This window comes from uncultured Polaribacter sp. (assembly GCF_947503875.1).
In the GTDB taxonomy this organism is placed as follows: Bacteria; Bacteroidota; Bacteroidia; order Flavobacteriales; family Flavobacteriaceae; genus Polaribacter.
The window spans coordinates 230,536-345,878 of the sequence record NZ_CANNFH010000004.1 but is presented as its reverse complement, the minus strand read 5'-3'; the positions used below and the strand labels follow the sequence as shown (position 1 = coordinate 345,878).

The following is a 115,343-nucleotide window of genomic DNA, read 5'->3' as shown; positions in this document are numbered from 1 at the left end:
GAAATTAGTTTCATAATTTCTAATGTGGCACCATTTGGTTTATTATTTTCTGTTTTATAAAAACCTGTAGAAGATTTTACAAAAACATTTTTTGCGTTTTCCAAACCAAAATTTTCAATTACAGTTTGTTTTATTAATTGTGAAATTACAATTATTTCTTTGTTTGTAAGTGCTGCAACTTCAATAATAAATTTGGCAACTTTGTTGTTAGCCAAACAAAATTGTGTGCATTTATTAACCTCTTCTTTTATTAGGTTGCTATTTCCTGCTTTAAATGCATTGTAATTTAATACAAAATCCAATTCGTCTGCACCCAAATTAATGGCTTTTTGTACTGCTTCTATTTTTTTTTCTAAGGATGCGTTTCCTTCAGGAAAATCTATAACTGTGCCAATTAAAACACTAGATTTTGCATCTGCTAACAAACGTTTTGCCAATTTAATATAATTAACACGCAACATAACCAACTTGTAATTATGCACAATAGCTTCTTCTAGCAAATACACTACTTTTTGGGTATTTTCTTGTTCGGAGATTTTGGCTTGCGTTGCTGTTTTTAAATATGTAGCGTCTAAAAACTGGTGAATTTGCATACTGCAAAAGTAAGCAAATATTAAAAATGATAGTTTAAATTAAACTGCGTAAAAAACCCAACTAAAAAGTTGGGTTATAAAATTTACTCTACACTAAAAGCAATGGGTAAATTGTACCTTACTCTAACAGGTTTATTTCTTTGTTTGCCAGGTGTAAATTTAGGCAGTTTCTTAATTAGTCTATTGGTTTCTTTTTCTAATGTATTATGTGGTGCTCTAATTTTTATATCTACAACGTCTCCTTTAGCATCTATTAAAAATTGAGTGTAAATTTTATATGTACCACTTTGTAAACCTAACTCATTAGCTAAACCTGCATTAAAGTTTTTTCTTATAAATCTCTTCATCTTTCTGTCAAAACAAAGTTTATTCTCTGTTTTAGATAAGCCTTCGCAACCTTTGAAAACAGGTGCATTTTCTATTGAAATAAAAGGTACATCTTCTATAGGGTTATTATCTTCAGGAATTTCTATAGTTGTAACTGTGTCTAAATTTAAAGGTTTAGGGTTATCTTCTGGTAAATCTATAATTGTTTCTTCTTTATTGTTCTCTGCTTTTTCAATTGGGGCATCAATAATTAAAGTTGAGGCTGCAACTAGTTTAAGTTTAGGGACTTTAATAACTTCTTTTTGAAAAATAAAATCTTGCGTGGGTTGTGGCGCTGTAAACTGATATTCTGTAGGTTTTAAAATGGCTACAGTTTTATCTTCCGTTTTGTGTTCTAAGGTTACATAAACAACAAATAAGACCAATACAAGCCCTAATTGCATAAAAATATTAGAGAATTTTTCTAATTGTTTGGTGGGTACTTTTTTTAGGTTTTTCATAATTAGTAAAGTTTTAAAATGTTAAGTTCTTGTTAAACCAAAATTTATGCCACAAAAATTATTTTTAATTTTTGTGTACAAGAATTCGTTTTTTTTACTTTACAATAAGATCGAAATAAAACGCTAATTACAGCTTGTCTTAAGAATTACCTTTATCTAAGTGCTTTTCTGCAACTTTTTCTAATTCTGCATACCAATTTTCACCAAATTTTCTAATTAAAGCTTGTTTTACAAACTTATAAACGGGCACTTGCAATTCTTTACCCAAAGTACAGGCATCATCACAAATTTCCCAACTATGGTAATTTACTGCAGAAAACTCACTATAATCTTTAACTCTAATGGGATATAAATGGCAAGAAAGTGGCTTTTTCCAATCTATTTCACCTTGATTATACGCTTCTTCAATGCCACAAAGTGCAGTTTTCTTTTCATCAAAAATTACGTAGGCACAATCTTTTCCATTAATCAGTGGTGTTTCCAATTCTCCCCAATCACTAGTAACCCAAGTACCCTCTTTTTCTATAACAGCAATACCTTCTTTTCTTAAAAACGGTTTTACTTTTGGGTATATTTCTTCCAAAATTTTGGTTTCTTCTTTATCTAAAGGAGCGCCAGCTTCGCCATCTATACAACAAGCGCCTTTACATGCAGATAAATTGCAAACAAAATCTTTTTCTATGATCTCTTCTGATACTATGGTTTTGCCTAATTGAAACATAACGCAAAAATAATATAAATTTTGTCGTATAATTTATGAAATCATTAATTTAGTTAAGTAATTTTGTAAAAAATATAAGTATGAGTGTTCATTTTAATTTCAAAGAAATATTTACTGCCTTTATGGTTTTATTTGCCGTAATTGATATTATAGGAAATATACCAATTATAATAGATTTACGTAAAAAAGCAGGGCATATTCAGTCTGGTAAAGCCTCTTTAATTGCTGGTTTTATTATGATACTTTTTCTATTTTTAGGACAAAGTTTACTAAGTTTAATCGGTATAGATGTAAATTCTTTTGCAGTTGCAGGTTCTTTTATATTGTTTTTTATAGCTTTAGAAATGATTTTGGGCATTACCTTGTATAAAGATGAAGGAGATATTAACGCTATAACAGCTTCTGTTTTTCCGCTTGCTTTTCCTTTAATTGCTGGTCCTGGTAGTTTAACTACATTATTATCTCTGCGTGCAGAATTTCATATAGAAAATATAATTGTGGCCATTATATTAAATATCGTTTTCTTGTATATCGTTTTAAAAACTTCGTCTAAAATAGAGCGTATTATAGGTCCAAATGGAATACAAATTATACGAAAAGTATTTGGTGTAATTCTATTGGCTATTTCTGTAAAATTATTTGCTACTAACATTAAAATATTATTTAATTAATGGTTTTTGATACTCTTATTATTGGTGGTGGTGTTTCTGGTTTACAATGTGCTTTAATTCTTGGTTCTGGTTTGCAAAAACCATTTTCAAAAGACAAAAAAGTTGGTATTATTATGCATCAAAAAGCATCTCACTTACAAAATGCGCTTTTTAATAATGTATTAGGTTTGCAACCTGCTACTTTAGGTAAAAACATATTACTAGAAGGTAGTAAGCAGTTATCTGATTTGTATCCTGAAGTTATTCAAATAGAGAAAGAGAAAGTAATAGAAATACACGATTTTAGTGATGGTTATAAGATTATCACTAATAAAAAAGAATACATTTCTAAAAACGTGGTGCTTGCTTTAAATTATGCCAAACCTTTTACTATAAGAGGTTTAGATGCTTATATAGAACCTCATAAAAGAGCCAACCCAACTAAAGATAGAATTCAGTTAAAAAATGAAAGTCTTTTAGTTAAAAAAGGGTTGTATTGTTGTGGTACAATTGCCGGCTTAAGAAGTCAGTTTGCCATTGCAGCTGGCTCTGGCGCAAGTGTTGCCACAGACATTTTAACTTTATGGAATAACAACATACCTACCAAAGTACATGATAAAGTAGACATATAAAATTCAAATATTTTTTCATCAAAAATATTGTGATAAAAATGTATATAAATTTAATTAACGTGAGTTCGATTTAAAAAACTCTCTTTGTTAGACAATCACTATTTATAATCTTTGAAACTAAAATCATTTTGACTTAAATGGATAAATCTCAAATTAAATTCGAGATTTCTCAACTACACTTCGTTCCGTTCGAAATGACAAATAACTAATTTTTTACAACACAAAATTTAAATTTAATACTAAAAAAACCAGCTTTATGTAGCTGGTTTTTTATATCATAATATGTTGTTATTATAAATTACTCCACCGTTACAGATTTTGCTAAATTTCTTGGCTGATCTACATTTTTATCTAACATTACAGCAATATGATAAGAAAGTAATTGAAAAGGAATTGTAGTTAACAAAGGTGTTAATGCTTCTTCCGTTTCTGGAATTTCTATTACGTGATCTGCAATTTCTTTAACCTGTGTATCTCCTTCTGTAACTATGGCAATAATTTTACCTGATCTAGATTTTATTTCTTGTATATTACTAACTACCTTTTCATAATGCCCTTTATTGGTAGCTATTACAAAAATTGGCATATTTTCGTCAATTAATGCAATTGGGCCATGTTTCATTTCTGCAGCAGGGTAACCTTCTGCATGTATATATGAGATCTCTTTTAACTTTAAAGCACCTTCTAATGCTACAGGAAAATTAAAACCTCTTCCTAAATACAAGCAATTTTTGGCATTTTTGTAAACGTTGGCAATTTCTTTAACCTTTTCATCAATCTTTAAAAGATTTTCTATATCATTAGGTATGGTTTGCATTTTTTGCAAATACATTCTTAAAGCAGTTTTAGACAATGTACCCATTTTAGAAGCTAATTTTAAAGAAATTAGTGTTAAAACAGTTATTTGCGTAGTAAAAGCCTTAGTAGATGCCACACCAATTTCTGGACCTGCATGAGTATAAGCACCAGCATGTGTTTCTCTTGCAATAGAAGAACCTACAACATTACAAATTCCAAATACAAAAGCTCCTTTAGATTTTGCTAATTTTATAGCTGCAAGTGTATCTGCAGTTTCACCAGATTGTGAAATTGCAATTACTACATCTTTAGGTGTTATAATAGGGTTTCTATATCTAAATTCTGAGGCATATTCCACTTCTACAGGAATTCTAGCCATATCTTCTAGTAAATACTCACCTACCAAACCAGCGTGCCAAGATGTACCACAAGCAACAATTATAATTCTTTCTGCATTTAAGAATTTATTCATGTTGTCATCTATACCAGACATCTTAATAATGCCTTCATCTGCAAGCATTCTACCTCTATAAGTATCTTTAATAGCTTTTGGTTGCTCGTGTATTTCTTTTAGCATAAAATGATCATAACCACCTTTTTCAATTTGGTCTAAGCTCATTTGTAACTCTTGAATGTTTGCAACTACTAAAGCATCATCTTTTATTCTTCTTACTTTAATTGGCTTGCCCAATTTAATAATTGCCATTTCTTCATCTTCTAAATAAATAGCATTTTTAGTATATTCTATAAATGGTGAAGCGTCTGAAGCAATAAAAAACTCTGTATTCTCTTTACCAACACCAATTGCAATTGGACTTCCTAAACGTGCCACTACAATTTCATTTGGTTTTGTTTTATCAAAAACAGCAATGGCATATGCACCAATAACATTATTTAAAGCGAGCTGCACTGCTTGTCCTAATTTGCAGTTTTCTTTCTTTTTAACTTCTTCTATAAGATTAATAAGTACCTCTGTATCTGTATCACTTTTAAAATTATAACCTCTTTTAATTAGCTCTTTTCTAAGCGTATCATAATTTTCTATAATTCCATTGTGTACAATAACTAAATCTCCCGATTGCGAAAAGTGAGGATGAGAATTCACATCATTTGGCACACCATGTGTTGCCCAACGTGTGTGTCCCATTCCAATAGTTCCTTTTTTTCTTTCTTCTTCTTTATTTGTAATCAACTCTAAATCAGAGACTTTGCCTTTTGTTTTAGATAATTGTATTTTACCTTCATTATACGTCATTATTCCAGCACTATCGTAACCTCTATACTCTAGCCTTTTTAAACCATTTATAACAATTGGGTAAGCGTCTCTAAAACCTATATATCCTGTAATTCCACACATAGTTTTTTGGTTGATTAATTTTCTTTTTCGGTGTAAAAAATCTTTAATTGCGCCCTTCTAGCTCCATTTAAAGCGTTGTCTCCATTTAAAATAGAAACTGCTTTTGGGTTCCAATTATATCTTGTAAATAATGTGTCTCCAGGGGAAAGTGGAACATCAGACGTGTTAAAAACCTTTAACCTCAAAGAAGGGTTATAAACCTCTTCTCCACTTAAAAAATCAGATAGGTAATCTGTAATTTTAAATGTATAACTATCTTTTCTATTCTCATTATCCAACTGCACACCACCGCCAAAAATAAATGGGCCTTCGGATATAACATCTTTTATTTGACTTTGAATATTTTGCCCAGCATTATTAACACCGTTCTTATATAAATAAAGTCTAAAAGGCGCATTTGTAACATCTGATTCTTGATTTATATAAAACGTTAAAGCAGCATCATTAACTAACCAATTTTTAGATTTTAAAAGATTTATTTGCTCGTTGTTTAATATTTGTACGGAAGCCTCAGAACCAGCTGCACCTTGCAATATTACCTCATTATTATCTGGGTAAACTCTGTTTTGCATAGCGTATCTGTTATTAGAAACACTACCAGGAACTCCACCCAATTGAAAGCTGTGATTTTGTTTGATAATAGTATCTATTTCATTATTTGGAGTAAAATATGTATTAGAGTAAAAAACTTCTATTTGTGGGTTTGCGGCTGCAGCCACCGAACTTCTTAAGTTAAACGAAATTAAAGAACCACCTCTTTCTCCTGTAGGTTGGTCTCTTTCTTTCGCTTCAATTACAATACCTCTAAAGTAGTCATTAAAAGCTGCTTGCGAAGCAAAATTAGGTGTTTGGTAATTGTTTAAGAATACTTCTTCTGCAAAGCTATTTTTTAAAGGAATTATAGCCATAGGTAAACCTATGTTAGAGTTTGCAGTAATTGGGTAACGCACAGAATCTATATCATACACTACTCCCAAACTATTTCTACGTTTTACTATAATTAAAGTATCTTTTGCTGTTGGTTTAAACTCTTTAAAATTTTCAGCAGTTAAATTCTCTGGATTGATTTGGTATTCAGTATCAGAAAAAAAACGGTTTGTTTTAGACGGATCTGCAGGATTTAACGTATTTAAAAATGTTGTCAATTCAAAAACATTTATATCAAAAGACTGGTTTCCTACTACAGAATCTAGTTCAAAAACAGGTGTATCTGTATTAGATTGCAAAGTAGCATGATAAGGCAATCTAATAAAAACAGTATCAATAGTAGTTTGTACTCTTAAATTAGAAACATTATCAAAAGTAGTTTTTGTAAGTCTGGTATCAATATTTACCTGTGTTACAAGAGAAGCTTCAAAACTTTCATAATTTTCGTTTACATAAGCTCCTAATAAATATTGCCCCTGAAAACCAAAAAACGGTGTTGTTAACAAACTTAAACCATCTGTTCTTATATTTTCTAAAGGTGCGTTGGTTACTATTACATCTAAAACTGTATCTTTTGTAGAAAACACAGTATTACTAACCACACCAGAATTAATATCTGTAAAATCTTTTTCGCAAGATATAATTGCTACAACCAACAATAGTAAAGCACTAAAATGTATGCTCTTTTTTAAAATACTTTTCACCTTAAAACAATTATTTTTCGGATACTAAATCCGTGTAAAAATTTAAATAACTTTCCTTAAAGTTTTCTTCTTGAAAACCTAAAACCGGAATTTCTTTCTCGTCAATAAACGAGGTAATTTCCTCAGAAATATTTTCACTACCGTGTATTACAGCGTCAGAATTTTCTATGGCACTTTTAATTATGTTTGTATGGTTAGGTGTTTTAATTGTTGCAATTTTCTTATCCGCTTTAAAATCGAACTCAACTTTCTCTGCCAATTCTGTATTTAACTCACCTTCAAAAGGATTATTGTATATGGAAGTTACAATTTTACTTTCTGTAAAAAGCGGCTCTTCATTATAAAACTCTCTTAAATATAAAGGCAATAAAGAAGCCATCCAACCATGCACATGAATAATATCTGGTGCCCAGTTTAATTTTTTAACGGTTTCTATAACACCTTTTGCAAAAAAGATAGCACGTTCATCATTATCTTCAAACAAGGTATCATCTTCATCAGAAAAAACTGCTTTTCTTTTAAAATACTCTTCATTATCTATAAAGTAAACTTGCATTCTTTCTTTTGGTATAGACGCCACTTTAATAATTAAGGGCATATCCATATCATTTACTACTAAGTTCATCCCAGATAAACGAATTACTTCGTGTAATTGGTGTCTTCTTTCGTTAATTACACCATATCGTGGCATAAAAATACGGGTTTGTACTCCTTTAGAATGTGCATTTTTTGCCGCGTTAAATGCAGTAGACGATAACTCTGTTTCTGGCAAGTAAGGTACTACTTCAGACGAAACAAATAATATTCTTTTATCCTTCATTAAATCAAACTCTTTTTGTAAGATTTGCGAAAATACAAATTTTTATGTAAATATCGTGTTAAAATGGTAAGTTTGCACACCTTAGCAATGCTACAACTATGAAAATTTTCGACCTTAAAAAAGACGTAAAAGCCTGTCTTTTAAACCTTAAAACAAATCACAAAACCATTGGTTTTGTGCCCACAATGGGTGCTTTACACCAAGGCCATTTGTCTCTTATTAAAAAAGCAAAACAAAAAAACGATGTTGTTGTAGTTAGTATTTTTGTGAATCCTACACAATTTGATAATGCAGAAGATTTAAAAAAATACCCAAAAACGCTAGAAAACGATATTAAATTGTTAAAGTCTGTAGCTTGTGATGTACTGTTTCATCCAACAGTAGCAGAAATTTATGCAGCAAATATAAGTTCAGAAAAATTTAATTTTGATGGTTTAGAGCATCAAATGGAAGGCAAATTTAGAGATGGCCATTTTAATGGCGTAGGCACTATTGTAAAAACTTTATTTGAAATTATAACACCCAACAAAGCGTATTTTGGCGAAAAAGATTTTCAGCAATTGCAGATCATCAAAAAAATGGTGAAAAAAAATAATTTGCCTGTAAAAATTAAAGGTTGTGCCATTTTTAGAGAAGCAGATGGTTTGGCTATGAGCTCTAGAAACACGAGACTTACAGAAGACTACAGAAACGCTGCTCCTTTTATTTACAAAATATTAAAAAAAGCCAAAAAGAAATTTGGCACAGAAAATGCTACTAAAATTACAGCTTGGGTAACCAAAAAATTTAAAGAACATCCTTTATTAGAATTAGAATATTTTACCATTGCAGAAGAAAAAACATTAGAAACTGCCATTAAAAAAGAAAAAAACAAAAAATACAGAGCATTTATAGCTGTTTTTGCGGGTAGAATTAGATTAATAGATAATATTCGTTTGAAATAACTAGTTTATTTAACCATCAATTTTCAGTTCGGGCGCAGTCGAGAGCTCATAATAAATCAATACATTTTTTTTAATAGTCTGCATAAAAACTTTTAAAACAACTTTTCACTAAAAAAACCTATTTTTGTAATATGTTAGTACAAGTAGTAAAATCTAAAATCCACCGTGTAAAAGTTACAGGTGCAGATTTAAATTATATAGGCAGCATTACCATAGACCAAGATTTAATGGATGCTGCCAACATTATAGAAGGCGAACGCGTTCAAATAGTAAACAACAATAATGGCGAGCGTTTAGAAACCTACGCAATTCCAGGACCAAGAGGTAGTGGAGAAATTACTTTAAACGGTGCTGCTGCAAGAAGAGTGGCCGTTGGCGATGTTTTAATACTAATTGTTTACGGATTTATGGATTTTGAAGAAGCAAAAAACTTTAAACCATCATTAGTTTTTCCTAACGAAAAAGACAATACACTTACCTAATTTTGAACATCAAAAAAATTTTAAAAACCATATTACCTCTCGTTTTGGGAGGTTTTTTAGTTTGGTACTCGCTCTCTAAAATCTCTTTAGAAATATTAATTGGTTATTTTAAAGAAGCCAATTATAGTTGGATTTTTCTTGGACTTTTCTTTGGTATTTTAAGCCATTTATCTAGAGCCTATCGTTGGAAGTTTATGTTGGCACCTTTAGGTTTTAAACCCAAATTTACCAACAGTGTTTTAGCAGTTTTAGTAGGGTATTTGGTAAATTTAGCCTTACCCAGAGCAGGAGAAATTTCCAGAGCCACAGTAATGACCAACTACGAGAAAATTCCGTTCGAAAAAGGGTTTGGAACCATTGTAGCAGAAAGAATTGCAGATTTAATAATGATGCTTAGCATTGTAGCCATTACACTTTTTGTACAATTCGATTTTATTTGGGAACTGCTAACCAAAAACTTCGACCCAACTAAAATTTTTATTGGCCTTACCATTTTAGCAACATTAGCTTTCGTTTTTATTCGCTTTGTAAAAAAAGCAAAAACCGGTTTTTTACTAAAAATTAAAACCTTTGTTAGTGGTTTGGTAGAAGGCTTAACCAGTATATTTAAAATGAAAAATAAGTGGGCATTTATTTTTCATACCGTGTTTATTTGGGTAATGTATGTAGCCATGTTTTGGGCAACAATACCAGCAATAAATGGTTTAAACGTACCTTTTGGTGGCATTTTAATTGGTTTTATAGCCGGCGGCTTTTCCATTGCAGCCACAAATGGCGGTATTGGTTTATACCCTATTGCAGTAGCTGGTGCTTTAGCTTTATTTAATATTGCCACAGAACCTGCCACCGCTTTTGGTTGGATTATGTGGACCGCACAAACTGTCATGATAATCGTTTTTGGAGGTTTGGCCTTTTTATTACTTCCATTAGTAAATAAAAATAAATAGTATTTGGGCGTTACCACGCGAAAAAGCGTGGTCGTGCTTTCCACTATATCTTTTTGCTAGATCCTGAATTAAATTCAGGACCCAGCAAAAAGGATGCCGTTTCAATCACTAACGCAAGTACTTGCTGGCTAACAGAAAACTTTTGGACGCATATCATTTCGAACGCTAGTGAAAAATCCCATAATGTTTACTTTCTTTAAAATTACTACCTTTCTCATCTTGTGAGATTTCACCTAAAATCAAAATAACAAAACACCAAAACAGCACAATTCTATTCAAATTTCATAAAATTCTAAAGTCAAAACTTTGTAACTTTACAACATTAAAACTTTCAAACTTTACAACTCATAACCCATGGCCAAAACCAAAACAACTTTTTTCTGTCAGAATTGTGGCACCCAACACGCAAAATGGATTGGGCAATGTGGCGCCTGTAAAGAATGGAACACCATCGTAGAAGAAGTCATTCAAAAAGAAGAAAAACGCATTTGGAAACAAAGCACAACCGCAAAACAAAGCATAAATAAACCGCTTAAAATTGCGGATATTCAACTAAACCCAGAAGAAAGAGTAGTTACCAACAATAACGAGCTAGATACTGTTTTAGGTGGTGGTTTGGTAAAAGGTTCTGTAACACTTTTAGGCGGAGAACCTGGTATTGGTAAATCTACTTTATTGTTGCAAGTGGCCTTAAATATTAGTCAAAAAGTGTTGTATGTTTCTGGCGAAGAAAGTCAATCTCAAATAAAAATGAGAGCAGAACGTTTAGATGCCAACAACTCTAACTGTTTAATTTTAACGGAAACCAACACCCAACAAATTTTTAAAAATATAGAAGTAACAGCACCCGAAGTTTTGGTAATAGACTCCATACAAACCTTACATACCAATGCTATAGAAGCTTCTCCTGGTAGCATTTCTCAAATTAGAGAAACCAGTGCAGAACTTATAAAATTTGCCAAAGAAACAGCAACACCTGTTTTATTAATTGGCCATATTAACAAAGAAGGTAACATTGCAGGACCAAAAATTTTAGAACACATGGTAGATGTTGTGTTACAATTTGAAGGCGATAGAAACCACACCTACAGAATTTTACGCAGCCAAAAAAACCGATTTGGTTCTACCTCAGAATTAGGTATTTATGAAATGTTGTCTAACGGTTTACGAGAAATCTCCAATCCATCAGAAATTTTAATTTCTAAAAAAGATGCCGATTTAAGTGGTACTGCAATTGCCAGTACTTTAGAAGGCATAAGACCTTTAATGATAGAGATACAAGCGTTGGTTTCTACGGCAGTTTATGGTACACCACAACGTTCTACAACCGGCTACAATTTAAAGCGTTTAAACATGCTTTTGGCTGTTTTAGAAAAACGTGCAGGTTTTAAATTGGGCGCAAAAGATGTGTTTTTAAACATAACTGGTGGTATTAATGTAGACGATCCTGCCATTGATTTAGCTGTAGTTGCTGCTATTTTATCTTCTAACCAAGATATTGCTATAAACCCAAATGTTTGTTTTGCGGCAGAAGTAGGTTTAGCAGGCGAAATAAGACCTGTTTCTAAAATAGACCAACGTATTTTAGAAGCAGAAAAATTAGGTTATAAAAGTTTTGTAGCTTCTAAATACAATAAAATAACCTCTAAAAATCATGGTATTAAACTGGTTTTAGTGGGTAAAATTGAAGAGGCTTTTGCTACTTTGTTTGCTTAGGAATAAAAATAAATTAAACTAAAAATGAGAGTTGAAAATTTAGAACATCTTAAAGAATTAGCGAGTAACAAAAATGGTGATTTTGAGGAATTTTATATTTCCTTAGCCAATGGTATGGTTAGAAGTAGTAAAAGGATTCTCTATAATGCAGAATTTGATGAATTCTCTTTGGTTAACGAAATTGATGACACTTATCAAGAATTAAAGTCATCAGAACTTGAAAAAGAAACGAATCTAATTGATGCAATAGAAAAAAAAGCTCTTTTTAAAGACTAAACTACCTCTACAAACTCACCAATAATATTCATTTCATTCGCATTTTCTATATCAATAACAATATCTTGATAAGAAGAATCAAAAGAATTTGGTTTTAATAAAATTTCAGTATGTTCCCATCCTTCTTCAGAAATATTCTTCTGACTAGCATAAGTTTTCACTGTAAAAGCAGAATTAAAATCTCTGTCTTGTTGGTCAAAATTTTCAATTAATAAAATTTTACCTGAACGCGAGCCTCCAGAATATTTCTTGAAAATACAGATAGAACCATTTGGTATTCTTTTATTCATAGATTCTCCAATTACTTTACATGCAAAGTAATCTGAATTTAAAGTATATTTTTCTGGCACTTCTAATTGAGAAAATGATTTTTCAGATTGCATGTCACTAAAATTCCCTGCTGCTGCATAGAAATCGTAGAATGGAATTGTAAATGTTTTTTCAATAGTTTTCTCTTCAACTAAATCCTTAACAACCTCAATTTCTCTTGTGTCAGAACTGTTATTTGAAGTAATATAATTATACAAATCTTCGTTCACAGGCTTATCTAATTTAAATTTAAAATGAACAATTGGTGTTCTTCCATCATCCATTGTTGCTTGTTCAATTGAATTGGGTATGATACTGCAATCTCCCATAAAATAAAAATCAGTTCCTTCAGCGTCTTCTTTTTTAACGAAAAGTAAAATCCTTTCAGATTTAATTACATTTTGAATTTCATCACTACCAAGTTTTCTGTTTGACCTAGATTCCCATGCAAAAACTGAAGGATTGATGAAATAGTCATTATACTTAATTGAATCTTCAATTTCGTGAGACTTGTGGTATGTTACAAAACAAGGCGTTATATTATCTCTTGTACGATATCCATAAACTGTTGCACTTATGTCTAAATCCCAATTTAATAGTCTGCAAACATCTTTTCGACTATATTTATTAAATAGTAATAAACCATTTTTAAATAACTCTTTATTATAATTAGTATTAAATGTTGTTAAAGAGTACTCTATAGAATCAGTGAAGAACTTTTGAAAATACTCTTGTTCTAAATGTGTTAAAAAATCGTTGTGAAATATTAAAAAATCATTTTCTTTATTTATAATATTTTCACTCTTTCTTACAAATCTAAAATTCAAATTGTTAATGCAAGATTCAATAACTTTATCAGATATATTATAATTATATTTCTTGTTAATTTCAGTTTTAAAACTATCAACTGATAATTTAGAATATTGAACTAAATATTTTAAAATATAACTTTCTTCAACTCTTTTTGCATTATTAATTTCCCTTGAAAAAAGCTCTAAAAGTTCAACTTGCTTTTTACTTAAAACAGCATTAAAATCCTTATCTGCTTTAAGAACAAAATTGTAATAAGACTTAGAATAATTAACAAATAAAAAAGGGTCTCGTGATTTATTTTTAAGAAAATCTACCATCATTGGTACACGACCTAATCTATATTTCATAAGATTATAGTCTTTCTTTAAATCACTTAAAAGCCTCATATTAGCAGAATCTATTGATTTAAAGATTTTTTCCTTAGAAATTTCATCAAAATTAATTGTTGAAGAACCTGGTATTACCTTACTTCCTTCTGAAATTAATTTTCTTAACGTATCTTTATTAAAAGAAGTGTCACCATATAAAGCAATAGGTATTAAATAATTGTTTTTATGATTTCCAATAAAATCTACAATAGTTAAAAAGTCTTTTCCTTCTACTTTTCTAAGACCACGTCCAAGTTGCTGCACAAATATTATTGCAGATTCTGTTGGCCTTATCATTAATATTTGATTAATCTTTGGTATGTCAATCCCTTCATTAAAAATATCAACTGTAAAAATATAATCTAACTTTTCGTTTATATTATCAGACTCTAAAAGTTCGATGGCTTTTTTCCTTTCTTCTTCTGAATTGTCTCCTGAAAGTGCAATTGTTTTGTAACCAAATTCATTAAATTTTTTAGATAAAAGTTTTGCCTCTGCATTTCGTGAACAAAAGACTAAACCTCTTATTATACCATTATAACTGCCATATAATTTTGCTTTTTCAATAATTTTAGAAACCCTTTCATCACTTGCCAAAAGAGTAAAATCTTTTGTATTTTCTAAAAGCTCGTTATTTACTTTTATATCTGTAATACCATAATAATGAAATTCACAAAGCATGCCTTCTTCCATAGCTCGATTTAAGCGAATTTCATAAGCTATATTATGGTCGAATAAAGTAAAAATATCATTTCCATCAGTACGTTCTGGTGTTGCAGTCATTCCCAATAAAAACTTGGGCTCAAAATATTCAATCAAACGTAAATATGAATCTGCACCAGATCTGTGCGATTCATCAATTATAATATAATCAAAATGGTCTTTCTTAAATTTAGATAAATGGTCTTCTCTAGAAATTGTTTGAATTGTTGAGAATATAAAATCTGCATCTAAATCCCTTTTATTACCTGAATATAAACCGAAAGTTTCCTTTTTAAATATTTTTTTAAAAGTTTGTAAAGCTTTCTCTGCAATATTTAATCTATGAACTACAAATAACAACTTTTTAGGTTTAAAAGCTTTTACGTCAAAGGCAGATAGATACGTTTTTCCTGTACCTGTCGCTGAAATAATTAAAGCTTTTGATTTTTGTTCTTCTCGAAGAATTGCTAAATTTTGTAAAGCTTCAGCTTGCATTTGATTTGGCTCAATATTTTTATCAATACCAATTTCTTCATTTAGTTTTTTTGAAAGTTTAGCTTTATTGTAAATAATTTCATATTCAGAAATATAATCATCGTTAACTATAGTTCCTTCACTAAAATCAGATTCAAATTCTGACAACACACTATTTGCAATTTCACTTGAATGTAAACCTGAAATTTTTAAATTCCATTCTTTATTCAATTTTAAAGCTGTTGAAGTTAAATTACTACTTCCAATTATAACATTATAATAATTTGATTTTTTAAAAATATAACCTTTTGCATGAGAATTACTCTTAGTCGCTATTTTAAGTTCAATATTCTTAAAATTTAAAATTTTCTTTAACGCTTCTGGTTGGGTAAAGTTTAAATATTGAGAAACTAAAACCTTTCCTTTAACTTTCCGTCTTTCTAATTCTAGAAGTGTATTAAATAAAACAGCAATACCACCAGAAGTAACAAAAGCAACAGAAATATAAAACTCTTCACAATAGTTTAATTCTTGAATTAAAGTAGAAAGCACCTTTTCATTTGGCTCTTTTTTATTAATTAATAATTTAGGCCTGTATAATACTTCTGAAGGTATTTGTTTATCAACAAAACCAGTATCAAGACTTTTTCTGAAATTTTCTTTAAAATCTTCAATCATTATTCATCAGTTTCTTTACAATAGGTAAATCTGCAGCAGCCCAATCTAATTTATTTAACTCTTCTCTTTTTAACCACTTATAAGAAATGTGTTCGTTTAATGTAATATTTTGAGTAATTACATCACACAAAAAACTATGCATTGTAAGTTCAAAATCAGGATATTTATACACAACAGAAAGATACAATTCTTTTATTTTTGGTGTTATGTTTAACTCTTCAATCAATTCTCTTTCTAAAGCTTCTCTTTTTGTTTCGCCTATCTCAATTTTACCTCCAGGAAATTCAAACTTATTTGAAATATATTGCAACTTGTTTTCAGCTCTTTGCACGCATAAAATCCATTCACCATAAGTAATTATTCCTGCTACAACCTCAACTCTCTTCATTTAATATTTAATGTTTTGTGTATTACAAAGTATATACTTTGAGCGAATTTACTTTTTAAAAGCCGTAAAACCAAAAAAACCCAAGCTTTCACTTGGGTTTTTAATAGCATTATAAAAAAGTAAAACTTACTTTTTATTTACGGTTTTAATATATCTCTCTAAAGCCATGGTCATAGAAGGTGTTTCTGGTGCAGGTGCTTGTATATCGCACTTAAAACCAGCATCTGTAACCGCTTTTACGGTAGTATTACCAAAAGCAGCAATTCTAGTGTTATTTTGCTTAAATTTTGGAAAATTGTGTAACAAAGATTCTATTCCAGAAGGACTAAAAAACACCAAAACGTCATAAAAAACATTCTCTAAATCAGACAAATCGCTAATTACTGTTCTGTACAAATCTAAACGTTTCCATTGTATGCCCAGTTTATCTAACTCTTCTGGTACCAAAGGCTTTAATTTATCTGAACTTGGTAGTAAAAACTTTTCTGTTTTGTGCTTTTTAATGAGCTTAATTAAATCTGGAAACGTTCTGTTACCAACATAAATTTTACGTTTTCTGTAAACTACATACTTTTGTAAATAATAAGCTACAGCTTCAGACTGGCAGAAATACTTCATGTCATCTGGCACTTTAAAACGCATTTCTTCTGCAATTTTAAAGAAGTAATCCACTGCATTTCTACTTGTTAAAATAATAGCAGTAAAATCTTTAAAATCTATTTTTTGATTTCTAATTTCCTTAACAGGAATACCTTCTACATGAATAAAAGATCTAAAATCTATCTTCACTTTTTGTTTATCAGATAAATCAAAATAAGGGGAAGTTTCTGTTTTTGGTGCTGGTTGCGATACTAGAATAGTTTTCACTTTCATAAACTTTCGGTATTTAATTTAAAGCAACAATTTAAATAGTATAAATAGCGGTGCTATTTCAAGAGCGCAAATGTACAAAATAAAATAAAACAACTTGCTAAAAATCAGCTTTTTGTTGTTTACTACCAGAAAAATAAACTTTGCAAAAAATAAAAAAAGAATTGTGTAAGCAAAAACAATTGGTTTTAAAGGGCTAAACTTAACTATTGTAAATAAAACAAACAGTAAAAAAGCAATTGCATATTGGTAGGCATATTTACTTACAATATAAAAACGCACCTGTTTTCTTATTAAAAATAAGCTGCTAACCGCAGATTCTATAGTTTTTTTTACTAAAAAGTATACCATTGTAAGTACAAAAACCTGCAAAAAGCTATAAAAACTTAAAGAAAAGTATGTAGTAAATTCATGCAAAACATAACTAAAACTTAGCGCATAAACTACTATAGAAAAAATAAAAATTAAGCTTTGAAATACATTTAAAAAAGTAGTATTTTCTGCAATTTCATCTTCTATAAAAGTTTTATTAAAAAGAGAAAATGCGTAGCCTTTTAAACGGTTAGCATCTAAAATTTTTAATACAGCAATTGCGGCAATTAAAGCTACCCAAACTAAGGGAACCCAATTGGTATGTAACACTATTTTTTCTATTGCCTGCACTTTGGTTGTTTACTAAGATTAACACAAAATTAGTAATTAAAAAATGTATATTTGTATTCTTACCACATGAAATTTAATTTATGTCAGACAGTTTAGTAATTATACCTACTTACAACGAAAAAGAAAACATAGAATCCATTATTAGAGCTGTTTTTAAGGAAGAAAAAAAGTTTGCCATTTTAATTGTAGATGATAATTCACCTGATGGAACTGCAACCATTGTAGAGCAATTAATACCTGAGTTTGCTAACCAACTTTTTATAGAAAAAAGAACAGGAAAAGATGGTTTAGGTACTGCATATATTCATGGTTTTAAATGGGCGCTAGCCAAAAATTACGAGTATATTATAGAAATGGATGCAGATTTTTCTCATAACCCCAAAGATTTGGTTCGCTTATACAATGCTTGCGCAAAAGAAAATGCAGATGTTTCTGTTGGCTCTAGGTACGTAAACAACCAAGTAAACGTGGTTAATTGGGATATAAAGAGATTATTACTCTCTTACTTTGCCTCTAAATATGTGCGTTTTATTACTAGAATACCCTTGTTTGACACTACTGCTGGTTTTGTCTGTTGGAAAAGAAAAGTACTAGAAACTATAAACTTAGACAAAATTAAATTTGTGGGTTACGCGTTTCAAATAGAAATGAAATTTAAAGCCTGGAAACATAAATTTACCATAAAAGAAGTATCTGTAGTGTTTACAGATAGAGACTTAGGCACCTCTAAAATGAGTGGAAATATTGTTTCAGAAGCTTTATTTGGTGTTATAAAAATGCGTTTAAATGGTTTATCAAAATAAATAGGCAATTGTTTTAAAATAGCTAATACAAAACTTTAAAAATTAAAATAAACACACTTCAATTATACGCTTAACTAAAACTAATTAACCTAAAAACTTCATTTTTAAATTGAAGTAAAAAGTACAAAAATGAAAAATTCTTACCTAATTAAAAGTGCTACTATAGTAAACGAGAAAAAATCTTTTAAAGGAGATGTTTTAATAGAAAACGGTATGATAGCAAAAGTTGCTACTACCATTACTAATCCAAAAAATATAGAAACTGTAAATGCAGAAGGTAAATACTTAATACCTGGCTTTATAGACGACCAAGTACATTTTAGAGAACCCGGTTTAACCCACAAAGCAAATATTGCCACAGAAAGTAAAGCTGCAGTGGCTGGCGGAATTACAACTTTCATAGAACAACCCAATACCATACCACAAGCAACAACCCAAACACTTTTAGAAAAGAAATTTGAAATTGCTGCTAAAACTTCTTACGCCAACTACTCGTTTATGTTTGGTGGTACCAATAATAACTTAGAAGAATTACTAAAAACAGATCCAAAAAAAGTAGCCGGTATTAAATTATTTTTAGGCTCTTCTACAGGAAATATGTTGGTAGATGATGTAGAAGTACTAGAAAAAATATTTTCTTCTACAAAAATGATTATCTCTTTGCATTGTGAAGATGAAGCCACAATTAAAAAAAATACTGCAGAATTTAAAGCAAAATACGGAGAAGACATTCCGTTAAAATACCACCCAATTATTAGAAGTGAAGAGGCTTGTTATATCTCGTCTTCTAAAGCTGTGGAATTGGCAAAGAAAACAGGTGCAAGAATTCATATTTTTCATATTTCTACAGCAAAGGAAACCAATTTGTTTAGAAACGATATTCCGTTAGAAGAAAAACAAATTACAGCAGAAGTTTGTGTGCACCATTTATGGTTTAATGATGCTGATTATGAAACCAAAGGAACCCATATTAAGTGGAACCCAGCAGTAAAAACAGAAAAAGACAGATTAGGTCTTTGGAAAGCCTTGTTAGATGATAGAATAGATGTACTAGCTACAGACCACGCGCCACATACTTTAGAAGAAAAAAACAACAAATACCTTAATGCGCCAAGTGGTGGCCCTTTAGTGCAACATGCCGTTTTAGCCTTATTAGAAAAAGTAAAAGAAGGCGTTATTCCTATTGAAAAACTAGTGGAAAAAATGAGTCATAATCCTGCAAAATTATTTCAAATAGAAAAAAGAGGTTTTGTTAAAGAAGGCTATTATGCAGATTTGGTTTTAGTAGATGTTAACAAACCACAAACTGTTGCTAAAGATAATATTTTGTACAAATGTGGTTGGTCTCCTTTTATGGGTACAACTTTCTCATCTACCATAACACAAACCTTTGTAAATGGTGTTTTAATGTACAATAATGGCCAATTTAATGAAGAAATAAAAGGTAAAAGACTTACGTTTAATAGATAAAATGAAATTACAAACCACCCTTTTACTGGCGTTAATTTTATTGGTTTCTTGCACAAGTAATACCATTTTTGAAGAGCCAAAAGACTTGATTCCTAAAGATACTATGAGTCTTTTATTACAAGAGATGATGGTGGCCACTAGTGCAAAATTTATTAAAAATAAAAATTTACAAAAAGACATTAATTACATGGCTTTTGTTTTTGAAAAATATAAAATAGATAGCACAAGATTTGAGATTAGTAATTACTATTACATGTCTAAAATAGACTTGTATAAAGAAATTTTACAAAAAACAAAAGACGAATTAAATCTTAAAAACGATGGTTTTAAAGTAAAACAACAAATTAGAGATTCTATTAAAACAGATTCTATAGAAAAGGTAAGGTTGGCCAAAGAAAAAGTAGACAGCCTAAAAATTAAATTGGCAAATAAAAAAGATTCCATTAAAAACCCTTTGGTTAGCGCCGCAAATTAATTCAATTTTATTGGTAATTTTCACAAGTTTCAGCTATTGTATTTTCAATTTCTTCAAATTGAAAATCAATAGCTTTTTCTATTTTTTCTGATGAATATTTAGAAACTGAATGGGCACTTCTTGCAGAATATTTACTTAATAAAGGCTGTACACCAGTAATTTTGCTTGCAAAGGCAGAAAAACGCCACAAAATTGCAGTTTGCCACGATTTTATTTTTGTTGATGGTCTTTTTTTACGAAACGCATCTGCAATAGCAAACAAAACATCTTTATAGGTTTTATTTGCTGCTACTAAAATAAAACGTTCGTTTTTTATATTAGAATTGGTAAGCAAAATCATGGCCTTTACCACGTCTTTTACACCAACAAAACCCGTAATTCCTTCTGTGTAATACCTAAAACCATTATACACTTGGGTAAACAACTTGCCAGAACCTGTTTGCCAAAAACCACTGCCTAAAATAACACCAGGATTTACAATTACAACTGCAACACCTTCTTGGCTTGCGCGCCAAACTTCCATTTCGCCACCAAATTTAGTAATAGAATAACCACTATTGTCTGCTTCTTTATTCCACTCGTTTTCTTCTGTAATTAAAGCTCCATTTAAAGAATCTCCAACAGACGCTATAGAACCTACATAACACATTTTATTCACCTTTGCATCTATAGCCAAGTTTACAAGAATTGCAGTACCATGTATATTAACTTTCCGCATTTCTCTATAATCTTTAGGGCTAAAAGAAATAAAAGCTGCACAATGATAAAGTGTTTTTACACCAATAAAAGCAGGTATCATAGCTGGTACTTCTGTAATATCTGCTTTAAACCACTCTACTTTTTCTATTAAACTAGTATCTTCTGTATAATAAGCAAACACTTTTTTAACAGCTTCTATTTTAATTTCAGAACGGTAAATTGCACGTACTTTTTCATCATTTTTAACCAAATGATACAGTAAATGTGCGCCTACTAAACCTGTTGCTCCTGTAACTAAAATCATACTGCTAAGTTATGGTTTTTTGGTTGATAAGTTTCGGGTTTCAAAAGGTTTAATCCTATTAATAATTGATGAAAAAAATTACAAAAAGAGAATCTAATAAAGCACATACAACTCATTTTATTGAAAAAAATACTGTAAACAACTTAAAATCTTTCGAGTAATATCAATTTTTTAATGTTTTTTGTTGATATAACATAAGTCTCTGTTTTTATAAGGTTGTTTCAGAAGACTTAGATTTGATTGGATTTTTGGTGGCAAAAGCCAACTTTCTAAAATCGAATTAAGAAACTAGAAGAGCTTTTATGAGAAAATTTAATTTCTGTTATAAAAAAGTAAATTTACCGCAAACTGATTTTATTATTTGTTTCAACTTAAAATGGATCGCCACCAGCATTTGGAGGTACAGATTGCGCTTGAGAGCGTTTAGGGTTCAAAATAATAAAAGTACCTAATGAAGTTAAAGCTGCGTATTTACCTAATTTTTTTACAGCCTCCTTCCTTGTTATAAAATCTTCATCCTCAAATTTTGTCATAACTATTTACTGTATTTAATTAATAATTATTTTTTTATACGTAAACTTTTCATCATTAAAAATCAATACAAAATAGATGCCAGTATTTAATTTTGATAGATTTATTGAAAGTTCATTTTGTAGATTATCTATGTTTTTTTGAAGAACATTTTTACCACTAACATCATAAATTTTTACAGTTGCGTTTTTATGTAAATCTCCTTTTATTAGAAGTTCTTTTTTTGATTGAAGCGATATTACTTGGATATTCTCATCTAATTTTAAGTCATCTACAGATAGTGTAGAACTACCATAATGTAAGAAAAAACGATTTTTTACTGCCAAATTACTAGTGTATAAAAAAGAGTAATTGGATTTTTTTAAGTTTGTAAAAGTCCCGTTTACTTTATCCTCTAAAAAAACACTAATATCATCTGGAATTTTAGACTTTTTAGCATCTAAATCTATTGTTAATTTATCATCTACAGCACTTTTTATTCCCAAAGGTATCTTTTGTTCTCCTAGAGATTTATAGGGTAAACTCTGTATTGCAAGTTGTAAACTACTAGGGTTAGAAGGTAACTCTGAATAAATAGATAAACTTGCTGATTGGTTTGAATACAAAGAAGCATCATAACCAGAATCTAAACCCTTTGTAGTGCCTTCTATAAAATAAATAGAAGTTGAAGTAGACTTTTTAGATGATGACAACTCAATTGTACTGTATGCAATATTATTCTCTTCTGATTTACCTACTATAAAATCATCTGCATTGCCAATTCTTTGCATAGACTTTTTAAAGCTAACTCTTCCTCCATCTATTTTAGATTTTACAAAAAAAGCTTGACCAGGCGCTATTAGCTCTGTAATATCTGTGTCTGCTATTGTTGCTAAATTCCAAACTGTCCAACCATCAGATGCATCTCCATCATAACCATAAATGGCTTGAAAACCACCATTTCCCTCAAACTGATCTTTGTTTTCATTAAAAAAACTTTCAAAGTCTAAATAGGCTGGATAGGGATTACCAATAAGATTCCAAGCGCCTCCAAGACTAGCATCTAAGAGTCTAATACTAATTTCTGCATTTGGAGCAAAACCACTAAATTTTAAATTACTTCCATCTGTTGTTGCTACTCTATAACCTTTTCCTGAATCGATATTGGTATCAAAGTTTACACTAACATCAAAATTTTCATATGCTCCTGTATTGGTATTATATGGCGCAAAAGCTCTAATTGTACCAGATGATGCTAGATTTGGATTATCCAATGCAAAATCGCCAAAATTTTGAGCTAATATGGGGCTAGAAATTAAATCGTTACTTCCTACAGGACCTACTTTAGCAACAAATCGGTTGTATTCTATTGGGCCTAGTAAAAGGCCCTTTGCAATCATACTAGAATAAGATTGAGAATTAGAATTTAATATTGTTTTATCAGCAAATAAAAGAACGCCAGTTTCTATTGTAAGTGATGAACCTGCATTAATAGATAAAGTATCACAAGAAGTATTACTAGTTATAGATACGTTACCAAATTCCACAAAAATATTATCTTCTCCTAAAGAAATACCGTTTGGATTTTTTGGAAACCAAAAATCATCATAAATATAATTTACTATTTCATGACGTTGGTGCACGCCTTCTGTTACAGAAAAATTACCAGTTCCAGTATTTTCCTGATAAAATACTTGCCCTACTGTATATTCTAAACTTCCACCAGCATCTGAAGCGACCCCAAATGAAGCAGAAATTACTTCTTGTGAAAATAAGAATTGTACAAACAAGAAAAAAAATAACGTTAAGAGCCAATTTTTCATTTGCTATTTTTTTTTAAAATCGAATACATTGTACGTCTAAATTAACTCTATCATCTCTTACATTAAATGTAGCGTTGATAAATGCATATTGTGGGTTACTTAATGTAATTTTAAAAGAAATTTTAACATTTCTAGAAACATCATTTCCATTTTCAACTATAAAAGCAAACAATTCTGTTGAAATGTCTGTAACTTTACCTACTTCTGCTATTCCTATAATATTATTAGAAGTATAAATATTTCCTTCTTCATCTATAGCTTCTACCCTTATTTCGGAATCTCCAACAATAGGGGCGTTTGGGCCAAACCAACTTGCAGGCGTGTTAGTTACACGAATAGAACTTGCAACCTGTGGTCCATATGGAATATATGGAATTATATAAGCATCGCAATTACATTTTGATGGGTTTAAAGACGCTGAAGCATCTGCACCAAGGTTGGTTGCCGTTTTTGCTTGCAGAGCATAAGGTACGCTTGTAAAAGAACTTGTTGCCGTAATGCTATAATTTGTACCTCCTGCTGGGTCTGTTTCTGTTTTTATAGAATAAGTCCCATCAGCCCAATCTATGCTAGCAAAATTTCCACTTACAACAGTACCTTCGCCAACTTTATACGAAATAAGCCCATTTGCATTGGTAAGTATAGCATGTGTTTCTGCATAAACTGAAGTATCTGGAGTTCCGTTTTTAAGAATACTAACCTGAATACCAACATCTTGGTTTGCAACAAGGTTATTTGCAAAGTCTCTAATTACAGCTTGGTAACTTAACTTTTCTGGCACTTGTGCGTACCCGATTAAAATGTTAATGAAAAATAATAAAATAATAGTAGTTCTTTTGCACATATCTGTTTGAAAATTAGAAATGTAAAAATAAAGCTTACATTAAATATTTGAAACTAAATTGATGTTTTTTTATAAATTTTTATGGAAAATTTATAAAATTAACTGCCTCTTAATTTATATGTCTTAATCGTTTTCAAACTCAAAATTTTGTTCTTTTACTATTTTTACGAGCTAAAATAACATCACTCTTGTAATAAGCAAACACTTTTTTAACGGCTTCTATTTTAATTTCAGAACGGTAAATTGCACGTACTTTTTCATCATTTTTAACCAAATGATACAGTAAATGTGCGCCTACTAAACCTGTTGCTCCTGTAACTAAAATCATACTGCTAAGTTATGGTTTTTTGGTTGATAAGTTTATCTTTGTCAAATCAAAATAACAATTATTTAATTGTTAAAAATGTCAGATTGCCTTTGTCGAAAATGGATAATTCAAACGATTAATTTGAAAAACAACTTCGACAAGCTCAGTTTGACTTTCGTCTTTTTAAAATAGAAAAAATAAAGTATTATAATGACAAATTTTGTTGAAGAATTACGCTGGAGAGGACTGTTGCATGATATTATGCCAGATACAGAAGACTATTTACTAAAAAATAAAACAGCGGGTTATATTGGTTTTGATCCTACTGCAGACTCTCTACATATTGGTAGTTTGGTACAAATTTTTATTTTAAAGCATTTTCAAAACGCAGGCCATAACCCAATTGCTTTAATTGGTGGTGCAACTGGTATGGTTGGTGATCCTTCTGGAAAATCTGCCGAAAGAAATTTGTTAGATGAAGCTACTTTAGCAAAAAATATTGCAGGTGTTCGAGAAAATTTAGAGCGTTTTTTAAATTTTGATGGCAATGCAGAAAACAAAGCAGAATTGGTAAACAATTACGATTGGATGAAAGACATTTCATTAATCGATTTTGTAAGAGATACAGGAAAACACATTACTGTAAATTACATGATGGCCAAAGATTCTGTAAAAAAACGTTTAAGTTCAGAATCTTCTGTAGGAATGAGTTTTACAGAGTTTACCTACCAATTGTTTCAAGGCTACGATTTTTATCATTTGTACAAAGAGAAAAATTGCATGCTACAAATGGGTGGTTCAGACCAATGGGGAAATATTACTACAGGTACAGAATTAATTAGGAGAAAAGCCCAAGGTAAAGCCTACGCAATTACAGTGCCTTTGGTTACCAAAGCAGATGGTACAAAATTCGGAAAAACAGAAGGTGGTAATGTTTGGCTTAATGCAGATAGAACGTCGCCTTACAAATTTTACCAATATTGGTTAAACTCTTCTGATGAAGATGCAGAAAACTTTATTAAAAAGTTTACGTTTTTAGCTAAAGAAACTATAGAAAATTTAATTGCAGAGCATAAAGAGAATCCGCATTTGCGCTTGTTACAAAAAAAATTAGGTGAAGAAGTAACCACACTTACACATGGTAAAGATGCTTATGAAAATGCGTTAAAAGCGTCTAATATTTTGTTTGGAAAAAGTACAGCTACAGATTTAAAATCTTTAGACGAACAAACGTTTTTAGATGTTTTTGATGGTGTACCACAAGCTACCGTTGCTAAAAGTGATGTTGCAGATGGTTTAGATATGATTGGGGCTTTAGCCGCAAAAACCAACTTTTTAAAGTCTAATGGAGATGCAAGAAGAGCTTTAAAAGAAAATGCAATTTCTGTAAATAAAGAGAAGGTTAAAGAAGATTTTACAATTACAGAAGCAGATTTAATTGCCAATAAATACGTTTTATTACAACGTGGTAAAAAAACATATTACCTACTAGTTGTAGCGTAATATTAAATTTACAATAAAGAGAAAAGCCACATTAGCATTTAAATACTAATGTGGCTTTTGCATATAGAGAATCAACTTATTTGTTGATGATGTTTAACCAGTTTTTGTCTGCTTTTTCTTTTAGCTGTGCAGCACCTTCTTTTTGCCACATATCTAAGGTATTTATTCCCCAAGAATTATAAAACAGATATAATTTACCATCTCTTATTTCAAATGTTTTTGGGTTTATGCTTACTTTTTCAGCTTTTGCACCAATTGCATAAGCACAATAACCACCATAAGCAGGCACATATTTCTTAGGATTCTTTTTAAAGGCTTCTAAATTTTCTTTAGACGCAAATTTAAACTGCACTCCATCAAAAGTTGTGCTGTATTTTTTATTGCCCTGTATTGCTGTGTTTGCAAAATAAGCAACAACATCATAGCCTTCTGCAACGTAACCTTTTTTTAAATTATAGTTTTGTTTTTGGGCAAAAACACCAGTTACAACAAACAATAAAACTAAGGTTATGTTTCTCATGTTTAATCTTTCTTGTTTTTTAGTACTTCCCAGTTTTTTGCTGCTTCTACTTTTAATTTCTCCGGATTTTCTTCTAACCAGCTTTCTTTTTTATTAAAAAACCAAGCGTTGTAAAAAAGGTATAATTTACCATCTCTAATTTCAAAATATTCGGGGTCTATTTCTTTACGTTCTGTTCTTGTAGCTACAGCATACGCGCAATATCCGCCACATTGTGGCATATATTTAGTTGGGTTGCTTTTAAAAGCATTTAAATTTTTTTGTGATACAAATTTAAATTTTACACCATTATAAGTGGTTGTGTACTGTTTTTTACCTTCAACAGCCGTATTAGAAAAATAAGATACCACATCAAAACCTTGAGCCATATAACCGTTTTGAATATTATATTCTTGTGCCAACAAATTGGCAGTAATAGTGAATACTAAAATTGTAAGTAATTTTTTCATTTCGATTTCTATTTTAAATTAGTGTTTAAAAATAGAATATCCTTACAATAAAAAAGAAGTTATATGTATTTCAATTTTTTATTGTTTGATATAAAAAAACTATAAAACCATTAAATTACAGCCTCTTATATCAGAATTATCAAAACGTCCAATAATTTCAAATGTACCGTTTTTGTGTACTTTTCCTAAATCTTGCGTAGCAATAAAACTGCAAGAATTATAGTTGGCAAGGTCTATTACGTTAATTCCGCCATTTTTTCCTGCAGGATTTATAGTTAACGCATCTTCTGTATCTCGCGTGCAAATCTGCATCCAAGGTGGAGTTTTAAAAATTCCGTTTCCTTTAGAATATCCTTGACTTAGTAGTTCTGTCATTCCGTATTCTGAGTGAATTTCACTTACTCCAAAGCCGTTTTGTAAAATACCATGCAATTCTTCTCTTACCAATTCTTTTCTTCTACCTTTCATTCCACCAGTTTCCATAATTATGGTGTTTTTTAGGTTGAATTTTTGCATTTCTACCAAATCTAATAATGCAAAAGAAACCCCAATTAAGAGTACTTTTTGTCCTTTTTTGTCTAATTCTTCTAGTTTTTTGCTCAATTCTTGTAAATTATCAAGAAAAAAGCCACTTTCTATATTTTTAGTTTTTCGTATTAAATCATCAACCATAAAAACCAAAGAAGAACCTTTGCGCTCTAAATAATTGGGCAATAATGCCAACACAACATACGCTTCTATATTGCCATAAAAATGTGCAAATCCTCTTAAATAACTTTTTTTATAGACATTAATATCTGTAACCAAATGTTTACTAGTTACACTGCCTGTTGTACCAGAACTTGTAAAGGTTTCTTGTATTTTTTCTGTTGATGAAAGCACTGGCCTGCTTTTAAAAAATTGAATTGGTAAAAACGGAATTTCTTCTACTTTGGTAACATCAGAAGCATATACATTAATTAAAGTGCAAAAGGAACGGTATGCTTTGTTATGTTTAAACTGATGTTTAAAAACGGCTAAAGCAATTGTTTCAAACTCTTGAGGATTTTGTATGCTAAAAATTTTATCTGTCATAAGTGAGTTACAAAAATAAGACTTATAGCAACAAACTTTTACTTTTTCTAATTTTTGTTTTAACGAGAAAATTAAAGCTCTTAACAAAAAAAGATGAAGAAAACTCGCTTAAAAAACACCTTTGTAGTAATTAAAAAAAATACCCATAGCACCTTATTTGGTCTTAAAAAAGTTGTAGAACTTCCTATAAAAAAACACCACCAATGGGTAATTTATAAAGATAACAAACCTTGTTATTTTGTAGATTTTTACGACCTAGAAAAAGAATCTAATGCAATGATGAACAGCTTAGTTTTGTGCACACAGAGAACAATACAAGAAGTTTTAGACTTGATAAACAAACGCAACAATACCAATTTATCTATTCCACAAATTTCTAGATTGGGTTTAAAGAAAAAAATAAAGTCTGAAAATACCTATTTAGATTTAATACCAATGCCTAAAGTATGGTTGATTTATTCTTTGTAAATTTTAACAACCAAATCACCTTTATCGTTCATAGAAGCTCTATACATTCCTGCAGTATTAAACTCAAAAGCCATATTTCCGTTTTTATCTAAAGCAACTACACCACCTGTACCTCCAAGTTTGGTTAACTTATTCTGTATAACGTCTGCAGTAGCCTCTTTTAAACTTTTTTGTTGATATTCCATTTGTGCAGAAATATCATAAGCTACTTGACTTCTTATAAAATACTCGCCCCAACCTGTAGAAGAAACACCACAAGTTTTATTATTTGCATAGGTTCCAGAACCAATTATTGGAGCATCTCCAATTCTTCCCCAACGTTTGTTGGTCATTCCTCCTGTAGAAGTTCCTGCAGCAATATTTCCATTTTTATCTAAAGCCACACAACCTACAGTACCAAATTTTGCATTTTTAATATCTGCATCATAAAAAGCGGCTTTTTTATCATCATGATCTAGCTGCGTTTTATTTCTATTTTTAATTCTTTGTAAAGATTGAAAACGTTTTTCTGTATAAAAATAAGTAGGATCTACAATTTCTAACCCCTTTTCTTTGGCAAAAATTGATGCTCCTTTACCAGACAACATTACATGGTCAGAATCTGTCATAACCTTTACAGCCAACTCAATTGGACTTTTTACATTGGTAACTCCTGCAACTGCGCCCGCATTTAAGGTTTTTCCAACCATAAAAGATGCGTCTAATTCATTGGTTTCTTCATGCGTAAAAACAGCACCTTTACCCGCATTAAATAATGGCGATTCTTCCATAACTTGTATGGTTTTTATAACGGCTTCTTGGCTTGTGCCTCCATTTTTTAAAATAGTATGCCCAATTTTTATAGCCTCTGTAAGTTTCTGTTGATAAGCTTTCTCCTTTTCATCGGTCATATTTTTCTTTAAAATAGTACCTGCACCACCATGTATAATTATGGCAAAATTATTGGTTTGGGTTGCTGTTTTTTCTGATGAAGTATTGGTTGCTGTTTCTGACTTGCATCCTATAAAAATAAAAAAAGTTAAAATTAAGTAGATGGTATTTTTCATGGTGTAAAACTTATCTAATTATTCGTAATTTAGAACCTCTAATTTATACAATTAAAATAGCACTGCAAAATGATAGATTTTGGAATTAAAGAAGCTTTACAAAAACTAGGCTTACGAGATATAAATAATGGAACATCAACTGGTAAAAACAATTTTTCTAACGGAGAAATTATAGCAAGTTACTCGCCTGTAAACGGTAAATTGATTGGTAAAGTAAAAACAACCACAAAAGAAGATTACGAAAAGGTTATGGCATCTGCCACAAAAACCTTTAAAACGTTTAGAGATATTCCTGCGCCTCAAAGAGGCGAAATTGTGCGCCAATTTGGTAATAAACTAAGAGATTTAAAAGAACCTTTGGGCAAATTGGTTTCCTATGAAATGGGAAAATCTTACCAAGAAGGTTTAGGGGAAGTACAAGAAATGATAGACATCTGTGATTTTGCTGTAGGTTTATCTCGCCAATTAAACGGTCAAACCATTCCGTCTGAAAGACCTGGCCATGTAATGCGAGAACAATGGCACCCAATTGGTGTAGTTGGTATTATTTCTGCATTTAATTTTCCGGTTGCTGTTTGGGCTTGGAACACTGCTTTAGCATGGATTTGTGGTGATGTTTGTGTTTGGAAAGCATCAGAAAAAACCCCTTTGTGTGCAGTTGCTTGTCAGAATATTATTGCAGAAGTATTGGCAAACAACAATTTACCAGAAGGTATTTCTTGTATTATAAATGGCGATTATAAAGTTGGTGAGTTTATGACAAATGATACTAGAATTCCGCTAGTGTCTGCAACAGGATCTTCTAGAATGGGAAGAATTGTAGGTGCTACTGTTGCACAACGTTTTGGTAAATCTTTATTAGAATTGGGTGGTAATAATGCCATAATTATTACACCAACTGCAGATTTAAAAGTGGTGGTTCCTGGAGCTGTTTTTGGCGCTGTTGGCACTTGTGGACAACGTTGTACATCTACAAGAAGATTAATTATACATGAATCTGTTTATGATAAGGTAAGAGATGCCATTGTTGGCGCTTACAAACAAATAAAAATTGGGAATCCTTTAGATGAAAACAATCATGTGGGGCCTTTAATTGATAAAGCTGCTGTAAATACGTATTTAGCTGCTATAGAAAATGCAAAACAAGAAGGTGGAAATGTATTAGTTGAAGGTGGCGTTTTAAATGGTGAAGCTTATGAGTCTGGTTGCTATGTAAAACCAACAATTATTGAAGCTAAAAATGATTTTAAAATAGTACAACAAGAAACTTTTGCACCTATTTTATATCTATTAAAATATAATGGTGGCGTTGAAAATGCAATAACACAACAAAACGGAGTTGCACAAGGTTTGTCTTCTGCAATTATGACGAATGAATTAAAAGAAGCAGAAAAATTCTTGTCTTATGCAGGATCAGATTGTGGTATTGCCAACGTAAATATTGGAACTTCTGGTGCAGAAATTGGTGGTGCTTTTGGTGGTGAAAAAGAAACTGGTGGTGGTAGAGAATCTGGCTCTGATGCTTGGAAAGTATATATGAGAAGACAAACCAATACTATTAATTATTCAGATGAATTACCACTTGCACAAGGTATAAAGTTTAATCTTTAAACTTTATAAAAACAAATTAATTACAAACTAGCTCAATTATAACAACTAATTGGGCTAGTTACTTTTACAATAGTTTTATTTTAGGCAGATTATGTTATACAGTACTCATTAATTTTGTAAAAAATAAGTTTCTTTACGCTAAAACCATCTACACCTCTTTTTAGAAATTGATTTTTTTTTAGAATTGTATGCTATTTTTTTACCCAAAGCATAATCTAATTCGTTGTAATCTATTTTTGCTATTTATTTTACTAACTTTCTTTCCTTTTAACCCTCTTTTTTTTCCTTTTTAACCTGTTTATTTTCCGCTTAATTGTGTTTAAGCCCTTTGTTGGTAATGTTTTTTAAATTTCTGCCACTAAGCAATCAAAAAAATTAAAACATAATTTTAAAATAACAAAAATGAAAACAAAAATTTTATCACTAGCCCTTTTATCAGCATTAGCATTTACATCTTGTAATGATAATGAAAACTTAAATGTACAAGTTGAACAACCTGTAGAAGTGCAACCAACAACATTTAGATTAAAGCTAAGAAACGCTATTAACTATTTAAACGTTAAAAAGATTGGCGATGCTCCACTTACACAAACAGGGCAAACTTTTACAGTAGACTTTAAAGCCACACAAGGCACGTATTTAAGTTTTGCAAATATGTTTGCACAATCTAACGACTGGTTTTTTGGAACAGACTCTAGAGGTATTAAACTTTGGGAAGGTAGTACACCAACTACAGGAGACATTACAAGCAAAATTGGTGTTTATGATGCTGGTACAGAACAAGACGAAGATTTTTTAAACAATTTTCCTAGTACTATTTATACTGCACCAAGACAAGCTGCACCAAACTCTGGCCCAGCAGATAGCAATAACTTAGTAAGAAACACAGGTAGAAATATTAGAAATTACGAAACTGCATCTTTATCTTATAATGAAAGTACAAAAATGTTTACACTTACCATTACCAAAGCAAATAGAGAAGCTGCACATAACCCTGGTTTTGTAACTCCTGGTATTTTAGTTGTGCATACTTTAGACAATGCTTTGTATGAAGTTGGTGCACCAGTAAAAGCAAACGGATTTGAAGGTTTAGCAGAAGATGGTTCTCCAGCTGCAATTTACAACTGGTTTACAGAAGAAGGTACAGCAGGCGCTCCTTTAAGATTATCTTCTTCTTGGTCTGTATTATCGCCTGCATTGGCTTATGTGCACCAAGGAGACCAATCTCCTTTGTTCACAAATAATGCACCAATTATGTCTGATAATGGTTTGGAAGAATTGGCAGAAGATGGTTCTAATGATAAAGCATTTACTTACTTAAACGCAATGGAAAATGTAACGGCTTATAAAGGTGATGAACCTATTACTCCTGGAAAAGAAGTAACTTTTGAAATACAGGCAAGACCTGGTGATAAGTTAAACTTTGCAACTATGCTTATATCTTCTAACGACTGGTTTATTTCTAATAACCAAAAAGGTATTGCATTATTTGATGAAAATGGAGAACCAAAAACAGAATTTGTAGTAAATAAAAACTACTTATACGATTCTGGAACAGAAATAGATCAAATAGTTGGTTTAGGAAACGGACAACCAATGAGAGGTAATGTTACAGTTGCCGATGATAACAACACAAATGTTAGACGTGTAACCTCTTTAGAAGATGTACAATTTGGCAAAGGCGTAATTTCTTCTGCAGCTGGCGTTACACAACACAGAGAAGTAAGAGGCGGTTATAACTTAATAGAAGTAACCATAGAAAAAGTAAACTAAAAAAAGGATTTTTATTTCTTATAAGAATGTTTTAAATAGGGGGAAAAGCAATTTTTATTTGAACAGAAATTCAGTTTACAACTCTAAACCTTAATTGGTTTAGAGTTTTTTTATGGGTTCAAGTTAGGTTAAGCACGTCATAAAGGTATTGTCTTTATAACTAATGAAGTTTAAGAACACCTTCTAAAAAGCTTCTTGCATAGCGTCTTTTGCTTCTTCTTCGTTTTTTAAATACCTGCAAGCAATAAAAAACATCGCCTCACAAAAGCGCTCATAAAGCTTTATTTGTGCTTTCTGATTTCCTTTTTTACTTTGTAATATTAAAAGTGAAATTTCTTTAGACATTAATTGTGTTGCGTTCTATTCCTAAAAACGAATTAAAAATAAAAAGGTTTCAATTTTTGTAGATTATTTTTTATCCTGATAAGTTTTTTTAAGCTTTTAGACCTGAAATGTTCAGCTTACAATACCTTCCTGATTTCAAAAACCTTGTAGGATGGTGGGTTAATTTAAAATAGAGTTCTCGACTGCGCTCTAACTGACATTTAGAGATTATTGTTTAAAGCAAAAAAAAGACTGATTTTTCAATCAGTCTTTTCTTAATATTATTGGATTCCTGCCTGCGCAGGAATGACAAAATTGTCGTTTAATTGTTCAACGCCTCAGCTTTTTATAATTTTACTCCGCTAAAGCTAAGTTTAATTGTTCAACGCTTCTGCTTTTTATAATTTAACTCCGCTAAAGCTACGTTTAATTGTTCAACGCCTCAGCTTTTTATAATTTAACTCCGCAAAAGCTACGTTTAATTGTTCAACGCCTCAGCTCCACCAACAATTTCTAAAATTTCATTAGTAATTGCTGCTTGCCTTGCTTTGTTATAAGTTAACAATAAAGAATCTCTTAATTCTGTTGCGTTGTCTGTTGCTTTGTGCATTGCAGTCATACGTGCACCATGTTCAGATGCAAAACTATCTCTAATTCCTTTATATAATTGTGTCTTTAAAGATTTTGGTATTAACGCTTCTACAATTTCTTCTTTTGATGGCTCAAAAATATAATCAGAATTTACTGCGTCTGCATTACCACCTTCTATTGGCTTAATTGGTAAAAATTGTTCTACCTGTGGTATTTGTGTAGCTGCATTTTTAAATTGATTGTAAACCAATTCAATCTTGTCATAAGTACCTTCTGCAAATAACTCCATTAACTTTTCTGCTATTAAAGCAACATTGTCAAAAGTTAAGTCATCATAAATATCGTTTCTTGTAGCCGTAATATTATACTGCTTTCCTAAAACATCTGCACCTTTTTTACCAATAGCAAATAAATCTACTTTAGCATCACTATACTTGGTGTTTATTGTTTTAATTACTTCTTTAGTTATAGAAGAATTAAAACCACCACATAAACCCCTATTAGAAGTTACTACTACTAATAAAACTTTAGAAACTTCTCTTTGTGTAGAATATATTCCACTAGCATCACTTTCTAAAGTTGCACTTAAATTTTGCAACAATTCAGTTAATTTAGATGAATATGGGCGCATTGCCGTAATTGCATCTTGTGCTTTTTTCAACTTTGCAGCAGATACCATTTTCATGGCAGATGTAATCTGCATTGTTGACTTTATAGAAGTAATTCTATTACGTATTTCTTTTAAGTTTGCCATTTTCTAGTTGTTAGTTTTTAGTTCATAGTTGTTAGTTTATCTTGCTAACGTCTAAACCCTAAAGTCTAATTAAAATGCTTCGCTATTTCTGCTGCTGCTGCTTCTAAAACGCCTGTTGCTTCTGGTGTTAATTTACCAGATTTTAAGACATCTAAAGTATCTCTATGCTTTGCATTTAAATAATCTATGTAATCTTTTTCAAATTTCTTAACGTCTGCAACTGGTACATCTTTTAATAAATTCTTAGAACCTGCATAAATAATTGCAACTTGATCTTCTACTGCAAAAGGATCGTTTTGAGCTTGCTTTAAAATTTCAACATTACGTTGTCCTTTAGAAATTACACTCATTGTTGCTGCATCTAAATCTGAACCAAATTTAGCAAATGCCTCTAATTCTCTAAACTGCGCTTGATCTAATTTTAAAGTACCAGATACTTTTTTCATAGACTTAATCTGTGCGTTACCACCAACACGCGATACAGAAATACCTACGTTAATTGCTGGACGTACACCAGAGTTAAATAAATCTCCATCTAAGAAAATCTGTCCGTCTGTAATAGAAATTACGTTTGTTGGAATATATGCTGATACATCTCCTGCTTGTGTTTCAATAATTGGTAATGCAGTTAAAGAACCTCCACCTTTTACGATACTTTTTAAAGAATCTGGTAAATCGTTCATTTCACTAGCAATCTTATCATCATTAATAACCTTTGCAGCTCTTTCTAATAATCTAGAGTGTAAGTAAAATACATCTCCTGGGTAAGCCTCACGTCCTGGTGGTCTTCTTAATAATAAAGAAATTTCACGGTAAGCTACGGCTTGCTTAGATAAATCATCATAAATAATTAATGCTGGTCTACCTGTATCTCTAAAATACTCCCCAATTGCTGCTCCAGCAAATGGCGCATATACCTGCATTGCTGCAGGATCAGATGCGTTTGCTGCTACAATTGTAGTATAGGCTAACGCTCCTTTTTCTTCTAACATATTAGCAATTGCTGCAACTGTAGATGCTTTTTGCCCTACTGCAACATAGATACAATATACTGGCTCACCAGCGTCAAAAAATTCTTTTTGATTTAAAATAGTATCAATAGCAACTGTAGATTTACCTGTTTGACGGTCTCCAATAATCAACTCACGCTGACCTCTACCTACAGGAATCATTGCATCAATAGATTTAATACCTGTTTGTAATGGCTCTGTAACAGGCTCTCTATAGATTACACCAGGTGCTCTTCTTTCTAAAGGCATTTGGTACGTTTCTCCTGCAATAGGACCTTTACCATCAATTGGATTTCCTAATGTATCTACAACTCTACCTACAATACCTTCACCAGCTCTTAAAGATGCAATTCTTTCTGTACGTTTTACAGTAGAACCTTCTTTAATAGCTGTAGATGCTCCTAATAATACAACACCTGCATTGTCTTCTTCTAAGTTTAATACAATACCTTCTAATCCACTTTCGAATTCTACTAATTCTCCGTATTGAACGTTAGAAAGACCATAAACACGAGCAATACCATCTCCTACTTGTAAGACAGTACCAACTTCATTTAAAGTTGCTTTTGCTTCGAAATTTGTTAACTGTTGCTTTAAAATTGCTGATACTTCAGCTGGTTTAATACTTGCCATATCTATTTGCTATTAGCTTTTGGCTTTTGGCAAATAGCAAATTGCTAAAAGCCAAAGGCTACTTTTATTATATTTTTGGAATGTAATGACTATTGTCAAATTCCTTTTTCAATTCGTTTAAATAATTAGAGATACTTGCATCATACTGCACATCTCCAACACGTAATATAAATCCGCCTAAAATATCTGGATTAATTACATTCTCTAAATTTGCTTTTGCACCTGTAAGTGCTACAATTTTATCTAAAACTTGCTGCTCTACTTCTGCTGTTAAAGAAACTGCAGTAATAACTGTTGCAACTTGCGTGCGCTTTAAATGATCAAAAACAATTGCGTATTGTTTTGCAACGCTATCTAACATTGCTACTCTTTTATTATCTTGTAATAAATGAAACAAGCCCAATGTAATTGTGTTTACTTTACCATCAAACAATGCGTTTAACACATTCATTTTATCTGACGATTTAACAATAGGACTTTTTAACATTATTTCTAACTCACTATTTTCTGCAAGTGTAGATTTAATTAAAGACATATCATCATTTACTGCAGATTCTGATGCAGAATCTTTTGCAAGATTTAAAATTGCTTTTGCGTAACGTAATGCTGCTCTTGCGTCTTTCATTATATCTTTAGTTTAAAGTAACATCTTTTAAGATACCTTCTACTAAATCTAGTTGGTCTTTCTTATTAGATAATTCTTTTTTAATTACAGATTCTGCAATACCAATAGATAAATCTGCAACATTCTTTTTAATTTCTGCTAAAGCTGCTTGCTTCTCTTGTGCAATAGATGCTTGTGCTTTTTCTATTAAACTAGCGGTAACTTCTTTTGCATCTTCCTTAGCTTCTGCAATCATGTTTTCTCTAATTTCTCTAGCTTCTTTCATCATTGCATCACGCTCTGCTCTTGCCTCTTTTGCTAATCTTTCATTATCTGCAGTTAAGTTTTGCATTTCTTTACGTGCATTTTCTGCAGATTTTAATGCATCTTCTATACCTGTTTCTCTTTCTTCTAAAGAAGCTAAAATAGGTTTCCAAGCAAACTTCTTTAATAATACTAATAAAACAATAAGAATTACTGCTTGTAAAGCGAATAAACCTATTGAAAAGTCATTAAAAATATCCATAATATTAATTTCTCTTTTTGTTGTTTAATTTTAAGAATATATCTGTAACCAACCGTTACAGATATATTTCTTTCTTTTTGTATTGGATTATTTTCCTAAAAGTAAAGCACCAAATGCTAAACCTTCTAATAATGCTCCAATAATGATCATCGCTGTTTGGATTTTTCCAGCTGCTTCTGGTTGTCTAGCAATACCTTCCATTGCTTTTCCACCAATTTGACCTAGTCCGATTCCACCTCCGATTACGATTAATCCTGCTCCAATTAAATTGTACATACTAATTGATTTTTAAATATATTAATTAAACAAACTCTAATTCTCTTTTATGTGTTTCCTTTTTACTTTAGAAACTTTTCCAACTTTCGTTGGAATCCGATTTTCATCGGAATTAGTTCAACTTACAAAATCACAGATTTTGAGTTTCACTAACTAATGATGTTCATGCTCTTCTACAGCCATACCAATAAACAATGCCGATAACATTGTAAAAATAAAGGCTTGTAAAAACGCTACTAATATTTCTATTACTGTTAAAAACAAGGTTAAGGCAAATGATATACCTGTTGCTCCTACAGTACCAAATTGTGTTTTTAATAAAATCATTAATGCTGCAATACCCATTACTACAGAGTGCCCTGCTGTAATGTTTGCAAATAAACGCACTAATAATGAAAACGGCTTAATTAACAAGAAACCTGCTAATTCTAAAACCGCTAAAATTGGTCTTAATAATTTTGGTACACCTGGCATCCACAAAGTGTGCATCCAAAAATCTTTAGTTCCGTTAGAAATATATACCACCAAAGTAAATAAAGCCAAACAAACTGTAATTGCTATTTGCCCTGTTACATTAAAACCAAATGGAGTTAAACCCATTAAATTTAAAATCCATATAAAGAAAAACACCGTTAATAAATACGGCATAAATTTTCTATATTTTTTCTCACCAATATTTGGTCTTGCAATTTCGTCTCTAACATATAAAACTAAAGGCTCTAAAGCTCTACCCAAACCTGTTGGTATAGCTTTTGTTTTGTACTGTTTTGCTAACTTAGTAAAACCTAAAAAGATTAATAATGAAGCTAATAAAATACCAAAAACACTTTTAGTTATAGAAAAATCTAATACTTTGTGTGCATTGGTTGCATGGTGTGATTCATCAAAAGAAACAGTTGCTGCATTGCTATCTAACTCGTAAATTTTAGAATGAATTTTAGCGAATTTTAATCCTCCTTTTTCTACAATTACATGGCCATCATCATTATGATGAAAAGCAGAAGACATAAAAGTTACCAAACCTTTACTTGTCCATACAATTACAGGTAATGGAAAGCCGAAGTGTTTTCTTTCTCCTTCGCTAGAAGTATAAGAAAACAATGAAAAATCGTGAGAATCTGCAAGGTGATGTTGAATGTAAGCCGTAATTTCTGACTTGGTATTTACTTTACCACCATCCTCTTCACCTTGATTATTTTCATTAGAATTTAAGGCAAAATTAACAGTTGTAAACAACGCTATTACTGCGATTGTAAGAAATTTGGTTGTTTTTTGTGCAATATTCATTGTAAAAGTACGCTTTCTAAATTCGGCGCAAAGGTACGTAATAATTCAAAAGTACAAACCCTTTTTTAAAAAATTAAATAGATTGTTTCTTGTTTATCAATTTTATCACAAAAAACAGTTCTGTTGATAAAAAAATAAATAAAGTGATTAACATAGATATTTTATCTGCAAGTGGTACTATATTTTGCTTAATTACTGTAACATAAAAGGTTGCTACAAATAATACAATTTTAAGGAGCAAAGCACCTAAATAAATAAAACCCAGTTGTTCTGCAATTTTGTTAACATTACTTAATAGCACAAAATTTGAACAAACCAATAGCGAAAAACCGGTGTTAAAAATATATAATTTTGATAAAGAAAATGTTGGGTTGATAGCCAACTTTGTAAGAATATAGTGGTGCAAATGGTAACCCAACACACCTAACATTAAAAAAACAACTGCAATAATTAAAACTCTTTTAATCATTTATTCTATTGGCTTGTTTTATTAATAAAAAAGTAGACAATACAATGGCTAGCAGCGTACATATTATCATTAAAAAAGTTGTATTAAATTTGGCATCTAACCATTTGCCAATTGTAAAGCCTGCATAAATGGTTAAACCCATTTGCAAACCTGCACCAGAAAGTGCAATGGCTTTATTAAGCGGTTTGGTCTTTTCGTTTTTTTGTTTCATTTGTATTGTTTAGCTCTTTTAAAGCACCCTTCATTGCGCAAGTTGCATTAAAACTAGCTCCTGGCTCTATAGATAATTTACCCACAACAACGTCACCAGAAATATTTGCTGTACTTTTTATAGAAAGCACATTAGCTACCAATAATTCGCCAGAAAACTTACCTTCAATATCTGCATTTTCTGCATGCACGTTTCCAATAATAACGCCCTCTGCACCAATTATAACTCTTCCTTTGGTTTTTAAAGTGCCTTCTAAAGTACCGTCTATTCTAAAGTCTCCTTCAGAAGTTACATCTCCTGTAAAAATAGATTTTTTTGCAATTACGTTTCTTTCCATTACTCTATTTTTTGATTTTTCTTGGTTTTTATCTTTGCTACTAAACATATCTACTTGCTTAATTGGGTTATAATTTCTTGTGCCTTTTTCCCTTCTTCTGTATTTCCATAGTTTACAGCAACAAACTCTAGTGCTTCTTTATACGTTTCAGCATCTAGATATTTACCAATTGCGTATGCTTTTAAAAGTTCGAACTTTGGTTTTAATTTGGTTTCTCCAATAGTTTCTAAAATAGTATTTGTTTCTACCAAAACTTGCCTAAATCTTGCTTTCTTATACAACAAATACAATTCTTTGTATTGCTTTTCTAATTCGCTAATGTCTTTATCTTCAGTTATCTTTTTGTCTGGATTTTTAATAATCTGTGCAAAAATAGTTTCAGGATAATCATTTAAAATTTTATTTTTATAAAGTGATGCCTTTGCATCTTCTAAAGACTTATAGATTTGATATAAATGCCAATTTATAGGCAAAATCAAAGGCTCTATTGGGTTTAAGCCTTTTACTCTCTCTAGCCTTTCTGCAGCTAAATTAGGGTTTTTAAATTGTTCTTTATATATTAAACCTAACTCGTACAACGCTTGATTTCTATCTAATTTTAAGGTATCTAAACTCGATTCTTCTGTGGGTATTGTTTTTAAATAAGTTTCTAAGTCATATTTTGCGTCTATCGTTTTTGTTTCTGCTACTTCAACTTCAGATTCATTAAAAACCACACTAGATGACCAACGCCAATTGTCTTCTAATTTTCTATCTCCCCAAACTCTCTTAAATTCACTTTTACCAAAATTTAAAATTTGGTTGTTGTAAAAATACCACTTACCTCTATTTTTGGTAGATTGTAATGAGTTGCCACTGCCACCAAATGCAGCCTGATTTAATTTTAATTGTGCAGCATCTTCATCTGCTTTTTTTATTTTGGCAATATATTCTTTAAAAAATGTTTCTTGCGCTTCTTTAGGTAAAGCCGCTATTTTTAAAATGCTATCATTAGTAGCAACAACATTTTCGTATTTTATTAAAGAGGCTAAATTCTTAAATTTTCTTTTTACTCTTCTAATTCTTAAGTCTAAAGTATCTGTGGCAACCGCCAAAACACTATCATAATAACTACTTGCCAATTGGTATGCTGCTTCCTTAAAATAAAGATTTCCTAAATTTTCGTAAGTATAACTTTTTTGTTTATCAGTGCCATTTAATGCTCTTAAGGAATTATTGTAAAATTCTTTTGCTAATTTAATGCTGTTGTAATTTTCATGAATTGCGCCAACTTGAAAATACAACTCATCTAGATACGGCCTGTTTTCTCTTTTTTTAATTAATTTTCTTAATCTTTCTAAAGCCACAGCAGAAACAGAATCATTTGGTGAGTTTTTTGCCAATTCTATAACCGCATGAATTTTATATTTGTAAGGTGCCTTTTTAAAATTACTTAACTTATTAAAAACCATTACAGCAGAATCTTTTTTGTTTTCTTTGGCATAAATTTGCCCCAAAACAAACATATTTCTAGCGGCTTGCGATCTGTTTTTTTGTGTTCTTGTTGCTAATTTTAAGTGCTTTTTTACTTTTTGTAAACTATCTGACTGTACATAGGCCATTGCCAGTGCTGTATGCCCTTTCTCTTTTACAAGATCCGGAAAATCTTGTTCTAAAGTATCTGTAACTTTTAATAGAAGATTGATGGTTTCTATGGCAAATTCTTCATTATTAAGTCTAATATTTGCTTTTGCACGCCAAATTTTAGTCTCTGCGATTAAATCTGCATCTGGGTAATTGGCAATTACGTAATTAAAAGCTTCTATTGCTGGGACAAAACGTTGGGTGTAATAACGTGCTTTTCCTAGTAAAAAATAGGCATCATCTATTTGGCTGTTTCGTTCTAAGCCATCTATATTCATACCATGAAGTTGTATGGCTTTTACTGCTTTTTCTTCTGCTTTATCAAACGGAGTTCCAGAAGATGCCTCTGCTTCTACTTTTTTATTGCCACCAAAACCAGCGCCTAAACCACCACCATTAAATTTAGCTACTACAATTTTACGATCGTCAAACTCTATTGGCTCTATAATCAATTGCTCAAACCAATCGTCTTTATAACTATTTCTAATACCTTCTAAACCTTCTTCAAAAGCCTCTTCTCCATTAAACAAGATATTAAAATAGCTTGTCATGGCATGGTAATTTCTACTTGTAATAGTGTCTTTTTTTGAACTACAAGCATAAATTAATGTTGCAAGAATTGTAAAAACAAGTATTTTTTTGATGTACTTCATAAACTAAAAAAACGCTTAATACTGCTATTTTATTGTAAAAGATGGCAAAATATAAGACGTAAAAGTAGTAATAAATTAAGAATGATATAAATTGAAGTGATTTATTTCTAAAATTAGGGTGTCTATTCTTAGTATTTTACCACTTATTTAAAGCAAATCTTACAACTCTAATAAAAAAAGCAAACCAATTGTATTTGCATTTCTTAATTTTTGAGAATCAGTAATTACAGCATTACTTACTGAGTTGAATTCATTAAAATCTTGTTGTGTATTAAAGTTAACACCCAAACCTATTCTTTTAGAAAGCTCAAAAAGTAAACCAATACTTGCCTCAAAACCATAATTCCAACCCTTAAAAACATCGCTTTCTGTGGTATTTAAAAAACGATATTCATCATCCATAATTGTTTGGGCATACAAACCAACATTAGACACATACTTCACTTTTTCGGTAAGTTGATAATCCATAGTAAATAATAACGGAATTCTTAACAATTCTCTTTCATGAAAGAAATTACCAATGGCATTAAAACCCGTACCAGACAATTCTGAATGCCCTAAACCTGTAGCAATACCATATTTTTCTGAAAAACGATAATTTAAAAGAATACTACTAACATTGTTGTCTAAATTATAATTTGGTTGCGCATCACTCGCTATAGTTGCAAAGCCAATACCTGCTGTAGCAATAATTTGAAATTTACTGTAAGAAGTTTCTTGCGCTGTAGTTAAACTAGCAGTTGCAATTAATAGTAAAGTAAAATAAAAATTTTTCATAGTATACTAGTTTAAGATTAGTTTAATATTTAATTAAAAGTTATACCAAATTGAAATGCAAAAACCGCACAATTTTCATAACTAAAATAGCTTATTTACAAAGCAAAATAGCTTTCTAATTCTTCTAAAGTTTCTGGAGATGTTTCTATGTCTTTTACCACTACACCTTTGTCTAAAACCACAATTCGTTCACAAACTTCGGTTACGTGTGTTAAATCGTGACTAGAAATTAGTACTGTAATTGCTCTATTTTCTGTAAGTGTTTTTATAATTTGCTTTAAACGAATTTGGGTTGTGGGATCTAAGTTTGCAAACGGTTCGTCTAAAATAACAACTTCAGGATTTCCCATCATTGCTGCAACAATACCTGCTTTTTTCTGATTTCCTTTACTTAAATCTCTCAGATATTTATTTTTTCCGATAATTTCATCATTAAAAAACTCATCAAATTGTGCAATAAAGCTTTTTACATCTGCTTTACTCATACCTCGTAAATCGCCCACAAAATCGAAATATTCTTCTGGTGTTAAATAGCTAATCAAAAAAGACTCGTCTATAAAAGAACCGGTAAAATTTTTCCAATCTTCACTTTCATTTACTACAATGTTGTTGTTGGTTATTTTACCTGTTGTAGGTCTAATTAAATCTAAAAGTATATTAAATAAGGTGGTTTTTCCTGCACCATTATTACCAACCAAACCAAAACTTTGCCCTTTTGGTATGGCAACAGATGCTACATTTAAAACCGCTGCTTTTCCGTATTTTTTTGATATATTTTCTATTGTAATCATAATTTATTTTTTAGTTGATGCCTTATGCTTCTTTCCCAAAAGCGTTAATCATTACGTACTTGTTTTCTATATATTTTTGCTCTATAAAATTCATAACATACTTTTTACAAAGCAAGCTAATTACACCTATGGCAGCTACCACAATAAAGCCCCAATAACCGCCCAAAAACTTGTCTGTTAACCAAAAAATTAACATTGGAAACAGCATTAAAGGAATAATTATAATAAACTGTGTGGCACTTGTACCTTGCGTATTGCCAAAACCACTTTTGTTTAAATCTATTTTTTTTCTGTTGAAGGAACCTGAGAACAATAAAAACAAAGAATTAAAACCAATATTAAAAATTGCGCCTGCTGTAATCATTAAAAAAATATCTATTCCAAAATACAAATAAGGAATGCTTAAAATATACATAGCTGCAGTTACAACCACCATTAAAATCCATTTAGAGTCTAAAAATTTACGGTATTTAAAACTCTGACTCATTAGCATTTTGTAATGTGCACTGTCCCAAGCAGGAATAAATTGCCCATAATTTAGCGCAAAACCACCCGTTACAAACAAAGAGGCAAACATTAACATCGCTGGCATTTCTCTGTAGGTTTGTTGTGTGAAAAAGATTAAACCATAAAACAAGAATAGAAACGACATTAAAAAGACGGTTTTTGTTCTTTTGTTACGCCAAATTAAACGAATATCATTTTTTATAAAAGGTGCAACATCGCCCAGCTTATCTGCAAAAGATAAATCTGCAGAATTTGCTTCTACTACTTTTTCTGAAACAGCTTCATCTAAATACACCAAACTCCTTAATTGTTTGTAATTTAATTGATACAATACAGCTACTAAAACTACTCCTAATAATGCGTAAACAGGACTCGCATAAATGGCATCAAAAATTTGACCACCAAAAGCAGTAACATTATAAATATTAAACTTTTGCAAGCCAATTAAACTTAATAAAATTAAAACCATAGTGCCTAAAGCAACATTGTTTTTATTAATTAAAAAGTTTAAAAAATTGGCAAATTGAATCATTAAAATAATGGCCAATAACCAACCTAAAACACCAACAGTATTGTAACCTTCTTTAATTAAAACCACCGCAAAAGGAATGTAAAAAAACAGACTAAAGATATTAAAGAAAGAAACTGCTGATTTTGCCAATACATAATGCACCAATTTACTTTTTCTGATGGGCAGAATTAGCAAGGGTTTAATATTCATTACTGGCAATTTTTGCATGAGATATCTAAAAATTAAATCGCCCAAAAAAGCATATAATAAAAAAGAATTTACCAAAACTAAAGGATCTGTCTCTGGCATTTTTTTCTTTAAAATATAATAGCCAAATACTCCAATTGCCAAAAAACAAACAATAAAATAGAGTGCAAAAAGCACCATTGCTATTTTTATTCCAATACTTTTTTGCCAGTGTGCAGATCTAAAATATTGTTTCCATTCTAGATTTAAAAAATGTGAAATCATACAATTTGGTTTTTGTTTAGTTGTTAAATAAGTAGTTTATTTTATGAATTTGTTACAGTTTGTTTTATTTTTTTATTTTGTTTTTTCATTTCGACCTTGTGGAGAAATCTCATAACGTTTGCCAAACTTTACGTGTTCTTAATGTGAGATTTCTCCAAAAAGGTCGAAATGACACTGTTGCGCAAATGAGTAAATACTAAACTTCCCTTAGGGAAGATTAAGATGGGATAATTTATACTCAGGATACGTTTCTTGCAACAATTCTTCTGCTTTTTGAGGCATTAAAAAACTGGTTACGTAAAATAAAATACCTGTAGCTGTTGCCAAACAAGCAATTAATAACAACCAATGGTTTTCTAATTGCGAAAAATCTACTTTAAAAGCATTCATTAGATTAAAAATATTGAGAAATAGTATTCCTGAAAAGCCATTTCTTGTATCGCCAATCATGGCTTCTAATAAAAATACTTTGTCTTTCTTTTTTAACTTTTTTTGTGCTTTTCTTCTTTTGGTTAAATTTACTAAATCTATAACTACCAAAACAAACAAAACACCTAAAAGAAAATACTGCGAAAATGAAATTTTAAGTAAACAGAAAAGTCCTATAATACTAGCCAAAGTGGTCATTAATTTTGGCATTGTAAACCACTCACTAAAAAAGCGCCACATAATTTTACGGTAGCGTTTATTCATTTGTTTTTGTTTGGCTTCAATAACATCTAAAAAACCAAAAATACCGAATTTTTTAAACGCTTTATCTCTAGCATCTTCAAATTTTAAATTAGGGTGCTCTTCCCAAATTTGCTCAATATCGTTTGCCAAATGATCTACCAATTCTGTTTGCACATCATAATGATAAACATAGTGTTTTCTAGTAAACTTGTAAAGATTGTCTATTTGTGTTTCTTGTAATTTCATCAATCTAAAAATTTTAAATCAATTTATATTCTGGGTAGGTTTCTGCTAATAATTGATTGGCTTTTTTGGGGATTACGACTAAAGTAATATAACTAACCAAAATAAAAACTGTTGCAAATAAAGCTGTAAGCACACTTCTAAAATTGCCCATTAACATAAAATCTATAGAGTTGCCTGGTATTAAAAAATAAAAACCATAAAAAAGCATTAAAACACTATTTCCATAACCTTGTGTTTGTAAAATACTTTCGAACAACCAACTTTTTTGTGTGATTTTATATTTCTTTTTTAATTTTCTAGAATTAAATACCAAAACAACTATCTGAATTATAAAAATAGAAAACAAAATAACATTGTAGATTAAGTAACTAATTTCTAATTCCTGCAACTGATAAAACCCAAAAAACAACGCAATTGTTAAGATAATTTTTGGCAACTGAAACCACTCTCTTGCAAACTTTAAAATAACTTTATAGTACTTTTTATTCATTTGAACCACTTTAGCATCTACAACATTCATAAACCCAAAAACACCAAATTTTTTAAAAGATTTGTCTCTGGCATCTTCAAAAGACAAGTTTGGATATTCTTGCCATATCTCCTCAATATCGTTTGCTAAATGATCTACCAATTCTGTTTGAACGTCATAATACTCCACATAATGTTTTCTTGTGAATTTGTAGAGTTCTTTTATTTGTGTTTGGGTTAGTTTCATAATCAAATAAATACATTTGGATACTGTTGTTGTACTTGTTTTTTATTTTTACGATAAATATAATCTGCAGACCATAAAAAAAGAATAAACAACACAAAAACAGCTAATTGCAAATTGTTATACAAAGCAATATCAAAACTTGCGTTGTTTCTATAAGTAGTTATGGAATTGAAAATAATAACACCCAAATGTGCCACTTGAAAGAAACTATTGTTTAAATCTAAGGTTAAAAAGGTTTCTTTTTTTGTTACATCTCTAGTATTGTCAACAAACAGACTAAAGAAATAAATAACAATATATAAGAACCCAATACTTGTTAAAATATTAAAAAAGGTTTCTTTGTTTTCAAACCAATTCATCCCTAAAAAAAGGATATAAAATAAAGCAGCAGCCAATATAACTTTGGGTAATTTAAAAAAAGTGACAAAATATTGAAACGACTGTTTGTAAAAGCGATTTTGTACTTTTTTTGTCTTCTCTTTTAATAATATACTAAAACCAGCATGAGAAAAATTCTTATGAATATTTTCTATTTCTCTCTTAAAATCTAAATCAGGGTTTTTATCTAATTTTTGCTCTAAAATATTGGCAAAATGATCTACAATTTCTGTTCTCACATCGTAATATTTTATGCCAGAAACAAAAACATAATTGTCTATTTGTAAAAGTTGTTCTTTTGTTAATTCCATAGCTTACCCAACTTTATATTTTTGAATTGCTTTTTGATGTTTTCTAAAAAACGTAAAATAACTAGCAGTAATCATCAAATAAAAACAAACCATACTTAAATCCATCTCGTTCAATTCGTTGGCACGATTCATAATCAAAACAAAAACAAGTAAACCTGTTAAAACACCTAAACTTTGCGATTTTAATATAAAACCATACGTAGTTTTAACTTTGTTATTTCTAAAAAACAGCATGTAAAAAAAAGCAAGCAAAGCAAAACCAACGGTTACTTTTAAAACTAAAAAAAACGAATATTCAGCAGGGTTTTCAACCTTAAAATTGAAATGCGTTAGTAACAAAAACGGAATAAAATAAGACGTTAATAAAAGTATATAATGTTTCCAGAAGATACTTTTTGCTTTTTTAACTACCATTTTTGGTGCAGAAAAACCAAGTCCAAAAAACATGCTCGTGGTTTCTTTAAAATTCGGATTCCATTGTTGCCTTGTTTCAGCAAAAGCATAATGAAAATCCACGTTTTCAACTTCCATTTTAGTTTCAATAGCTGTGGTTATATGGTCTAAAACTTCCAAACGAATATCTACTTCATACAGATTTTTTGAATCTAAATATAAATTGATTTTTTGTATTTGTTCTTTTGTTAGTTCCATCCTACTCCAAACTAAATTTAGGATTTACCAAATGCTGCATGGTTCTTAAAAACTCTTGCATTTCTTCCAACTTGTTGGCAGTTTCTTTGGTTCCGTTTTCGGTTAATTTGTAATATTTACGCAATCTGTTGCCCACTTTTGCAACCTCTACATCTAGTAAACCATCTGCTTCTAGCTTATGTAAAGCTGGGTACAAAGCCCCTTCTGTAATGTTTAATTCGCCTTTAGTTAGTGCCTTTACTTTTTGTGTAATTTCATAGCCATACATTTTATCGTTACTTTCTAATAACTTTAAAATAATGGTTTGTAAAGAGCCTTTGTATAATTTCTGATTTCCCATTTTTTTGATGTGTAATCGTGTAATTGTTGTGTTATGTTGTATTGTGTAATTGTTTTATCGTGTAATCGTGTAATTATGAAAACTGTCAGTTCGAGCGCAGTCGAGAACCTATAAACCTCTCGACTGCGCTCCAGGAGACAATCTTACAAATCAAATATACATAATTTTTTGATGCATTAGTTTCTTATGTATATAATTTTAACAAAAAAAATATCCTGAAAACGTAAATTTTCAGGATATTTTAATTTTTTAATACTGAGATTCCTGCCTGCGCAGGAATAACAGCGGCGTTTTATTTTTCTCTCAAGAGTAAGAATCCCTTCTCTTTGGGAAGGTTAGGATGTGACCTTTAAAACCTCTGCAATTACACGTTCTAAATCTGCTTTTGGTAAAGCGCCATTTGCCATTTGTGGCTCACCTTCTGCAGGACAAAATAACATACTTGGTATACTTCTAATACCAAACGCAGCAGACAATTCTTGCTCTGCCTCTGTATCTATTTTATAAATATCTATTTTACCTTCATATTCTTTAGACAATTGCTCTAAAACAGGAGCCAACATTTTACAAGGGCCACACCAATCTGCGTAAAAGTCTACTAATGCTGGTCGTTTTCCTTCAAACTTCCAATCTTTATTTTTTTCAAAATTAAACACCTTTTCTAAAAAAGTTGCTTTGGTTAAATTCTCTACCATAATGCTTGTTTTTATTCCAACAAAATTGGATTTTATATTTCTTTTTAAACACTACTTATGTAAGTGTCTTGTTTGGCTATTAACACATTAAATAAATGTGATAATATACACAAATGTAGTCGAAATTATATGACTTCCATTACAAGTACCCAACAAGAGCAACAACTAAAGGTTAAAAGCTGTTAAATACCAAGAATAGAAATCTAAAATCTTTAAATTTGAAATGCAACACAGAAACCTAGATTATGAAATTTCAACTACGCATTGCTTTTTTACTAACTAGCCTTATTTTAGCATCTTGTAAAGAAACAACCCAACAAAGCAACTTAGATTTGACCTACCCAAAAACCACAAAAAAACCAGTAATAGAGAACTTTTTTGGCACCAAAGTAACCGATAATTATAGATGGTTAGAAGACGATAAAAGCGAAGAAACAAAAAACTGGGTAAAAGAAGAAAACAAGGTAACTTTTAATTATTTAGATAAAATTCCTTACCGAGAAGAAATTAAAAATCGTTTATCAGAATTATGGAATTACGAAAAAATAGGAACCCCATTTTTAGAAGGCGATTACACTTATTTTTATAAAAATAACGGATTACAAAACCAAAATGTACTGTATCGCAAAAAAGGAGATAATGACGCTGAAATTTTTTTAGATCCCAATACGTTTTCTAAAGATGCAACTACCTCTTTAGTATCTATACAATTTTCTGAAAATGGTAAAACAGCTGCTTATGCAATTTCTGAAGGTGGCTCAGATTGGAGAAAAATATTAATTATAGATACAGCCTCAAAAGAAATTAAAGAAGACACTTTAGTAGACGTAAAATTCTCTGGCATTTCTTGGTACAAAAACGAAGGTTTTTATTACTCTTCTTATGACAAACCTAAAGGAAGTAAATTATCTGCCAAAACAGATCAACACAAATTATACTACCACAAACTAGGTACTTCACAAAAAGAAGATTTGGTAATTTTTGGAGAAAAACCTTCAGAAAAACACAGATATGTTGGTGGTAATGTTACAGAAGACAATCGTTATTTAATTATATCTGCATCCATTTCTACCTCTGGTAATAAATTATTTTTAAAAGATTTAGAACAACCCAACAGCAAATTAGTTACCATTGTAAACCATGTAAAAAGCGATACTTATATTGCAGAAAACAGCGGCAGCAAATTATATTTAGTTACCAATTTAAATGCACCAAACAAAAAAGTAGTTACTGTAGATGCTAAAAACCCAACTCCAGAAAATTGGAAAGATTTTATTCCAGAAACAGAAAATGTACTCAGTGTAAATACTGGTGCTGGCTATTTTTTTGCCAATTATATGGTAGATGCTGTTTCTAAAATTTTACAATACAATTTTAATGGCCAACTTATAAGAGAAATAAAATTACCAGGTGTTGGTTCTGCCAGTGGTTTTGGTGGCAAAGCAACTGCAAAAGAATTGTATTTTTCTTTTACCAATTACAGCACTCCTGGTGCATCTTTTAAATTCAATCCAAAAAATGGAACTTACAAAACATACTGGCAACCAAAAATAGCTTTCAATCCAGATTATTATACCAACAAACAAGTCTTTTACACCTCTAAAGACGGTACAAAAATACCCATGATTATCACCCATAAAAAAGGAATCGACTTAAACGGAAAAAATCCTACAATTTTATACGGTTATGGAGGTTTCAACGTAAGTTTAACCCCAAGTTTTAGCATTACAAACGCAGTTTGGATGGAGCAAGGTGGCGTTTATGCCGTACCAAATTTACGCGGTGGTGGCGAGTATGGTAAAAAATGGCACAATGCTGGTACAAAAATGCAAAAGCAAAATGTTTTTGACGATTTTATTGCAGCAGCAGAATATTTAATCGCAGAAAACTACACCTCGTCAGCTTATTTAGCAATTCGTGGTGGTTCTAATGGTGGCCTTTTAGTAGGTGCAACCATGACCCAAAGACCAGATTTAATGCAAGTGGCTTTGCCAGCAGTTGGCGTTTTAGACATGTTGCGTTACCACACATTTACAGCAGGCGCAGGTTGGGCTTACGATTATGGTACAGCCAATGATAGCAAAGAAATGTTTGATTATTTAAAAGGCTATTCTCCAGTACACAATGTAAAAAAAGGCGTAAAATATCCCGCAACTTTAATAACCACAGCAGATCATGATGATAGAGTTGTACCTGCACACAGTTTTAAATTTGCCGTAGAATTGCAAGAAAAGCAAACTGGCGAAACCCCTGTTTTAATAAGAATAGAAACCAATGCAGGCCATGGAGCAGGCACACCTGTTGCCAAAACCATAGCACAATACGCAGATATTTTTGGATTTACGCTATTTAATATGGGCTATAAAACACTACCAAATCCACCAAAAAGTAAAATTAAAAGTTAAGTTTACCATCAATTTTATAATAATTTGGGCGTTACCTAAAGGTCGCGCTTTTCGCACTCGCTTTGCACAAAAAAGTGCAAGAGCTCAAACAAATGCTACAATCGCTAACGCAGGCATACTTGCCAACATTTTGTCATTCCTTCAAAGGCAGGAATCTATAAAAACACAATCAATAGATTCCTGCCTTAAAAACCCAAGAATGAGAATTGAGTTCTTAAAATTTAGAGAAATTATAAAAAAGCTAGATTTTTTTGTTTCTTTTTTCATCAATGGAAAAAAGAAAAGGAATAAAAGAAACCTTATTTTTGCACCATGCTAAAAGTAAATAATGTTTCTTTTAATTACCAAAAAAACAAAACCGTTTTAAACAACTTTTCGTTTCAACTAACTGCTGGCGAACATTTGTGTATTATGGGCGAAAGTGGTTGTGGAAAATCTACTCTTTTAAAAATTATTTACGGTTTATTCGATTTAAATAAAGGCACAATTTTCTGGAACGATACCCAAATTTTTGGCCCTAAAAAAAATTTAGTCCCAGGTTTTAAAGACTTTAAATATGTGGCACAAGATTTCGATTTAATGCCCTACATTTCTGTATCTGAAAACATAAAAAAACACTTGTCTCGTTTTTATCCAGAAGAAAGCGAAAAACGCACACAAGAATTGCTAGTAGTTATAGAAATGCAAGCTTTTAAAAACACAAAAGTTAAAAACTTAAGTGGTGGCCAAAAACAACGTGTTGCCATTGCTAGAGCTTTGGCAAAAGAGCCACAATTATTGCTTTTAGATGAACCCTTTGGACAAATAGACAACTTTAAAAAAAACACCCTTAGAAGACGTTTATTTGCGTTTTTAAAAGAAAAAAAAATTGCCTGTATTGTTGCCACTCACGATAAAAATGATGCGCTTTCTTTTGCAGACAGTCTTTTAATAATTAGAAATCATAAAATTTTAATAAACAATTCTCCAAAAGAAATTTACAACAATCCAAAAGAAAAATATATTGCTACTTTGTTTGATGATGTAAATGAAATTGAAATTAATGGACAACTCGTTTTATTGTATCCTCATCAAATTAAATTGGTTGAAAAATCAGAAAATTTAGCTATTGTAACTAATTGTTATTTTAAAGGTTCTTATTGGTTAATTGAAGCCAAATTTGAAAATCAAAAGGTGTTTTTTAATCATTTTGAAACGATAGAAAAAGATAAAAGGGTTTGTGTAGCATTTACTCAACCAAAAAACGCCTAAAAGCATTACCTATTTTAATTATATAAACTCCTTTTGCAAAAGAATCTGTTTCAATTTTAGTTGTTGCCAGTAATTGGATTAAACCATTTGAGATTGATGCTGTCTAAAGGTATATAAATTTTTAAATAATTATCTAAAATGAAGAGCCTTAAAACTATCACTATCATCGTACTTGTTTTCTTTACATCACATTTATCTTTTGCGCAAGAAAGTAAACCTGAACCAGATTTAGCAAATGTTAAATATGGAGAGCATGAGCGAAATGTTTTAGATATTTGGTTTGCAGACAAAAGCAAAATAACACCTTTAGCTATTTACATCCATGGTGGAGGATTTGATTATGGTAGTAAAGAAAAAATTAATGCACGTGCATTATCTCAATTGTTAAATGCTGGAATATCGGTTGCTTCCATCAATTACCGCTATAAAAAAATTGCTCCCTTACCTGCTGCACATCATGATGCAAAAAAAGCCTTGCAATTTATTCGTTCCAAAGCTGAATCGTGGGGTATTGATAAAAACAATATTGGAGTATGGGGAAGTTCAGCAGGAGCCCAAATATCTATGTGGCTTGCCTTTAATGATGAAATGGCAGACTTTGAAAGTACTAATCCAATAGAAAAGGAGTCCACTCGTATTGCTTGTGTAGCCTCGAATATTGGGCAAACCACTATGGAGTCTGATTTTTGGATTAAACATCTAACTAAATATGCGCCAGGTACAGAGTCAGAATTTAAAAGTAAAACACATCTTCAAATCTATGGTGTTGAAAATATGGAAGAAGCCGATGAAATAGCAAAGAGCATATCTGCTTTGGCCTTGATTTCAACAGATGACCCACCTATTTTTATGCAATATTCGATGAATCCAAACGCTGTTGCACCAAGCAAAGACAATCCAAAGAAATTTAAAGGTTGGGTTATTCATCATGTAGATTTTGGAATTGCGCTTAAAGAAAAAATGGACGAATTAAATGTAGAAGTTCATTTAAAATACCCAAGTTCCAAAACGAAATATAATTCATTGGTTGAGTTTTTTATAGATAAATTAAACAAACAATAATTTTAAAGATAGAAAAAAACTACTGGCAACAACATATATAATTTATTGCTAGCTTATTGTCTACTTACGAAAATCCTCACGGATTTTCTTTGTCAGAAATTATTTACTAATTTAACACAAAATTCACGCAACAAATCATATATAAACACGTTAAGAGCGTTCTTCTAGAAATATCAAAAAACGTTACAAAACCAATTTTCTTGTTTTTAGAATTAATGTTAAAAATTCCGTTTTTTTTGGAATGGGAAAAATTGTAATTCCTTTTTCTTCAAAATTAGCATCAGAACTACTTAAAGAAGTACAACTTGCGTAACCAAAAAAATTTATACAATTTTTAGAATTGTTATAGTATTTCCATTAAAATTAAAATTGTCGTTTTCTTTTTTTCCCAACAATAGCTTGCCAATGGGCGAAGAAATAGAAACTGCAAAAAAGATTTGATTAGCAACTTTTAATTGTCCGCAAGAAATAGCTAAAAAATAATTTACTTTTTCTGTATAAACAATACTGCCTAAATGCGCGTTTTTTAAAGTTGAAGTTTTTGAGTTAGAAACGTCTATTTTTGCCAAAATTTCTTTCATTTGTTTAATACTAGAAAGTTGCTGACCCGCTTTTTCCATTTCTAACTGCAACATTGCTCTTCCTGTTTCGTGCTTGTCTCCTGCAGAACTTTTTGTTTCAGACTGCAACGCTTTTTGATTAGAAGAAATAACAGCTTCTACATTTTGCAAACGTTTATTTACAAAATTTTCGCATTGTTTAAATAAGTTTTCTTTAAGATTCATTTTTACAAACTAAATGCAAAAGCACCATAATTACCATGATGCGTTTTTGATATTGAAATGGGTAATTTTTTATCCTTTTTAAACAAATAAGGAATGCCTAATCTATTTTTTTTAAGTTGAATGTCTTCAGAAAAATAAGACAACAATTTCGTATTAATTATTTTGGTTAAAGCTGTGTTTTTTTCAACAAAAAAAGAATTTGAAACCATTTTTACATCATTTTTTTTAGTAGCAACAGCATAAATATAAGTATCTGATATTATGTAATTTATATAAAATATTTCATCTTCCAAAATTACGTTTCCTTTTGTGGTTGAAACTATTTTACATAAAAATTTTTTAGGCGCAAAAAAACGTTTTTTATGTTGTTGCATGTAACATTTATAAGCAGCTTCTTTCATGCTCCAAAAAAGCCAAACTTTTAAAAACGGATTATCTGCATTTAAAATTTCGTTTTGCTCATACATTGTAAACTGCTTTTCTAAAAACCCTTTTCTTTGCCAATTACTTTGTGTTTTGGCTACGTTTAAATCTACAATATCATTCCCAATATTATACATTCATTTTTTCTTGAATAACAGCAACAGTTGCTTTTACAGAAAGCATTTTTTCCATAGAATCGTTATCTATTTCTATCTTAAACTCGTCTTCTACATCTAAAATTATATCTACTAAGTTTGCAGAGTTTATTTCTAAATCGTTTATAAAATCGGTTTCTTCAGACATTTTTAAAAAACCTTCTTCATTTTGCACGTAAGGTTTTACAATTGTAGTTAGTTTTAATATAATTTCTTCTTTTGTCATTTTTAAAATTTGTGTTTACAACAAAGTTATGCAAAAGATTTAGATTGCTATTAAATATTTAATGCGCTAAAAACTGGCTTCAAATCCAAGAGAAAATGCCTTTATTTCAGAAACTGCTAACTTATAATGTTCGTAACCAAAAGTTATTCTATAATTTTTAAGATGATATTTTAGCAATAATTTAGAGTTTCTAACAGATTGTTGGTTTATGGTTGCCCATTTATGAGAAGCGAATACACTTATAGGTTTTGCTAAAAACAACTCGCCACCAATACCTAATAAAAACCTGGTTTCATTTACATTATTAAAAATACTTCTAAAACCAACACCAAACCACGCATTAAAACGCTGTGTTCTAATTCTATGGTATTTTAAAAGTGCAGAAAACATATTAAAAGTATCTGTTCTATTGTTTACTTTTTCTAAAAAAGTAGTGTAATTAACATCTAAAGCAAACCGTTTAAAAAATTTAAAATCTACACCAATATCATTGCCATACAACTGCTTGTTTTCAATTAAAAAATGATTGTAAACATCTAACCTTACTATATTATAATTTGTGGAATTTGTGTAAATAAAATTACCATAATTACTTTCTTTATATGGGTAATTAGAAAACTCTGCACTGTGCATTCTTCCATTAAATTCCCAAGGTGTTTCAAACATAACACCATAAAAAGTATACGCTGCAATTCCAAAAATAATTCTAGCAAATGGATTTAAATCGTCATCATCATCTAAAACAGTTGTTGAAGAAGTTGAAGTTTTAGAAGTTTTAGTTCCTGAATTATTTGTAGAATTATTGCTTTTTAAGCTTTGTTTAGCATTCTCTAATTTTTTTTCTTGAGAAACACCTTCAAAAGAAAACATGGCAAGAAATACCATAAATATTAATAGTTTTTTATACATTTTAGGTTGATTTATAAACTTGAAACTAACCAAAAACTATGCCTAATTAACTGTATCTTTGTTATTTCTTTTTTTAAACGCAAAAAACAACTATTGTGTCTGTACAAGCCAAAAAACATTTAGGTCAACATTTTTTAACCGATGAAAGTATTGCAAAAAATATTGCAGATGCTTTAACAGAAAACGGGTATGAAGACGTTTTAGAAATTGGCCCAGGAATGGGTGTTTTAACAAAATATCTGTTACAGAAAAAACCAAAAACTACTGTGCTAGAATTAGACAGAGAATCTGTAGCGTATTTAAAAGATGTTTTTCCTGTAGAACAATTGCATTTAGACACAAGTGCCAATAATTTTGCCATAATAGAAGGCGATTTTTTAAAGAAAAATTTACAAGAAATTTTCAATAAAAAGCAAGTAGCTATTATTGGTAATTTCCCTTATAATATCTCTACTCAAATTGTTTTTAAAGCTATAGAAAACAGAGAGTTTGTGCCAGAATTTGCAGGCATGTTTCAAAAAGAAGTTGCTAAAAGAATTGCAGAAAAAGAAGGCTCTAAAGTGTACGGAATTTTATCTGTTTTAACACAAGCTTTTTTTGATGTAGAATATCTTTTTACAGTACCTCCAACTGTTTTTAATCCACCTCCAAAGGTAGATTCTGGTGTAATTAGATGCATTAGAAAAGAAAATTACACACTGCCTGTAGACGAAAAATTATTTTTTAGAGTTGTAAAAACAGCCTTTAATCAACGTAGAAAAATGTTGCGTTCTAGCTTAAAGTCTTTTAATCTTTCGGATTCTTTAAAAGAAGAACCTATCTTTGCCAAAAGACCAGAACAATTATCGGTTCAGGAGTTTATTTTACTCACGCAAAAACTAACAGAAAATGGCATTTGAAATTACAGATGAGTTTCTAGACAACCTTATAGAATTAATAGCCTTAGACAACTCTAAAGCCATTACTAGCTTATTTGCAGAAGTACATTATGCAGATATTGCAGAAGTTTTAGATGAGGTTAGTTTTGATGAAGCTATTTATGTAATTAAACTATTAGATAGCGAAAAAACATCGGAAATTCTTACAGAATTAGACGAAGATATTCGTGAAAAAATCTTAGAAAACTTATCTGCCAAAGAAATTGCAGATGAAGTTGGGGAGATGGATTCTGATGATGCAGCAGATATTATTGGAGAACTTTCTGAAGAAAGACAAGAGCGTGTAATTAATGCTTTAAATGATGATGAACTTGCTGCAGATATTAAAGAACTACTATCTTATGAAGATAATACTGCTGGTGCTTTAATGGCAAAAGAACTGGTAAAAGTTTACGAAACTTGGACGGTTGCTGGTTGCATGCGCAGAATTAGAGGACAAGCCAAAGATGTTACCAGAGTTCATTCTATTTATGTGGTAGATAAAGAAGATAAACTGGTTGGACGTTTGTCTTTAAAAGACTTAATTATTGCAAAATCAGATCAAAAAATATCTGAAATCTCAAAATCTAAAGTAGATGCTGTAGATGTAAATGAAGACGATGAGGAAGTTGCCAAAATTATGGCAAAATACGATTTAGAAGCCATCCCTGTTGTAGACCAAAATAATATTCTTTTAGGAAGAATTACTATTGATGATATTGTAGACGTTTTAAAAGACGAAGCCGACAAAGATTACCAAATGGCGGCAGGTTTAACCCAAGATGTAGATTCAGACGATAGTATTTTTCAACTTACCAAAGCACGTTTACCTTGGCTTTTCTTAGGTTTAGTTGGTGGTGTTGGCGCTTTTATTATTATGGAAGGTTTTCAAACCGTATTTTCTACGTATGCCACTTTGTTCTTTTTTACACCATTAATTGCAGCAATGGCAGGTAATGTTGGCGTACAATCTTCTGCAATTATTGTGCAAGGTTTGGCAAATGATGATGTAAAAGGATCTGTAAATAAAAGACTCTTAAAAGAAATGTTTTTGGCCGCTTTAAACGGTATTATTTTAGCCCTATTTCTTTTTGGTTTTGTTTGGGCTTACGAAGGCGAAATAGACCTGGCCTTAGCCATTTCTGTTTCTATGGTAGCTGTTATTATTATTGCAGGTTTAATAGGTACATTTGTACCACTTTTTCTAAACAAAAGAGGTATAGACCCTGCAATTGCAACAGGCCCATTTATTACCACTTCTAATGATATTTTTGGAATTTTAATTTACTTTTTAATTGCAAAATTAATTTTAGGTATTTAAACATTGTTGCTCTTTCTCAATTAAAATAATTAGAAGCTATTTCCTGCTTTCACCACTCGCTTTGCACAAAAAAGTGCAAGAGCTCAAACAAATGGTTCAATCAGGGCTAAACTTGTCTGTTAGCTTTTCGCTTAAACCAGAAGTAATTGTTGTTTTTTAAATTGGTAATACAAATAAAATTTAGTTTAAAGAACTTAATCCACCATCATAAGTTGGGCTATTTTTTTAAATAAAAAAACCTTCCTAATTTCTTAGAAAGGTCTTTTCCTTTTTCTTCATAATCTTCAACACAAGCCCCTACTCTCGTGTCTGCAATTAATCCCATTCCGGAAAATTTGTATTTGCTTTATTAAGCAAATACACTACAAAAATAGTAGGAATTAAGAAAGCAAGATGGTTAAAAGCCGAAGTTAAAAATGCGGATTTCCGCAAAAACACAAGTATTAATCAATAATGCCTAATTCTTTGGCTTTTAGTACCAAATCTGTATTGTTATTGGCGTTTAAATCTGTTCTTAAATTGGCTAATTTGGTTTCTATAGAACGTAATTTAATTGCAGTTCCATCACCTTTTAGTATAACACTCTCTAAATTAGCAATTTTAGGATGATTGGGTAATGCTTTTAAAATTTGCACAGCAATATCATCCATTTGAATTTGTATCATATTTCTACGCATTATTTTTTGATGAATTTCATGCGTGTAATAAAATTGACCTTCTAACATTTTGCTAATCGCAAAACCCAATTCTGTAGCATCGCAATTGCTTTTTAAAATGTATGCATTCGGATTTAAATTATGAATTACATTGTACACTCTATTGGTTTCTGTATGTCCTGTAATTACACCAATTTTAATATCAATTTCATTATTTCTAATAGCCTTTATCAATTCTTCTCCACCATCTAATTTGGCATCAATTGTAGTATTATCAAAACTTAAATCTGTAAATAAAATATGAAAAGGATTTATTTTTCGATTTGTTTGTATGGCTTCAAAAGCAGCATCAGACGTATTTACAGTTACAACATCAAAATCACCTACTTCTTTTAAAGAGCAAAGTATCCCTTGAATAACCAATTGATGATCATCTGCAATTAAAATTCTTGTTTTATTTTCCATTCTTTGCAATTTCTATAGTAATTTTTGTTCCTTTTTCTAATTCACTTTCCACAGAAAAAACACCGTTTATTTCTTCTACACGTTCTTTCATATTTTTTAGACCAATTCCGTTTTTTTTAGCCTGGGTGTCAAAACCTAATCCATTATCTGCAATGCTTAAAATTACTGTTTTTTTAGTCTGTTTAAAACTTAAAATTAATTCTTTGGCATTTGCATACTTTTTTGCATTTTGAATGCTTTCTCTCGCACATAAAAACAAGGTTCTTTTAATAGCATTATTTACTTTTTGGGTATCTACGCTATCTATATCTTGTATTTTTATCCTAAAATCTGGCTCAAAATAATCGGAAACTAAACCAATTATTTGGTCTTTAAAAGAAACTTTATCAAAACTCTCGCTACTTAATTGATGCGATAAATTTCTAACATTTTCTTTAATCGTATCTAAACTTTTGGCTTCTTCTATTTGCTTTGTTTTTGCTAATTTTAAATGCAACATTCTAATATCTCCAGCAACCTCATCATGTAAAGATTTTGCAATTTGTTGGCGCTCTTTTTCTCTGGCTTCTATTTGTTGCATTTTAGCATCAAACAGCATTTTTTTTCTTCTACTATTTACTACACTTAAACCAAAACCAATACATAAAACACCTGCTCCTGCAAATAGCCAACCAATAGTTTTTTGTTGTTTTTCACTTTCTAAAAGCAGTTCATTACGCTCATTTTCTTGTTTTAAATTGATGTTCTCTTTTTCTTTTTTTTCAGTTTCGTATTTCACTTTTGCAAACTGATTTTTTCGATACCTTTCTCTTGCAAACAAACTATCACTAAGTTTTACATAGGCCTTAAAATACTTTTTAGCCGTTTCTCCTTGAGAAAGCTCAGATAAAAATTGATAGCATTCTAAAACTTGCTCAGTATTTCTTGTTTGTTTACCAAGCTCTAAGCCTTTAAGTGCGTGTTTTTTTGCCAATGCATATTGTTTGGTTTTTAAATAGGCTTCTGCTAAAAGACTATGAGAAACACTTTGCCCATAATAATAATTAGATTTTTGTCTGCCCAATAAAACCGTTTTATAACCTGCAATGGCTTTTTTAATTTTACCTTGTCTACAATAAACAGAAGATAGACTTCCTAAAAGGTTTTGGTATTGTCTAGGATATTTAATTGCAACACTGTCAAAACGCAATCCTTCTTCAAATAAGCTAATGGCTTTTTCATAATTCTTTTCGTCTACATAAGTAGCACCAATATTATTATAAAGATTTAAATAGTTTATATCTCTCCTACTTTTTATAGGGTTAAATTTAGCCATTTCCCTAGCTTTTATGTAAGAAGCTCTAGATTCTTCAGGTCTGTTTAAGTGCCCTAAAGCATTCCCTAAAGTTTGATAAAGAGAGATTAACGTTCTATATTCTTTTTGTTGGGCAGGCTCTATGTATTTTAAACCTTCTACAGCTGTTGTTTCGCTACCCAAATAATCTAATTCTTTTACTTGTAAAATAGCCATAGATAACAATCTTCTACCTACTTCTACAGAATCTTTAAGACCAATAAATATATTTTTTGACTCTTGATAATAGTAAAAACTACTATCTAAATTATTTTTTAGTTTATAATTTAAAGCCTCTAAATGATACGCTTTTCCCAGAGAAAAAGAATCTTTACTAGACTTAAAGTGTTTTAAAAGGGTGTTTTTTGAAAAAGCTAAACCTACAGTATTTTTAGCAAAATAGCTTGCTCTTGCATGTGCTACAGCAGCTTTCTTAATAAGCGAATCATTTTTTAATTCTTCTGAAAGCGCAATTGCTCTTTTTAGATATAAAAATTTATTTTCTTTTTTAGCATTATCTAAGTAAAATACAATAGAGTCTTTTTTCTGTGAGAACAAATTGAAAGACAGCAAAAAAGCAATAAAAAAGAAAACGTTTAACGCAAAAAAGTTGGGTGATTTTTTCATACGCTCGCGGTATAAAATAATTCAACAAACTGTTTTACAAAGGGGAATTGTATTTTCATTGTCTAAAATTTTATTGACATGTTAAAAATATGAAAAATAGTCAAAGAAATGGGTTTTTTATTTCACTTTTTGAAACAAATCCCAAATAACAACACCAGTAGTTACTGCAATATTTAAAGAATGCTTGGTACCTAATTGTGGTATTTCAATACAAAAATCAGCAGCATTTACAACTTCTTGCTGCACGCCTTTTACCTCATTACCCATAACAATAGCATATTTTTGCTGTTTTTCTGGTAAAAAAGCATCTAATTTTGTGCTGTTTTCTGCTTGTTCAATCGCTAAAACAGTAACACCTTCAGCTTTTAAGTTTTTAACCAATTCTAAAGTATCTGCTACATATTCCCAAGCTACAGATGCTGTTGCACCCAAAGCTGTTTTATGAATTTCTTTATTTGGTGGCGTTGCACAAATACCGCACAAATATATTTTTTCAATCAAAAAAGCGTCTGAAGTTCTAAAAACTGAACCAATATTATTTAAACTTCTAATATTGTCTAAAACAATTATTAAAGGCGTTTTTTTAGTTGCTTTAAATTCTTCAACAGAAATTCTACCTAACTCGTTATTTTTTAGTTTTCTCATATTGTTTGGTTGTTGGTTTGTGGTTTTTAGTTGATGGTGTGCTAACTAACAACCAAAAACTAAACACTAACAACTATATTTTATATCTTCGCAAAACTAACTGAAAATTTGTAAAACTTGGCAAAATCAAAAGCTAAAAAGGTAACTCCTTTAATGAAACAGTACAATGCCATCAAGATAAAATATCCTGATGCTATGTTGTTGTTTCGTGTTGGAGATTTCTACGAAACTTTTGGTGAAGACGCTATAAAAGCAGCTGGTGTTTTAGGCATTACACTCACAAAAAGAGGTGCTGGCTCTGATTCTGAAACTGCCTTGGCTGGTTTTCCTCATCACTCTTTAAATACCTATTTGCCAAAATTGGTAAAAGCAGGTATGCGTGTTGCCATTTGCGATCAGTTAGAAGACCCAAAAATGACTAAAACCATTGTAAAACGTGGTGTTACAGAATTGGTTACACCTGGTGTTTCTTTAAATGATGAAGTTTTACAAACCAAAAAAAATAACTTTTTAGCGGCTGTTCATTTTGATACTTCGTCACGCTCAGCAGCCAAGCAACTGGGCATTTCTTTTTTAGATGTTTCTACAGGTGAATATTTAGTTGCCCAAGGAACTGCAGAATATATAGACAAATTGTTGCAAAATTTTGGGCCAAGTGAAGTTTTGGTGCAAAAACAAAACAAGCAACAGTTTTTAGAATTGTTTGAAAACAGATATTATACTTTTTATTTGGATGATTGGGTTTTTCAGTCTGAATATGCCAACGAAACTTTACAAAATCATTTTGAAGTAAAAAGCTTGAAAGGTTTTGGAATACAAGATGTTAAAAACGGAATTGTTGCAGCTGGTGCTGTTTTGTATTATTTATCTGAAACACAACACAATCAGCTAAAACACATTCAAAATATTAGCAGAATTGCTGAAGATAATTATGTTTGGATGGATCGTTTTACGGTTAGAAATTTAGAATTATACAACCCTAATTCTGTAAATGCTGTTACGCTTTTAGATATAATTGATAAAACCATTTCGCCAATGGGCGGAAGATTGTTAAAACGTTGGTTAGCATTGCCTTTAAAAGATTTAGAGGCGATTAAAAACAGGCACGAATTGGTAAAGTTTTTTATAGATTCTGATGATTTTTCACAGACTGTAACTTATCAACTGAAACAAATATCTGATTTAGAACGCTTGATTTCTAAAGTGGCAACAGGCAAAGCATCACCAAGAGAAATTGTACTTTTAAAAGATTCTTTAAAAGCCATTTTACCGATTAAAAATGAGGCTGAAAAAAGCAAAAATAAAGCGGTAAAAACCTTAGGAAAACAATTACATTCTTGTGAGTTTTTAATTGATAAAATTGCTGAAACTTTATTTGATGATGCTCCTGTAAACATTAACAAAGGAAATGCAATTGCCAATAATGTGCATAAAGAATTAGACGATTTACGTGCCATTTCTAATTCTGGAAAACAGTATTTAGATGCTATGTTGGCGCGCGAAACTGAAGCTACAGGAATTAGCAGTTTAAAAATTGCCTTTAACAACGTTTTTGGGTATTATATTGAGGTTAGAAATACGCATAAAGATAAAGTTCCTGAAGCGTGGATTAGAAAACAAACCCTAGTTTCTGCAGAACGTTACATTACTGAAGAATTAAAAGAATACGAAACCAAAATTTTAGGTGCAGAAGAAAAAATTCAGGTTTTAGAACAAGAAATTTTCTCTAAATTATTGCAATATATTATTGGTTTTGTGCAAAAAGTGCAAGAAAATGCACAAATTATCGCAAAAATAGATTGTTTATTAGGTTTTTCTGTTTTGGCAATAGATCATAATTATGTGCGCCCAATTATGGATGAAAGCACAGATTTAGATATTAAAAATGGGCGACATCCTGTTATAGAAAAGCAATTGCCTATAGACCAAACCTATATTGCAAATGATGTGGTATTAAACAGAAATCTGCAACAAATTATTATGATTACTGGACCCAATATGTCTGGTAAATCTGCAATTTTGCGCCAAACTGCATTAATTGTTTTATTGGCGCAAATGGGAAGTTATGTGCCTGCACAAAATGCAAAAATTGGTATTGTAGATAAGATTTTTACAAGAGTTGGTGCCAGCGATAATATTTCTATGGGAGAATCTACATTTATGGTAGAAATGAATGAAACAGCATCTATCTTAAATAACGTTTCTGAGCGCAGTTTAATTCTCTTAGATGAAATTGGTAGGGGAACCTCTACTTATGATGGTATTTCTATTGCCTGGGCCATTTCTGAGTTTTTACACGAACACCCAACCAAAGCAAAAACATTATTTGCCACACATTACCACGAATTAAACGAAATGACCACCACTTTTGAGCGCATTAAAAACTTTAATGTGTCTGTAAAAGAGCTGGAAGACACTATTATTTTCTTGCGTAAATTGGTTTCTGGTGGTTCTAACCACAGTTTTGGTATACATGTAGCCAAATTAGCAGGAATGCCAAATATGGTAATACATAGAGCCAATAAAATTTTGGCACAGTTAGAAAAAAACAACAAAAATGCGGATGTTAAAAACGTTTTAAAACAAAGCCAACACGAAGAAATGCAACTCAGCTTTTTTCAATTAGATGATCCTTTATTAGAAAATATACGTGAAGAAATTTTAGCGACAAATATAGATACTTTGACTCCGATTGAAGCTTTAATGAAATTGAATGAAATTAAGCGGATGTTGAGTAAGAAATAGTGGTTTTAAAAGGAGAATAGCAGAAAAGCACAAACTTGTTAGTTTGCACTTAACTACTAGTTTTTTAGTTTAATATTCTAAAAACCAAGCTACATCAGTTTTAACAAATAAACTAAAAGAAATAATTTTGTTATGCTCTTTATTTAGTAAAAAATACTGTAGAATGTTTTTCTTTTTATCATCTAATAAAATAAAAGCATCTTCCCTTAAAATATTCATACCACTAAACTTATATTTACTCAAATTTTCATATTCTTTTAATGGATATATGTTAAAATTCTTAATAGAATCTAATGCGTACTTAGGAAATAAAGAATTTCCCTGAATTTTTGGATCTCTAATTTTCTCAATAATTTCAATTATTGATGACTTTCTATCGCTTAAAGATAGTGAGTTGTCCTTATCTTCTTCAATTTGTATAAAATTATCTAAAATAGACTTAGAACTAACTTTACTATCATTAAGCTTTATTATAAACTCTTTTATTAAGACAGCCTCTTTATTTCTTTGAATACCAACACAACTTATATATAGTAATAGTGCTATAATTATTTTTATTTTCATAGTTGACGTTTACTTACACTCACCAGTTTTATTTGGTGAATTTGCTTTTATTTTGGATACTGTTACTTCGTTATTTGAATTTATTTGTCGTATTTCCTGCCCTAATGTACCAGGACTTCTGCCATTAAACAAATACTTATTTACAGTTGTGGATGGTAACCCTAAACCCGCTAAATTTCCTATTGCTATTGCAAAATCTGCACAAGCAAAACTATTAACATTGTATTTATTAGGAGCATTTCTAATATATTCCATTATAGTTTGAAGCTGGGTATTAGTAATATTTTTTGATATACTTATATGATACATATAATCATTATTGCTTCTTATTTCAGAATCATATGTTTTCCCAACACCAATTAAAGCCCTATTAGCCTCTTTTACAGGGTAAAAACCCAAATTTCTAGTAATGTTATTCTGTTCTATCCCTATAAATGCATGACCCGGTCCATTACTACCGGTATAAACTTCATTACTATTCTCTAAAGGTTGTTGAACATAAATAGTAAGTTTTGCGTTTTTTGTTGCATCAAAACATTTAAGTTCTTCTTTGGGGTCAATTTTTTCAGTATTCTCAATATCAATTTCGAACATTTCTTCCTCTCCTTCATTAACAGGAACATCTCCCTCTTTAATACAATCTAAACTATCTGTTTTACCTGATTTTTTTACATCTAAATTACCTTTTGTACCATCTGTACAAGACCAAGTTATAGCAAAAAGATTATCTAAATCTGTATTAGAGCTGTACCATAAATTTATATTGCAGGTTGCATCACCATCTGAGGTAGCAACACCTCCAGGTGGTTCTTCAAATTGAACTTGATTTTCTTCAGCTTCCAATGGATCGCTAACACTACTAGAACCCCTTCCAGAACTTCCTACTGAACTTCCATCATTGTTGTATTCAGAACAAGGATCGTCTTCTATTAAACCATCTTCCGTTTTATTATGTGCTGTTTTTTTTAAATTGTCTAAATAACTTAAGAAAGGATAATATTTGTGTATAGCTATGCTACCTTTCATTTTAGAAAAATCATACTTTCCATTTAAATACACTTCATTAAAATTGTTAATAGTGTACTTTATTATAAAAGGTTCTTGTTTTTTACCATAAACATCTTTACCTAGAATTAAATTATACAGTACATTATATGGTTGATTTTGTATGTTAAATTTAACTGAATATCTAGTGTTTTTAATAGAATCAACTAACTTTATTACCTGTTGTTTGTCATAAATCAAAAGATTATCGTCTTGCTTAGATTTACTATAATAATTTGTTTTTAATTCTTTTACCTCAGGTAAAAATTCACTTGGCAATTCAGAAAAAGATATTTTTGAAAAATTAGATTCTTCTTGGTAATTTTGAGTAATAAGCTCTTCTTTTTCACAACTAGATACTGTAATTAAAATTCCAAGAAACAGAATACCAGTTCTAAGATAGTGCAATAATTTGTTTTTCATTATTGTTCTCATTTAATAATTAATTTTAAGGTTTAGTAAATTATATGCTAACTTTTAAGCTTTGTATGACGGGTTTAAAAAAGTATAGTATAAACCCATATCTAAAACTGTAATTGGCAAGCATATCCCTAATTATTTTCTGTTATTGTGTGGTTTATTAATTCTCTAGAAAAATTAACAAGTCATAACATTGTAAATCTAAAACAAAAAAAAAAACCAAACAATCCCTTAATTAGGGGATGCAAGCATCCCTTAATTAAGGTTTACAAAAGCGTTAGTTTGTTTATAATCAGGTACATATAAATTTGTTTTTTAAAACCTATTTTTCGCAAAAAAGCAGATTTTAAAAAAATGGTGGTAAACTTGGTGGTTTTTTAAAACAGTTTTAAAACAAAGTAGTGCAATTGCGTTTTTTTCAGTAAAACAAACTGCTTTTAGAAAATATTAGAGAAGAAATTTTAGCGACAAATATTGATACTTTAACACCTATTGAAGCATTGATGAAATTGAATGAGATTAAACGAATGTTGAGTAAGAAATAGTGGTTTTAAAAGGAGAGTAGCAGAAAAGCACAAACTTTTTAGTTTGCTCTTAACTATTAGTTTTTCAAGTGTTTCTAATCAGTTTTTTTCTAGTTTTAAATTAAAAAAAGGATTAGTCTTAAGGTTGATAAGACTATTTTTTCATTATTTTAAATTTTGATTTATTCAATTTAAAAAAAATATAACTTTTAAAATTAAGAATTAAAAAAAATCCAAAACATATTAGTTCTGGATTTTATTTATGACCATAAAACTACTAATTTAACAAATAGTAGTCTTGCCACTTAGAGCTATTTTTTGCACGGATTCTAAACTTTTTAAAGTCTGAATAAAACTCTATAATATAGGTAAGTCGTCTAGTCTTAATATAATTACCCGAGGAAACACTTCCTATATCAGAATCTTTAAAAGTAGAATCTTTATCTGTCAGATAGTAATCTTCATAACCAATCTCATTACCATTAGAATAGACATGTAATTTAGTCTGTTTAAAAACAAACATAACAGCTTTATTGCTATTTGGGTCTGAACTCCAATTCTTGTTTAATAAATTTGTCTGAATATTAGATGTAATCATTTGAGCATTATTTTTTTGTACTATGAGTATGAAAGCTGCTATTAAGATAATTTGTAAATATTTCATTATAATTTTAGTTTTTAATTAAAAAGAACAGAATTATTACTAACAGTATTATTAGAATAATTCGACTATTATTTTTTTGTTTTTTATTTAATTCTATTTTTTTTACCCACTCAAAGTTAAATTTAAAATAAAGTAGTAAACTTAGCAATATAATATATGATATACTAATCGTTAAAGTTGTATCAAAATTCCAAATTATCTTTAATTCAATATATTTTGTTAAGAATTTATATCCTAAAAAAAACAAAATATAAGAATAAACACTTAAAGCTACTACAAACCTAACCTTAGTTACAAATTCAGGATATGAAGTTTGCCTTTTGGCTATTTTATTCGATAAACGATAAATTGAATAAATAATGTATTTTAAAAAAAACATTTTTTTGATTTAAATTTATGATACTTATACAAAACTAAAAGATTAAGCCATGTATGCCTGCTCCCAAGTCACAATCCATAGCTTCTTCTATCGCTTCTGCTGCTGCTCTCAATATAATATCTATAATTGTTTCACCATTTTCATTTTCATATAATATCTCTATTACAGTAAGTGATAATGACCCCGCAAGTGGAAGAGTTGTGGCTGCTCCATCTACTGCAACTCTTAAGAGATTTGCGGTACTTGGCTCCTCCAAATATTCTGCTATACTGATACCAATGCCTAATACACCAGCAACTGAGCCTAAAGCTTTATTCCCTTTAATATAATCATTAGCTGTTTTTGTTAATGTCCCTGGGGAAAATATTTCTTTTTGTTTAAGAAAATCTAAAGCATCTCCTTTAATTCCATAAGCATCTAAAACAGATTGTATACTGTTTATAATGGTATTTGAACTAAAAGCATTAGAAGTATCAATATTACTAATTGTACCAAAACATGGACATTTTTTGTCTTCAGGACATAAATTCTCTCCTTCATTAACAGGAACATCTCCCTCTTTAATACAATCTAAACTATCTGTTTTACCTGATTTTTTTACATCTAAATTACCTTTTGTACCATCTGTACAAGACCAAGTTATAGCAAAAAGATTATCTAAATCTGTATTAGAGCTGTACCATAAATTTATATTGCAGGTTGCATCACCATCTGAGGTAGCACCACCTCCAGGTGGTTCTTCAAATTGAACTTGATTTTCTTCAGCTTCCAATGGATCGCTAACACTACTAGAACCCCTTCCAGGACTTCCTCCTGAACTTCCATCATTGTTGTATTCAGAACAAGGATCGTCTTCTATTAAACCATCTTCCGTTTTATTATGAGCTGTTTTTTTTAAATTGTCTAAATAACTTAAGAAAGGATAATATTTGTGTATAGCTATGCTACCTTTCATTTTAGAAAAATCATACTTTCCATTTAAATACACTTCATTAAAATTGTTTATAGTGTACTTTATTATAAAAGGTTCTTGTTTTTTACCATAAACATCTTTACCTAGAATTAAATTATATAGTACATTATATGGTTGATTTTGTATGTTAAATTTAACTGAATATCTAGTGTTTTTAATAGAATCAACTAACTTTATTACCTGTTGTTTGTCATAAATCAAAAGATTATCGTCTTGCTTAGATTTACGATAATAATTTGTTTTTAATTCTTTTACCTCAGGTAAAAATTCACTTGGCAATTCAGAAAAAGATATTTTTGAAAAATTAGATTCTTCTTGGTAATTTTGAGTAATAAGCTCTTCTTTTTCGCAACTAGATACGGTAATTAAAATTCCAAGAAACAGAATACCAGTTCTAGATAGTGCAATAATTTGTTTTTCATTATTGTTCTCATTTAATAATTAATTTTAAGTTTTAGTAAATTATATGCTAACTTTTAAGCTTTGTATGACGGGTTTAAAAAAGTATAGTATAAACCTATAACTGTAATTGGCAAGCATATACCTAATTATTTTCTGTTATTATCAGGTTTATTAATTCTCTAGAAAAATTAACAACTCATAACAGTGTAAATCTAAAGCAAAAAAACAAGCTAAACAATCCCTTAATTAGGGGATGTTTGTATCCCTTAATTAAGGGATGCCAAAGTGTTAGTTTGTTTATAATCAGGTACATCTAAATTTATTTTTTAAAACCTATTTTTCGCAAAAAAGCAGATTTTAAAAAAATGGTGGTAAACTTTGCGGTTTTTTAAAAAAAAGTTTAAAATGCCTTTTTCGCTTCATTATCAACATCAATAAGTAAAAGAGATGTTTTTTAAAACAGTTTTAAAACAAAGTAGTGCAACTCAGCTTTTTTCATTTATATGATCCTTTATTAGAAAATATACGTGAAGAAATCTTAGCGACAAATATTGATACTTTGACTCCTATTGAAGCTTTAATGAAATTGAATGAAATTAAGCGAATGTTGAGTAAAAAATAGTGTGTTGGTATATGAAAAGTAGCAGAATAAAAATGCTTAAACTTTCAGTTTAAAAAAACAAATAGCAGATAAGTACAAACTTTTAAATTTGCACTTAACTGCTATTTTTTATATACGTGGTTGTGCTAAGTTATTTTAAATTTATAATAAACTCCATATATTATATAAAATTAGGATAGATAAAACTATCATTAAAAGAGAACTAAAAATTTTAATTCCTTTTTTCATTTTTGAAAAACTACTTCCTAAAATATAAATAGATACTATGCAAAATAATATATTTAATAGAGTTATTATATTAACATCATCGATTAAACCAAAAAAGGTTTTACGATATTCTTTAATTCTTGCTTCTTGATTAATCAGTTTTTCATTATAAAAAATGTTTATCCAAGAAATAAAACTGTATAGTGGTAAAATTCCAACTACAATACCAATAATAATTTTTTTCATAACATTTTATTCTAAAATTGAAGGTGCACAAGCAGGACCACAATGCCATTTATCACATTTGAGACAAGCAACATCGTGTCTTAAACAATTAAGTGAAGAATACCAACAACATCCACTGTAGTTACCACAACACCCTAAATCTGAACCTAACATGCCAGACCAACAATCTTCTCCATCTTCATTTTCGTTTTCATTTTCGTTTTCATCTTCACTCTTTGGTAAATTATTACTTAAGTTATTATCATTACTATATTTTTCTTTTACTTTTAGTTTAAAATTTTGAACAGAATTATGTAAAGAAAATAACTCTTTACTTGATACCTTATTTTTGTTTAGATTAGTTAAATAATCAAATTCTTTTTTACCACCTTCAAAAGAAAATAGTTGATTTTTGTTTTTTGCATAATATTCTAATAAATCATTAGTTTCAAAAAAATAATCTTCTTGACACCAAAAACTCGATTTACCAACAAAGTAAGCAGGTAAAGGTGTACATTCACAATTCTTTTTTTCTTCTATACTTCTAATAATAGTATTAAAAATTGACAGTTGGTAAAACGTTGACTGAATTAAGTCTGACTGATATTCTCTAATAGTTACTTCTTTTGTTAAGTTTTTTATGAAGTTTTCATAACTATCTCTAACATTTAGCCATACTTCTAATTTCAGTTGATTCTGTATTTGTTTTGCTGAATTTTCAATATCTTCAGAAATGCCAAGTTTGAAAGATTTTATGTTTTTATCAATTTTAAATGAATTGCTTAATATTTTGACTTCCTCATTTTTATTTTTTAAAGTTAAATTAGAAGTAATTATATTTTCACCTTTAAATGCTTTAAAGTTTATCCTAACGTTATTGTCAATGAAATTAATTTCAGTTTCTTTATTTATATTTAAATTTACAATTTCTAATTGATTAATCTCGTCTGAACTAATTTCATTAATTGATTCTTTGTTATCACAACCGACAATAATAATTAAAAATATAAATATTTTGTATATTTTTTTCAATTTATTTTTTTATTTTTAAATTCCAATTTTAAGTGAATTTTGTTAACAATTTTAATTTTTATGAACGCTTACTCTATTTTAAAATGGCTTTTCAGCTTTTACATTCTCCATTTTTCCTAAAAATCATTAGGCAGATGGTCAGTCTGTTTTGTGTCCGTTTTGCTTTTTAATTTGGCACAACAGGTTTAAGAGCATAATTGATACTCATATCCCTAATTATTTTCTGTTATTATTAGGTTTATTAATTCTCTAGAAAAATTAACAACTCATAACAGTGTAAATCTAAAACAAAAAAACAAACCAAACAATCCCTTAATTAGGGGATGCAAGCATCCCTTAATTAAGGTGTACAAAAGTGTTAGTTTACTTATAATCAGGTATATCTAAATTTGTTTTTTAAAACCTATTTTTCGCAAAAAAGCAGATTTTAAAAAAATGGTGGTAAACTTTGTGGTTTTTTAAAACAGTTTTAAAACAAAGTAGTGCAATTGCGTTTTTTTCAGTAAAACAAACTGCTTTTAAAAAATATTAGAGAAGAAATTTTAGCGACAAATATTGACACTTTAACACCTATTGAAGCATTGATGAAATTGAATGAGATTAAACGAATGATGGTTAAGAAATAGCTTACTTATACTTTTTTTAAAAATCAAAAACAGCAAAAAGAACTAAACCTCTGATTTAAACTTTTCTGCTGTTTTTTTATCTATTGTAGTAGTATGTTTTTAAATTTAAAAACAAATTAATTCTATTTTAGAAACTTTATTGTTCGCGTCAATTTTAAAAGATAAACCGACACTACCTGTATCAGCGTCTGTAAAATTGTAACTACTATCAATTTCATTGAATAGATAGTAATTCCCAAACTTACTTCTACTATCTCCTATTTTTATAGATAAACCCTTAACATTGGCAATTACAGATGAATTTAAAACATATATTGTAGTTAAATCATAATTATTACCACTATCGGTCTCATCTTCAAAACTAATTACAATATTGTCATTGGATAATTCCTTACCAATATAAGGACCTGAGTTATTAGTGGTTTCTTGTACAGAATTTCCTAATAAACTTCTTATTTCATTTAATTTTCCTTTTGTTTCCATAATATCTCCTAAAGAAATATTATTAAATTTTATGCCATCGAAAAGTTCAGTTTCGTTCAAATTATTTAATTGAGCTTTGCAAGAGATTGTTGTAAAGAAAATTAGTGTTATTAAAATTATATTTTTCATGATTTTTATATTTTTTAGTTATTACATGGATTTGTTGTTTGACCAGAACTAGTATTTATTGTTGTTTTTAAATGAAGAAGTGGGTCAACATTCTTACCATTCTCCTGAGTCTTAATATGAACATGAGAAATAGCATAGCCTTGCCTAATTGCATTTTTCAAGTTTCCTGAATCTCCTTGATATCCTATGATATCTCCAGCTTTTACATGACCAGTAACTCTATTATGGTCTTGCAAATGAAAATAGACCATTCTGACGGTTTTTCCATTCACATTTGAAACAATAGCTGTATAATAACCTGCTCCGTCTAGTTTTCCCGTTTTTTCGTTTGTCTGTGTATGAATAGTAGCACTTCCATCATAAACTGCATAAATAGGAGCTCCTTGGGGATTTTTTAAATCTACTCCATTGTGCCATTTCCTTCCTCGTATTCCTTTACAACTATAAGCAGAATTTCTTCTAGCACAGGTATCGTTCATACCACCTTGTATTCCAGAGTTAGTTTGTGGAGCTATTTCAGGATTTGCAACTGGATCACCAATGCAAGGTTTTTCCACACAATTTCCATTTTTATCTGCTACTTTTCCATCAGGACATAAATTCTCTCCTTCATTAACAGGAACATCTCCCTCTTTAATACAATCTAAACTATCTGTTTTACCTGATTTTTTTACATCTAAATTACCTTTTGTACCATCTGTACAAGACCAAGTTATAGCAAAAAGATTATCTAAATCTGTATTAGAGCTGTACCATAAATTTATATTGCAGGTTGCATCACCATCTGAGGTAGCACCACCTCCAGGTGGTTCTTCAAATTGAACTTCATTTTCATCTTCCAATGGATCGTCACCTCCACCAGAACTTCTTCCAGAACCACCACCAGAACTTCCATCATTATCGTATTTAGAACAAGCATCATCTTCTATTAAACCATCTTCCGTTTTATTATGTGCTGATTTTTTTAATTTGTCTAAATAACTTAAGAAAGGATAATATTTGTGTATAGCTATGCTACCTTTCATTTTAGAAAAATCATACTTTCCATTTAAATACACTTCATTAAAATTGTTAATAGTGTACTTTATTATAAAAGGTTCTTGTTTTTTACCATAAACATCTTTACCTAGAATTAAATTATACAGTACATTATATGGTTGATTTTGTATGTTAAATTTAACTGAATATCTAGTGTTTTTAATAGAATCAACTAACTTTATTACCTGTTGTTTGTCATAAATCAAAAGATTATCGTATTGCTTAGATTTACTATAATAATTTGTTTTTAATTCTTTTACCTCAGGTAAAAATTCACTTGGCAATTCAGAAAAAGATATTTTTGAAAAATTAGATTCTTCTTGGTAATTTTGAGTAATAAGCTCTTCTTTTTCACAACTAGATACGGTAATTAAAATTCCAAGAAACAGAATACCAGTTCTAAGATAGTGCAATAATTTGTTTTTCATTATTGTTCTCATTTAATAATTAATTTTAAGGTTTAGTAAATTATATGCTAACTTTTAAGCTTTGTGTGACGGGTTTAAAAAAGTATAGTATAAACCCATATCTAAAACTGTAATTGGCAAGCATATCCCTAATTATTTTCTGTTATTATTAGGTTTATTAATTCTCTAGAAAAATTAACAACTCATAATAATGTAAACATAAAATAAAAAAACAAACTAAGCAATCCCTTAATTAGGGGATGCAAGCATCCCTTAATTAAGGTGTACAAAAGTGTTAGTTTACTTATAATCAGGTATATCTAAATTTGTTTTTTAAAACCTATTTTTCGCAAAAAAGCAGATTTTAAAAAAATGGTGGTAAACTTTGTGGTTTTTTAAAACAGTTTTAAAACAAAGTAGTGCAATTGCGTTTTTTTCAGTAAAACAAACTGCTTTTAAAAAATATTAGAGAAGAAATTTTAGCGACAAATATTGACACTTTGACTCCGATTGAAGCTTTAATGAAATTGAATGAAATTAAGCGAATGTTGAATAAAAAGTAATTGTTTTAAAAAGAAAATAGCAGAAAAGAACAAACTAAAAAATTTGCGCTTTTCCGCCATTATTTTTATGAGGTATTGTAGTTTATAATTTTTAATAATTCCCTATGTTTATTTTAGAGATATTATTAGATATTGAATTAAATTCAATGGTTAAAAACATATCACTGTCTTTTATGTCTAATTTTAAATAATCCAGACTTCTCAATGCAAAACTATTAGAAAATAAATTTTTAAGTGTAGATATATTATCTCCTACTTTTATATGATAATTAGTAAATAAAAACATGCTACTAGAAATTTCAAAACTTTCAACTAAGTTATTGATTATATAAAATTTCAGTCCTTTATAATAATATATATACATCTTATTATCATCCATTTCGGAGTATTCTGTAGTTATTTGTAATGGTTGTCCAAAAGTGGCGATTACTATATCTTTATTTTGGTTTAAAACTTTTACCTGGCTAATAGTTAGCTTGTTCGCTTCAATAATATCATGACTTTTACAATTAAAAGATATTATTGCGATACATATAAAAACTACTTTTCTCATAATTTTATTAATTACATTTATTATTGACAGATTTATATTCTGAATCAAATTTAGTTTTTAAATAATCTGCGAATTCTAGGCTTAACTGCTGTTTTTAATTTATTTTTTTAATTGTTTGTATTTTAATAAAATCACATTTTTAAAATGAATAATAGAAAAGCTAATTTTGTGTAAAATTCTTTTTTCAGTCATTTTTGATTCAAAATTTTGTTTCTATATAACGGATTTTTTTGCATTGTTTACAACGGTTTTGTATATGGCTCGTAGCGTGCAAATTATAAAATTATTTTCGGATTAAGCACAAGCCAGATTTTTAAATTTTACTATTTATTTTTTTTATTGGAAATCGTCAAATTTAAAAATTTGGCGACTTTCCAAATATGCCTTAACTTTGATTAAGCAACTAACTAGCTATGAGCTATATACGTCTTAAGTTTGTCTTTTACTAAATTTGATACTAAATCAGAAAGAATAAAACTAGTTACATAAATAGAGCGGATAAAATAAGTGTTCTAAATTATCCGCTCCTTAATCAATGTTGTCTTATTTCAAATATTTATTTTTCAATAACTTGAATTGCACAACCGTCACTCGTTGTCAAGGTTAGACTGGTACTTACAACCGCAGGACAGCCACAATTATATGCGTCATCACCTGTCTGAGACCAACCACAGCATCCACCGTTACAAACATAAACAACCTCCGAGAACCCTAAAGATTTTTGAGTGTTTGATTTTAAAATGTTTTCAGAAGGAATACCATCCAATGAAAAATTGCCTTTTTCAACAAATCTTAATCCGTCGCTATCACTTAACACAGTATAATTATCAGATATATCTAACAATACAAGCATAGAGCTTAGGTTTTCACCTACAGATAAATCTACAACTCCAAATGAATAGTTGTCAGAATTGGAATACCTAATATCTATTATTTCGATATCATTGTCACTTTTAGTAATTCCAACATTATCAAGGTACAAATTTATGAGTTCTCCTTGCGAATTGGCGATTTTCTTACCATCTGGTGATATTAAAGATAATTCCTTTTGTATTTCTTCGGAATTATTCATGCTCTCTTCATTACTACATGAAGCAATTAGCAATACTGTCAGTAAAACAGATAAGATTTGAATATTCTTTTTAATAAAGTTCATAATTAAATTATTTAGATTAAATCCAACTCACTCCGCAAAATAGGATTAATTATAGCTCGAATTTATTTTTATTTACTTATTTTGGTTTTACTCATTTCCAAAATAGAGTTTGAATTGTTCACTCAATTGGGTATATCAGCCCTAAAGTTTGTCTTTTGATATGGCCCAACGGTCTAGTATAAGAATAGTAGCGGATTTTCACACACTAACTTTTCGGTTGTGCACAGACCTTTTTTATATTTACTTACTTTCGTTTATGCGATAAAACCGCTATTATTTTTATACATTGTTGGCAACTGGGCTTTCGCATAACAATTCACGAAGCTTATCTAAATATATTAATATATAAGCTCCTATTGTCATTATGAGAATTATAATACTTACAATTCTCACGAGCATAATTTTTCTTTTTTGATTTGGTATTAATTTAGTTTTTTGGTTTTCTAAGCTTTCTGTGATTTCAGTTAGATTTTCCTCATTTCTAATACGTTTTATAAATTTTGAAATATCATTTTCTATTGTTTCGAATGCCTTGCTAAGATTATTTAAAAGGACAAACCAAATAACTATAAAATATAGTAAGCCGATAACAACTAAAAAGGAATCTTTAGCAAAGTTTTCTCCATTAAAATCGAAGAACCTTAGAATGAGAATATAAGCTACTGGAATCGCTAGTATGTAAGCAGAAAACTTATTAATTGTTGAATAAATTCTGTCAGTCAGTTCGTGAAAATATTCTTGTGATGATGTTTTAATTTTATCAAAAGAAAATTCCGATAAATAAATCTGAAAACTATTGCGATAGCTACCACTAATTAAGTCCCAATTTTTTAAGACTGTCTTAAATTGAAAATCTTTACTAGATAATAAATTCATCATTTCGTTTGTGAAAAGTCTAATTCGAGTTTCTTTATCAGAGGTTTCGAAAACGTGTTGATTCAAATCTGTAATTGATTTAATTAAAGATAAATTGACAATCTCGTTTTCATTGTAGTCAATAATTATTGAACATATTTTATCGGGCTTATTGAAAAACAATTCTAATAGGCCTTTAGTCTCCTTTTCATAAGTACTTAATTTTTTTAGAAAAGATATGATTGATTGAATTTTAAGAAAATTAGTAATTTTTCCATTTCCTTCGCTTAAGCTATGGTGATAATCCAAATCGAAAATATAAAAATCTTCATTTTTTAAACCATATTTATTAGAAGCTAAAAACTCTTTAAAATCTTCGTAATAGTAATCGAATTTCGAAAGGTCGATTAAAACAACAACTTTTTCTCCAATAAGTAAGTTTTTATGGTCTGCTGTATTTTGATTTTCTTGATAGTATATTTCTCGAATTTGCGAATCACTAAATTTTCTTATTAATTCTAAATCCGTAGAATCTTTTAAAAAAAATAATCCTTTAAAACCGAAAGATGTAGTTTCAAAGTCTTGAAGTTTTTTTCTAAATGATATGAAATGTTTAATATCCATTATAATTCAAATTGTTTATCTAGCTCATCTTTGTTTAAATCTTTAAAAATTAAATCATTGCCTTCTCTGATTACTTTACCTTTTCTAATCAAGTTTTTTTCAAATTCAACTTTAAAACCATTTCCAGTAATTTTTGCACGGTGAAAGATATTAAAATCAGCCTTTCTCGATAAACGATAATTCCCGCTTACTTCTAAATCATCATCATTTTGAATATAATCTATAAAGCTTAATGGATTGTCCGGATTAAGATGTGCAGAAACGGAAGTTACTTCAACATCTAAATTATTGTCAAACTGTCTTTGAAGATAATCAGCAATTTCACGATTTGCTTTCTCTTTCTGTTCATCTGTAAAATTCTCACTTCGCATATATTTAGAAATGGCATCCTTTAAATTTTGAGAATTTTTCTTAGAAGAGGTTAAATCAGTATTACCTATGAATTTTTGAAAATAGCTAGATACATCTCTAGTACCTTTAATAAATGAAAGATATAAATCATCTCCGTTTTCCCATTTATATAAATTTATTCTATTTGCTCGAGCTAATTTGTCAATATCAAGAGTTTTTAATTTTTTAATATCTAAACTTTCGTCATTAATCGTAAACTGTTCTGCTTTGTCAAGCATTATAGTTATGAGAAATTCAACATCGTTATTTTTATAATGAGTAAAAACCACATATCCACCTTTTGCTTGAGGTACTTGAATCTCTTTCTCTAACAGTTTCATTGATTCCTTTGAAAATTCTAGAAAGTCCTCGTCTAAGCGATAATCTTGAACCAAATTTTGAAATGGATAAGCTAATACATCTTCGTGAAATTCTCCGTAAGTAGGGTTTTTAGCACCAAAGCTTTTAATTAATTTACTTACAAACTCTTTTACTATGCTGTCGGTTTTATCTAATAAATGGTCAGAAATATTTAATTCAGGACTTTGATTTTCTTCTCTCTTAATATGATGAAGTACGATGTTTTTTAATTCCATAGTTTTTGGTTAGTTCGAGTTTTTTTGCCTTGTTGCCAACAGGTTATAAAAAAATAAGTAGTACTCATATCCCTAATTATTTTCTGTTATTATCTAGTTTATTAATTCTCTAAAAAAATTAACAACTCATAACAATATAAAACTAAAACAAAAAAACAAACCAAACAATCCCTTAATTAGGGGATATTTGCATCCCTTAATTAAGGGATGCTAAAGTATTAAGTCGCTAATAATCAGTTACATATAAAACTGTTTTTTAAAACCTATTTTTCACAAAAAAGCAGATTTTAAAAAAATGGTGGTAAACTTTGCGCTTTTTTAAAACAGTTTTAAAACAAAGTAGTGCAATTGCGTTTTTTTCAGTTAGATAGTTCTCTTTTAGAAAATATTAGAGAAGAAATTTTAGCAACAAATATTGATACTTTAACACCTATTGCAGCTTGAATAAAATTAAGCGAATGTTGCGCAAGAAATAGTGGTTTTAGCAGGAAAACATACCTGCTACACTACTTTTTTTGTTACAATGGTATATAATTTTTCATTAACATAATAATTTCTTGTTCCTAATTTTTGTTTTGTAAGCATTCCATCTTTAGCTAGTCTATTTAAATAATTAGCCGCTATAATTCTTGATACTCCTAAATCTCTTTCTAGAAACTCAATTTTTGTGTACAGCTGTTGAAATAAATTATTCAATAAATCTTGACTATAAAATTTATAATTTGTGCTAAACTGCTATTTTCTATGTATTTGGTTTTGGTTTGTATCTATTTTATAAACACTAATTTTCTTAAGAATATTATGGTTTGTTTGCCAAAAACTTAAGTTAGAAATTATAAATAGAACCAAAGTTATTCTTTTTATATTTTAATTTTTTTTTGCTTTGTGGTATTGCAATAATGTAGTTTAATTAAATATTTAAAAATGTTTTTCTACTATTTGCAAACGTTTAATGCTTTAAAAATAATAAACCTAAGTGTACCTTTTTCGCTAAAAGAATATAGCAGCTAAAAGTTAAACTATACGTTTAATTTTTAGCTGCTATTATGAAAATACAGTACTGTGTTTTGTTTAAATAATTTTCTCCTTATTCTCTGGTATTAACTCCGCAAAAATATTTTTTTCAATATTTAAATTATTGCTGCTACTTACCTTAGCTTTAAGAAGTTCGTTCTCTTTATACGCTTCTACTTGTATTGTAAAACTGTCTTCTGCATAATTCAAAATACTATTAATAATTTCATGTTGATTTGTTGCTGGGTTTAGCGTTATTTCTGTTTCCACAATAAAAGTGCTAAATAAAACTGGCACTAAACAACCATTTTCGTCAAACGAAAACTCAAAAACGCTATATTCTACTGCTTCGTCTGAAACTTCTCCTCTAGAAAATACTTTTAAATTTTCATTAGTATTACCCCATAACCATTTGTGTGTTGCAGAAAAAAAAGGATTTGGCTTTGGTGCAGCGTTAAAAGGATCTTTACTTTCAATTCCAATACCAAGGTCTTCTGTGTAACACAGATTATTTTCTTCATCAGCTACATTGTAGTTACTTGAATTACAACTAAATAATATTGCAGAATATACTAAACAGTACAATATTTGTTTCATATTAATTAATCATTTTTATATATTGTTTTTTGTGTTGAAACACCGCTTTTTGTTGTTCTTGTAATTGTATGGTATTTGCCTTTTTCTAGCTCTTTTACTAAATTAGGATTAACAACCTGTTTCTCATTCAAATTTTTAACGGAAATATCATTACTGCCCAAATTTGAAGCAGTAACTATTCTACCTGCAGTTGCTGGCTCAGATTTACAAATAAAACCTCTGTAACCGCCTAAATTTGTGTAAATCTTTATGTTGTTACTAATTTGATTTATTTTTATGGCATGCTTGTATTTATTTTTAACAACAGCATATTCATTGTTTACTTTTTTAAAATCTAAAACAGGGTTAATAGGCGCATTCTTGTCATCCCAAGTGTCAAAGGTATAAAAATTATAATCAAATCCTTTTTGGAACTTAGATATTAGTAGAGGATTGCGACAAACTATAATATTTTGAGATATATTTGGGTCGTCTTTAGTAGAATTTATATTTTCATTACCCTCTGCACCTGTAATTTCATAAAAATACGGTTCATATAAAGATGAAATACTATTTTGAACATTGGCATAGATTGTATTTAAATTATTTTTAATTGTTTCTCTCATTCTAACACCTTGTCCGTTTGTAAAACTTTTCCTAATGCCTAAATAGCTGTTAGATGCCATATAATTTAATACTTGAATATCTTTATAAGGTGTGTTTGTGCAGTCTACCTTATTACTAAAGTTGTTGTATACATAACCATTATTTAAAAAGATTACTTCATCGTCTTCATTTCCAAGAATATTATCTGCACCATTTAAATCTAATTTATGCGCTGCATTTGTATCTGTAACTAAATCTCCTGTAATATCAGCATTATTGCCGTTAACATGTTCACAAGTGGTTGTGAATTTATGTATGTGATGAATTAAAAAGTTATGCGCTATTTCGTGCTGTAATGTTGAGTTTAGTAAATCTTCATCTTCTACTAAACTAGTAATTCCAGGTTTAAAAGCGATACCTGCACCAGCTTTAAAATCTTCACAAATAAATATATTAAAGGCGTTTTCTACAAAATAATCGTTTTCTTTTGCATAGCTTCTTAAATCGTAAAAATCTGCAGAATTTTCTATTATAGTCCAATTACTATCATTTATGGCACCATGTCCCGTATATTTAAAAAAAATATTAAAAGAATTAAAATTTCTGTTTAGTAATGCAACTGCATCCATAACTTCATTTTCGCCAATAGCAATTTCTCTTGTTCCATCGCTTTCATTAATTATATGAAAATATACATTAAAAACGTATTGGGTTTCACTTTGTGCACTTCTTTGTAAAGATTGGCTGTAATTAGGATATGGTTCTATGTAATTTGGGTTGGGAAAATCTACACAGCCATCTATGGGGACTTGTAAATTATTTTGTTTAATAAAACTTTTTACTTTAGACAGCTTTAAGTTGTTTTGCTGAATTATTGACTCAATTGTTTGCCCATAAGAATATGAGCAGACTAATAATAGAACTATTAATTTTAAAATTTTCATGTTATTTTTTTTTTGGGGGATTAAACTTAATAATGCAATTATCTTTCTTCTATTTATTGGCATAATTATTACCAACTTTTTATCTGCAAATAATAAGATGCATTACCCTTACTATATGCCATTATACATTTGCTCTTTATTCTCCAGAAAAAACAACAAATCATCTCTTTCTAAAAGTAAAACAAAAAAACAGCACCGGCAATCCCTTAATTAGGGGATATTTGCCATCCCTTAATTAGGGGATGAAACATAGCTAACTACCTCAAATACAGTAACATCTAAATTTATTTATTTTTTGTGATTTTCTTAAATAAATAGCTTAAAAAAGAAATATTTAAAAAAAACGTTTTATAAAGTTTAAATAAAAATTAAACAGTATCAATCCTAAATTAAAAAAATGTGTGGCAAAACATCAATCCAAAAAAAGGTATAAACTAGCTTTGTTTTTATGAAATTGTCTGTTTATCAAAAGGGTTAAAAAAAATTGAAAGATGAACTTAGAGCAAGTATTATTTTATGCAACATTTCTAAAAACAGCACACATATTTCTGTGAAAAAAGTGTTTTTATCTTAAGCTAAGAAAGAAAAACATACCAAAAACACCAATTATAAAACCGTACTTAAAATACTTTTTCAATTCTCCTTTTTTCATAAACTATATTTTGAGTTAAAAATATTGTAAATTCGAATTAAGTTTAAAAATTTTAGACCTTTCATTTTATAAAAAAAGTGTTAAGAATTCTATTTTAAAAAAGAGTAAAACAAATGGTAAACAACCTAGCACAAGGTTTTTTTGGTATTGGTATACAAAACGGAAAAACACCAGAAAATTTAGGGGTTTTATGGCGTTCTGCACAAAATATGGGCGCTAGTTTTATTTTTACTATTGGCAACAGGTATGCAAAACAAGCTTGTGACACGCATAAAGCTGTTGGTGCCATGCCTTATTTTCATTACAAAACTTTTAATGATTTCTATAAAAACTTACCAAAAGGTGCACAATTGGTTGGTGTAGAATTAACTGAAAAAGCAGTGCAACTAGAAACCTTTACACACCCAAAACGTTGTGTATATTTATTAGGTGCAGAAGACCATGGTTTGCCAAAATTGGCCATAGAAAAAGCCCATCATTTGGTAAAATTTAAATCTGAATTAAGTTTAAATGTATCTGTTGCTGGCAGTATAATTATGTATGATAGGCAAGCAAAGCTTTGCTTTAACCACTAATTTTTATATGCCAATAAAGAATGCTTTATTATTTTAAATAAAGGAAAAACAATATTTAGAGCTACTGCTATAATTACAATGTAAGAAATTGGTTCGTAAAAGTCTATAGCACCTAAAAAATAAAGTGCTATACCAAAAATTATCCCTGTATATAAATCTTCAAATTCATTTTTCATTTTAAGTAGTTTTTGCAGTTCTCTTTTTTAAATGATAATTTAGAATACATGCCAAAGCACCTAAAAAAGGAACAAAAAGTATAATGGCACCCCAAATTAAAAAGCGCATGTTATGCTGCTCTCTAGAAGCTAAAATTAATGCATAAACTACTGGAATTAGTAATAAAAAAAATAAAACAACAATCTGTACAGCAGAAATAAATAACATAAACCTTTCCTTTTGGTAAATATAATAAATATGAAACAAAACTACAAAATTGCGTTAATGCAGATTAGAAAAAGTAATTTATTAAAATAACTCTGTATCTTTGTAATATGAATACAACTTTCTTATTTATTAGTGGTCCAGAAATTATGGTTGTAATGTTAATTGTAGTTATGGTTTTTGGTGCCGATAAAATTCCTGAAATTGCTAAAGGTTTGGGTAAAGGAATACGTCAAGTTAAAGATGCCACTAACGATATTAAAAAAGAAATTAAAGACAGCGCAGAAAAACATAGTATAGATACAGATATTACCAAAGACATTAATAAAGAAATTAATGCCGTAAAAGATGATATAGATGATTTTACAGGCCCAATTAAAAGACAGTTTTAAAACCTTACTACTTTACTCTACTTAGTGTTAAACCGTCTCTTATAGGCAATAAAACAGTTTCTACTCTTGTGTCTTGGTTAACTAATTTATTGTATGCTAAAAGAGCCTTTGTGTCTTTATCTTTTGGGTCTAGCTTTTCTACAATTTTACCACTCCACAACACATTATCAGACAAAATAATACCACCTGCATTCATTTTATCTATAATTAGATTAAAATAGTTACTGTAATTCGATTTATCTGCGTCTATAAACACCAAATCAAACTTTTCTTGTAAAGTGGGTATAATTTCTATAGCATTGCCTACAAACTGTGTTATTTGGTTTCTGTAACCCGATTTTTCAAAATAACTATTTTGCAAGGTTTCTAACTCTTCATTTTTATCAATCGTTATAATTTTACCGTTTTTTGGTAAACCTTCTGCAAAACACAAAGTTGCGTAACCTGTATACGTACCAATTTCTAAAATATTTTTTGGGTTAATTATTTTGGTTAAAATAGACAAAACACGCCCTTGAAAAGCACCACTTAACATTCTAGGATTTAAAACTTTTTGCCAAGTTTCTCTAGTTAAATCTTTTAAAATTTGTGGTTCTTCTTGTGAGTGATTTACTACGTAATCTTCTATTTTTTCTGGTAAAAAGTGCATTTTTGTTTTAGATTGTTGGATTCTTGGATTCTTGGATTGTTGGATTCTTGGATTGTTGGATTTTCGGGTTCTTGGATTCTTAGACTGTTAGATTATTGGATATTTAGATTTTGTCTTAACAAATAAAAAATCTAATAATTTGTTACAAAATTACAAAAAGTAGGGGTATTCAAATTCATTTAAACCGTTCTTTCTCATCTTGTCTTTGGGGAAGTTATCATTATTTATCATAATTTGGGAATGGGAAACAAAAAAACGGAGCTTAATTGCTTAAGTTCCGTTATATTTTTAAACTATTTGCTTAAAAAAGTAGTTTATTTTTAGCTACCAACTTCTTTAAAAGCTGGGCTACCCTCCTGTAAAGCTTTTCTTAAAGCTTCTTTGTCTTCACCTGTCATACAATGGGTTCTTTCTTTACAAGAAGATGCATGCCCTTTATACAACTTGGTTAAAGTCATGTTTTGTTTGGTATATTTTGCACAAATTCTACACTTTATAAAGTGTAAATTTAGCTTTATTAACTCTTTAATAGATGCTTCTCCATATTGGTTTTTATCACAAATGGTAGTAGCCTCGTCACATGTTATTTTTAAACTTTCGAACATATCTTAATTATTAAACCAGTTATCCTCCATACACTTTCTAAGTTGTGTTCTAGCTCTGTGTATCATAACCCATAGGTTGGACGCGCTAATATCTAGCTCCTTACAAATTTCTTCCGTTTCAAATTCTTGAATAGTTTTCATTCTAAAAACCATAGCGTATTTTTCTGGGAGATTATCTATACAAATATCTATCTGACTTCTTAGTTCTTCGGTTTCAATTTTCTTTTCAGATGCGTTATCCCAACTTTGTGGTACACGCTCTTCTATCCAATTTCCTTCGTTTTCACCATCATTATAGAAATTCATACGAACTTCTGCCTGTCCTTTTTTAGAATTTATCTTTCTGTAATGATCAATAATTTTTCTTTTTAAAATAGATACCAACCAAGTTCTTTCAGAGGCTTTCCCTTTAAAATTTTTAGCTGATTTTAATCCTGCAAAAAAAGTCTCTTGCACTAGGTCTTTAGCTAAATCGCTGTTATTTACACGCGAAATGGAATAATTAAACAGATAATCTGCATAATTATCTATCCATTTGCTGGTATCTAATGTGTGTTTTTCTGCTGCCATTTATAAAATAAAGCCCAAATATAATGTTATTTTTTATCATTTAAAACATTACAATTTTGCATTTTAAAGCCATTTACTAAATAAATAATTTTCCAAACCGCATTTTATTTAAATAATTGAAAAGAATTTACACTACAAAAGTTAAATTCTGAATAAAATAGAATTTATATCACATGCATGCAGAAGCCAAATTATCATCAACAAAAACATAAATCAACATATTTTTTTTAAACATTTTCTGCTTAATTCTAAATATAAATTAATAGCTAAAAACATCGGTTTTGTTAGCACTACTATTCAATTGCTATAAATCTAGTAGTTTTTATTACATTTACTTTCTTAATAATCGATACAAAACTATGTCAGCAGCAAAAAAAGAGTACAAAAAAGTTACCGTAAAATCTCTAGTAGATATGAAAAAGAATGGAGAAAAAATCTCTATGCTTACTGCGTATGATTTTACAATGGCCAAAATTTTAGATGGTGCAGGTATAGATGTTTTGCTTGTTGGCGATTCTGCTTCTAACGTAATGGCTGGTCATGAAACTACTTTACCCATTACTTTAGATCAAATGATTTATCATGCCAGTTCTGTGGTAAGAGCCATAGACCGTTGTTTGGTTGTGGTAGATTTACCTTTTGGTTCTTATCAATCAGACCCAAAAGAAGCTTTGCGTTCTGCCATTAGAATTATGAAAGAATCTGGCGGACATTCTATAAAATTAGAAGGCGGTAAAGAAATAAAAGAGTCTATAAAAAGGATCCTAAATGCTGGTATTCCTGTAATGGGACATTTGGGTTTAACGCCACAATCTATCTATAAATTTGGTACATACACAGTGCGTGCTAAAGAAGAAGAAGAGGCAGAACAGTTAATGGAAGATGCTTTAATGCTAGAAAAATTAGGCTGTTTTGCAGTGGTTTTAGAAAAAGTACCCGCCAAATTAGCAAAACAAGTAGCAGACGCAATTTCCATTCCTGTAATTGGTATTGGCGCAGGAAATAAGGTGGATGGCCAAGTTCTGGTTACTCATGATATGATAGGAATGACCCATGAATTTCACCCACGATTTTTGCGTAGATATTTAGATTTGTATAAAGACATGACAGGCGCTTTTGAGTCTTATATTACAGATGTAAAAAGTGGCGATTTTCCTAATGAAAAGGAACAGTATTAATCCCATCCTAACCTTCCCAAAGGGAAGGGAAACGATTACAAAAATAAATATGGAAATATCTGATAAGGTTTTAAAATCGTTTCTTTTTATGCTATATATTCCATTATTTAGAATTTTAACTCCTTTTTTTATAAAATTTATATCCTCATTTTTAGGAGAAAACTTAAGAGGATATTTTATACCTAGTTTTAAAATTTTAAAGTTTTTATCCAAATATATAGTACCAATTATGGTTTTAATTATGGTTTTTTTTATTTGGTTTTGAAAAGTAAATAACTCTAAAAATCTAATAATCCAATAATCTAAGAGTCCAAAAGTCTAACAATCCAAAAATCTAAAGGTCTAAATATCTAAAAAATGCATCGCTATAAAGATTTAAAGTTTTGGCAGTTAAATAGCACATTTTGTAAAGAAGTATACATCTTAACAAAATCGTTTCCAAGTGATAAAAATTTGGACTTATATCATAATTAAGAGGAGCTTCTGTTTCTGTTCCTTCTAATATAGCAGAAGGTACTTCAAGAACTTCTAATAAAGATTTTAAGCGTTTTTTAACGATTGCTTTAGGTTCTTGCTATGAAATTGAAACGCAACTTTTAATTACCTTTGACTTAAGTTATACAGATAAAACTAACTTAGATAGTTTAACAAATACACTTTATCAAATTATAAAAATGATGTCCAAATTCTCATCCTCTCTAAAAATCCAATAATCCAAGAATCTAAGAATCTAAGAATCTAAAAGTCTAAGAATCTAAACATCCAATAATCCAAACACCTAAAATTCCATTTTGAAAATACTCCATCTAGATACAAATCACCCGCTTTTAATAAACCAATTAAACAATTTAGGTTTTACAAATGATGAAGATTATACTTCTTCAAAAGCAGTAATTGAAGCAAAAATTCATAATTATGATGGATTTATAATTCGCAGTCGTTTTAAAATTGATGCCAATTTTTTAGACAAAGCCACAAAATTAAAATTTATTGGCAGAGTTGGTGCTGGTTTAGAAAACATAGACTGCGATTATGCAGAAAGTAAAGGAATTGCCTTAATTGCAGCTCCTGAAGGTAATAGAAACGCTGTTGGCGAACATGCTTTAGGTATGCTACTATCGCTCTTTAATAAGCTAAATAAAGCCGATAAAGAAGTACGTAATGGCCAATGGTTGCGTGAAGAAAATAGAGGCATTGAATTAGACGGAAAAACCGTTGGTTTAATTGGTTATGGAAATATGGGAAAATCCTTTGCTAAAAAACTGCGTGGTTTTAATGTTGATGTGCTTTGTTATGATATAAAACCAAATGTTGGAGATGAAAACTGCCAACAAGTTTCATTGCAAGAATTGCAAGAAAAAAGTGATGTTTTAAGTTTACACACACCAGAAACATCACGCACAAAAAACATGATAAATAGCGATTTTATCAGTGCTTTTAAAAATAATTTTTGGTTGATAAACACTGCACGTGGAACATCTGTAATTACCAAAGATTTAGTTTCCGCTTTAAAAAGCGGGAAAATTTTAGGCGCTGGTTTAGATGTTTTAGAGTATGAAAAATCTTCTTTTGAAAACTTATTTTCTGAAGATAAACTACCAAATGCTTTCCAATATTTAATTAATGCAGAAAACGTAATTTTATCGCCACATGTTGCAGGTTGGACTGTTGAAAGCAACGAAAAACTATCGCAAACCATTGTAAATAAAATTATTACAAAATTTTGTTAACTTGTAACCATTAAAAAAATGTAATGGTTATCCAAGCAAATTCGCCAGAAGAATACATAAATCAAGCTCCAGAAGAAAGAAAAAAAGCTTTACAAAAGCTTAGCGCTATAATTGGTTTGTAAACGCATATCCAAAACGTAGTAAGCGTAAATTAGATATGGGTAAAAGTTGCATTCGTTTTAAAAAAATAAACCAGATACCTTATCAACTTATTAGTAACTTGTTCAGTAAAATATCTGTAAAAAAATGGATTAAAACCAACGAAAGCATCCAGAAAAATAATAAAAATTAACAAAATATATAAACAGTATGAGTACAGAAAATTTAGAAAATGAAGGAAAAGAAGTTGCTAAAAACCTTAAAAATAAGCGCAACGAAACTTTAGATCAATTAAAAGACACTACTAGCGAAATAACAGATGCTGCTAAAGAAAAAGCAGAAGAGCTAAAAGAAGAAGCTACCGAACTATTTGAAAATGCCAAAGGGAAAATAAGCGAAACTTTTTCTGATGAAAATATAGACAAAGCCAAAGAGAAATTGCAAGATTTAAAGGCAGAAGCCACCGAAAAAGTAAATGAATTTACAGAAGATGCCAAAGAAGTTTTTAGTGATGTTTCTGAAAAGGCAAGTGAGTTAGCTGGCGATGTTAGCGAAAACTTAATGGATATTGCAGAAGACGCAAAAGAAGAATTGCAAGAAGTAAAAACGAAAACAAAAAACTTCTTTCAACGTTTATTTGGTAAATAATATCTATGAATTTTCTATCTAATTATCCTGCAGAAATATTAATTCTACTTTTTTTAAGCATTACCTATTTGATTTCTGCTTATGAAAAAATCACAGACTGGAAAGGAAATGTGGCATTCATTAAAAATCATTTTAAAAACTCTCCCTTAAAAAATAGTGTCCCTTTTTTATTAAGTATTATTTTAATTGTAGAAAGTATTGCTGTCTTTTTTATGTTGATAGGTATTTATCAATTATACACATCAGAGGCAAAAGAAATTGCTTCTTTTGGTTTAGAGCTTTCTGCGGTAACTTTATTATTTTTATTAATAGGCCAACGTTTGGCAAAAGATTATCCAGGAGCAATGTCTTTAACTGTCTACTTTACACTAAACGTATTTGGCATTTACTTATTAAATAACTAAAACTTATATTTTTTTAATAACTATAATAATAAACTATTTAAAAAAGGCTTAAAACATGTGTTTTAAGCCTTTTTTAGATTTCTATAATATAATTTAATGACGCATGATGCAAAAGCTCCAAAAAACATACTTAAAATAGATTTTACTTGTTTTTATTGCCATAATTTGGAGCGTCACATCCTGAAATTTGTTTTATACTTTGATTTAGGATAAATCGATAATAACTCGTTTTACTCAGCTAATTTTTACTGTTATGCAACTCACTACAAATAAAGAAGTATTCCGGTCCTAAAAACAAGTAACGCGTTTCTAAAATTGCGAATATATTTAATGAAATCATTAATTATGTTTTGATTAGTGCAAAGCAATCTACAATTACTGATACAATTTTATAACATAAATTTTAATTATTCAATAATGTCACAAACTGTTTTAAGTTCTAAAATATATTAATCTAATCAAATCTCTAAGACCTCCAAATAACTTTACTAATTAATCTAGCAATTTTTAATCACATAAATTAAAGAAGAATACTCAGACGTTTGTCTTGCTTTTCTGTTAGAAATAAATCCGTTATAAAAAGCTTTCATAAGATTCATTTTTCCTGTCTTGTATTTTTCACTTAACAAGGATACATAATAGGCATCAAATTTCATAGGTAGTGTTTTTTCTACCTCCATATGTATTGTTCCAAATAATTTGTGAATGCTATTTTGAGAGAAATGCCAAAGGTGTCTTGGTACATCAAAAGCGGCCCAAAATTCTTTATAAATTGCTGCATCGTAACTTTTATAATTAGGAACTGCAATTACAATTCTTCCTTTAGGTTTTAAAAGTGCTTTTAACCTTTTAATATACTCTGCCAAATTTTCTACATGTTCTAAAACATGCCAAAGTGTAATCACATCAAACTTAGTGTCTTCTAAATCATCTAAGGTTTCGTGTAAAGTAATTGACTTTTTATTAGCAATTGTTCTGGCATCTAAACTTGGTTCTACTCCAAAAACACGCCATTGATTTGCCTTACAAAATTGTAAAAAATCTCCTGTTCCTGCACCAACATCTAAAACAGTTTTTGCTTCTGTTTGAAAAGAGTTTAATAAGTTTAGTTTTTGTTTTAAAGTATAATTTCTCACCAATTGATACACTTTGTCAAAAACAGATGTATTGCTATCTGTGTGCGAAATATAAGCTTCACTTTTATAAAAATCTCCTAATTTTTCTGGAACAGGTGTAGTTGCTAAAAGTTGGTATTCTTCATTTAAACCAATCTTAAAATCTGTTTGTGAAACGGTAAAATCTTTACAAACTAAAAAAGGTTTTAGATTTTTATACAACTCTTTTTCGTGCTCCATTTTAAGGTGTTTTTTTTACTGTTCCACGAGGAACAATTGAATTAAAATTCCATTAAATTTGAAATTTTAGGTGAAGTCAACAGTAATTCAAAAGCTATTTTATGAGATGTTCCACAAGGAACATCTCATAAAAATAGTGTATTATCTACCCATATATACCAGCAAAACAGAAATATCACTTGGTGAAACTCCACTGATTCTACTTGCTTGAGAAATAGAAGTTGGCCTAATTTTATTCAATTTCTCTCTAGCTTCAAATGATAAAGACTTTACCTTTTCATACTTAAAACTATCTGGAATAATAACATTTTCTAAACGATTTAACTTGTCTGCATTATTCTTTTCTTTCTCTATATAACCAGAATATTTCAAATGAATTACAGCTTGCTCTATTGCTTCTTTATCTATATTTTCCTGCTCTAAAAAATCACTTAATTTCTTTACAGTATTAAAATCTGAAAACTCTAATTGTGGCCTTGCAGCAATCTTATACAACTTCATAGATTGATTAATAAGTGCCAAATTCTTTGCTTCTAAAATAGGATTTATCTCCTCTTGTTTAACGCTCGTTTTTTGCAAAAAATCAATAAGTAAATCTGCTTTCTCTTGTTTCTCAATTACACGATTCATTCGTTCTTGAGAAGCCAAACCTAATTTAAAACCTAATGGTGTTAATCTTAAATCTGCATTATCTTGTCTTAACAAAGTTCTATATTCTGCACGAGAGGTAAACATTCTATATGGCTCTTCCGTACCTTTTGTAATTAGATCGTCAATTAAAACACCAATATAAGCCTCGTTCCTTTTTAAAATAAAAGGATCTTTTTCTTGTGTTTTTAAGGCAGCGTTTACACCTGCCATTAAACCTTGTGCGGCAGCTTCCTCATAACCTGTTGTTCCATTTATTTGTCCTGCAAAAAATAAGTTTTCAATTAACTTCGTTTCTAGAGAATGTTTCAATTGTGTGGGTTGAAAAAAATCATATTCTATTGCATAACCATATCTAAAAAACTTTACATTTTCAAAACCTGCTATAGAACGTATGGCTTTATCTTGAACATCTTCTGGCAATGAAGTTGAAAAACCATTCACGTACATTTCACAGGTAGTCCAACCTTCTGGCTCTACAAAAATTTGGTGCCTTTCCTTTGTTGCAAAACGGTCTATTTTGTCTTCAATAGAAGGACAGTATCTAGGCCCTGTACTTTGTATTCTTCCATTAAACATTGGCGACCTATCAAAACCTTCTCTCAACAAATCATGCACATCTAAATTGGTATAGGTTAACCAGCAAGAACGTTGCTTTTTTAAACTGCTTGTAGTTGGTAAATAAGAAAATTTTTCTGTTACCTCATCACCAGGTTGCTCTAACATTTTAGAATAATCTAAAGATCTACCATCAACTCTTGGTGGCGTTCCCGTTTTCATTCTACCTGCTTCAAAACCCATTTCTACCAAATCTTCTGTAATTCCTGTAGAAGCTCCTTCTCCTGCTCTACCTCCACCAAAACTTTTTTCACCAATATGAATAAGTCCATTTAAAAAGGTACCTGCAGTTAAAATTACAGTCTTTGCCTTTATCTCTAACCCTAAAGCAGTTTTTACACCAACTATTTTCGTTCCTTCAAAAATTAATCCATTTACAGCGTCTTGATAAAAATCTAAATTCTCAGTTTGCTCTAACATCGTTCGCCAACAATCTGCAAATTGCATTCGATCAGATTGTGCTCTTGGACTCCACATTGCAGGCCCTTTTGATTTGTTTAGCATCTTGAATTGTATTGCAGTTTTATCTGTAACAATTCCACTATAACCACCCAAAGCATCAATCTCTCTTACTATTTGCCCTTTGGCAATTCCTCCCATTGCAGGGTTACAACTCATCTGTGCAATATTCTGCAAATTCATTGTAATTAATAAAGTGTGTGCACCCATGTTTGCACTTGCAGCAGCAGCTTCACTACCTGCATGACCGCCACCAACTACTATAACATCAAATGTTGTTGAAAATAAACTCATAATCTATGGTTTCACGTGAAACATTTATATATTAACCTGATAATCAATTATTTAAATAAAGATAGCGCCAAATTCTCTTGGTTTGTCATCTCTTCTTGCTCTTTATCCGTTTTATCTTTAAAACCACAGTAATGCAAAATACCATGAATCATTACGCGCCTTAATTCTTCTTCAAATGTTACTTTAAAATCTTTCGCATTCTCAGCAACCCTATCAACAGAGATATAAATATCCCCGTTAATTAATTTACCCAAAGAATTATCAAAGCTTATAATGTCTGTTAAAGTATCATGGTTCAAGAACTCCACATTTAATTTGTGTAAATATTCGTCATCACAAAAAATGTAATTTACTTCGCCTAACTCACAGTTGTGGTTGTCTATCATAGCTCCAATCCAACTTTCTAAAGATGATTCATTACCTACTTTAAAATCCGTTTCGTAATTAAAAGTGATCATTCTCTTGATTTCTTAGGTTCAGAAAAATACTCACGAACCTTAATTTTGTAATTTTGCTGCAAAGGTAAGGATTGTCTATTTAATATTTCTATCTGATTGTAAAACTGCTTTTTAAACTGTAAAGCCCTCACTTTGTTTCTCTCAGATGCTTTTAAATTAGTTGTAGACTTTCTTTTCTTGTCTTCACCTTGTTCTAAAGCCGCCTTATCTAACTTTAACAATTCGTAGTTTAATTGTTGCATTTTTTGAAAAGTTCCTTGAGTAAAACCTTTTTGCAAAATTTCATTTTCTAACTGCTCCATGGTTTTTAATGCTCGTTTTGCACTTTGCATTCCTTTACCATTGCCCTTTCCTTCTTTTTCAGCTTGACGAATAGCTTCCTGCAATTCTTGCCTTAATTTACTTTGCTCCTTATAAATTTCATACAACTCTCCGTCTAAATCATTATTTTCTCCTTCTCCATTTTCACCACCTTTTCCATTTCCTTGTCCTTTACCTTTTTCCCCAGACTTTCCTGATTTGCCACTCTTCCCTTCTTCCCCAGGTTTACTATCTTCCCCAGGTTTATTCCCAGGCTTATCTCCTGGTTTCTCTCCTTTCTTCATTCCATCCTTCATCTTTTTAGAAAGCTCTCCTTGCTTTTTTATAATATCTGGCAAACTAAATCCACTACCCTTTCCTTCTCCTTTACCCATTTTCATATTAGCATTTTTCATGCTATTCAAAATATTACTTAAATAATCTGCCAAATTATTAGTGGCTGTCATTACATAACGTTGATTGGAAATTCCGTTTGAAAAACGACTTTCTGCAAAATTTTCTAAAGCTTGCTCCAAATTGTAATGTGTAGTTGATAAATCGTCTTGAATTTTGGCAGATAATTTTGGCAATCGCATAGATAAAACATACAAACTATCATCTATATGTTCAAAATAAGTTCTAATGTCATTCTGACTTTTTAAGTCTTTTCCAAAGTCCGGATGTGTTGTGGAAATCTCTTCAAATTTATTCACCAAATTCTCTTGTTTAAAAGAAAACGTGACTAAATTTTCTAAAATTTTACGCAAGTCTTCCATGTTTTCTTCCATAGATTCTCCTGCTGCAGCCTCCATGGCTTTTTGCATTTTTGCACTCATCTCTTTCATTTTTTGAGCGCTTTTTTTCTGACTTTTCTTAGCAGAACTTTTATCTTGCTTTTGTAAATTATCTTCAGATTTTTCCAACTCTTCATCAATTGCCTCTTTTTCATCTTCAACATCTGGCAAATCCATTGGCTCTTTCAATTTTTCATTATCTTTTGCCAACTCCTCTAACTCTTTTTTAAGCTCTTTAAATTCGTCATTAATCTTTTGTTGTTCTTCTAAAGTTGCTTCTTCTTTTTTCTCTAACTCTTCCTGTTTCTTTGCCAATTCTTCTAACTTACCAGCAATTTGCATTGTTTTTTGCTCTACATAAAAACGCTTGGTTAACTCTAACATGCGCTCTAAACTTCTTTGCTGTTGTTTATTCTGTTGCGCCAGTTCTTTGGCTTTTTTTACCAATTCTTCTTTGTTTAGCTTTTCAGCCATCTTGGCAATTTCATCCAACAATTTTTGCTGTCTATCTGTCTTTTTTAGCTCTTCAATTCGCTTTTTTAACTCTTCTTTTTTCTGCTGAAGATTCTCGTTTTTCTCTGTTTTCTCGTCTAAATTTTCTTGCAACTGATCTGTTTGACGCTGCATCATTTTTTTATAATTCTCCTGACGTTTTATAAAACTTTCTACCTTCTTTTTATCATTCCAACTTAAATTCTTTTTTTTCTGCAATTCTTGCTGCATTTTATTTAAATCTTGTTGCTGCTTTTGCTGTTTTTTAATGGAAGACTCTAAACTATTAATCGTATTTCTTTGTTCCTTTATTAACTCTTCTTCAATTTCTTGATTGGTTTTTTGACGGTAATTAAAAACTTTACTCCTTGCTTTTTTATTTCCATTTACTGCATCATTATCAAAAACCTCAAAATAGAACTGGTAATTTGTACCTTTTTGTAAATCTAATCCTTCAGGAAAATTATAGAAGAACGTTTGTACATTTGCCTTAGAAATTTCTAGGTTGTAGCTTTTTGTATTCTGCGGATTATTCTCATCGTAATACACCAATTGCAATTTCCTTATTCCATAATCATCAGAAATTTGACCTGCAAATTGTGCTGCTCCTCTAGCAATAGAATCCATATTTGTTTCTACTGATATTTCTGGCAACTCATCTTTTAAAACATTAACAGAAAATTGAAGACGCTCATACTCTTTTAAATTGTCATTTGAAGAAGCTATGTTGTAATTTAACGCATTTCTAATTCGTTTTTTAAAACGAAAAACACCTTTATCCTCTTTCGCAAATGCTTCTCTCTGTTGATTCTCTATAAAAACAACTTCTGTAGTTTTTGTGGTGTTTACCTTCCAAGTAATCTGAGTACCTTCTGGTACCAACAAATTACCCGAATTTTGTATGGTTTCATTACGTTTACCTACGTAATATGGGTACTTTAAATTTAAAGTAATATTGTTAATTGTTGGCGTACCAATTACCTTAATTTGATATGGTAAAGACTGCACATTATTGGCTTTAACAAAAAAGTTTAGCGGTTTTTGCACATCAATAAATGTGTAAGAGAAAGAACCATTCCCTTTATTTTGTAAAAAATATTGTTGGTTGTCATATATAATTTTGGCTTCTGCTGGCAACACATTTCCCAAAACTTCAAAGTTTACAGTAAGTGGTTTTCCTTGAATTACTTGTAAATTGTTATTTAACAAATTAAAAGAAAAAGGCGCTGGTGGTATGTATGCAGTTCTATGGTTTACAACGCGTTCTAAACTTTCTGTAAAAACACCGTTATTTCCTGTAAATAATGTAATTAACCAAATTAAAACAGGTACAATTGTATATTTTAAATAGTGCCTATTTTTTTTGAAATCAATTGCTTTTACAAAAGGTATGGGTTGTAATTCTTGTGATTTTTGATTGATACTTGCCATTAATAAATCTGACTGATTTGAATTTTCTTGAAGCTGTAAAACGTTTAAAAGTTTGTCTTCTACCTCTGGAAAATGTGCACCAATAATTTTGGAAGAAGCTTCTAAAGAAATCCCTTTTCTTAAACCAAATAACTTAAAAATGGGTATGGCTATAAAACGAATTAACAAAAACAACTCTACACCAATAAATAACCAAAATAAAATGGTTCTTGCTGTTGGTTTTAACCATAAAAAATACTCTAAAAATAGTGTAAAAAATAGATATAAACATCCCAAAGAAAGAAACAAAATTGTTCCTTTTATAAGTTCGTTTACATAGTATTTTCTAGTAAACTGGTGTAATTTTTTCTTAATACTGTTGAATGCCTCCATAAATAACTAATAAAAATACTCAATTTTGCTTTAACCACAATTATTTAAATGTTAATTTGAATTCTGTAAGTATTTCTGTTAAAATACTACTAAGTTTAAAATCAATAGAATTATGAAAAAATTAACCCTACTTTCTTTACTTCTTATTTCTTTAACCTCGTTTTGTCAGAGTCCGTGGACACAAGAAAAAGGCAATTTTTACACACAAGTTTCCTTTAACAGTGTTGCAAATTATGATACCCTTTTTGGCGACCCAGACACTAGTACTTTTGGTATTTACACAGACAATACTGCTCAAATTTTTGCAGAATATGGTATTAGTAACAAAACAAGTTTACTCGTAAATTTACCATTAAAAATAATTACTATTGAAGATTTTCAAGATCCAAGAATAGATTGTGATGGAGATTGCTCTCAAAATTTTAGTAAAACAGCTTTAGGAAATATAGAAATTGGTATAAAACATAATTTTTATAAAAAAGGTTGGTTATTGTCTGGCCAAATTTCTGTTGAAGCAAATACGGGTACTTATGATGGTGCTTCTGGAATACGAACAGGCTATGATGCCTATACTTTTACACCGTTATTTTTAACTGGTAAAGGTTTTGGAAACAGTTATTTTCAAGCATTTATTGGTGCAAATATTAGAACCAACAATTACAGTTCTAACTTTAAAATTGGTGGCGAATATGGTAAAAAAATAACTGAAAAAATATGGTTAATTGGGTATTTAGATATTGTAAAATCTCTTAAAAATGGCACTATTATTTTGCCAGTAACCAACACCATTACAGGTTTTTATGTAAACGACCAAGAATTTGGTGGTTTTGGTTTAAAAACCATTGGAGAATTCACTAAAAACTTTGGTATTACAGCTGGATTTGGAGGCGCTTTTTTTGCAAATAATTTAGCACAAGCGCCCTCTTTAAATATTGGGGCTTTTCATAAGTTTTAAATAAAACTGCTCTATATAATTTTAGAAACCTAACAGATTTTAAAACCTGTTAGGTTTTTTCATTTTTTCTTTTCTCTCATTTTCATTCTCTCTTTTAAAAACTATCTTTGCGACATTAAAAAAACTTTAAAAAAGTAAATTAAATTGTCATTTCGACTGAAATGGAGAAATCTAAATAATAATCCAATTTCATAGATTTTTTAACACCATCTCATTCCGCTAAAAATGACATTATCGTTTTAAAATAAATCATTTAAAAAACAAAAAAATGGAATCTAATGTTCGTGTTCGTTTTGCCCCAAGTCCTACAGGACCTTTACATATTGGTGGTGTAAGAACAGCTTTATATAATTATTTATTCGCCAAAAAACACAACGGAACTTTTATTTTAAGAATAGAAGATACAGATCAAACGCGTTATGTTGCCAATGCAGAACAATATATAATAGATGCTTTAAATTGGTGTAATATTCCTTTTGATGAAGGAATTAATAAGAACGAAAAATTTGGTCCTTACAGACAATCTGAACGTAAAGAATTGTATAAAAAATATGCAACTATTTTATTAGAAACAGGTTGGGCATATTATGCTTTTGATACTGCTGAAGAATTAGATGCACATAGAAAAGGACATGAAGCTGAAGGTAAAACCTTTATTTACAATTGGCACAATCGTGAAAAAGGGCGTTTGGTAAACTCTTTAGTTTTAACTGATGAAGAAGTTCAAGCAAAGATAAATGCTGGCGAAAATTATGTAATTCGTTTTAAATCTCCACAAGATGAAATCTTGCAAATGGAAGACGAAATACGTGGCAATATAACTATTGATACCAATACTTTAGACGATAAAATTTTGTTTAAAACAGATGGTATGCCAACCTATCATTTAGCAAATATTGTTGATGATCATTTAATGGAAATTTCTCATGTAATACGTGGTGAAGAATGGTTACCTTCTATGCCATTACATGTTTTATTATACAAAGCTTTTGGTTGGGACTCACCAAAATTTGCACATTTACCTTTAATTTTAAAACCTGTTGGTAAAGGTAAATTAAGCAAAAGAGATGGTGATAAATTAGGTTTCCCTGTTTTTCCTTTAGAATATACAAATGAAGCAACTGGTGATGTTTCTAGAGGTTACAAAGAAGATGGTTATTTTGCAGACGCTTTTATAAATATGTTGGCTTTTTTAGGATGGAATCCTGGAACAGAACAAGAAATTTTTTCTTTAGAAGCATTAGTTGAAACTTTCGATTTAAAACGTGTTTCTAAATCTGGCGCAAAATTTAGTCCAGATAAAACCAAGTGGTTTCAACAACAATACATGCAAACAAAGTCTGATGAAGCTGTAACTGAACTATTTTTACCAATTTTAACTGAAAAAGGAATTTCAGTTGCTAATGAAGACGAGAAATCTCAAGTTCAAAAAATAGTTTCATCTATAAAGGAAAGAGCAATTTTTGTGGAAGATTTATGGGATTTATCTTCTTATTTCTTTGAAACACCATCTGAATATGATGCAAAAAATGTAAAGAAAAACTGGAAAGAAGGAACACCTGAATTAATGCAAGAATTGGTTGAAATTATTAAAAATATTGAAGATTTCTCATCAGCAAATACTGAAAAAGAAATTAAAGAATGGATTACCAACAAAGAAATTGGTTTTGGTAAAGTTATGCAACCTTTACGTTTGTCTTTAGTTGGTAAATTGGCAGGACCTCATCTATTTGACATTATTGCAACTATTGGTAAACAAGAAACTATTTTAAGAATAGAAAACGCTATCGAAAAGCTTTAAAATAAAACATGTATATTTTAACTTCGGCATAATTAGTACTATTAAATACTAATTTTGCCGAAGTTTTTTTTGTAACAAATTCAAAAAAGTTGCGTCACATAAATAAATACTGAAATTCAGTATCTTTACAAGAAACGAATTATAAACTACTAAAACCTTTACTTATGATTATAATACCTATTGCAATCGGACTATCCGTTTTCTTTTTAATGGCAGTTTTTTTTATTGTAAAACAACAAACTGCTGCTATAATTGAACGTTTTGGAAAATTCCAAAGTATTAGACAATCTGGTTTACAGCTAAAAATACCTGTTTTTGATAGAATTGCGGGTCGTTTGAGCTTAAAAATTCAACAATTAGATGTAATTATAGAAACCAAAACTTTAGATGATGTTTTTGTGAAACTAAAAGTTTCTGTACAATACAAAGTAATAAAAGAAAAAGTATATGATGCTTTTTACAAATTAGATTATCCTCATGACCAAATAACCTCTTTTGTTTTTGATGTGGTACGTGCAGAAGTACCAAAAATGAAATTAGATGATGTTTTTGTTAAAAAAGATGATATTGCCATTGCTGTGAAAAGAGAACTGCAAGAATATATGACAGATTATGGTTACCATATTATAAAAACTTTGGTAACAGATATAGACCCAGATGCACAAGTAAAAGCTGCCATGAATAGAATTAATGCTGCAGATAGAGAAAAAACTGCTGCACAATTTGAAGGTGATGCACAACGTATTTTAATTGTAGAACGTGCAAAAGCAGAAGCAGAAAGCAAACGTTTACAAGGACAAGGTATTGCAGATCAAAGACGTGAAATTGCACGTGGATTAGAAGAATCTGTAGAAGTATTAAATAAAGTAGGTATTAACAGCCAAGAGGCATCTGCTTTAATTGTAGTTACACAACATTATGACACTTTACAATCTATAGGACAAGAAACCAATAGTAACTTAATTTTATTACCAAACTCACCACAAGCAGGCAGCCAAATGCTAAATGATATGGTAGCAAGTTTTACAGCTAGTAATCAAATTGGAGAAGCTATGAAGAACCAAAAACCTAAAAAATTAAAAGAATAGTTATGATAATTACAACAACACCTACCGTAGAAAATAGACCAGCAACGCAATATTTAGGTATTGTAACTGGCGAAACCATTATTGGTGCAAATATTTTTAAAGATTTTTTTGCAGGAATAAGGGATATTGTTGGTGGTAGATCTGGCTCTTATGAAAAAGTATTAAGAGAAGCTAAAGATACTGCCTTAAAAGAAATGCAAGAAAATGCAAAAAGATTAGGCGCAGATGCTATTGTTGGTATAGATTTAGACTACGAAACAGTAGGAGCAAATGGAGGAATGTTAATGGTAACTGCCTCTGGAACAGCTGTAAGACTTTAAATTTTTGTTGATTTATAAATTAGTTACACTAATTAACATGAATTCGATTTAAAAAAACTGTTTATTAATATGTTACGACTTATACTATTTAAATACCATCCTAAACTTCCCAAAGGGAAAGGACTTTTACTGGTATGCATAGTTTGGGTTTTGGTTGATAATTTTTAGCTTTAAGTATTATTTTAATTTTGATTTTATATTACAATCTCTAATTAAATACAAGATTTCTCAACTACACTTTATTCCGTTTTAAATGACATATAACTGATTTTTAACAACATAGAAACTATAATAGTTATATAGCACTCACGTTAATTAAAAAATATATTTAACAGTAAAAAAGCGCAATTTCTTTTGAAATTGCGCTTTTCTTATAAATATAACTTTCTGCTAATTTTTATCTTCTAACTTCTCTTCTGGCTCTTCTTTTGCAGCATTTTTAAACTCTTTAATACCACTTCCTAAACCTTTCATTAATTCTGGTATTTTTCTTCCACCAAATAATAATAACACCACCACAAGTATAATTACAACTTGTGTACCGCCTATAAATCCAAATATCGTTAAAAAACTATTCATTTTTATGTATTTTAGACTACAAAGATACAAAAACTAATAACTAGTTTAAATCTTCTTAATTCTTTTTCTCTATAATACCGCCAATTACCTTTTTATCTTTTACCACTTTAGGATTTCCTTTGTAAAAAATTGTACCGCCAAAACTAACTTTTGCATTTAAAGTTTCTCCCGCAAAAATTTCCGCTTTAGCGCCTGTACCCGATTTTATAGTTGCATTATTTAATGTTTTTAAATTGTAACCATGGTAAATGCCATACAAATCTACACTTACTTCTTGGCTATTTGCTGTACCAGAAAGCTTAATAATTCCGCCAGAAGAAGCCCTAACTGTTACATAAGTAGTTTTTAAAGTTAAGTTTATAAACGCTCTTTCTTGTGCATTTACTTCTACTTTATCTTGGGTAAAATCTTTACCTGTTATAGTAGCACCTTCATTAGCATCTATTACATTAATAATACTGTTGTAATATAATTTAATTAATACTTCTCCTTCTGCAGCATTGTCTTCTGGTTTTAAAGAAAATGGTAAAGACAATCTAAGTATGTTATTCACATTTTTAATCTTAACCATATTTGCTTTTGCACCTGTAATTTCTAATTTTTGTTCATTAGATTTAATAAGTTCAACTGCTATACCATTATACACTTTTAAGGTTGTATAATCTCCTAAATTTTTAGTTACCGTTGTTTGTGCAATTGCTGAAAATGCAATAAAAAACAGGCATATAAAGCTTAATTTTTTCATTATTATATATTTTATATTTAAAATAAAATCAACTACTATACCTTTTATATAAAGGCAAATAGTATAATTTATTGTGTAAAAGAATGAATTTAAGATACTTTAACAGCTGTACCCAAAATAGAAACTAAAATTGTACTAGAATTTGCAAAAGGTTCTACGTCTATTTGAAGAGCTACTACAGCATTTGTACCTAATTTAGAAGCATTTTCTTTTAAACGTTGAATGCTTGTTCTTTTAAATTTTTTAAACATCTGCATACATATCATAATACTTAGAAAAATAAAACATATTTTTAAAGGATATTTTTTCCTTTACTAGAGTAACTAGAATTATAAATTGTACCTGTTACAATGCCTAAATAATCTATAATTTTAAAATTTTCTATGTTTTGCGTTGTTGTTAAAATCTTGATTTAAATTTTTATATGATGTCATTTTGCGCGAAATGAAATGAAGTCGAAAAATCTCTAACATTAATTAGATTTCTCCACAAGGTCGAAATGACAAATAAATTCAGAACTAGTCTTCAACTAGATTAAAATCTAAATGTTTACGTTCTAAATCGGTCTTTTTTACTTGAACTTTAACGTTGTCTCCTAACTGATACAAATGTTTGGTTGCTTGCCCAACAATTGCATATTGTGCTTCATCAAAAATATAATAATCGCTTTTTATATCTCTAATTCTTACCATTCCTTCACATTTATTAGCAGAAATTTCTACATAAATTCCCCATTCTGTAACACCTGTAATAACCCCATCAAAAACTTCATCTTTATGATCTTGCATGTATTTAACTTGCATGTATTTTATAGATGAACGTTCTGCTTTAGAAGCTAATTCTTCTCTTTTAGAAGAATGTTTACATTTTTCTTCGTAAAGTAAGGGTTTTGGCGTTTCTCCGCCATTTAAATAATGTTGCAGTAATCTATGCGTCATTACATCTGGATAACGCCTAATTGGCGATGTAAAATGGCTATAATAATCAAAAGCCAAACCATAATGCCCAACATTTTGTGTGGTATACACTGCTTTAGACATAGAACGTATGGTTAAGGTTTCTATCATATTAGATTCTGCTTTACCTTGTACATCATTTAATAACTGATTTAAAGATTCTGATGTAGATTCTTTAGTTTCTGTATTAATTTTATACCCAAACTTGCTAATTATGTTTTGTAAAGAAGCTAATTTTTCTATATCTGGCTCATCATGTACTCTATAAATAAATGTTTTACCTGATGGTTTTCCTTGTTTACGACCAATATATTCTGCTACTTTTCTATTGGCCAATAACATAAATTCTTCAATTAATTTATTCGCATCTTTAGAAGATTTAAAGAAAACACCAACAGGATTTGCTTCTTCATCTAAATTAAACTTCACCTCTACTCTATCAAAAGAAATAGCACCTTGTTTCATGCGTTTTTTACGCAGAATTTTAGCCAATTCATCTAACTTTAAAGTAGCTTCTACAATTTCTGGTGTAACTTCATATTCTTTATCGATTATAGAAGTTTCTAAAGGCATTGTGTAAGGTTTAATATCATCAGAAAGTTTACAATTTTCTATAATACTTTGTGCTTCTTCATACGCAAAACGTTGGTCTGAATAGGTTACAGTTCTACCAAACCACTCGCCTACTATTTGTGCTTTTTTATTGATTTCAAAAACTGCAGAAAAGGTTAGTTTTTCTTCATTTGGTCTTAAAGAACAAACGCCATTAGATAACATTTCTGGTAACATTGGCACTACTCTATCTACCAAATATACAGAGGTTGCTCTATCATAAGCTTCATCATCTAAAACAGTATCTGGCTGTAAATAATGCGATACATCTGCAATGTGAATACCTACTTCAAAATTGCCATTTTCTAGTTTGGTAAAAGACAAAGCATCATCAAAATCTTTGGCATCTTTTGGATCTATGGTAAACGTTAAATCGCCACGCATATCTCTACGTTTGGCAATCTCTTTTTCTGTAATTTCTATCGGTAAATTTTCTGCCTCTTTTTCTACTTCTGGCTCAAATTCATAAGGTAAATCATACTCTAATAAAATAGAATGCATTTCTGTGTTATGGTCTCCTGGTTTACCTAAAACATTGGTAATTTTACCAAAAGGATTCTTAGAATTTTCTGGCCAATCTAAAAGTTTTGCTTGTACTTTATCTCCATGTTCTGCGCCATTCATTTTACTTTCAGAAATAAAAATATCTGCGTACATTTTATGATTGTCTGGTATTACAAAACCAAAATTTTTGCTTTTTTGTAAAACTCCAACAAACTCAGTTTTTGCACGGTCTATAATTTCTACAACATCTGCTTCTAATTTATTAGAACGTCTTCTTTTGTAAACATAAGCTCTAACCAAATCACCCTGTAAACCTTTACCTAAATTATTATTGGGTATAAAAATATCGTGTTCATAATCATCGGTTATAAAATAACCATTTCCATTAGAAGTAACATCTAAGGTACCTAAAGAGTACTTTCTATCCTCATTTATTTGAAACTTACCTTTGTCTACTTCTTTTATTTTTTTTGAAGCTTTTAATTCGGCTAATTTTTGAATGATTTGATTTTTACCTTCTGTATCTACTATCTGTAATTTTGCGGCAATTTGTTTGTAATTAAAAAATTTTGCGCCGTCTTTGTTTAATATTTTAAATATATTTTTAGTTAAATCTTTTACAACTTTACCTTTCTTTTTATATATTTTTTTCTTTCGTCTTGTCATGTATTCTATACTATTACTATTGTAGCAAATTACAAATATTTTAATTTTTATTGATTAATAAAATGTTAGGAAATTGTTTTGCTATTTACTTTTTATTATGCCTTTATAAACCTTGAATAAATATTTTTTTGAGAAAAATCTAATTCAAATCTTAACTAATTTTCTTTTAAACTACTATACTACTTTGTTGATGCAATCAAATTGATAAAGATTTAAAAATGAATATTCCGTTTGTGGAGAAGAGTCCTAGTTAAAGCAATTATAAACGGATAGCTTTTGTAAATATACACAAAAAACTTTTAAACTTAAATTCTAATAAAATTTATGGTTTCAGTAAAATGTTACAAGTAGAAACTACATTAATGTTAAAATTTTGTAAAGATTTGATTAATAACACGTCTACTCTAAAAAGAAGTAAAAAAACATGAAAAAAATACATAAAGTAATTGCTTTATTCGCTTTAATTTTTGTTGCAGGAATATTTGTAACGATTATTACAGTAAATACTTCTTTAAATAAAACGGATACTAAAAAAAGTATTACAAAAATAGAAAGAGACACTACTTACCTTTTACAAGCTGAACGTAAAAATTAAAAATTCTTTTTTGAATTTGAGACTTATCAACATTCTATATTATAATTATTTTTCTTTTATAAAATTTTAAAAAACTATGATGTTTATAATAGTATGTGAATAGCTACTATAAAATTTTATGTTTTTATTTTAATATTTGAGTTATTAAAAACTACTTACATTTTATGAGGTATTTAAAAGCTTAAAAATCAACTTAAAAATAGAGTTGTTAACAAAACTTATAAACAGGTATTCACTATAAATAACCAATAACTTAATTCCTTTTCTATGTAAACAAATTGTAAATTTTATGTTGATAAACTTTTATCAAAAACTTAAAATTAAATTTGCATATCTGCTTTACTTCCGTGTATTATAATTATAATTAGATTTACCAAAAATACTTACTAGTTTTTCAATACAACTTCTTAACATTTACTTAAAATAGGTAAATACTTTATTAATAAGTAGTTATTAAAAATGTAAAAAATAACATTGTTTATAACTGTTGATAACCGTTAATTTCTATATTTTTGTTGTCTAACTACCTGTCATTCCGATTGAAGCGATAGCAAAACAGAATAATCTATAGATTATTTTGTAATATAGATTTCTGCATAAGATTGTAATGACAAATTAAATAATTAAATGATGACAATTGCCATAGGAAACGATCACGCAGGAACTGAATACAAGTTCGAAATTATAAAATATTTAGAAGAAAAAGGTTATGATGTTTTAAATTTTGGAACAGATACAGATGCTTCTATGGATTATCCTGATGCGATTCATCCAACAGCAGCTTGTGTAGAATCTGGTAAAGCTGAACTTGGTATTATTTTATGTGGATCTGGTAATGGTGCACAAATGACAGCAAATAAACACCAAGGTATAAGAGCTGCTTTGTGTTGGAATAATGAGTTGGTTGCTTTAACAAGACAACATAATAATGCTAATATTTTAACCATTCCTGCACGTTTTGTGTCTTTACAACAAGCTATTGGTTTTGTAGATATCTTTTTAAATACAGCCTTTGAAGGTGGAAGACACCAAAATAGAGTTGGTAAAATTTCATGTGCTGGGTAAATAAATAAAAGTTGTCATTTCGAGTGAATTTTCGAAGTATGAGAAAATTTGTATCTAGAAATCTTTTTCAATAATGAACTTCATCACAAAAACTTTCCAAGAATTAACTACAACAGAATTGTATCAAATACTACAATTACGTTCTGACGTTTTTGTGGTAGAACAAGATTGTGTGTATCAAGACATAGATTTTAAAGACCAAAAAGCATTACATATTTTAGGTTTTAAAGAGGATAAAATTATTGCTTATACCAGAGTTTTTAAACCAAGAGATTATTTTGATAATGCAAGTATTGGTAGAGTAGTAGTGCAAGAAAAGCAACGTAAATTTGGTTATGGTTATCATTTAATGGAAGCTTCTATAGCTACCATAAAAGAAAATTTTAAGGTTGATAAAATTACCATTTCTGCCCAAGTGTATTTAACCAAATTTTACAATTCTTTGGGTTTTAAACAAGTAGGAACCCAATATTTAGAAGATGGCATTCCTCATATAAGAATGGATAGATGTTAGTTATTGGTTGTTGGTTTTTAGTTAATTATCATAAATATCTAACATTTGTATACTTTTTTAAAGTTTTTAAAGTGCTTTTTCCTAAAGTAAAAGTGGCCAGTGTGTTTTTACTTATTAATTTCTGCACGAATCCTGTCATTTTTAGCGATAGTGAGAAATCTCAAGTATTTCTAAATTATGTTTAAGCTTCTTAATTTAAGTTTTGTAATGTGACTTCTCTTAAAGTAAAAGTATAAAGTTTACTTATATTTTAGTAAAATTCTATGATTTACAACAAACTATCAACTTCTTTAACAGCACTAACTTCTAGTTTACCTAATTTAATTTTACCAACTCTAACTCTAATTAAACGCAAAGTTGGGTAACCCACAGCAGCTGTCATTTTGCGTACTTGTCTAAATTTTCCTTCTGTTATACATATCGAAATCCAACTTGTTGGGCCATGTCTTTCATCTCTAATTTTCTGACTTCTTAAAGGAAATTTTGGATCATAAATAATGCAAGCTTTACTTGGTTTTGTGGTGTATTTTTTACCATTAAAACCAATTTCTACACCTGTTTTTAATTGCTCAATTTCTTTGTGTGTAATTAAACCATCTACTTGTACATAGTATTCTTTCTCATATTTATTACTTCTAATTTCTGCAGAAACTTTACCATCTGTTGTTAATAAAAGTAAACCTTCAGAAGGTACATCTAAACGTCCAATAGCCATAGTTCCTGTAGGAAAATCATACAAATCTCCTAATAATTTTTTCTTTCGTTTTGCAGGATTTACAAACTGAGAAATCATTCCCCAAGGTTTATGAATGATAAAATGACGGTGTTTTTCAATCAAAATTAAAAACCTTTTTTATTTTATTGCACTTAAAAAATTGGTAAAAGACGCCCAATAGTTTTCAGAACCTTCTGTGGTTTTCCAAAGTGCTCTAGAACCATGTATGCCTTTTACTTCTGGTATAAAATGTGTGGTAAATTTAGTATCTATTTTATCTATTAAGATTGTAACACTTTCACTTTCAGATAAAGAAGAGGTTACAAAAACAGGTTTTTGATAGGTACTTATTTCTTTATTCATATTTATTTCTTTAAAATATTCACCAGGACTAAAAGCTGCAACTGCTTTTACTTTTTCATTATCAACCCCAATTAAAAGTGCTAAAGAAGCAGAATAAGAACTACCTACTACAATTATTTTTTCTCCTTCATTTTGTGTGAAAATATAATTTATAGCTCCTTCTATGTCTTGTTTTGCATCTAAATATGTAGTTCCTAAACCTTTTTTAGTTGCGGCTAATTTAGTTTCATTTTTTATATTATTAACTGCATTTCCAGAACGTTGGTCTATAGCCATTACAGCATACCCAAGTTTTGTTAATTCTAAAGCAGTATCTGAATATTCTCCTCTGCTAAAACCTGCTTGATGGCAAAGTAAAACATTAATTTTTGCTCTCTTGGTTTTATAAATATCTGCTGTAATGGGCAAACCATCTTTAGAAGGAAATGTAATGGTTGTTTTTTGTACCAAATTTTCCGTATTTTTTTCTGCTGAAACATCACTGGTATTGGTAGGTTTATTTTTACAAGAAAATAAAATTAGTAAACTAAAAAGTAAAGAATATTTAAACGTATTGTACATAATTAATAAGGTTTTGTTGTTAAAGTACTTTAATTTCAAAAGAAAAACTTTCTTTTCCAGAAGAAATAGACATATTTTCTTCAGAGAATTTTTCGTCTGTATAAGAAGTATATTGTGTAATAGGTTCTATACACAACATGTTATCAACAGGCGTCCATAACATAAAATTATTGAAGTTTTTCGTAGTAATTTCTAGATGATTTCTATCGGAATTTTCTAGAATAATTTTATTGGTATGTAATACAGGAAACGCATTATGGCCAGCTTTGTAAATTTCTGATAATGTAATTTTTGTATTATTTGCGACTAAAGTATCTGCACCTGTATTAGATAATAAAAAAGCAGGATGATACCCTAACATAAAAGGCATACCAGTTTCTGAAGTAAAGCTAAAATCTATGGTTAATGTATTATCTTTTAGTGTAAAATGTTTTTCGAAGGTAAAATCAAAAGGCCAAAAAACGAATTCTTCTGGAGATTTTTTTGGGAATTTTGCATTTTGTAAAGGTGTATTTTGAGCATACACTTTTCTAAATTTTGCAGAGGTTTCATCAGCAGAAAAAAGGTCATACTCCATTTCTCTTAACAAACCATGTTGATCTAAAATAGCATCGCCTTTTTTGGTGTGTAAACGATAATTATTTTTAGATAAAGGTCCAATTACAGGAAACATTTCATCATCAGATTTTCTCCAACCTTTCCTTCCTTTTTGGTGAATGTATTCCTTATCATCAACTTTAAAAGAAATTAATTCTCCTTTTTCTATTTTTACAATGCTGTTAATATTTTTAAGGGTAATTGTATTTTTCATGGTTTTAAATTTACAATAATTATACTACAAAAATCGAAATTATTTTTTAGGATTTTAGGCAGAGTTTTTTGTAACTTGCTATACTTTTAAAATTATAAATAATAGCAGATTTTATGGCAGCAGCAGATAAGGAAAAACAAGCAAAATTAAAGGCATTACAGTTAACTTTAGATAAGTTAGATAAAACTTACGGTAAAGGTTCTGTAATGAAAATGGGAGACGCTGTAGTTGAAGATATAGAAGCAATTTCTTCTGGTTCTTTAGGTTTAGATTTAGCCTTAGGCGTAGGTGGTTATCCAAGAGGTAGAGTAATAGAAATTTACGGACCAGAATCTTCTGGTAAAACAACATTAACAATACATGCAATTGCAGAAGCTCAAAAAGCGGGTGGTATTGCTGCATTTATTGATGCAGAACACGCTTTTGACCGTTTTTATGCAGAGAACTTAGGTGTAGATATAGAAAACTTAATTATATCGCAGCCAGATCATGGAGAGCAAGCGTTAGAAATTGCAGACAATTTAATACGTTCTGGAGCTATAGATATTGTAGTAATTGATTCCGTTGCTGCATTAACACCAAAATCTGAAATTGAAGGTGAAATGGGAGACTCTAAAATGGGTTTACATGCGCGTTTAATGTCTCAGGCTTTGCGTAAATTAACGGGTACTATTTCTAAAACAAATTGTACAGTTATTTTTATTAACCAATTGCGTGAAAAAATTGGGGTAATGTTTGGGAATCCAGAAACGACAACTGGTGGTAATGCTTTAAAATTTTATGCATCTGTGCGTTTAGATATTCGTAGAAGAACGCAAATTAAAGATGGCGATAAAGTTATTGGAAACAGTACCAAAGTAAAAATTGTAAAAAATAAAGTAGCACCTCCTTTTCAGATTGCAGAATTTGATATTATGTACGGACAAGGAATTTCTAAAGTTGGAGAAATTTTAGATATTGGTGTTGAATTGGGTATTGTTAAGAAAAGTGGTTCTTGGTTTAGTTATGGAGAAACCAAATTAGGCCAAGGTAGAGATGCTGTAAAAGGTTTAATTAAAGAAAATCCAGATTTAATGGACGAGTTAGAAGGTAAAATTAAAGAAGCTATTGACAATCAAGAGTAGGCTACTGAAAATCAATTTTTTAAAGTTGCGCAGCAATGCACTAAAAAATTGTAAGTTGAACTAGTGCCGATTTTACATCGGGATCTTTTTGAAAATTCAAATACAATATTTTGAACTACTATTAAACTTAGGTTTGGTAGTAGTTTTTTATTTATAAAAATTGCGCAGCAAGGCTTTAAAAATTGTAAGTTGAACTAGTGCCGATTTTATAGAGGTTCTATAATTTTAATTCTAACGCCAGTAAAACAATCGTCCATACATCGCTTGTTTTCATAGCCACAGGTGGAAATCATTCCGTTATTTTCGGTCTCAAAGTAAGTTGTTGTATAATCTCTCTCAATTAGCCAATCATTTTCGGCTTTATTATAAATTTCGTCTAATGTAAATGGTTTAGCTCCGTTTTTATGAGTGCCTATTTTAGCACCTGTTTCTGTCCATTCGAGTTCGTCTTGCTTAATTTCAGTTGATAAACCTTCTGTAAAAGTGTATTCAAAATCCCTTTGAATTACAATTCCATTTTCAACGATTATTGTAGTTTCCCAACGGAATCCTACCCAAGAAACAAATGTTACAATGTATTTGTATGAGTCGTTGGAAGTTTCTTTAAAATCCAACCAAATTTTTTTACTGGTTTCAAACTTGTTTTGGTATTCTAAATCGTTTGAATCGCAAGCGTTGAACAAACTACCAATTAATATGACAACAATCAAATATGCTTTGTTTTTCATTTTTGATAGTTTAATTTATACATGCCTTTTTCTTTATTTGGTTGCGCGTAAATTTACTACACTTAAAGTACGCAGAAACTTTCCAAAGTTGCCATAAATAGCAATAAACTATACGCACTGTTAGCACCGGTAATTTTAATAATCCTGTACTAAAACTTCAGTAGGAATGTGTAATTTTAAATTTAAGTTTCTAATCATTTCCAATGTCAATTTTCTTTTTTTATTTAAAATTTCACTAACTCTACTTTTAAATCCAACAACTTCAGCCAAATCTTTCTGTTTCAAACCCATTTGTTCCATTCTAAATTTAATAGCCTCAATTGGGTCAGGAAATCCAATTGGAGAAGTTTCGTTTTCGTATTTGTCAATTAATATTGAAAGTATTTCTAATTCGTCTCCTTTTTTTGTTCCTTTTTTAGCATCAAAAATTACTTCAAGTCTTTCAAGAGCATTTAAGTAATCTGTTTCGTTTTTTATTGGTCTTATATTCATCTTAAATTTCGTTTGCGTTTATTTTGTCATATTCGACGTGAGTTCCTATAAATCTTATCCAACAAATTTGATATTCTAAATTAAATTTAACAATTAGTCTATAATTATTTCCTTTAATGTTAAATACGACTCTATTTTCTTTTAAAATACTAGCACTTGGATATTCTTTTTTTAATTCATTTAAGGATTCCCAATTTGCTTTTTCGGTTTCTCTGTACCAAGCTGTTAATTGTTGTTCGGAATCTGAATGTTTAGTCCAGAAATTTCGTAAAGTTCGTTTTGCAATAATTCTCACTTTCCATTAATTTAAGCAAATGTAATAAAAAGTTACCAATTTGGTTATTTGTTTCGATTTTTTTATTGGCTACAACTACTTTTAAATTTAGAAGAAAATGGCTATAAATTTATTGAAATAGAACAATTACTGTTTATTTCAGAAATTTAAAACTTAATATTCAACCTAAATTAAAACACAGCCACAATTCACTTAAAACTAATCTTTAGACAATACTTTTACCAACCATAAAATTAAATAAGCACCAATACCAAAACCACCTAATAAAACCAATAATACAAAGAGTATTCTATAATTTTTTGTGGTAAAATTTGTTCTTGTACTCAACCATTCACATACGCCTAAAATCATAATTTATTTATTTTCATATTTTTTCAAAACAGTTTTCCCCCTTTGGGGAATTAAAAAGGCTTAAACACCTGTACTTCCAAAACCACCTGCACCACGTTCAGTTTCGCTTAAAACTTCTACTTCTTGCCAATTTATACGTTCATGTTTGGCAATTACTAATTGTGCAATACGTTCACCATCATTAATTACAAAATCTTCGTTAGATAAATTTACTAAAATTACACCAATTTCTCCTCTATAATCTGCATCTACAGTTCCTGGAGAGTTTAAAACAGTTATTCCTTTTTTGGCAGCCAAACCACTTCTTGGTCTTACTTGAGCTTCAAAACCAATAGGTAATGCTATAAATAAACCAGTTTTTACAATAGCTCTTTCTAAAGGTTTTAGTGTAATTGTTTCATTAATATTTGCGCGTAAATCCATTCCTGCAGCACCTGCTGTTTCATAATTTGGTGTGGCATGTTTCGATTTATTTATAATTTGTACATTCATAGTATTTGCTTAAAAAGCTAAAGTTTAACGTATATTGTAGTTGTACAAATATAATAATTCGCATTTGCATTGATAAAAAGAGTATAGTTTTATTACTTTTGAGCTACCAAAAGAATGATTTATGAATGATTCCAAGAAAATAGCGGTTTTAGGAGGAGGAAGTTGGGCAACTGCTATTGTAAAAATGTTACAAGAAAATTTAGAAACTGTTGGTTGGTATATGCGTAATGCTACAACCATTGCACATATTAAAGAAAATGATCATAACCCTAATTATTTAAGAGCTGCAGATGTGTATGCAAAACAGTTAGATTTGTATGATGATATTAATGCCATTGTCACCAATTATGATATTTTAATATTTGCGATTCCTTCTGCTTTTTTAACTTCAGAATTAGAAAAATTAACCCAATCTTTAGAAAATAAAATCATTTTTTCGGCAATTAAAGGTATTGTACCAGAAACAGGTTTAATAGTTGGCGAGCATTTTAATGAGAAATACAACATTCCGTTAGAAAATATAGGTGTAATTACAGGTCCTTGTCATGCAGAAGAGGTAGCAATGGAAAGACTATCTTATTTAACCATTGCTTGTAAAGACGAAAACAAGGCAGAATTATTGGGCAATTCTTTGCAAAGTTGGTATATAAAAACTAAAATATCCG

At 29.9% G+C, this 115,343-nt stretch carries 117 protein-coding genes and 3 pseudogenes (2 of these 120 only partly in view); 37 read left to right on the top strand and 83 right to left on the bottom strand.

The genetic code is table 11. The features are described 5' to 3' along the window. The 3 genes from deoC to Q0684_RS08695 form a co-directional block, all read right to left on the bottom strand. A protein-coding gene (gene deoC, locus Q0684_RS08705; protein WP_299015334.1) for a deoxyribose-phosphate aldolase crosses the window boundary here: on the bottom strand, positions 1–593 show its 5' portion. 154 nt of this gene lie to the left of the window's left edge; only the first 593 of its 747 coding nucleotides appear in the window; the start codon lies at positions 591–593; the stop codon falls past the left edge of the window. An 83-nt stretch (positions 594–676) separates the two neighbouring features. Then, positions 677–1,420 carry an energy transducer TonB gene (locus Q0684_RS08700; protein WP_299015329.1) on the bottom strand — a complete coding sequence of 248 codons (744 nt, stop codon included), beginning with the start codon at positions 1,418–1,420 and terminating at the stop codon, positions 677–679. A 139-nt stretch (positions 1,421–1,559) separates the two neighbouring features. Further along, positions 1,560–2,141, bottom strand: coding sequence for a DUF3109 family protein (locus Q0684_RS08695; protein WP_299015325.1), 582 nt, complete (start codon positions 2,139–2,141; stop codon positions 1,560–1,562). Between the two features lie 80 nt (positions 2,142–2,221). On the opposite strand from Q0684_RS08695, the gene Q0684_RS08690 reads away from it, so the two are divergent. Both Q0684_RS08690 and Q0684_RS08685 read left to right on the top strand, forming a co-directional pair. Continuing rightward, positions 2,222–2,812: a MarC family protein gene (locus Q0684_RS08690; RefSeq protein WP_299015320.1), complete on the top strand. Its 591-nt coding sequence runs from the start codon at positions 2,222–2,224 to the stop codon at positions 2,810–2,812. Beyond that, positions 2,812–3,423: an NAD(P)/FAD-dependent oxidoreductase gene (locus Q0684_RS08685; RefSeq protein WP_299015316.1), complete on the top strand. Its 612-nt coding sequence runs from the start codon at positions 2,812–2,814 to the stop codon at positions 3,421–3,423. The genes Q0684_RS08690 and Q0684_RS08685 overlap by 1 nt, the downstream gene beginning before the upstream one ends. Positions 3,424–3,721: 298 nt before the next feature. Here the strand turns inward: Q0684_RS08685 and glmS are convergent, their stop codons facing one another. From glmS to Q0684_RS08670, 3 genes are read right to left on the bottom strand one after another with little or no spacing between them, the layout of a single operon-like run. Continuing rightward, a complete protein-coding gene (gene glmS, locus Q0684_RS08680; protein ID WP_299015312.1) occupies positions 3,722–5,578 on the bottom strand; it encodes a glutamine--fructose-6-phosphate transaminase (isomerizing) in 1,857 nt (618 codons plus the stop codon). A gap of 14 nt (positions 5,579–5,592) precedes the next feature. Next, the gene (locus tag Q0684_RS08675) at positions 5,593–7,209 is read right to left on the bottom strand and encodes a DUF4270 family protein (protein WP_299015309.1); all 1,617 of its coding nucleotides are present in this window, start codon (positions 7,207–7,209) and stop codon (positions 5,593–5,595) included. Positions 7,210–7,219: 10 nt separating this feature from the next. After that, a complete protein-coding gene (locus tag Q0684_RS08670; protein WP_299015307.1) occupies positions 7,220–8,029 on the bottom strand; it encodes a glycogen/starch synthase in 810 nt (269 codons plus the stop codon). Between the two features lie 98 nt (positions 8,030–8,127). Between Q0684_RS08670 and panC the strand changes: the two genes are divergently transcribed. From panC to Q0684_RS08645, 5 genes are all read left to right on the top strand, one after another. Beyond that, positions 8,128–8,973 (top strand): pantoate--beta-alanine ligase, encoded by an 846-nt coding sequence (gene panC / locus Q0684_RS08665; protein ID WP_299015304.1) that lies wholly within the window; start codon positions 8,128–8,130, stop codon positions 8,971–8,973. A gap of 131 nt (positions 8,974–9,104) precedes the next feature. Then, the gene (panD, locus tag Q0684_RS08660; RefSeq protein ID WP_299015301.1) at positions 9,105–9,455 is read left to right on the top strand and encodes an aspartate 1-decarboxylase; all 351 of its coding nucleotides are present in this window, start codon (positions 9,105–9,107) and stop codon (positions 9,453–9,455) included. A gap of 2 nt (positions 9,456–9,457) precedes the next feature. Further along, positions 9,458–10,402 (top strand): lysylphosphatidylglycerol synthase transmembrane domain-containing protein, encoded by a 945-nt coding sequence (locus tag Q0684_RS08655; protein WP_299015298.1) that lies wholly within the window; start codon positions 9,458–9,460, stop codon positions 10,400–10,402. 354 nt (positions 10,403–10,756) lie between these two features. After that, positions 10,757–12,118 carry a DNA repair protein RadA gene (gene radA / locus Q0684_RS08650; protein WP_299015296.1) on the top strand — a complete coding sequence of 454 codons (1,362 nt, stop codon included), beginning with the start codon at positions 10,757–10,759 and terminating at the stop codon, positions 12,116–12,118. 24 nt (positions 12,119–12,142) lie between these two features. After that, positions 12,143–12,394, top strand: coding sequence for a hypothetical protein (locus Q0684_RS08645; RefSeq protein WP_299015293.1), 252 nt, complete (start codon positions 12,143–12,145; stop codon positions 12,392–12,394). Here Q0684_RS08645 and Q0684_RS08640 read toward each other — a convergent pair. The 4 genes from Q0684_RS08640 to Q0684_RS08625 form a co-directional block, all read right to left on the bottom strand. Further along, complete coding sequence (locus tag Q0684_RS08640) at positions 12,391–15,738, bottom strand: DUF3427 domain-containing protein (protein WP_299015290.1); 3,348 nt, start codon at positions 15,736–15,738, stop codon at positions 12,391–12,393. The two genes, Q0684_RS08645 and Q0684_RS08640, sit on opposite strands and share 4 nt — an antisense overlap. After that, positions 15,731–16,126 carry a (deoxy)nucleoside triphosphate pyrophosphohydrolase gene (locus tag Q0684_RS08635; protein ID WP_299015287.1) on the bottom strand — a complete coding sequence of 132 codons (396 nt, stop codon included), beginning with the start codon at positions 16,124–16,126 and terminating at the stop codon, positions 15,731–15,733. The genes Q0684_RS08640 and Q0684_RS08635 overlap by 8 nt, the downstream gene beginning before the upstream one ends. A gap of 126 nt (positions 16,127–16,252) precedes the next feature. Further along, positions 16,253–16,999: a uroporphyrinogen-III synthase gene (locus Q0684_RS08630; protein WP_299015284.1), complete on the bottom strand. Its 747-nt coding sequence runs from the start codon at positions 16,997–16,999 to the stop codon at positions 16,253–16,255. A gap of 18 nt (positions 17,000–17,017) precedes the next feature. Then, positions 17,018–17,659, bottom strand: a complete 642-nt coding sequence (locus Q0684_RS08625) for a DUF4271 domain-containing protein (protein ID WP_299015282.1) — start codon at positions 17,657–17,659, stop codon at positions 17,018–17,020. Positions 17,660–17,739: 80 nt separating this feature from the next. Between Q0684_RS08625 and Q0684_RS08620 the strand changes: the two genes are divergently transcribed. From Q0684_RS08620 to Q0684_RS08610, 3 genes are all read left to right on the top strand, one after another. Next, a complete protein-coding gene (locus Q0684_RS08620) occupies positions 17,740–18,462 on the top strand; it encodes a polyprenol monophosphomannose synthase (RefSeq protein ID WP_299015279.1) in 723 nt (240 codons plus the stop codon). A gap of 129 nt (positions 18,463–18,591) precedes the next feature. Beyond that, positions 18,592–19,932: a dihydroorotase gene (locus Q0684_RS08615; protein ID WP_299015276.1), complete on the top strand. Its 1,341-nt coding sequence runs from the start codon at positions 18,592–18,594 to the stop codon at positions 19,930–19,932. 1 nt (position 19,933) lies between these two features. Next, positions 19,934–20,407 (top strand): DUF4296 domain-containing protein, encoded by a 474-nt coding sequence (locus tag Q0684_RS08610; protein WP_299015274.1) that lies wholly within the window; start codon positions 19,934–19,936, stop codon positions 20,405–20,407. Positions 20,408–20,414: 7 nt separating this feature from the next. Here Q0684_RS08610 and Q0684_RS08605 read toward each other — a convergent pair whose 3' ends face one another. From Q0684_RS08605 to Q0684_RS08585, 5 genes and pseudogenes are all read right to left on the bottom strand, one after another. Further along, complete coding sequence (locus Q0684_RS08605) at positions 20,415–21,410, bottom strand: NAD-dependent epimerase/dehydratase family protein (RefSeq protein ID WP_299015271.1); 996 nt, start codon at positions 21,408–21,410, stop codon at positions 20,415–20,417. A gap of 371 nt (positions 21,411–21,781) precedes the next feature. Next, complete coding sequence (locus Q0684_RS08600; RefSeq protein ID WP_299015268.1) at positions 21,782–21,943, bottom strand: hypothetical protein; 162 nt, start codon at positions 21,941–21,943, stop codon at positions 21,782–21,784. 15 nt (positions 21,944–21,958) lie between these two features. Beyond that, positions 21,959–23,743: a T9SS type A sorting domain-containing protein gene (locus tag Q0684_RS08595; RefSeq protein ID WP_299015265.1), complete on the bottom strand. Its 1,785-nt coding sequence runs from the start codon at positions 23,741–23,743 to the stop codon at positions 21,959–21,961. 13 nt (positions 23,744–23,756) lie between these two features. Continuing rightward, complete coding sequence (locus Q0684_RS08590) at positions 23,757–24,587, bottom strand: hypothetical protein (RefSeq protein ID WP_299015263.1); 831 nt, start codon at positions 24,585–24,587, stop codon at positions 23,757–23,759. 181 nt (positions 24,588–24,768) lie between these two features. Further along, positions 24,769–24,915, bottom strand: a pseudogene (locus Q0684_RS08585) (NAD-dependent epimerase/dehydratase family protein); the annotation flags it as partial. 189 nt (positions 24,916–25,104) lie between these two features. On the opposite strand from Q0684_RS08585, the gene tyrS reads away from it, so the two are divergent. Beyond that, complete coding sequence (tyrS, locus tag Q0684_RS08580) at positions 25,105–26,397, top strand: tyrosine--tRNA ligase (protein WP_299015260.1); 1,293 nt, start codon at positions 25,105–25,107, stop codon at positions 26,395–26,397. Positions 26,398–26,473: 76 nt separating this feature from the next. Here the strand turns inward: tyrS and Q0684_RS08575 are convergent, their stop codons facing one another. From Q0684_RS08575 to Q0684_RS08565, 3 genes are all read right to left on the bottom strand, one after another. Next, positions 26,474–26,917, bottom strand: coding sequence for a YHS domain-containing (seleno)protein (locus Q0684_RS08575; RefSeq protein ID WP_299015257.1), 444 nt, complete (start codon positions 26,915–26,917; stop codon positions 26,474–26,476). Positions 26,918–26,919: 2 nt separating this feature from the next. Next, positions 26,920–27,366 (bottom strand): YHS domain-containing (seleno)protein, encoded by a 447-nt coding sequence (locus Q0684_RS08570; protein ID WP_299015254.1) that lies wholly within the window; start codon positions 27,364–27,366, stop codon positions 26,920–26,922. Between the two features lie 99 nt (positions 27,367–27,465). Further along, positions 27,466–28,440, bottom strand: coding sequence for an acyl transferase (locus Q0684_RS08565; protein WP_299015251.1), 975 nt, complete (start codon positions 28,438–28,440; stop codon positions 27,466–27,468). A gap of 93 nt (positions 28,441–28,533) precedes the next feature. Between Q0684_RS08565 and Q0684_RS08560 the strand changes: the two genes are divergently transcribed. Further along, complete coding sequence (locus Q0684_RS08560; RefSeq protein ID WP_299015248.1) at positions 28,534–28,908, top strand: hypothetical protein; 375 nt, start codon at positions 28,534–28,536, stop codon at positions 28,906–28,908. On the opposite strand, the gene Q0684_RS08555 is transcribed toward Q0684_RS08560, so the two are convergent. After that, complete coding sequence (locus tag Q0684_RS08555; RefSeq protein WP_299015245.1) at positions 28,896–29,954, bottom strand: isoaspartyl peptidase/L-asparaginase; 1,059 nt, start codon at positions 29,952–29,954, stop codon at positions 28,896–28,898. The genes Q0684_RS08560 and Q0684_RS08555 overlap by 13 nt on opposite strands. Before the next feature lie 69 nt (positions 29,955–30,023). Between Q0684_RS08555 and Q0684_RS08550 the strand changes: the two genes are divergently transcribed. Together Q0684_RS08550 and Q0684_RS08545 are read left to right on the top strand one after the other, a co-directional pair. Continuing rightward, a complete protein-coding gene (locus Q0684_RS08550; RefSeq protein WP_299015242.1) occupies positions 30,024–31,565 on the top strand; it encodes an aldehyde dehydrogenase family protein in 1,542 nt (513 codons plus the stop codon). A gap of 402 nt (positions 31,566–31,967) precedes the next feature. Beyond that, entirely contained in the window at positions 31,968–33,338 is a 1,371-nt protein-coding gene (locus tag Q0684_RS08545) for a spondin domain-containing protein (protein WP_299015239.1), read from the top strand. Between the two features lie 183 nt (positions 33,339–33,521). Here Q0684_RS08545 and Q0684_RS08540 read toward each other — a convergent pair whose 3' ends face one another. The 20 genes from Q0684_RS08540 to trxA form a co-directional block, all read right to left on the bottom strand. After that, the gene (locus Q0684_RS08540) at positions 33,522–33,683 is read right to left on the bottom strand and encodes a hypothetical protein (protein ID WP_299015236.1); all 162 of its coding nucleotides are present in this window, start codon (positions 33,681–33,683) and stop codon (positions 33,522–33,524) included. Between the two features lie 457 nt (positions 33,684–34,140). Continuing rightward, positions 34,141–35,007, bottom strand: coding sequence for an ATP synthase F1 subunit gamma (atpG, locus tag Q0684_RS08535; protein ID WP_299015233.1), 867 nt, complete (start codon positions 35,005–35,007; stop codon positions 34,141–34,143). 65 nt (positions 35,008–35,072) lie between these two features. Next, positions 35,073–36,650: a F0F1 ATP synthase subunit alpha gene (gene atpA / locus Q0684_RS08530; RefSeq protein WP_299015230.1), complete on the bottom strand. Its 1,578-nt coding sequence runs from the start codon at positions 36,648–36,650 to the stop codon at positions 35,073–35,075. 67 nt (positions 36,651–36,717) lie between these two features. Continuing rightward, complete coding sequence (gene atpH / locus Q0684_RS08525) at positions 36,718–37,275, bottom strand: ATP synthase F1 subunit delta (RefSeq protein ID WP_299015227.1); 558 nt, start codon at positions 37,273–37,275, stop codon at positions 36,718–36,720. A gap of 7 nt (positions 37,276–37,282) precedes the next feature. Continuing rightward, entirely contained in the window at positions 37,283–37,780 is a 498-nt protein-coding gene (locus tag Q0684_RS08520) for a F0F1 ATP synthase subunit B (RefSeq protein WP_299015224.1), read from the bottom strand. Between the two features lie 87 nt (positions 37,781–37,867). Beyond that, positions 37,868–38,056, bottom strand: a complete 189-nt coding sequence (gene atpE / locus Q0684_RS08515; RefSeq protein WP_053973883.1) for an ATP synthase F0 subunit C — start codon at positions 38,054–38,056, stop codon at positions 37,868–37,870. A gap of 153 nt (positions 38,057–38,209) precedes the next feature. Continuing rightward, complete coding sequence (gene atpB / locus Q0684_RS08510) at positions 38,210–39,343, bottom strand: F0F1 ATP synthase subunit A (RefSeq protein ID WP_299015220.1); 1,134 nt, start codon at positions 39,341–39,343, stop codon at positions 38,210–38,212. Between the two features lie 73 nt (positions 39,344–39,416). Beyond that, on the bottom strand, positions 39,417–39,812 hold the full coding sequence (locus Q0684_RS08505; protein ID WP_299015217.1) for a DUF6168 family protein: 396 nt from the start codon (positions 39,810–39,812) through the stop codon (positions 39,417–39,419). Beyond that, positions 39,805–40,023, bottom strand: coding sequence for an AtpZ/AtpI family protein (locus tag Q0684_RS08500; RefSeq protein ID WP_299015214.1), 219 nt, complete (start codon positions 40,021–40,023; stop codon positions 39,805–39,807). The genes Q0684_RS08505 and Q0684_RS08500 overlap by 8 nt, the downstream gene beginning before the upstream one ends. Continuing rightward, on the bottom strand, positions 39,989–40,360 hold the full coding sequence (locus tag Q0684_RS08495) for a polymer-forming cytoskeletal protein (RefSeq protein WP_299015212.1): 372 nt from the start codon (positions 40,358–40,360) through the stop codon (positions 39,989–39,991). The genes Q0684_RS08500 and Q0684_RS08495 overlap by 35 nt, the downstream gene beginning before the upstream one ends. Positions 40,361–40,410: 50 nt before the next feature. Continuing rightward, positions 40,411–42,636 (bottom strand): tetratricopeptide repeat protein, encoded by a 2,226-nt coding sequence (locus Q0684_RS08490; protein WP_299015209.1) that lies wholly within the window; start codon positions 42,634–42,636, stop codon positions 40,411–40,413. 159 nt (positions 42,637–42,795) lie between these two features. Then, a complete protein-coding gene (locus Q0684_RS08485) occupies positions 42,796–43,413 on the bottom strand; it encodes a hypothetical protein (protein WP_299015205.1) in 618 nt (205 codons plus the stop codon). Between the two features lie 95 nt (positions 43,414–43,508). Then, positions 43,509–44,204: an ABC transporter ATP-binding protein gene (locus Q0684_RS08480; protein WP_299015200.1), complete on the bottom strand. Its 696-nt coding sequence runs from the start codon at positions 44,202–44,204 to the stop codon at positions 43,509–43,511. Positions 44,205–44,226: 22 nt separating this feature from the next. After that, the gene (locus Q0684_RS08475; RefSeq protein ID WP_299015197.1) at positions 44,227–45,693 is read right to left on the bottom strand and encodes a DUF5687 family protein; all 1,467 of its coding nucleotides are present in this window, start codon (positions 45,691–45,693) and stop codon (positions 44,227–44,229) included. 207 nt (positions 45,694–45,900) lie between these two features. Continuing rightward, positions 45,901–46,611: a hypothetical protein gene (locus Q0684_RS08470; RefSeq protein ID WP_299015193.1), complete on the bottom strand. Its 711-nt coding sequence runs from the start codon at positions 46,609–46,611 to the stop codon at positions 45,901–45,903. Positions 46,612–46,624: 13 nt separating this feature from the next. Continuing rightward, positions 46,625–47,326: a hypothetical protein gene (locus Q0684_RS08465; RefSeq protein WP_299015189.1), complete on the bottom strand. Its 702-nt coding sequence runs from the start codon at positions 47,324–47,326 to the stop codon at positions 46,625–46,627. A gap of 2 nt (positions 47,327–47,328) precedes the next feature. Then, positions 47,329–48,015, bottom strand: coding sequence for a hypothetical protein (locus Q0684_RS08460; RefSeq protein WP_299015186.1), 687 nt, complete (start codon positions 48,013–48,015; stop codon positions 47,329–47,331). A gap of 3 nt (positions 48,016–48,018) precedes the next feature. After that, positions 48,019–48,666, bottom strand: coding sequence for a hypothetical protein (locus tag Q0684_RS08455; protein ID WP_299015183.1), 648 nt, complete (start codon positions 48,664–48,666; stop codon positions 48,019–48,021). Between the two features lies 1 nt (position 48,667). Continuing rightward, on the bottom strand, positions 48,668–49,006 hold the full coding sequence (locus tag Q0684_RS08450) for a PadR family transcriptional regulator (protein ID WP_298762962.1): 339 nt from the start codon (positions 49,004–49,006) through the stop codon (positions 48,668–48,670). 335 nt (positions 49,007–49,341) lie between these two features. After that, positions 49,342–49,701, bottom strand: coding sequence for a thioredoxin (gene trxA, locus Q0684_RS08445; protein WP_299015180.1), 360 nt, complete (start codon positions 49,699–49,701; stop codon positions 49,342–49,344). A gap of 245 nt (positions 49,702–49,946) precedes the next feature. Here trxA and Q0684_RS08440 point away from each other — a divergent pair, with 245 nt between their 5' ends. From Q0684_RS08440 to Q0684_RS08430, 3 genes are all read left to right on the top strand, one after another. Next, positions 49,947–52,106, top strand: a complete 2,160-nt coding sequence (locus Q0684_RS08440; protein ID WP_299015177.1) for a prolyl oligopeptidase family serine peptidase — start codon at positions 49,947–49,949, stop codon at positions 52,104–52,106. A 312-nt stretch (positions 52,107–52,418) separates the two neighbouring features. Further along, positions 52,419–53,357: an ABC transporter ATP-binding protein gene (locus tag Q0684_RS08435; protein WP_299015174.1), complete on the top strand. Its 939-nt coding sequence runs from the start codon at positions 52,419–52,421 to the stop codon at positions 53,355–53,357. A 138-nt stretch (positions 53,358–53,495) separates the two neighbouring features. After that, positions 53,496–54,419, top strand: a complete 924-nt coding sequence (locus tag Q0684_RS08430; RefSeq protein ID WP_299015171.1) for an alpha/beta hydrolase — start codon at positions 53,496–53,498, stop codon at positions 54,417–54,419. 323 nt (positions 54,420–54,742) lie between these two features. Here the strand turns inward: Q0684_RS08430 and Q0684_RS08425 are convergent, their stop codons facing one another. From Q0684_RS08425 to Q0684_RS08410, 4 genes are all read right to left on the bottom strand, one after another. Beyond that, complete coding sequence (locus Q0684_RS08425; RefSeq protein ID WP_299015167.1) at positions 54,743–55,204, bottom strand: 3-oxoacyl-ACP synthase; 462 nt, start codon at positions 55,202–55,204, stop codon at positions 54,743–54,745. 2 nt (positions 55,205–55,206) lie between these two features. After that, complete coding sequence (locus Q0684_RS08420) at positions 55,207–55,764, bottom strand: 4'-phosphopantetheinyl transferase superfamily protein (protein WP_299015164.1); 558 nt, start codon at positions 55,762–55,764, stop codon at positions 55,207–55,209. Beyond that, positions 55,757–56,008 carry a phosphopantetheine-binding protein gene (locus tag Q0684_RS08415; RefSeq protein ID WP_299015161.1) on the bottom strand — a complete coding sequence of 84 codons (252 nt, stop codon included), beginning with the start codon at positions 56,006–56,008 and terminating at the stop codon, positions 55,757–55,759. The genes Q0684_RS08420 and Q0684_RS08415 overlap by 8 nt, the downstream gene beginning before the upstream one ends. A gap of 66 nt (positions 56,009–56,074) precedes the next feature. Beyond that, positions 56,075–56,917, bottom strand: coding sequence for a hypothetical protein (locus tag Q0684_RS08410; RefSeq protein ID WP_299015158.1), 843 nt, complete (start codon positions 56,915–56,917; stop codon positions 56,075–56,077). 95 nt (positions 56,918–57,012) lie between these two features. Here Q0684_RS08410 and rsmA point away from each other — a divergent pair, with 95 nt between their 5' ends. Both rsmA and mgtE read left to right on the top strand, forming a co-directional pair. Continuing rightward, entirely contained in the window at positions 57,013–57,816 is an 804-nt protein-coding gene (gene rsmA / locus Q0684_RS08405; RefSeq protein WP_299015156.1) for a 16S rRNA (adenine(1518)-N(6)/adenine(1519)-N(6))-dimethyltransferase RsmA, read from the top strand. Further along, entirely contained in the window at positions 57,806–59,155 is a 1,350-nt protein-coding gene (mgtE, locus tag Q0684_RS08400) for a magnesium transporter (protein ID WP_299015153.1), read from the top strand. Before rsmA ends, mgtE begins: the two co-directional genes overlap by 11 nt. Positions 59,156–59,598: 443 nt before the next feature. On the opposite strand, the gene Q0684_RS08395 is transcribed toward mgtE, so the two are convergent. From Q0684_RS08395 to Q0684_RS08385, 3 genes are all read right to left on the bottom strand, one after another. Next, positions 59,599–60,276: a response regulator gene (locus Q0684_RS08395; RefSeq protein ID WP_299015150.1), complete on the bottom strand. Its 678-nt coding sequence runs from the start codon at positions 60,274–60,276 to the stop codon at positions 59,599–59,601. After that, on the bottom strand, positions 60,266–62,236 hold the full coding sequence (locus Q0684_RS08390) for a tetratricopeptide repeat-containing sensor histidine kinase (protein ID WP_299015147.1): 1,971 nt from the start codon (positions 62,234–62,236) through the stop codon (positions 60,266–60,268). Before Q0684_RS08390 ends, Q0684_RS08395 begins: the two co-directional genes overlap by 11 nt. Before the next feature lie 117 nt (positions 62,237–62,353). Next, the gene (locus Q0684_RS08385) at positions 62,354–62,881 is read right to left on the bottom strand and encodes an RNA methyltransferase (RefSeq protein ID WP_299015144.1); all 528 of its coding nucleotides are present in this window, start codon (positions 62,879–62,881) and stop codon (positions 62,354–62,356) included. Positions 62,882–62,998: 117 nt separating this feature from the next. Between Q0684_RS08385 and mutS the strand changes: the two genes are divergently transcribed. After that, a complete protein-coding gene (gene mutS / locus Q0684_RS08380; protein WP_299015142.1) occupies positions 62,999–65,626 on the top strand; it encodes a DNA mismatch repair protein MutS in 2,628 nt (875 codons plus the stop codon). Positions 65,627–65,695: 69 nt separating this feature from the next. On the opposite strand, the gene Q0684_RS08375 is transcribed toward mutS, so the two are convergent. The 15 genes and pseudogenes from Q0684_RS08375 to Q0684_RS08305 form a co-directional block, all read right to left on the bottom strand. Beyond that, positions 65,696–66,190 (bottom strand): hypothetical protein, encoded by a 495-nt coding sequence (locus Q0684_RS08375; protein WP_299015139.1) that lies wholly within the window; start codon positions 66,188–66,190, stop codon positions 65,696–65,698. 9 nt (positions 66,191–66,199) lie between these two features. Then, complete coding sequence (locus tag Q0684_RS08370; protein ID WP_299015136.1) at positions 66,200–67,657, bottom strand: hypothetical protein; 1,458 nt, start codon at positions 67,655–67,657, stop codon at positions 66,200–66,202. 798 nt (positions 67,658–68,455) lie between these two features. Continuing rightward, complete coding sequence (locus tag Q0684_RS08365) at positions 68,456–68,776, bottom strand: hypothetical protein (protein ID WP_299015133.1); 321 nt, start codon at positions 68,774–68,776, stop codon at positions 68,456–68,458. A 479-nt stretch (positions 68,777–69,255) separates the two neighbouring features. Further along, positions 69,256–70,473: a hypothetical protein gene (locus tag Q0684_RS08360; RefSeq protein WP_299015131.1), complete on the bottom strand. Its 1,218-nt coding sequence runs from the start codon at positions 70,471–70,473 to the stop codon at positions 69,256–69,258. Positions 70,474–71,359: 886 nt separating this feature from the next. Beyond that, entirely contained in the window at positions 71,360–71,671 is a 312-nt protein-coding gene (locus Q0684_RS08355; RefSeq protein WP_299015128.1) for a hypothetical protein, read from the bottom strand. A gap of 6 nt (positions 71,672–71,677) precedes the next feature. After that, positions 71,678–72,682 (bottom strand): hypothetical protein, encoded by a 1,005-nt coding sequence (locus Q0684_RS08350; RefSeq protein ID WP_299015126.1) that lies wholly within the window; start codon positions 72,680–72,682, stop codon positions 71,678–71,680. Positions 72,683–73,413: 731 nt separating this feature from the next. Beyond that, positions 73,414–73,920, bottom strand: a complete 507-nt coding sequence (locus Q0684_RS08345; protein WP_299015123.1) for a hypothetical protein — start codon at positions 73,918–73,920, stop codon at positions 73,414–73,416. 14 nt (positions 73,921–73,934) lie between these two features. Next, entirely contained in the window at positions 73,935–75,386 is a 1,452-nt protein-coding gene (locus Q0684_RS08340; protein WP_299015120.1) for a M23 family metallopeptidase, read from the bottom strand. 633 nt (positions 75,387–76,019) lie between these two features. Next, positions 76,020–76,481, bottom strand: coding sequence for a hypothetical protein (locus Q0684_RS08335; protein ID WP_299015117.1), 462 nt, complete (start codon positions 76,479–76,481; stop codon positions 76,020–76,022). 556 nt (positions 76,482–77,037) lie between these two features. Beyond that, complete coding sequence (locus tag Q0684_RS08330) at positions 77,038–77,637, bottom strand: hypothetical protein (RefSeq protein WP_299015114.1); 600 nt, start codon at positions 77,635–77,637, stop codon at positions 77,038–77,040. Between the two features lie 279 nt (positions 77,638–77,916). Beyond that, positions 77,917–79,116 carry a hypothetical protein gene (locus Q0684_RS08325; RefSeq protein WP_299015111.1) on the bottom strand — a complete coding sequence of 400 codons (1,200 nt, stop codon included), beginning with the start codon at positions 79,114–79,116 and terminating at the stop codon, positions 77,917–77,919. Next, entirely contained in the window at positions 79,116–80,102 is a 987-nt protein-coding gene (locus tag Q0684_RS08320) for a nucleoid-associated protein (RefSeq protein ID WP_299015107.1), read from the bottom strand. Before Q0684_RS08320 ends, Q0684_RS08325 begins: the two co-directional genes overlap by 1 nt. A 501-nt stretch (positions 80,103–80,603) precedes the next feature. Further along, positions 80,604–80,810: pseudogene (locus tag Q0684_RS08315) on the bottom strand (Fic family protein); the annotation flags it as partial. A 363-nt stretch (positions 80,811–81,173) separates the two neighbouring features. Further along, positions 81,174–81,713 (bottom strand): hypothetical protein, encoded by a 540-nt coding sequence (locus Q0684_RS08310; RefSeq protein ID WP_299015100.1) that lies wholly within the window; start codon positions 81,711–81,713, stop codon positions 81,174–81,176. Positions 81,714–81,718: 5 nt separating this feature from the next. Then, positions 81,719–83,242 (bottom strand): hypothetical protein, encoded by a 1,524-nt coding sequence (locus Q0684_RS08305; protein ID WP_299015097.1) that lies wholly within the window; start codon positions 83,240–83,242, stop codon positions 81,719–81,721. Positions 83,243–84,007: 765 nt separating this feature from the next. Here Q0684_RS08305 and Q0684_RS08300 point away from each other — a divergent pair. Further along, complete coding sequence (locus Q0684_RS08300; RefSeq protein ID WP_299015094.1) at positions 84,008–84,469, top strand: RNA methyltransferase; 462 nt, start codon at positions 84,008–84,010, stop codon at positions 84,467–84,469. Here Q0684_RS08300 and Q0684_RS08295 read toward each other — a convergent pair. After that, positions 84,466–84,645, bottom strand: coding sequence for a hypothetical protein (locus Q0684_RS08295; RefSeq protein ID WP_299015091.1), 180 nt, complete (start codon positions 84,643–84,645; stop codon positions 84,466–84,468). The genes Q0684_RS08300 and Q0684_RS08295 overlap by 4 nt on opposite strands. A 1-nt stretch (position 84,646) precedes the next feature. After that, a complete protein-coding gene (locus Q0684_RS08290; protein ID WP_299015088.1) occupies positions 84,647–84,853 on the bottom strand; it encodes a hypothetical protein in 207 nt (68 codons plus the stop codon). Positions 84,854–84,960: 107 nt separating this feature from the next. Between Q0684_RS08290 and Q0684_RS08285 the strand changes: the two genes are divergently transcribed. Next, complete coding sequence (locus Q0684_RS08285) at positions 84,961–85,242, top strand: twin-arginine translocase TatA/TatE family subunit (protein ID WP_299015085.1); 282 nt, start codon at positions 84,961–84,963, stop codon at positions 85,240–85,242. A 7-nt stretch (positions 85,243–85,249) separates the two neighbouring features. Here Q0684_RS08285 and Q0684_RS08280 read toward each other — a convergent pair whose 3' ends face one another. The 3 genes from Q0684_RS08280 to Q0684_RS08270 form a co-directional block, all read right to left on the bottom strand. Continuing rightward, a complete protein-coding gene (locus Q0684_RS08280) occupies positions 85,250–85,891 on the bottom strand; it encodes an O-methyltransferase (RefSeq protein ID WP_299015082.1) in 642 nt (213 codons plus the stop codon). A gap of 320 nt (positions 85,892–86,211) precedes the next feature. After that, positions 86,212–86,496: a hypothetical protein gene (locus Q0684_RS08275; protein WP_299015079.1), complete on the bottom strand. Its 285-nt coding sequence runs from the start codon at positions 86,494–86,496 to the stop codon at positions 86,212–86,214. Positions 86,497–86,499: 3 nt separating this feature from the next. Beyond that, the gene (locus tag Q0684_RS08270; protein ID WP_299015077.1) at positions 86,500–87,066 is read right to left on the bottom strand and encodes a sigma-70 family RNA polymerase sigma factor; all 567 of its coding nucleotides are present in this window, start codon (positions 87,064–87,066) and stop codon (positions 86,500–86,502) included. 359 nt (positions 87,067–87,425) lie between these two features. On the opposite strand from Q0684_RS08270, the gene panB reads away from it, so the two are divergent. From panB to Q0684_RS08240, 6 genes and pseudogenes are all read left to right on the top strand, one after another. Beyond that, positions 87,426–88,244, top strand: a complete 819-nt coding sequence (gene panB, locus Q0684_RS08265) for a 3-methyl-2-oxobutanoate hydroxymethyltransferase (protein WP_299015074.1) — start codon at positions 87,426–87,428, stop codon at positions 88,242–88,244. Positions 88,245–88,747: 503 nt separating this feature from the next. Beyond that, positions 88,748–88,957: a four helix bundle protein gene (locus tag Q0684_RS08260; protein WP_299015557.1), complete on the top strand. Its 210-nt coding sequence runs from the start codon at positions 88,748–88,750 to the stop codon at positions 88,955–88,957. 78 nt (positions 88,958–89,035) lie between these two features. After that, a complete protein-coding gene (locus Q0684_RS08255) occupies positions 89,036–89,974 on the top strand; it encodes a 2-hydroxyacid dehydrogenase (RefSeq protein ID WP_299015071.1) in 939 nt (312 codons plus the stop codon). 109 nt (positions 89,975–90,083) lie between these two features. Further along, positions 90,084–90,266: pseudogene (locus Q0684_RS08250) on the top strand (DUF1801 domain-containing protein); the annotation flags it as partial. Positions 90,267–90,283: 17 nt separating this feature from the next. Beyond that, positions 90,284–90,721: a hypothetical protein gene (locus Q0684_RS08245; protein WP_299015068.1), complete on the top strand. Its 438-nt coding sequence runs from the start codon at positions 90,284–90,286 to the stop codon at positions 90,719–90,721. A gap of 5 nt (positions 90,722–90,726) precedes the next feature. Next, positions 90,727–91,125 (top strand): DoxX family protein, encoded by a 399-nt coding sequence (locus Q0684_RS08240; RefSeq protein WP_299015065.1) that lies wholly within the window; start codon positions 90,727–90,729, stop codon positions 91,123–91,125. Between the two features lie 497 nt (positions 91,126–91,622). On the opposite strand, the gene Q0684_RS08235 is transcribed toward Q0684_RS08240, so the two are convergent. From Q0684_RS08235 to Q0684_RS08220, 4 genes are all read right to left on the bottom strand, one after another. Further along, positions 91,623–92,480, bottom strand: coding sequence for a class I SAM-dependent methyltransferase (locus Q0684_RS08235; RefSeq protein WP_299015062.1), 858 nt, complete (start codon positions 92,478–92,480; stop codon positions 91,623–91,625). Between the two features lie 141 nt (positions 92,481–92,621). Beyond that, a complete protein-coding gene (gene mnmG, locus Q0684_RS08230; RefSeq protein WP_299015059.1) occupies positions 92,622–94,499 on the bottom strand; it encodes a tRNA uridine-5-carboxymethylaminomethyl(34) synthesis enzyme MnmG in 1,878 nt (625 codons plus the stop codon). A 47-nt stretch (positions 94,500–94,546) separates the two neighbouring features. Continuing rightward, a complete protein-coding gene (gene ybeY / locus Q0684_RS08225) occupies positions 94,547–94,957 on the bottom strand; it encodes an rRNA maturation RNase YbeY (protein ID WP_299015056.1) in 411 nt (136 codons plus the stop codon). Then, positions 94,954–98,346: a DUF4175 family protein gene (locus Q0684_RS08220; protein WP_299015053.1), complete on the bottom strand. Its 3,393-nt coding sequence runs from the start codon at positions 98,344–98,346 to the stop codon at positions 94,954–94,956. Before Q0684_RS08220 ends, ybeY begins: the two co-directional genes overlap by 4 nt. A 112-nt stretch (positions 98,347–98,458) precedes the next feature. Here Q0684_RS08220 and Q0684_RS08215 point away from each other — a divergent pair, with 112 nt between their 5' ends. The 4 genes from Q0684_RS08215 (at position 98,459) to Q0684_RS08200 (ending at position 102,510) form a co-directional block, all read left to right on the top strand. Then, a complete protein-coding gene (locus Q0684_RS08215; protein ID WP_299015051.1) occupies positions 98,459–99,301 on the top strand; it encodes a hypothetical protein in 843 nt (280 codons plus the stop codon). 268 nt (positions 99,302–99,569) lie between these two features. Next, positions 99,570–101,102 carry a glutamate--tRNA ligase gene (gene gltX, locus Q0684_RS08210; protein WP_299015048.1) on the top strand — a complete coding sequence of 511 codons (1,533 nt, stop codon included), beginning with the start codon at positions 99,570–99,572 and terminating at the stop codon, positions 101,100–101,102. Positions 101,103–101,266: 164 nt separating this feature from the next. After that, a complete protein-coding gene (locus Q0684_RS08205) occupies positions 101,267–102,190 on the top strand; it encodes an SPFH domain-containing protein (protein WP_299015045.1) in 924 nt (307 codons plus the stop codon). Positions 102,191–102,192: 2 nt separating this feature from the next. After that, complete coding sequence (locus tag Q0684_RS08200) at positions 102,193–102,510, top strand: heavy metal-binding domain-containing protein (protein ID WP_299015042.1); 318 nt, start codon at positions 102,193–102,195, stop codon at positions 102,508–102,510. 390 nt (positions 102,511–102,900) lie between these two features. On the opposite strand, the gene tatA is transcribed toward Q0684_RS08200, so the two are convergent. From tatA to rnr, 5 genes are all read right to left on the bottom strand, one after another. Next, on the bottom strand, positions 102,901–103,089 hold the full coding sequence (tatA, locus tag Q0684_RS08195; RefSeq protein WP_299015040.1) for a twin-arginine translocase TatA/TatE family subunit: 189 nt from the start codon (positions 103,087–103,089) through the stop codon (positions 102,901–102,903). A gap of 55 nt (positions 103,090–103,144) precedes the next feature. After that, positions 103,145–103,834, bottom strand: a complete 690-nt coding sequence (locus Q0684_RS08190) for a head GIN domain-containing protein (protein ID WP_299015037.1) — start codon at positions 103,832–103,834, stop codon at positions 103,145–103,147. Between the two features lie 89 nt (positions 103,835–103,923). Further along, complete coding sequence (locus tag Q0684_RS08185; protein ID WP_299015034.1) at positions 103,924–104,085, bottom strand: heavy metal-binding domain-containing protein; 162 nt, start codon at positions 104,083–104,085, stop codon at positions 103,924–103,926. A 41-nt stretch (positions 104,086–104,126) separates the two neighbouring features. Next, entirely contained in the window at positions 104,127–104,201 is a 75-nt protein-coding gene (locus tag Q0684_RS13520) for a hypothetical protein (protein WP_366140201.1), read from the bottom strand. Between the two features lie 151 nt (positions 104,202–104,352). After that, entirely contained in the window at positions 104,353–106,572 is a 2,220-nt protein-coding gene (gene rnr / locus Q0684_RS08180; protein ID WP_299015032.1) for a ribonuclease R, read from the bottom strand. Positions 106,573–106,996: 424 nt separating this feature from the next. On the opposite strand from rnr, the gene Q0684_RS08175 reads away from it, so the two are divergent. The 3 genes from Q0684_RS08175 to Q0684_RS08165 all read left to right on the top strand — a co-directional run bounded on the left by Q0684_RS08175 (position 106,997) and on the right by Q0684_RS08165 (position 108,746). Further along, complete coding sequence (locus Q0684_RS08175; RefSeq protein ID WP_299015028.1) at positions 106,997–107,167, top strand: hypothetical protein; 171 nt, start codon at positions 106,997–106,999, stop codon at positions 107,165–107,167. Positions 107,168–107,797: 630 nt separating this feature from the next. Then, positions 107,798–108,232, top strand: a complete 435-nt coding sequence (rpiB, locus tag Q0684_RS08170) for a ribose 5-phosphate isomerase B (RefSeq protein ID WP_299015025.1) — start codon at positions 107,798–107,800, stop codon at positions 108,230–108,232. A gap of 73 nt (positions 108,233–108,305) precedes the next feature. Beyond that, positions 108,306–108,746, top strand: coding sequence for a GNAT family N-acetyltransferase (locus Q0684_RS08165; RefSeq protein ID WP_299015022.1), 441 nt, complete (start codon positions 108,306–108,308; stop codon positions 108,744–108,746). A 268-nt stretch (positions 108,747–109,014) separates the two neighbouring features. On the opposite strand, the gene Q0684_RS08160 is transcribed toward Q0684_RS08165, so the two are convergent. Genes Q0684_RS08160 through Q0684_RS08150 form a run of 3 tightly spaced genes read right to left on the bottom strand, consistent with a single transcriptional unit; the run spans position 109,015 to position 111,196 of the window. Continuing rightward, entirely contained in the window at positions 109,015–109,581 is a 567-nt protein-coding gene (locus Q0684_RS08160) for a pseudouridine synthase (protein WP_299015554.1), read from the bottom strand. A gap of 18 nt (positions 109,582–109,599) precedes the next feature. Continuing rightward, the gene (locus tag Q0684_RS08155) at positions 109,600–110,424 is read right to left on the bottom strand and encodes an alpha/beta hydrolase (protein WP_299015019.1); all 825 of its coding nucleotides are present in this window, start codon (positions 110,422–110,424) and stop codon (positions 109,600–109,602) included. Beyond that, positions 110,405–111,196, bottom strand: coding sequence for an aldose 1-epimerase (locus Q0684_RS08150; RefSeq protein ID WP_299015016.1), 792 nt, complete (start codon positions 111,194–111,196; stop codon positions 110,405–110,407). The genes Q0684_RS08155 and Q0684_RS08150 overlap by 20 nt, the downstream gene beginning before the upstream one ends. A 113-nt stretch (positions 111,197–111,309) precedes the next feature. Here Q0684_RS08150 and recA point away from each other — a divergent pair, with 113 nt between their 5' ends. After that, positions 111,310–112,320, top strand: coding sequence for a recombinase RecA (recA, locus tag Q0684_RS08145; RefSeq protein WP_298762839.1), 1,011 nt, complete (start codon positions 111,310–111,312; stop codon positions 112,318–112,320). A 206-nt stretch (positions 112,321–112,526) separates the two neighbouring features. On the opposite strand, the gene Q0684_RS08140 is transcribed toward recA, so the two are convergent. The 5 genes from Q0684_RS08140 to dut all read right to left on the bottom strand — a co-directional run bounded on the left by Q0684_RS08140 (position 112,527) and on the right by dut (position 114,678). Next, positions 112,527–113,048 (bottom strand): hypothetical protein, encoded by a 522-nt coding sequence (locus Q0684_RS08140; protein ID WP_299015013.1) that lies wholly within the window; start codon positions 113,046–113,048, stop codon positions 112,527–112,529. Between the two features lie 135 nt (positions 113,049–113,183). Further along, on the bottom strand, positions 113,184–113,540 hold the full coding sequence (locus Q0684_RS08135; protein WP_101902747.1) for a helix-turn-helix domain-containing protein: 357 nt from the start codon (positions 113,538–113,540) through the stop codon (positions 113,184–113,186). Position 113,541: 1 nt separating this feature from the next. Continuing rightward, positions 113,542–113,835 (bottom strand): type II toxin-antitoxin system HigB family toxin, encoded by a 294-nt coding sequence (locus Q0684_RS08130; protein ID WP_299015010.1) that lies wholly within the window; start codon positions 113,833–113,835, stop codon positions 113,542–113,544. 198 nt (positions 113,836–114,033) lie between these two features. Beyond that, entirely contained in the window at positions 114,034–114,186 is a 153-nt protein-coding gene (locus tag Q0684_RS08125) for a PspC domain-containing protein (protein WP_299015007.1), read from the bottom strand. A 60-nt stretch (positions 114,187–114,246) separates the two neighbouring features. Then, on the bottom strand, positions 114,247–114,678 hold the full coding sequence (dut, locus tag Q0684_RS08120; RefSeq protein WP_299015004.1) for a dUTP diphosphatase: 432 nt from the start codon (positions 114,676–114,678) through the stop codon (positions 114,247–114,249). A gap of 121 nt (positions 114,679–114,799) precedes the next feature. Here dut and Q0684_RS08115 point away from each other — a divergent pair, with 121 nt between their 5' ends. Then, positions 114,800–115,343, top strand: partial view of an NAD(P)H-dependent glycerol-3-phosphate dehydrogenase gene (locus tag Q0684_RS08115; protein ID WP_299015001.1) — the 5' portion only. 452 nt of this gene lie beyond the right edge of the window; 544 of the gene's 996 nt are visible here — the first part of the coding sequence; it begins with the start codon at positions 114,800–114,802; the stop codon falls past the right edge of the window.

Excerpts from the sequence above, each read along its gene's own strand:
- Q0684_RS08430 (WP_299015171.1), top strand. The coding sequence starts at position 53,496 with ATGAAGAGCCTTAAAACTATCACTATCATCGTACTTGTTTTCTTTACA.
- glmS (WP_299015312.1), bottom strand. The coding sequence starts at position 5,578 with ATGTGTGGAATTACAGGATATATAGGTTTTAGAGACGCTTACCCAATT.
- Q0684_RS08355 (WP_299015128.1), bottom strand. The coding sequence starts at position 71,671 with ATGAAAAAAATTATTATTGGTATTGTAGTTGGAATTTTACCACTATAC.
- atpA (WP_299015230.1), bottom strand. The coding sequence starts at position 36,650 with ATGGCAAGTATTAAACCAGCTGAAGTATCAGCAATTTTAAAGCAACAG.
- Q0684_RS08620 (WP_299015279.1), top strand. The coding sequence starts at position 17,740 with ATGTCAGACAGTTTAGTAATTATACCTACTTACAACGAAAAAGAAAAC.
- Q0684_RS08600 (WP_299015268.1), bottom strand. The coding sequence starts at position 21,943 with ATGACAAAATTTGAGGATGAAGATTTTATAACAAGGAAGGAGGCTGTA.
- Q0684_RS08490 (WP_299015209.1), bottom strand. The coding sequence starts at position 42,636 with ATGAAGTACATCAAAAAAATACTTGTTTTTACAATTCTTGCAACATTA.
- Q0684_RS08285 (WP_299015085.1), top strand. The coding sequence starts at position 84,961 with ATGAATACAACTTTCTTATTTATTAGTGGTCCAGAAATTATGGTTGTA.
- Q0684_RS08605 (WP_299015271.1), bottom strand. The coding sequence starts at position 21,410 with ATGATTTTAGTTACAGGAGCAACAGGTTTAGTAGGCGCACATTTACTG.
- Q0684_RS08495 (WP_299015212.1), bottom strand. The coding sequence starts at position 40,360 with ATGGAAAGAAACGTAATTGCAAAAAAATCTATTTTTACAGGAGATGTA.
- Q0684_RS08470 (WP_299015193.1), bottom strand. The coding sequence starts at position 46,611 with ATGAAATTACAAGAAACACAAATAGACAATCTTTACAAGTTTACTAGA.
- Q0684_RS08520 (WP_299015224.1), bottom strand. The coding sequence starts at position 37,780 with ATGGATATTTTTAATGACTTTTCAATAGGTTTATTCGCTTTACAAGCA.
- Q0684_RS08205 (WP_299015045.1), top strand. The coding sequence starts at position 101,267 with ATGATTATAATACCTATTGCAATCGGACTATCCGTTTTCTTTTTAATG.
- Q0684_RS08395 (WP_299015150.1), bottom strand. The coding sequence starts at position 60,276 with ATGGAAAATAAAACAAGAATTTTAATTGCAGATGATCATCAATTGGTT.
- Q0684_RS08475 (WP_299015197.1), bottom strand. The coding sequence starts at position 45,693 with ATGATTTCACATTTTTTAAATCTAGAATGGAAACAATATTTTAGATCT.
- Q0684_RS08465 (WP_299015189.1), bottom strand. The coding sequence starts at position 47,326 with ATGAAACTAACCCAAACACAAATAAAAGAACTCTACAAATTCACAAGA.
- Q0684_RS08295 (WP_299015091.1), bottom strand. The coding sequence starts at position 84,645 with ATGAAAAATGAATTTGAAGATTTATATACAGGGATAATTTTTGGTATA.
- Q0684_RS08565 (WP_299015251.1), bottom strand. The coding sequence starts at position 28,440 with ATGACAGATAAAATTTTTAGCATACAAAATCCTCAAGAGTTTGAAACA.
- Q0684_RS08695 (WP_299015325.1), bottom strand. The coding sequence starts at position 2,141 with ATGTTTCAATTAGGCAAAACCATAGTATCAGAAGAGATCATAGAAAAA.
- Q0684_RS08300 (WP_299015094.1), top strand. The coding sequence starts at position 84,008 with ATGGTAAACAACCTAGCACAAGGTTTTTTTGGTATTGGTATACAAAAC.
- atpE (WP_053973883.1), bottom strand. The coding sequence starts at position 38,056 with ATGTACAATTTAATTGGAGCAGGATTAATCGTAATCGGAGGTGGAATC.
- Q0684_RS08505 (WP_299015217.1), bottom strand. The coding sequence starts at position 39,812 with ATGATTAAAAGAGTTTTAATTATTGCAGTTGTTTTTTTAATGTTAGGT.
- panB (WP_299015074.1), top strand. The coding sequence starts at position 87,426 with ATGTCAGCAGCAAAAAAAGAGTACAAAAAAGTTACCGTAAAATCTCTA.
- Q0684_RS08280 (WP_299015082.1), bottom strand. The coding sequence starts at position 85,891 with ATGCACTTTTTACCAGAAAAAATAGAAGATTACGTAGTAAATCACTCA.
- Q0684_RS08420 (WP_299015164.1), bottom strand. The coding sequence starts at position 55,764 with ATGTATAATATTGGGAATGATATTGTAGATTTAAACGTAGCCAAAACA.
- Q0684_RS08435 (WP_299015174.1), top strand. The coding sequence starts at position 52,419 with ATGCTAAAAGTAAATAATGTTTCTTTTAATTACCAAAAAAACAAAACC.
- Q0684_RS08645 (WP_299015293.1), top strand. The coding sequence starts at position 12,143 with ATGAGAGTTGAAAATTTAGAACATCTTAAAGAATTAGCGAGTAACAAA.
- atpH (WP_299015227.1), bottom strand. The coding sequence starts at position 37,275 with ATGAAAGACGCAAGAGCAGCATTACGTTACGCAAAAGCAATTTTAAAT.
- Q0684_RS08610 (WP_299015274.1), top strand. The coding sequence starts at position 19,934 with ATGAAATTACAAACCACCCTTTTACTGGCGTTAATTTTATTGGTTTCT.
- Q0684_RS08165 (WP_299015022.1), top strand. The coding sequence starts at position 108,306 with ATGAACTTCATCACAAAAACTTTCCAAGAATTAACTACAACAGAATTG.
- Q0684_RS08220 (WP_299015053.1), bottom strand. The coding sequence starts at position 98,346 with ATGGAGGCATTCAACAGTATTAAGAAAAAATTACACCAGTTTACTAGA.
- Q0684_RS08140 (WP_299015013.1), bottom strand. The coding sequence starts at position 113,048 with ATGAAAAACAAAGCATATTTGATTGTTGTCATATTAATTGGTAGTTTG.
- Q0684_RS08590 (WP_299015263.1), bottom strand. The coding sequence starts at position 24,587 with ATGTGCAAAAGAACTACTATTATTTTATTATTTTTCATTAACATTTTA.
- rpiB (WP_299015025.1), top strand. The coding sequence starts at position 107,798 with ATGACAATTGCCATAGGAAACGATCACGCAGGAACTGAATACAAGTTC.
- Q0684_RS08340 (WP_299015120.1), bottom strand. The coding sequence starts at position 75,386 with ATGAAAAACAAATTATTGCACTATCTTAGAACTGGTATTCTGTTTCTT.
- Q0684_RS08545 (WP_299015239.1), top strand. The coding sequence starts at position 31,968 with ATGAAAACAAAAATTTTATCACTAGCCCTTTTATCAGCATTAGCATTT.
- Q0684_RS08335 (WP_299015117.1), bottom strand. The coding sequence starts at position 76,481 with ATGAGAAAAGTAGTTTTTATATGTATCGCAATAATATCTTTTAATTGT.
- Q0684_RS08635 (WP_299015287.1), bottom strand. The coding sequence starts at position 16,126 with ATGAAGAGAGTTGAGGTTGTAGCAGGAATAATTACTTATGGTGAATGG.
- Q0684_RS08410 (WP_299015158.1), bottom strand. The coding sequence starts at position 56,917 with ATGTATAAAAAACTATTAATATTTATGGTATTTCTTGCCATGTTTTCT.
- recA (WP_298762839.1), top strand. The coding sequence starts at position 111,310 with ATGGCAGCAGCAGATAAGGAAAAACAAGCAAAATTAAAGGCATTACAG.
- Q0684_RS08670 (WP_299015307.1), bottom strand. The coding sequence starts at position 8,029 with ATGAAGGATAAAAGAATATTATTTGTTTCGTCTGAAGTAGTACCTTAC.
- Q0684_RS08370 (WP_299015136.1), bottom strand. The coding sequence starts at position 67,657 with ATGAAAAACAAATTATTGCACTATCTTAGAACTGGTATTCTGTTTCTT.
- Q0684_RS08450 (WP_298762962.1), bottom strand. The coding sequence starts at position 49,006 with ATGGGAAATCAGAAATTATACAAAGGCTCTTTACAAACCATTATTTTA.
- Q0684_RS08270 (WP_299015077.1), bottom strand. The coding sequence starts at position 87,066 with ATGGCAGCAGAAAAACACACATTAGATACCAGCAAATGGATAGATAAT.
- Q0684_RS08570 (WP_299015254.1), bottom strand. The coding sequence starts at position 27,366 with ATGAAAAAATTACTTACAATTTTAGTATTCACTATTACTGCCAATTTG.
- mnmG (WP_299015059.1), bottom strand. The coding sequence starts at position 94,499 with ATGAGTTTATTTTCAACAACATTTGATGTTATAGTAGTTGGTGGCGGT.
- atpB (WP_299015220.1), bottom strand. The coding sequence starts at position 39,343 with ATGAATATTGCACAAAAAACAACCAAATTTCTTACAATCGCAGTAATA.
- Q0684_RS08440 (WP_299015177.1), top strand. The coding sequence starts at position 49,947 with ATGAAATTTCAACTACGCATTGCTTTTTTACTAACTAGCCTTATTTTA.
- Q0684_RS08575 (WP_299015257.1), bottom strand. The coding sequence starts at position 26,917 with ATGAGAAACATAACCTTAGTTTTATTGTTTGTTGTAACTGGTGTTTTT.
- Q0684_RS08550 (WP_299015242.1), top strand. The coding sequence starts at position 30,024 with ATGATAGATTTTGGAATTAAAGAAGCTTTACAAAAACTAGGCTTACGA.
- Q0684_RS08365 (WP_299015133.1), bottom strand. The coding sequence starts at position 68,776 with ATGATTACATCTAATATTCAGACAAATTTATTAAACAAGAATTGGAGT.
- Q0684_RS08185 (WP_299015034.1), bottom strand. The coding sequence starts at position 104,085 with ATGTTTAAAAAATTTAAAAGAACAAGCATTCAACGTTTAAAAGAAAAT.
- panC (WP_299015304.1), top strand. The coding sequence starts at position 8,128 with ATGAAAATTTTCGACCTTAAAAAAGACGTAAAAGCCTGTCTTTTAAAC.
- atpG (WP_299015233.1), bottom strand. The coding sequence starts at position 35,007 with ATGGCAAACTTAAAAGAAATACGTAATAGAATTACTTCTATAAAGTCA.
- Q0684_RS08310 (WP_299015100.1), bottom strand. The coding sequence starts at position 81,713 with ATGAAACAAATATTGTACTGTTTAGTATATTCTGCAATATTATTTAGT.
- Q0684_RS08540 (WP_299015236.1), bottom strand. The coding sequence starts at position 33,683 with ATGTCTAAAGAAATTTCACTTTTAATATTACAAAGTAAAAAAGGAAAT.
- Q0684_RS08305 (WP_299015097.1), bottom strand. The coding sequence starts at position 83,242 with ATGAAAATTTTAAAATTAATAGTTCTATTATTAGTCTGCTCATATTCT.
- Q0684_RS08555 (WP_299015245.1), bottom strand. The coding sequence starts at position 29,954 with ATGAAAAATACCATCTACTTAATTTTAACTTTTTTTATTTTTATAGGA.
- Q0684_RS08325 (WP_299015111.1), bottom strand. The coding sequence starts at position 79,116 with ATGGATATTAAACATTTCATATCATTTAGAAAAAAACTTCAAGACTTT.
- tatA (WP_299015040.1), bottom strand. The coding sequence starts at position 103,089 with ATGAATAGTTTTTTAACGATATTTGGATTTATAGGCGGTACACAAGTT.
- Q0684_RS08215 (WP_299015051.1), top strand. The coding sequence starts at position 98,459 with ATGAAAAAATTAACCCTACTTTCTTTACTTCTTATTTCTTTAACCTCG.
- Q0684_RS08630 (WP_299015284.1), bottom strand. The coding sequence starts at position 16,999 with ATGAAAGTGAAAACTATTCTAGTATCGCAACCAGCACCAAAAACAGAA.
- Q0684_RS08125 (WP_299015007.1), bottom strand. The coding sequence starts at position 114,186 with ATGATTTTAGGCGTATGTGAATGGTTGAGTACAAGAACAAATTTTACC.
- Q0684_RS08290 (WP_299015088.1), bottom strand. The coding sequence starts at position 84,853 with ATGTTATTTATTTCTGCTGTACAGATTGTTGTTTTATTTTTTTTATTA.
- Q0684_RS08135 (WP_101902747.1), bottom strand. The coding sequence starts at position 113,540 with ATGAATATAAGACCAATAAAAAACGAAACAGATTACTTAAATGCTCTT.
- Q0684_RS08500 (WP_299015214.1), bottom strand. The coding sequence starts at position 40,023 with ATGAAACAAAAAAACGAAAAGACCAAACCGCTTAATAAAGCCATTGCA.
- gltX (WP_299015048.1), top strand. The coding sequence starts at position 99,570 with ATGGAATCTAATGTTCGTGTTCGTTTTGCCCCAAGTCCTACAGGACCT.
- Q0684_RS08175 (WP_299015028.1), top strand. The coding sequence starts at position 106,997 with ATGAAAAAAATACATAAAGTAATTGCTTTATTCGCTTTAATTTTTGTT.
- Q0684_RS08595 (WP_299015265.1), bottom strand. The coding sequence starts at position 23,743 with ATGAAAAATTGGCTCTTAACGTTATTTTTTTTCTTGTTTGTACAATTC.
- panD (WP_299015301.1), top strand. The coding sequence starts at position 9,105 with ATGTTAGTACAAGTAGTAAAATCTAAAATCCACCGTGTAAAAGTTACA.
- Q0684_RS08690 (WP_299015320.1), top strand. The coding sequence starts at position 2,222 with ATGAGTGTTCATTTTAATTTCAAAGAAATATTTACTGCCTTTATGGTT.
- Q0684_RS08190 (WP_299015037.1), bottom strand. The coding sequence starts at position 103,834 with ATGAAAAAATTAAGCTTTATATGCCTGTTTTTTATTGCATTTTCAGCA.
- trxA (WP_299015180.1), bottom strand. The coding sequence starts at position 49,701 with ATGGTAGAGAATTTAACCAAAGCAACTTTTTTAGAAAAGGTGTTTAAT.
- Q0684_RS08640 (WP_299015290.1), bottom strand. The coding sequence starts at position 15,738 with ATGATTGAAGATTTTAAAGAAAATTTCAGAAAAAGTCTTGATACTGGT.
- radA (WP_299015296.1), top strand. The coding sequence starts at position 10,757 with ATGGCCAAAACCAAAACAACTTTTTTCTGTCAGAATTGTGGCACCCAA.
- rnr (WP_299015032.1), bottom strand. The coding sequence starts at position 106,572 with ATGACAAGACGAAAGAAAAAAATATATAAAAAGAAAGGTAAAGTTGTA.
- Q0684_RS08390 (WP_299015147.1), bottom strand. The coding sequence starts at position 62,236 with ATGAAAAAATCACCCAACTTTTTTGCGTTAAACGTTTTCTTTTTTATT.
- Q0684_RS08560 (WP_299015248.1), top strand. The coding sequence starts at position 28,534 with ATGAAGAAAACTCGCTTAAAAAACACCTTTGTAGTAATTAAAAAAAAT.
- Q0684_RS08375 (WP_299015139.1), bottom strand. The coding sequence starts at position 66,190 with ATGAAAATAAAAATAATTATAGCACTATTACTATATATAAGTTGTGTT.
- Q0684_RS08425 (WP_299015167.1), bottom strand. The coding sequence starts at position 55,204 with ATGAATCTTAAAGAAAACTTATTTAAACAATGCGAAAATTTTGTAAAT.
- Q0684_RS08460 (WP_299015186.1), bottom strand. The coding sequence starts at position 48,015 with ATGGAATTAACAAAAGAACAACTTTTACAAATAGACAATTATGTTTTT.
- tyrS (WP_299015260.1), top strand. The coding sequence starts at position 25,105 with ATGACAAATTTTGTTGAAGAATTACGCTGGAGAGGACTGTTGCATGAT.
- Q0684_RS08330 (WP_299015114.1), bottom strand. The coding sequence starts at position 77,637 with ATGAACTTTATTAAAAAGAATATTCAAATCTTATCTGTTTTACTGACA.
- Q0684_RS08345 (WP_299015123.1), bottom strand. The coding sequence starts at position 73,920 with ATGAAAAATATAATTTTAATAACACTAATTTTCTTTACAACAATCTCT.
- Q0684_RS08685 (WP_299015316.1), top strand. The coding sequence starts at position 2,812 with ATGGTTTTTGATACTCTTATTATTGGTGGTGGTGTTTCTGGTTTACAA.
- Q0684_RS08320 (WP_299015107.1), bottom strand. The coding sequence starts at position 80,102 with ATGGAATTAAAAAACATCGTACTTCATCATATTAAGAGAGAAGAAAAT.
- Q0684_RS08700 (WP_299015329.1), bottom strand. The coding sequence starts at position 1,420 with ATGAAAAACCTAAAAAAAGTACCCACCAAACAATTAGAAAAATTCTCT.
- dut (WP_299015004.1), bottom strand. The coding sequence starts at position 114,678 with ATGAATGTACAAATTATAAATAAATCGAAACATGCCACACCAAATTAT.
- Q0684_RS08485 (WP_299015205.1), bottom strand. The coding sequence starts at position 43,413 with ATGAAAAATTTTTATTTTACTTTACTATTAATTGCAACTGCTAGTTTA.
- Q0684_RS08385 (WP_299015144.1), bottom strand. The coding sequence starts at position 62,881 with ATGAGAAAACTAAAAAATAACGAGTTAGGTAGAATTTCTGTTGAAGAA.
- mgtE (WP_299015153.1), top strand. The coding sequence starts at position 57,806 with ATGGCATTTGAAATTACAGATGAGTTTCTAGACAACCTTATAGAATTA.
- ybeY (WP_299015056.1), bottom strand. The coding sequence starts at position 94,957 with ATGATCACTTTTAATTACGAAACGGATTTTAAAGTAGGTAATGAATCA.
- Q0684_RS08200 (WP_299015042.1), top strand. The coding sequence starts at position 102,193 with ATGATAATTACAACAACACCTACCGTAGAAAATAGACCAGCAACGCAA.
- Q0684_RS08480 (WP_299015200.1), bottom strand. The coding sequence starts at position 44,204 with ATGATTACAATAGAAAATATATCAAAAAAATACGGAAAAGCAGCGGTT.
- Q0684_RS08235 (WP_299015062.1), bottom strand. The coding sequence starts at position 92,480 with ATGGAGCACGAAAAAGAGTTGTATAAAAATCTAAAACCTTTTTTAGTT.
- Q0684_RS08275 (WP_299015079.1), bottom strand. The coding sequence starts at position 86,496 with ATGTTCGAAAGTTTAAAAATAACATGTGACGAGGCTACTACCATTTGT.
- Q0684_RS08615 (WP_299015276.1), top strand. The coding sequence starts at position 18,592 with ATGAAAAATTCTTACCTAATTAAAAGTGCTACTATAGTAAACGAGAAA.
- Q0684_RS08240 (WP_299015065.1), top strand. The coding sequence starts at position 90,727 with ATGAATTTTCTATCTAATTATCCTGCAGAAATATTAATTCTACTTTTT.
- Q0684_RS08245 (WP_299015068.1), top strand. The coding sequence starts at position 90,284 with ATGAGTACAGAAAATTTAGAAAATGAAGGAAAAGAAGTTGCTAAAAAC.
- Q0684_RS08415 (WP_299015161.1), bottom strand. The coding sequence starts at position 56,008 with ATGACAAAAGAAGAAATTATATTAAAACTAACTACAATTGTAAAACCT.
- Q0684_RS08455 (WP_299015183.1), bottom strand. The coding sequence starts at position 48,666 with ATGGAACTAACAAAAGAACAAATACAAAAAATCAATTTATATTTAGAT.
- Q0684_RS08150 (WP_299015016.1), bottom strand. The coding sequence starts at position 111,196 with ATGAAAAATACAATTACCCTTAAAAATATTAACAGCATTGTAAAAATA.